131 protein-coding genes, 1 tRNA gene and 4 pseudogenes (2 of these 136 only partly in view) are annotated in these 108,767 nt (G+C 40.0%); 80 read left to right on the top strand and 56 right to left on the bottom strand.

Annotated elements, in window-relative coordinates; all coding sequences use genetic code 11:
* The 3 genes from ACE1CA_RS07885 to ACE1CA_RS07875 form a co-directional block, all read right to left on the bottom strand.
* Window positions 1-191, bottom strand: the start of a protein-coding gene (locus ACE1CA_RS07885; protein ID WP_413278566.1) for an acetolactate synthase large subunit. Its footprint begins 1,447 nt before the window's first position; 191 of the gene's 1,638 nt are visible here — the first part of the coding sequence; it begins with the start codon at window positions 189-191; its stop codon lies beyond the left edge, outside the window.
* Window positions 192-346: 155 nt separating this feature from the next.
* Window positions 347-1,714: an NAD-dependent succinate-semialdehyde dehydrogenase gene (locus ACE1CA_RS07880; RefSeq protein ID WP_413278605.1), complete on the bottom strand. Its 1,368-nt coding sequence runs from the start codon at window positions 1,712-1,714 to the stop codon at window positions 347-349.
* Between the two features lie 461 nt (window positions 1,715-2,175).
* On the bottom strand, window positions 2,176-3,222 hold the full coding sequence (locus ACE1CA_RS07875; RefSeq protein ID WP_413278565.1) for a zinc-dependent dehydrogenase: 1,047 nt from the start codon (window positions 3,220-3,222) through the stop codon (window positions 2,176-2,178).
* A 368-nt stretch (window positions 3,223-3,590) separates the two neighbouring features.
* Between ACE1CA_RS07875 and ACE1CA_RS07870 the strand changes: the two genes are divergently transcribed.
* The 3 genes from ACE1CA_RS07870 to ACE1CA_RS07860 all read left to right on the top strand — a co-directional run bounded on the left by ACE1CA_RS07870 (window position 3,591) and on the right by ACE1CA_RS07860 (window position 5,354).
* Window positions 3,591-3,773 carry a hypothetical protein gene (locus ACE1CA_RS07870; protein WP_413278564.1) on the top strand — a complete coding sequence of 61 codons (183 nt, stop codon included), beginning with the start codon at window positions 3,591-3,593 and terminating at the stop codon, window positions 3,771-3,773.
* A 395-nt stretch (window positions 3,774-4,168) separates the two neighbouring features.
* Window positions 4,169-5,068: a heterocyst differentiation master regulator HetR gene (gene hetR / locus ACE1CA_RS07865; RefSeq protein WP_413278563.1), complete on the top strand. Its 900-nt coding sequence runs from the start codon at window positions 4,169-4,171 to the stop codon at window positions 5,066-5,068.
* A gap of 154 nt (window positions 5,069-5,222) precedes the next feature.
* Complete coding sequence (locus tag ACE1CA_RS07860; RefSeq protein ID WP_486517713.1) at window positions 5,223-5,354, top strand: hypothetical protein; 132 nt, start codon at window positions 5,223-5,225, stop codon at window positions 5,352-5,354.
* A gap of 296 nt (window positions 5,355-5,650) precedes the next feature.
* Here ACE1CA_RS07860 and ACE1CA_RS07855 read toward each other — a convergent pair whose 3' ends face one another.
* On the bottom strand, window positions 5,651-5,839 hold the full coding sequence (locus tag ACE1CA_RS07855) for a DUF6887 family protein (RefSeq protein WP_486517712.1): 189 nt from the start codon (window positions 5,837-5,839) through the stop codon (window positions 5,651-5,653).
* A 20-nt stretch (window positions 5,840-5,859) separates the two neighbouring features.
* A complete protein-coding gene (locus ACE1CA_RS07850; RefSeq protein WP_413278561.1) occupies window positions 5,860-6,033 on the bottom strand; it encodes a DUF6888 family protein in 174 nt (57 codons plus the stop codon).
* A 201-nt stretch (window positions 6,034-6,234) separates the two neighbouring features.
* Here ACE1CA_RS07850 and ACE1CA_RS07845 point away from each other — a divergent pair, with 201 nt between their 5' ends.
* From ACE1CA_RS07845 to ACE1CA_RS07830, 4 genes and pseudogenes are all read left to right on the top strand, one after another.
* On the top strand, window positions 6,235-6,465 hold the full coding sequence (locus ACE1CA_RS07845; RefSeq protein ID WP_413278560.1) for a type II toxin-antitoxin system Phd/YefM family antitoxin: 231 nt from the start codon (window positions 6,235-6,237) through the stop codon (window positions 6,463-6,465).
* A pseudogene (locus ACE1CA_RS07840) lies at window positions 6,462-6,545 on the top strand (PIN domain nuclease); the annotation flags it as partial. The gene ACE1CA_RS07845 and the pseudogene ACE1CA_RS07840, both read left to right, overlap by 4 nt.
* 368 nt (window positions 6,546-6,913) lie before the next feature.
* On the top strand, window positions 6,914-7,126 hold the full coding sequence (locus tag ACE1CA_RS07835; RefSeq protein WP_413278559.1) for a hypothetical protein: 213 nt from the start codon (window positions 6,914-6,916) through the stop codon (window positions 7,124-7,126).
* A complete protein-coding gene (locus ACE1CA_RS07830; protein WP_413278558.1) occupies window positions 7,123-7,407 on the top strand; it encodes a type II toxin-antitoxin system RelE/ParE family toxin in 285 nt (94 codons plus the stop codon). Before ACE1CA_RS07835 ends, ACE1CA_RS07830 begins: the two co-directional genes overlap by 4 nt.
* A gap of 70 nt (window positions 7,408-7,477) precedes the next feature.
* On the opposite strand, the gene ACE1CA_RS07825 is transcribed toward ACE1CA_RS07830, so the two are convergent.
* The 3 genes from ACE1CA_RS07825 to ACE1CA_RS07815 form a co-directional block, all read right to left on the bottom strand.
* Window positions 7,478-8,590: an IS630 family transposase gene (locus ACE1CA_RS07825; RefSeq protein ID WP_486517972.1), complete on the bottom strand. Its 1,113-nt coding sequence runs from the start codon at window positions 8,588-8,590 to the stop codon at window positions 7,478-7,480.
* A gap of 236 nt (window positions 8,591-8,826) precedes the next feature.
* Entirely contained in the window at window positions 8,827-9,156 is a 330-nt protein-coding gene (locus ACE1CA_RS07820) for a type II toxin-antitoxin system RelE/ParE family toxin (RefSeq protein WP_413277515.1), read from the bottom strand.
* On the bottom strand, window positions 9,140-9,403 hold the full coding sequence (locus tag ACE1CA_RS07815; RefSeq protein WP_413277514.1) for a hypothetical protein: 264 nt from the start codon (window positions 9,401-9,403) through the stop codon (window positions 9,140-9,142). Before ACE1CA_RS07815 ends, ACE1CA_RS07820 begins: the two co-directional genes overlap by 17 nt.
* A 167-nt stretch (window positions 9,404-9,570) precedes the next feature.
* On the opposite strand from ACE1CA_RS07815, the gene ACE1CA_RS07810 reads away from it, so the two are divergent.
* The 4 genes from ACE1CA_RS07810 to ACE1CA_RS07795 are packed head-to-tail and all read left to right on the top strand — an operon-like array spanning window position 9,571 to window position 11,266.
* Entirely contained in the window at window positions 9,571-9,843 is a 273-nt protein-coding gene (locus ACE1CA_RS07810; RefSeq protein WP_413277513.1) for a hypothetical protein, read from the top strand.
* Window positions 9,843-10,286, top strand: a complete 444-nt coding sequence (locus ACE1CA_RS07805) for a type II toxin-antitoxin system VapC family toxin (protein WP_413277512.1) — start codon at window positions 9,843-9,845, stop codon at window positions 10,284-10,286. The genes ACE1CA_RS07810 and ACE1CA_RS07805 overlap by 1 nt, the downstream gene beginning before the upstream one ends.
* Before the next feature lie 33 nt (window positions 10,287-10,319).
* A complete protein-coding gene (locus ACE1CA_RS07800) occupies window positions 10,320-10,712 on the top strand; it encodes a helix-turn-helix domain-containing protein (RefSeq protein ID WP_486517615.1) in 393 nt (130 codons plus the stop codon).
* Window positions 10,625-11,266, top strand: a complete 642-nt coding sequence (locus tag ACE1CA_RS07795; protein ID WP_413278992.1) for an IS630 family transposase — start codon at window positions 10,625-10,627, stop codon at window positions 11,264-11,266. Before ACE1CA_RS07800 ends, ACE1CA_RS07795 begins: the two co-directional genes overlap by 88 nt.
* 147 nt (window positions 11,267-11,413) lie before the next feature.
* Here the strand turns inward: ACE1CA_RS07795 and ACE1CA_RS07790 are convergent, their stop codons facing one another.
* Together ACE1CA_RS07790 and ACE1CA_RS07785 are read right to left on the bottom strand one after the other, a co-directional pair.
* Window positions 11,414-12,526: an IS630 family transposase gene (locus tag ACE1CA_RS07790; protein WP_486517971.1), complete on the bottom strand. Its 1,113-nt coding sequence runs from the start codon at window positions 12,524-12,526 to the stop codon at window positions 11,414-11,416.
* Between the two features lie 178 nt (window positions 12,527-12,704).
* Window positions 12,705-12,995: a hypothetical protein gene (locus ACE1CA_RS07785; RefSeq protein ID WP_413281026.1), complete on the bottom strand. Its 291-nt coding sequence runs from the start codon at window positions 12,993-12,995 to the stop codon at window positions 12,705-12,707.
* A gap of 161 nt (window positions 12,996-13,156) precedes the next feature.
* Here ACE1CA_RS07785 and ACE1CA_RS07780 point away from each other — a divergent pair, with 161 nt between their 5' ends.
* The 7 genes and pseudogenes from ACE1CA_RS07780 to ACE1CA_RS07750 all read left to right on the top strand — a co-directional run bounded on the left by ACE1CA_RS07780 (window position 13,157) and on the right by ACE1CA_RS07750 (window position 15,643).
* Entirely contained in the window at window positions 13,157-13,468 is a 312-nt protein-coding gene (locus ACE1CA_RS07780) for a DUF433 domain-containing protein (protein ID WP_413281025.1), read from the top strand.
* The gene (locus ACE1CA_RS07775) at window positions 13,461-13,796 is read left to right on the top strand and encodes a DUF5615 family PIN-like protein (RefSeq protein WP_413281024.1); all 336 of its coding nucleotides are present in this window, start codon (window positions 13,461-13,463) and stop codon (window positions 13,794-13,796) included. The genes ACE1CA_RS07780 and ACE1CA_RS07775 overlap by 8 nt, the downstream gene beginning before the upstream one ends.
* Before the next feature lie 154 nt (window positions 13,797-13,950).
* On the top strand, window positions 13,951-14,295 hold the full coding sequence (locus ACE1CA_RS07770; protein WP_413281023.1) for a DUF433 domain-containing protein: 345 nt from the start codon (window positions 13,951-13,953) through the stop codon (window positions 14,293-14,295).
* Window positions 14,296-14,643: pseudogene (locus ACE1CA_RS07765) on the top strand (DUF5615 family PIN-like protein).
* 141 nt (window positions 14,644-14,784) lie between these two features.
* Window positions 14,785-15,051, top strand: a complete 267-nt coding sequence (locus tag ACE1CA_RS07760; protein WP_413281022.1) for a UPF0175 family protein — start codon at window positions 14,785-14,787, stop codon at window positions 15,049-15,051.
* Entirely contained in the window at window positions 15,048-15,518 is a 471-nt protein-coding gene (locus tag ACE1CA_RS07755) for a PIN domain-containing protein (protein WP_413281021.1), read from the top strand. Before ACE1CA_RS07760 ends, ACE1CA_RS07755 begins: the two co-directional genes overlap by 4 nt.
* Complete coding sequence (locus tag ACE1CA_RS07750; protein WP_486517991.1) at window positions 15,473-15,643, top strand: hypothetical protein; 171 nt, start codon at window positions 15,473-15,475, stop codon at window positions 15,641-15,643. Before ACE1CA_RS07755 ends, ACE1CA_RS07750 begins: the two co-directional genes overlap by 46 nt.
* Before the next feature lie 14 nt (window positions 15,644-15,657).
* Here ACE1CA_RS07750 and ACE1CA_RS07745 read toward each other — a convergent pair whose 3' ends face one another.
* Entirely contained in the window at window positions 15,658-17,697 is a 2,040-nt protein-coding gene (locus ACE1CA_RS07745; RefSeq protein ID WP_413281020.1) for an AIPR family protein, read from the bottom strand.
* A 200-nt stretch (window positions 17,698-17,897) separates the two neighbouring features.
* Here ACE1CA_RS07745 and ACE1CA_RS07740 point away from each other — a divergent pair, with 200 nt between their 5' ends.
* Window positions 17,898-19,307, top strand: a complete 1,410-nt coding sequence (locus ACE1CA_RS07740; RefSeq protein ID WP_413281019.1) for a helix-turn-helix domain-containing protein — start codon at window positions 17,898-17,900, stop codon at window positions 19,305-19,307.
* Here ACE1CA_RS07740 and ACE1CA_RS07735 read toward each other — a convergent pair.
* The gene (locus ACE1CA_RS07735) at window positions 19,304-19,750 is read right to left on the bottom strand and encodes a DUF29 domain-containing protein (protein WP_413281018.1); all 447 of its coding nucleotides are present in this window, start codon (window positions 19,748-19,750) and stop codon (window positions 19,304-19,306) included. The two genes, ACE1CA_RS07740 and ACE1CA_RS07735, sit on opposite strands and share 4 nt — an antisense overlap.
* 231 nt (window positions 19,751-19,981) lie before the next feature.
* The gene (locus ACE1CA_RS07730) at window positions 19,982-20,854 is read right to left on the bottom strand and encodes a LysR family transcriptional regulator (protein ID WP_413281017.1); all 873 of its coding nucleotides are present in this window, start codon (window positions 20,852-20,854) and stop codon (window positions 19,982-19,984) included.
* A gap of 122 nt (window positions 20,855-20,976) precedes the next feature.
* Here ACE1CA_RS07730 and ACE1CA_RS07725 point away from each other — a divergent pair, with 122 nt between their 5' ends.
* The 4 genes from ACE1CA_RS07725 to ACE1CA_RS07710 all read left to right on the top strand — a co-directional run bounded on the left by ACE1CA_RS07725 (window position 20,977) and on the right by ACE1CA_RS07710 (window position 23,418).
* On the top strand, window positions 20,977-21,606 hold the full coding sequence (locus ACE1CA_RS07725) for an FMN-dependent NADH-azoreductase (protein WP_413281016.1): 630 nt from the start codon (window positions 20,977-20,979) through the stop codon (window positions 21,604-21,606).
* A 124-nt stretch (window positions 21,607-21,730) separates the two neighbouring features.
* Window positions 21,731-22,015: a hypothetical protein gene (locus tag ACE1CA_RS07720; protein ID WP_413281015.1), complete on the top strand. Its 285-nt coding sequence runs from the start codon at window positions 21,731-21,733 to the stop codon at window positions 22,013-22,015.
* Window positions 22,016-22,032: 17 nt separating this feature from the next.
* Entirely contained in the window at window positions 22,033-22,965 is a 933-nt protein-coding gene (locus ACE1CA_RS07715) for a pyridoxamine 5'-phosphate oxidase family protein (RefSeq protein ID WP_413281014.1), read from the top strand.
* Between the two features lie 261 nt (window positions 22,966-23,226).
* Window positions 23,227-23,418 (top strand): hypothetical protein, encoded by a 192-nt coding sequence (locus ACE1CA_RS07710; RefSeq protein WP_413281013.1) that lies wholly within the window; start codon window positions 23,227-23,229, stop codon window positions 23,416-23,418.
* A gap of 5 nt (window positions 23,419-23,423) precedes the next feature.
* Here ACE1CA_RS07710 and ACE1CA_RS07705 read toward each other — a convergent pair whose 3' ends face one another.
* The 3 genes from ACE1CA_RS07705 to ACE1CA_RS07695 all read right to left on the bottom strand — a co-directional run bounded on the left by ACE1CA_RS07705 (window position 23,424) and on the right by ACE1CA_RS07695 (window position 25,405).
* On the bottom strand, window positions 23,424-24,140 hold the full coding sequence (locus tag ACE1CA_RS07705; RefSeq protein ID WP_413281012.1) for an SDR family NAD(P)-dependent oxidoreductase: 717 nt from the start codon (window positions 24,138-24,140) through the stop codon (window positions 23,424-23,426).
* A 26-nt stretch (window positions 24,141-24,166) separates the two neighbouring features.
* Window positions 24,167-24,352, bottom strand: coding sequence for a hypothetical protein (locus ACE1CA_RS07700; RefSeq protein ID WP_413281011.1), 186 nt, complete (start codon window positions 24,350-24,352; stop codon window positions 24,167-24,169).
* Window positions 24,353-24,463: 111 nt separating this feature from the next.
* Window positions 24,464-25,405, bottom strand: coding sequence for a DUF5996 family protein (locus ACE1CA_RS07695; RefSeq protein ID WP_413281010.1), 942 nt, complete (start codon window positions 25,403-25,405; stop codon window positions 24,464-24,466).
* Window positions 25,406-25,985: 580 nt separating this feature from the next.
* Here ACE1CA_RS07695 and ACE1CA_RS07690 point away from each other — a divergent pair.
* Window positions 25,986-26,237: a DUF4278 domain-containing protein gene (locus ACE1CA_RS07690; RefSeq protein WP_486517711.1), complete on the top strand. Its 252-nt coding sequence runs from the start codon at window positions 25,986-25,988 to the stop codon at window positions 26,235-26,237.
* Window positions 26,238-26,440: 203 nt separating this feature from the next.
* Here the strand turns inward: ACE1CA_RS07690 and ACE1CA_RS07685 are convergent, their stop codons facing one another.
* The 3 genes from ACE1CA_RS07685 to ACE1CA_RS07675 form a co-directional block, all read right to left on the bottom strand.
* A complete protein-coding gene (locus ACE1CA_RS07685; protein ID WP_413281709.1) occupies window positions 26,441-27,157 on the bottom strand; it encodes an ABC transporter ATP-binding protein in 717 nt (238 codons plus the stop codon).
* Between the two features lie 144 nt (window positions 27,158-27,301).
* Complete coding sequence (locus ACE1CA_RS07680; protein ID WP_413281710.1) at window positions 27,302-28,516, bottom strand: ABC transporter permease; 1,215 nt, start codon at window positions 28,514-28,516, stop codon at window positions 27,302-27,304.
* Window positions 28,517-28,631: 115 nt separating this feature from the next.
* Complete coding sequence (locus ACE1CA_RS07675) at window positions 28,632-30,224, bottom strand: efflux RND transporter periplasmic adaptor subunit (RefSeq protein ID WP_413281711.1); 1,593 nt, start codon at window positions 30,222-30,224, stop codon at window positions 28,632-28,634.
* A gap of 105 nt (window positions 30,225-30,329) precedes the next feature.
* On the opposite strand from ACE1CA_RS07675, the gene ACE1CA_RS07670 reads away from it, so the two are divergent.
* The 3 genes from ACE1CA_RS07670 to ACE1CA_RS07660 all read left to right on the top strand — a co-directional run bounded on the left by ACE1CA_RS07670 (window position 30,330) and on the right by ACE1CA_RS07660 (window position 31,645).
* On the top strand, window positions 30,330-30,458 hold the full coding sequence (locus ACE1CA_RS07670; protein ID WP_486517710.1) for a hypothetical protein: 129 nt from the start codon (window positions 30,330-30,332) through the stop codon (window positions 30,456-30,458).
* A 154-nt stretch (window positions 30,459-30,612) separates the two neighbouring features.
* The gene (locus tag ACE1CA_RS07665; protein WP_413281712.1) at window positions 30,613-31,503 is read left to right on the top strand and encodes a tetratricopeptide repeat protein; all 891 of its coding nucleotides are present in this window, start codon (window positions 30,613-30,615) and stop codon (window positions 31,501-31,503) included.
* A 19-nt stretch (window positions 31,504-31,522) separates the two neighbouring features.
* Window positions 31,523-31,645, top strand: a complete 123-nt coding sequence (locus ACE1CA_RS07660; RefSeq protein WP_486517709.1) for a hypothetical protein — start codon at window positions 31,523-31,525, stop codon at window positions 31,643-31,645.
* 467 nt (window positions 31,646-32,112) lie between these two features.
* On the opposite strand, the gene ACE1CA_RS07655 is transcribed toward ACE1CA_RS07660, so the two are convergent.
* Window positions 32,113-32,520 (bottom strand): response regulator, encoded by a 408-nt coding sequence (locus ACE1CA_RS07655; RefSeq protein WP_413277258.1) that lies wholly within the window; start codon window positions 32,518-32,520, stop codon window positions 32,113-32,115.
* Between the two features lie 123 nt (window positions 32,521-32,643).
* Between ACE1CA_RS07655 and ACE1CA_RS07650 the strand changes: the two genes are divergently transcribed.
* The 6 genes from ACE1CA_RS07650 to ACE1CA_RS07625 all read left to right on the top strand — a co-directional run bounded on the left by ACE1CA_RS07650 (window position 32,644) and on the right by ACE1CA_RS07625 (window position 39,622).
* Complete coding sequence (locus ACE1CA_RS07650; RefSeq protein ID WP_413277259.1) at window positions 32,644-35,196, top strand: DNA gyrase/topoisomerase IV subunit A; 2,553 nt, start codon at window positions 32,644-32,646, stop codon at window positions 35,194-35,196.
* On the top strand, window positions 35,196-35,870 hold the full coding sequence (locus ACE1CA_RS07645) for a metallophosphoesterase family protein (protein ID WP_413277260.1): 675 nt from the start codon (window positions 35,196-35,198) through the stop codon (window positions 35,868-35,870). Before ACE1CA_RS07650 ends, ACE1CA_RS07645 begins: the two co-directional genes overlap by 1 nt.
* 23 nt (window positions 35,871-35,893) lie before the next feature.
* Window positions 35,894-37,159 carry an ABC transporter ATP-binding protein gene (locus ACE1CA_RS07640; RefSeq protein ID WP_413277261.1) on the top strand — a complete coding sequence of 422 codons (1,266 nt, stop codon included), beginning with the start codon at window positions 35,894-35,896 and terminating at the stop codon, window positions 37,157-37,159.
* Window positions 37,160-37,172: 13 nt separating this feature from the next.
* Window positions 37,173-37,298 carry a hypothetical protein gene (locus ACE1CA_RS07635; RefSeq protein WP_413277262.1) on the top strand — a complete coding sequence of 42 codons (126 nt, stop codon included), beginning with the start codon at window positions 37,173-37,175 and terminating at the stop codon, window positions 37,296-37,298.
* A 165-nt stretch (window positions 37,299-37,463) separates the two neighbouring features.
* Window positions 37,464-38,543, top strand: a complete 1,080-nt coding sequence (locus ACE1CA_RS07630; RefSeq protein WP_486517708.1) for a DNA cytosine methyltransferase — start codon at window positions 37,464-37,466, stop codon at window positions 38,541-38,543.
* Complete coding sequence (locus tag ACE1CA_RS07625) at window positions 38,507-39,622, top strand: hypothetical protein (RefSeq protein WP_413277263.1); 1,116 nt, start codon at window positions 38,507-38,509, stop codon at window positions 39,620-39,622. The genes ACE1CA_RS07630 and ACE1CA_RS07625 overlap by 37 nt, the downstream gene beginning before the upstream one ends.
* 125 nt (window positions 39,623-39,747) lie before the next feature.
* Here the strand turns inward: ACE1CA_RS07625 and dnaK are convergent, their stop codons facing one another.
* The gene (dnaK, locus tag ACE1CA_RS07620; protein WP_413277264.1) at window positions 39,748-41,679 is read right to left on the bottom strand and encodes a molecular chaperone DnaK; all 1,932 of its coding nucleotides are present in this window, start codon (window positions 41,677-41,679) and stop codon (window positions 39,748-39,750) included.
* Window positions 41,680-42,077: 398 nt separating this feature from the next.
* Here dnaK and ACE1CA_RS07615 point away from each other — a divergent pair, with 398 nt between their 5' ends.
* Window positions 42,078-42,275, top strand: a complete 198-nt coding sequence (locus ACE1CA_RS07615) for a hypothetical protein (RefSeq protein WP_413277265.1) — start codon at window positions 42,078-42,080, stop codon at window positions 42,273-42,275.
* An 18-nt stretch (window positions 42,276-42,293) separates the two neighbouring features.
* Window positions 42,294-42,806: a hypothetical protein gene (locus ACE1CA_RS07610; RefSeq protein ID WP_413277266.1), complete on the top strand. Its 513-nt coding sequence runs from the start codon at window positions 42,294-42,296 to the stop codon at window positions 42,804-42,806.
* A 197-nt stretch (window positions 42,807-43,003) separates the two neighbouring features.
* Here ACE1CA_RS07610 and ACE1CA_RS07605 read toward each other — a convergent pair whose 3' ends face one another.
* The 4 genes from ACE1CA_RS07605 to ACE1CA_RS07590 all read right to left on the bottom strand — a co-directional run bounded on the left by ACE1CA_RS07605 (window position 43,004) and on the right by ACE1CA_RS07590 (window position 44,973).
* Window positions 43,004-43,270, bottom strand: a complete 267-nt coding sequence (locus ACE1CA_RS07605) for a ribbon-helix-helix domain-containing protein (protein WP_413277267.1) — start codon at window positions 43,268-43,270, stop codon at window positions 43,004-43,006.
* Between the two features lie 51 nt (window positions 43,271-43,321).
* Entirely contained in the window at window positions 43,322-44,434 is a 1,113-nt protein-coding gene (locus ACE1CA_RS07600) for an IS630 family transposase (RefSeq protein ID WP_486517950.1), read from the bottom strand.
* Window positions 44,435-44,550: 116 nt separating this feature from the next.
* The gene (locus ACE1CA_RS07595) at window positions 44,551-44,778 is read right to left on the bottom strand and encodes an addiction module protein (RefSeq protein WP_413282035.1); all 228 of its coding nucleotides are present in this window, start codon (window positions 44,776-44,778) and stop codon (window positions 44,551-44,553) included.
* Between the two features lie 51 nt (window positions 44,779-44,829).
* Window positions 44,830-44,973, bottom strand: a complete 144-nt coding sequence (locus ACE1CA_RS07590) for a hypothetical protein (RefSeq protein ID WP_413256853.1) — start codon at window positions 44,971-44,973, stop codon at window positions 44,830-44,832.
* 87 nt (window positions 44,974-45,060) lie between these two features.
* Here ACE1CA_RS07590 and ACE1CA_RS07585 point away from each other — a divergent pair, with 87 nt between their 5' ends.
* The 4 genes from ACE1CA_RS07585 to ACE1CA_RS07570 all read left to right on the top strand — a co-directional run bounded on the left by ACE1CA_RS07585 (window position 45,061) and on the right by ACE1CA_RS07570 (window position 47,366).
* Window positions 45,061-45,315, top strand: coding sequence for a YlcI/YnfO family protein (locus tag ACE1CA_RS07585; protein WP_413256854.1), 255 nt, complete (start codon window positions 45,061-45,063; stop codon window positions 45,313-45,315).
* On the top strand, window positions 45,308-45,544 hold the full coding sequence (locus ACE1CA_RS07580) for a type II toxin-antitoxin system VapC family toxin (protein WP_413282036.1): 237 nt from the start codon (window positions 45,308-45,310) through the stop codon (window positions 45,542-45,544). The genes ACE1CA_RS07585 and ACE1CA_RS07580 overlap by 8 nt, the downstream gene beginning before the upstream one ends.
* 411 nt (window positions 45,545-45,955) lie before the next feature.
* The gene (locus ACE1CA_RS07575; protein WP_413282037.1) at window positions 45,956-46,396 is read left to right on the top strand and encodes a late competence development ComFB family protein; all 441 of its coding nucleotides are present in this window, start codon (window positions 45,956-45,958) and stop codon (window positions 46,394-46,396) included.
* Between the two features lie 217 nt (window positions 46,397-46,613).
* Window positions 46,614-47,366, top strand: coding sequence for a choice-of-anchor K domain-containing protein (locus ACE1CA_RS07570; protein WP_413282038.1), 753 nt, complete (start codon window positions 46,614-46,616; stop codon window positions 47,364-47,366).
* Window positions 47,367-47,420: 54 nt separating this feature from the next.
* On the opposite strand, the gene ACE1CA_RS07565 is transcribed toward ACE1CA_RS07570, so the two are convergent.
* The gene (locus tag ACE1CA_RS07565; RefSeq protein ID WP_413282039.1) at window positions 47,421-47,549 is read right to left on the bottom strand and encodes a hypothetical protein; all 129 of its coding nucleotides are present in this window, start codon (window positions 47,547-47,549) and stop codon (window positions 47,421-47,423) included.
* Window positions 47,550-47,786: 237 nt separating this feature from the next.
* Here ACE1CA_RS07565 and ACE1CA_RS07560 point away from each other — a divergent pair, with 237 nt between their 5' ends.
* The 5 genes from ACE1CA_RS07560 (at window position 47,787) to atpC (ending at window position 52,548) form a co-directional block, all read left to right on the top strand.
* Complete coding sequence (locus tag ACE1CA_RS07560; RefSeq protein WP_413282040.1) at window positions 47,787-48,491, top strand: hypothetical protein; 705 nt, start codon at window positions 47,787-47,789, stop codon at window positions 48,489-48,491.
* Between the two features lie 237 nt (window positions 48,492-48,728).
* The gene (locus ACE1CA_RS07555) at window positions 48,729-49,367 is read left to right on the top strand and encodes a hypothetical protein (protein ID WP_413282041.1); all 639 of its coding nucleotides are present in this window, start codon (window positions 48,729-48,731) and stop codon (window positions 49,365-49,367) included.
* 236 nt (window positions 49,368-49,603) lie between these two features.
* A complete protein-coding gene (locus tag ACE1CA_RS07550) occupies window positions 49,604-50,416 on the top strand; it encodes a PEP-CTERM sorting domain-containing protein (RefSeq protein WP_413282042.1) in 813 nt (270 codons plus the stop codon).
* A 174-nt stretch (window positions 50,417-50,590) separates the two neighbouring features.
* Window positions 50,591-52,042: a F0F1 ATP synthase subunit beta gene (gene atpD / locus ACE1CA_RS07545; protein ID WP_413282043.1), complete on the top strand. Its 1,452-nt coding sequence runs from the start codon at window positions 50,591-50,593 to the stop codon at window positions 52,040-52,042.
* 89 nt (window positions 52,043-52,131) lie between these two features.
* Window positions 52,132-52,548 (top strand): ATP synthase F1 subunit epsilon, encoded by a 417-nt coding sequence (gene atpC / locus ACE1CA_RS07540; RefSeq protein WP_413282044.1) that lies wholly within the window; start codon window positions 52,132-52,134, stop codon window positions 52,546-52,548.
* Between the two features lie 32 nt (window positions 52,549-52,580).
* Here atpC and ACE1CA_RS07535 read toward each other — a convergent pair whose 3' ends face one another.
* Window positions 52,581-53,333 carry an SGNH/GDSL hydrolase family protein gene (locus ACE1CA_RS07535; protein ID WP_413282045.1) on the bottom strand — a complete coding sequence of 251 codons (753 nt, stop codon included), beginning with the start codon at window positions 53,331-53,333 and terminating at the stop codon, window positions 52,581-52,583.
* Between the two features lie 117 nt (window positions 53,334-53,450).
* On the opposite strand from ACE1CA_RS07535, the gene ACE1CA_RS07530 reads away from it, so the two are divergent.
* On the top strand, window positions 53,451-54,002 hold the full coding sequence (locus ACE1CA_RS07530) for a siphovirus Gp157 family protein (protein WP_413282046.1): 552 nt from the start codon (window positions 53,451-53,453) through the stop codon (window positions 54,000-54,002).
* 1 nt (window position 54,003) lies between these two features.
* Here the strand turns inward: ACE1CA_RS07530 and ACE1CA_RS07525 are convergent, their stop codons facing one another.
* Window positions 54,004-54,387, bottom strand: coding sequence for a late competence development ComFB family protein (locus ACE1CA_RS07525; protein ID WP_413282047.1), 384 nt, complete (start codon window positions 54,385-54,387; stop codon window positions 54,004-54,006).
* Window positions 54,388-54,725: 338 nt separating this feature from the next.
* The gene (locus tag ACE1CA_RS07520) at window positions 54,726-55,181 is read right to left on the bottom strand and encodes a late competence development ComFB family protein (RefSeq protein WP_413282048.1); all 456 of its coding nucleotides are present in this window, start codon (window positions 55,179-55,181) and stop codon (window positions 54,726-54,728) included.
* Between the two features lie 578 nt (window positions 55,182-55,759).
* Between ACE1CA_RS07520 and ACE1CA_RS07515 the strand changes: the two genes are divergently transcribed.
* Window positions 55,760-57,415: a DMT family transporter gene (locus tag ACE1CA_RS07515; protein WP_413282049.1), complete on the top strand. Its 1,656-nt coding sequence runs from the start codon at window positions 55,760-55,762 to the stop codon at window positions 57,413-57,415.
* A 265-nt stretch (window positions 57,416-57,680) separates the two neighbouring features.
* Here the strand turns inward: ACE1CA_RS07515 and ACE1CA_RS07510 are convergent, their stop codons facing one another.
* Window positions 57,681-58,889, bottom strand: a complete 1,209-nt coding sequence (locus ACE1CA_RS07510; protein WP_459563742.1) for a tyrosine-type recombinase/integrase — start codon at window positions 58,887-58,889, stop codon at window positions 57,681-57,683.
* An 83-nt stretch (window positions 58,890-58,972) separates the two neighbouring features.
* A complete protein-coding gene (locus ACE1CA_RS07505) occupies window positions 58,973-59,890 on the bottom strand; it encodes an RpnC/YadD family protein (RefSeq protein ID WP_413282051.1) in 918 nt (305 codons plus the stop codon).
* 89 nt (window positions 59,891-59,979) lie between these two features.
* On the opposite strand from ACE1CA_RS07505, the gene ACE1CA_RS07500 reads away from it, so the two are divergent.
* Window positions 59,980-61,674 carry a bifunctional serine/threonine-protein kinase/formylglycine-generating enzyme family protein gene (locus ACE1CA_RS07500; protein ID WP_413282052.1) on the top strand — a complete coding sequence of 565 codons (1,695 nt, stop codon included), beginning with the start codon at window positions 59,980-59,982 and terminating at the stop codon, window positions 61,672-61,674.
* Between the two features lie 124 nt (window positions 61,675-61,798).
* Window positions 61,799-62,245: a DUF29 domain-containing protein gene (locus tag ACE1CA_RS07495; protein ID WP_413282053.1), complete on the top strand. Its 447-nt coding sequence runs from the start codon at window positions 61,799-61,801 to the stop codon at window positions 62,243-62,245.
* 230 nt (window positions 62,246-62,475) lie between these two features.
* Here the strand turns inward: ACE1CA_RS07495 and ACE1CA_RS07490 are convergent.
* Window positions 62,476-62,562, bottom strand: a tRNA-Ser gene (locus tag ACE1CA_RS07490).
* A gap of 65 nt (window positions 62,563-62,627) precedes the next feature.
* Here ACE1CA_RS07490 and ACE1CA_RS07485 point away from each other — a divergent pair.
* From ACE1CA_RS07485 to ACE1CA_RS07430, 12 genes are all read left to right on the top strand, one after another.
* On the top strand, window positions 62,628-62,996 hold the full coding sequence (locus ACE1CA_RS07485) for a 2Fe-2S iron-sulfur cluster-binding protein (RefSeq protein ID WP_413282054.1): 369 nt from the start codon (window positions 62,628-62,630) through the stop codon (window positions 62,994-62,996).
* Window positions 62,986-63,513 carry a thermonuclease family protein gene (locus tag ACE1CA_RS07480; protein ID WP_413282055.1) on the top strand — a complete coding sequence of 176 codons (528 nt, stop codon included), beginning with the start codon at window positions 62,986-62,988 and terminating at the stop codon, window positions 63,511-63,513. The genes ACE1CA_RS07485 and ACE1CA_RS07480 overlap by 11 nt, the downstream gene beginning before the upstream one ends.
* A gap of 155 nt (window positions 63,514-63,668) precedes the next feature.
* Window positions 63,669-64,514, top strand: coding sequence for an inositol monophosphatase family protein (locus ACE1CA_RS07475; protein ID WP_413282056.1), 846 nt, complete (start codon window positions 63,669-63,671; stop codon window positions 64,512-64,514).
* Window positions 64,515-64,608: 94 nt separating this feature from the next.
* A complete protein-coding gene (locus ACE1CA_RS07470) occupies window positions 64,609-65,589 on the top strand; it encodes a DnaJ domain-containing protein (RefSeq protein ID WP_413282057.1) in 981 nt (326 codons plus the stop codon).
* The gene (locus ACE1CA_RS07465; protein ID WP_413282058.1) at window positions 65,589-66,827 is read left to right on the top strand and encodes an ATP phosphoribosyltransferase regulatory subunit; all 1,239 of its coding nucleotides are present in this window, start codon (window positions 65,589-65,591) and stop codon (window positions 66,825-66,827) included. The genes ACE1CA_RS07470 and ACE1CA_RS07465 overlap by 1 nt, the downstream gene beginning before the upstream one ends.
* 83 nt (window positions 66,828-66,910) lie before the next feature.
* A complete protein-coding gene (locus tag ACE1CA_RS07460) occupies window positions 66,911-67,135 on the top strand; it encodes a ferredoxin family protein (RefSeq protein WP_413282059.1) in 225 nt (74 codons plus the stop codon).
* A gap of 122 nt (window positions 67,136-67,257) precedes the next feature.
* Window positions 67,258-67,983, top strand: a complete 726-nt coding sequence (locus ACE1CA_RS07455) for an ABC transporter ATP-binding protein (RefSeq protein WP_413282060.1) — start codon at window positions 67,258-67,260, stop codon at window positions 67,981-67,983.
* 193 nt (window positions 67,984-68,176) lie between these two features.
* Window positions 68,177-68,635 (top strand): M67 family metallopeptidase, encoded by a 459-nt coding sequence (locus ACE1CA_RS07450; protein WP_413282061.1) that lies wholly within the window; start codon window positions 68,177-68,179, stop codon window positions 68,633-68,635.
* Between the two features lie 90 nt (window positions 68,636-68,725).
* Complete coding sequence (gene moeB / locus ACE1CA_RS07445; RefSeq protein ID WP_413282062.1) at window positions 68,726-69,898, top strand: molybdopterin-synthase adenylyltransferase MoeB; 1,173 nt, start codon at window positions 68,726-68,728, stop codon at window positions 69,896-69,898.
* Window positions 69,899-71,183: 1,285 nt separating this feature from the next.
* The gene (locus ACE1CA_RS07440; protein ID WP_413261806.1) at window positions 71,184-71,369 is read left to right on the top strand and encodes a hypothetical protein; all 186 of its coding nucleotides are present in this window, start codon (window positions 71,184-71,186) and stop codon (window positions 71,367-71,369) included.
* A 4-nt stretch (window positions 71,370-71,373) separates the two neighbouring features.
* Window positions 71,374-72,453 carry a zinc-dependent alcohol dehydrogenase gene (locus ACE1CA_RS07435; protein WP_486517707.1) on the top strand — a complete coding sequence of 360 codons (1,080 nt, stop codon included), beginning with the start codon at window positions 71,374-71,376 and terminating at the stop codon, window positions 72,451-72,453.
* 33 nt (window positions 72,454-72,486) lie between these two features.
* A complete protein-coding gene (locus ACE1CA_RS07430) occupies window positions 72,487-73,098 on the top strand; it encodes a hypothetical protein (RefSeq protein WP_413275599.1) in 612 nt (203 codons plus the stop codon).
* Window positions 73,099-73,172: 74 nt separating this feature from the next.
* Here the strand turns inward: ACE1CA_RS07430 and ACE1CA_RS07425 are convergent, their stop codons facing one another.
* Entirely contained in the window at window positions 73,173-73,520 is a 348-nt protein-coding gene (locus ACE1CA_RS07425; protein ID WP_413275600.1) for a Dethiobiotin synthetase, read from the bottom strand.
* A gap of 228 nt (window positions 73,521-73,748) precedes the next feature.
* Here ACE1CA_RS07425 and ACE1CA_RS07420 point away from each other — a divergent pair, with 228 nt between their 5' ends.
* The 4 genes from ACE1CA_RS07420 to ACE1CA_RS07405 all read left to right on the top strand — a co-directional run bounded on the left by ACE1CA_RS07420 (window position 73,749) and on the right by ACE1CA_RS07405 (window position 76,402).
* Window positions 73,749-74,468 carry a COP23 domain-containing protein gene (locus ACE1CA_RS07420; protein ID WP_413275601.1) on the top strand — a complete coding sequence of 240 codons (720 nt, stop codon included), beginning with the start codon at window positions 73,749-73,751 and terminating at the stop codon, window positions 74,466-74,468.
* A gap of 107 nt (window positions 74,469-74,575) precedes the next feature.
* Window positions 74,576-75,391 carry a S1 family peptidase gene (locus ACE1CA_RS07415; protein ID WP_413275602.1) on the top strand — a complete coding sequence of 272 codons (816 nt, stop codon included), beginning with the start codon at window positions 74,576-74,578 and terminating at the stop codon, window positions 75,389-75,391.
* Window positions 75,392-75,485: 94 nt separating this feature from the next.
* A complete protein-coding gene (locus tag ACE1CA_RS07410; protein WP_413275603.1) occupies window positions 75,486-75,716 on the top strand; it encodes a hypothetical protein in 231 nt (76 codons plus the stop codon).
* A gap of 437 nt (window positions 75,717-76,153) precedes the next feature.
* Window positions 76,154-76,402: a type II toxin-antitoxin system RelN family antitoxin gene (locus tag ACE1CA_RS07405; protein WP_413275604.1), complete on the top strand. Its 249-nt coding sequence runs from the start codon at window positions 76,154-76,156 to the stop codon at window positions 76,400-76,402.
* Between the two features lie 107 nt (window positions 76,403-76,509).
* Here the strand turns inward: ACE1CA_RS07405 and ACE1CA_RS07400 are convergent, their stop codons facing one another.
* Complete coding sequence (locus tag ACE1CA_RS07400) at window positions 76,510-77,034, bottom strand: hypothetical protein (protein ID WP_413275605.1); 525 nt, start codon at window positions 77,032-77,034, stop codon at window positions 76,510-76,512.
* 200 nt (window positions 77,035-77,234) lie between these two features.
* On the opposite strand from ACE1CA_RS07400, the gene ACE1CA_RS07395 reads away from it, so the two are divergent.
* Window positions 77,235-78,611: a helix-turn-helix domain-containing protein gene (locus tag ACE1CA_RS07395; RefSeq protein ID WP_486517706.1), complete on the top strand. Its 1,377-nt coding sequence runs from the start codon at window positions 77,235-77,237 to the stop codon at window positions 78,609-78,611.
* A gap of 22 nt (window positions 78,612-78,633) precedes the next feature.
* Here the strand turns inward: ACE1CA_RS07395 and ACE1CA_RS07390 are convergent, their stop codons facing one another.
* The 13 genes and pseudogenes from ACE1CA_RS07390 to ACE1CA_RS07330 form a co-directional block, all read right to left on the bottom strand.
* Window positions 78,634-78,873, bottom strand: coding sequence for a type II toxin-antitoxin system HicA family toxin (locus ACE1CA_RS07390; RefSeq protein WP_413275607.1), 240 nt, complete (start codon window positions 78,871-78,873; stop codon window positions 78,634-78,636).
* Window positions 78,866-79,132: a hypothetical protein gene (locus ACE1CA_RS07385; RefSeq protein ID WP_413275608.1), complete on the bottom strand. Its 267-nt coding sequence runs from the start codon at window positions 79,130-79,132 to the stop codon at window positions 78,866-78,868. Before ACE1CA_RS07385 ends, ACE1CA_RS07390 begins: the two co-directional genes overlap by 8 nt.
* A gap of 33 nt (window positions 79,133-79,165) precedes the next feature.
* Complete coding sequence (locus tag ACE1CA_RS07380; protein WP_413275609.1) at window positions 79,166-79,618, bottom strand: DUF29 domain-containing protein; 453 nt, start codon at window positions 79,616-79,618, stop codon at window positions 79,166-79,168.
* A gap of 11 nt (window positions 79,619-79,629) precedes the next feature.
* Window positions 79,630-79,755: pseudogene (locus ACE1CA_RS07375) on the bottom strand (type II toxin-antitoxin system HicB family antitoxin); the annotation flags it as partial.
* Between the two features lie 173 nt (window positions 79,756-79,928).
* Window positions 79,929-80,194: pseudogene (locus ACE1CA_RS07370) on the bottom strand (type II toxin-antitoxin system RelE family toxin).
* Entirely contained in the window at window positions 80,191-80,394 is a 204-nt protein-coding gene (locus ACE1CA_RS07365) for a hypothetical protein (RefSeq protein ID WP_413275611.1), read from the bottom strand. Before ACE1CA_RS07365 ends, ACE1CA_RS07370 begins: the two are co-directional and overlap by 4 nt.
* Window positions 80,395-80,509: 115 nt before the next feature.
* A complete protein-coding gene (locus ACE1CA_RS07360; protein WP_486517705.1) occupies window positions 80,510-81,508 on the bottom strand; it encodes a hypothetical protein in 999 nt (332 codons plus the stop codon).
* 56 nt (window positions 81,509-81,564) lie between these two features.
* Window positions 81,565-82,413 (bottom strand): hypothetical protein, encoded by an 849-nt coding sequence (locus tag ACE1CA_RS07355; RefSeq protein ID WP_413275613.1) that lies wholly within the window; start codon window positions 82,411-82,413, stop codon window positions 81,565-81,567.
* A 106-nt stretch (window positions 82,414-82,519) separates the two neighbouring features.
* Entirely contained in the window at window positions 82,520-82,975 is a 456-nt protein-coding gene (locus tag ACE1CA_RS07350; RefSeq protein ID WP_413275614.1) for a type II toxin-antitoxin system VapC family toxin, read from the bottom strand.
* Between the two features lie 8 nt (window positions 82,976-82,983).
* Window positions 82,984-83,316 carry a hypothetical protein gene (locus ACE1CA_RS07345; RefSeq protein ID WP_413275615.1) on the bottom strand — a complete coding sequence of 111 codons (333 nt, stop codon included), beginning with the start codon at window positions 83,314-83,316 and terminating at the stop codon, window positions 82,984-82,986.
* 60 nt (window positions 83,317-83,376) lie between these two features.
* Entirely contained in the window at window positions 83,377-85,986 is a 2,610-nt protein-coding gene (gene acnB / locus ACE1CA_RS07340; protein ID WP_413275616.1) for a bifunctional aconitate hydratase 2/2-methylisocitrate dehydratase, read from the bottom strand.
* A 113-nt stretch (window positions 85,987-86,099) separates the two neighbouring features.
* On the bottom strand, window positions 86,100-86,762 hold the full coding sequence (locus ACE1CA_RS07335) for a DUF4276 family protein (RefSeq protein WP_413275617.1): 663 nt from the start codon (window positions 86,760-86,762) through the stop codon (window positions 86,100-86,102).
* Window positions 86,759-88,207, bottom strand: a complete 1,449-nt coding sequence (locus ACE1CA_RS07330) for an AAA family ATPase (protein WP_413275618.1) — start codon at window positions 88,205-88,207, stop codon at window positions 86,759-86,761. The genes ACE1CA_RS07335 and ACE1CA_RS07330 overlap by 4 nt, the downstream gene beginning before the upstream one ends.
* 152 nt (window positions 88,208-88,359) lie before the next feature.
* Here ACE1CA_RS07330 and ACE1CA_RS07325 point away from each other — a divergent pair, with 152 nt between their 5' ends.
* The 8 genes from ACE1CA_RS07325 to proB all read left to right on the top strand — a co-directional run bounded on the left by ACE1CA_RS07325 (window position 88,360) and on the right by proB (window position 94,786).
* Window positions 88,360-88,620: a hypothetical protein gene (locus ACE1CA_RS07325; RefSeq protein WP_413275619.1), complete on the top strand. Its 261-nt coding sequence runs from the start codon at window positions 88,360-88,362 to the stop codon at window positions 88,618-88,620.
* A gap of 9 nt (window positions 88,621-88,629) precedes the next feature.
* Entirely contained in the window at window positions 88,630-88,800 is a 171-nt protein-coding gene (locus ACE1CA_RS07320) for a hypothetical protein (RefSeq protein ID WP_413275620.1), read from the top strand.
* Window positions 88,801-89,039: 239 nt separating this feature from the next.
* Complete coding sequence (locus tag ACE1CA_RS07315) at window positions 89,040-90,347, top strand: GNAT family N-acetyltransferase (RefSeq protein WP_486517704.1); 1,308 nt, start codon at window positions 89,040-89,042, stop codon at window positions 90,345-90,347.
* A 112-nt stretch (window positions 90,348-90,459) separates the two neighbouring features.
* Window positions 90,460-90,978, top strand: a complete 519-nt coding sequence (ruvX, locus tag ACE1CA_RS07310) for a Holliday junction resolvase RuvX (protein WP_413275703.1) — start codon at window positions 90,460-90,462, stop codon at window positions 90,976-90,978.
* Window positions 90,971-91,555 (top strand): DUF3727 domain-containing protein, encoded by a 585-nt coding sequence (locus ACE1CA_RS07305; RefSeq protein WP_413275622.1) that lies wholly within the window; start codon window positions 90,971-90,973, stop codon window positions 91,553-91,555. Before ruvX ends, ACE1CA_RS07305 begins: the two co-directional genes overlap by 8 nt.
* A 268-nt stretch (window positions 91,556-91,823) precedes the next feature.
* Window positions 91,824-92,930 carry an endolytic transglycosylase MltG gene (gene mltG / locus ACE1CA_RS07300; protein ID WP_413275623.1) on the top strand — a complete coding sequence of 369 codons (1,107 nt, stop codon included), beginning with the start codon at window positions 91,824-91,826 and terminating at the stop codon, window positions 92,928-92,930.
* A gap of 128 nt (window positions 92,931-93,058) precedes the next feature.
* Window positions 93,059-93,592, top strand: a complete 534-nt coding sequence (locus ACE1CA_RS07295) for a YqeG family HAD IIIA-type phosphatase (RefSeq protein ID WP_413275624.1) — start codon at window positions 93,059-93,061, stop codon at window positions 93,590-93,592.
* 81 nt (window positions 93,593-93,673) lie between these two features.
* Window positions 93,674-94,786 carry a glutamate 5-kinase gene (gene proB / locus ACE1CA_RS07290; protein ID WP_413275625.1) on the top strand — a complete coding sequence of 371 codons (1,113 nt, stop codon included), beginning with the start codon at window positions 93,674-93,676 and terminating at the stop codon, window positions 94,784-94,786.
* 154 nt (window positions 94,787-94,940) lie between these two features.
* Here proB and ACE1CA_RS07285 read toward each other — a convergent pair whose 3' ends face one another.
* The 4 genes from ACE1CA_RS07285 to ACE1CA_RS07270 form a co-directional block, all read right to left on the bottom strand.
* Entirely contained in the window at window positions 94,941-96,614 is a 1,674-nt protein-coding gene (locus ACE1CA_RS07285) for a dynamin family protein (RefSeq protein ID WP_413275626.1), read from the bottom strand.
* Window positions 96,615-96,682: 68 nt separating this feature from the next.
* Window positions 96,683-98,761 (bottom strand): dynamin family protein, encoded by a 2,079-nt coding sequence (locus ACE1CA_RS07280; RefSeq protein WP_413275627.1) that lies wholly within the window; start codon window positions 98,759-98,761, stop codon window positions 96,683-96,685.
* A gap of 53 nt (window positions 98,762-98,814) precedes the next feature.
* Window positions 98,815-100,890, bottom strand: a complete 2,076-nt coding sequence (locus ACE1CA_RS07275) for a dynamin family protein (protein ID WP_413275628.1) — start codon at window positions 100,888-100,890, stop codon at window positions 98,815-98,817.
* A gap of 152 nt (window positions 100,891-101,042) precedes the next feature.
* Window positions 101,043-101,852 carry an SIMPL domain-containing protein gene (locus ACE1CA_RS07270; protein ID WP_413275629.1) on the bottom strand — a complete coding sequence of 270 codons (810 nt, stop codon included), beginning with the start codon at window positions 101,850-101,852 and terminating at the stop codon, window positions 101,043-101,045.
* 217 nt (window positions 101,853-102,069) lie between these two features.
* Here ACE1CA_RS07270 and ACE1CA_RS07265 point away from each other — a divergent pair, with 217 nt between their 5' ends.
* Window positions 102,070-102,405, top strand: coding sequence for a phosphomannose isomerase type II C-terminal cupin domain (locus tag ACE1CA_RS07265; RefSeq protein ID WP_413275704.1), 336 nt, complete (start codon window positions 102,070-102,072; stop codon window positions 102,403-102,405).
* 92 nt (window positions 102,406-102,497) lie between these two features.
* Here ACE1CA_RS07265 and ACE1CA_RS07260 read toward each other — a convergent pair whose 3' ends face one another.
* The gene (locus ACE1CA_RS07260) at window positions 102,498-102,731 is read right to left on the bottom strand and encodes a Nif11-like leader peptide family natural product precursor (RefSeq protein ID WP_413275630.1); all 234 of its coding nucleotides are present in this window, start codon (window positions 102,729-102,731) and stop codon (window positions 102,498-102,500) included.
* Window positions 102,732-102,957: 226 nt separating this feature from the next.
* Window positions 102,958-103,308: a hypothetical protein gene (locus tag ACE1CA_RS07255; protein ID WP_413275631.1), complete on the bottom strand. Its 351-nt coding sequence runs from the start codon at window positions 103,306-103,308 to the stop codon at window positions 102,958-102,960.
* A gap of 36 nt (window positions 103,309-103,344) precedes the next feature.
* On the opposite strand from ACE1CA_RS07255, the gene ACE1CA_RS07250 reads away from it, so the two are divergent.
* Together ACE1CA_RS07250 and ACE1CA_RS07245 are read left to right on the top strand one after the other, a co-directional pair.
* Entirely contained in the window at window positions 103,345-104,283 is a 939-nt protein-coding gene (locus ACE1CA_RS07250) for a DMT family transporter (RefSeq protein WP_413275632.1), read from the top strand.
* A gap of 22 nt (window positions 104,284-104,305) precedes the next feature.
* Complete coding sequence (locus ACE1CA_RS07245; protein ID WP_413275633.1) at window positions 104,306-104,683, top strand: hypothetical protein; 378 nt, start codon at window positions 104,306-104,308, stop codon at window positions 104,681-104,683.
* A 123-nt stretch (window positions 104,684-104,806) separates the two neighbouring features.
* Here ACE1CA_RS07245 and ACE1CA_RS07240 read toward each other — a convergent pair whose 3' ends face one another.
* Both ACE1CA_RS07240 and ACE1CA_RS07235 read right to left on the bottom strand, forming a co-directional pair.
* Window positions 104,807-105,388 carry a DUF4142 domain-containing protein gene (locus tag ACE1CA_RS07240; RefSeq protein WP_413275634.1) on the bottom strand — a complete coding sequence of 194 codons (582 nt, stop codon included), beginning with the start codon at window positions 105,386-105,388 and terminating at the stop codon, window positions 104,807-104,809.
* 214 nt (window positions 105,389-105,602) lie between these two features.
* The gene (locus ACE1CA_RS07235; RefSeq protein ID WP_413275635.1) at window positions 105,603-106,517 is read right to left on the bottom strand and encodes a LysR family transcriptional regulator; all 915 of its coding nucleotides are present in this window, start codon (window positions 106,515-106,517) and stop codon (window positions 105,603-105,605) included.
* Between the two features lie 178 nt (window positions 106,518-106,695).
* Here ACE1CA_RS07235 and ACE1CA_RS07230 point away from each other — a divergent pair, with 178 nt between their 5' ends.
* Window positions 106,696-106,971, top strand: a complete 276-nt coding sequence (locus tag ACE1CA_RS07230; RefSeq protein ID WP_413275636.1) for a hypothetical protein — start codon at window positions 106,696-106,698, stop codon at window positions 106,969-106,971.
* A 71-nt stretch (window positions 106,972-107,042) separates the two neighbouring features.
* Here ACE1CA_RS07230 and ACE1CA_RS07225 read toward each other — a convergent pair whose 3' ends face one another.
* The gene (locus ACE1CA_RS07225; protein WP_413275637.1) at window positions 107,043-107,705 is read right to left on the bottom strand and encodes a class I SAM-dependent methyltransferase; all 663 of its coding nucleotides are present in this window, start codon (window positions 107,703-107,705) and stop codon (window positions 107,043-107,045) included.
* A 147-nt stretch (window positions 107,706-107,852) separates the two neighbouring features.
* Between ACE1CA_RS07225 and ACE1CA_RS07220 the strand changes: the two genes are divergently transcribed.
* The 3 genes from ACE1CA_RS07220 to ACE1CA_RS07210 form a co-directional block, all read left to right on the top strand.
* On the top strand, window positions 107,853-108,215 hold the full coding sequence (locus tag ACE1CA_RS07220) for a GIY-YIG nuclease family protein (RefSeq protein WP_413275638.1): 363 nt from the start codon (window positions 107,853-107,855) through the stop codon (window positions 108,213-108,215).
* 2 nt (window positions 108,216-108,217) lie between these two features.
* Window positions 108,218-108,445, top strand: coding sequence for a hypothetical protein (locus tag ACE1CA_RS07215; protein WP_413275639.1), 228 nt, complete (start codon window positions 108,218-108,220; stop codon window positions 108,443-108,445).
* Between the two features lie 145 nt (window positions 108,446-108,590).
* Window positions 108,591-108,767: the 5' portion of a hypothetical protein gene (locus ACE1CA_RS07210; RefSeq protein WP_413275640.1), read on the top strand. It continues 21 nt past the right edge of the window; only the first 177 of its 198 coding nucleotides appear in the window; it begins with the start codon at window positions 108,591-108,593; the stop codon falls past the right edge of the window.

The following is a 108,767-nucleotide window of genomic DNA, read 5'->3' as shown; positions in this document are numbered from 1 at the left end:
GCTTGTCCTGTCAAACGTCCATAAACATCAGCCATAAAAGCTGCGCCTTGTTCGTGACGGACGGTGATAAATTGGATTTGGGAGTTTCTAATTGCCTCTAAAACATGGAGGTTTTCTTCTCCTGGTAAACCAAAGATATATTTAACACCTTCATTTTCCAAACATTGAACCAATAAATCAGCGGTATTCATTCTACTTTGTGACTCCTCGGTTGATAGTAATTGGTAATTAGACTGATAGTTTAGATCTGGCAGCAAGAGGCAGAGCCTCTATGTTTCGTTCCCAGGTTGAACCTGGGAACGAGATCGCTGGAGGTTCTACCTCTTAATGCTGCAAGATGTGAGTTTTATTTGACCCAAACGGTTTTAACGTTGACAAATTCATGAATGCCTTGAATGCCTAGTTCTCTGCCGTAGCCGGAACGCTTAATGCCCCCAAAAGGTAGGCGCGGATCGGATTTCACTAAGCCATTGATGAATACGGCACCTGCTTCAATTTCTGAAATCAGGCGATCGCGTTCTTCTTCTACTGTAGTCCAAGCACTAGCTCCAAGTCCAAAAGGAATATCATTTGCTTTTTTAATTGCTTCATCCAAATTTTTGACTCGGAATAATAACGCCACCGGGCCAAAAAATTCCTCTTTGTCTGCGGGCGATCCGGGAGGCAAATCACTCAAAATAGTGGGAGGAAAGTAGTTGCCTGGTCGATCGCTAAAGGAATGTCCACCTGTTAAAATTTTTCCGCCAAATTGGACACATTTTTCCACTAAATCATCCAATTCTTGCACAATTCCTGGTGTTGCCAAAGGCCCAACATCGGTATCTGGCAACATCGGATCGCCAATTTTTAAAGCTTGGAATTTCTCTATCATTAACTTTTCAAACTTATCGGCAACTGCTTCGGCGACAATAAACCTTTTTGCCGCAATACAAGATTGACCATTGTTAATCATTCTCGCTGTGACTGCGGTAGTTGCTGCTGCTTCAATATCCGCACTTTCCAAAACAATAAATGGATCGCTTCCTCCCAATTCCAAAACGGTTTTTTTGATGTCTTTAGCTGCGGCAATTGCTAAACTAATTCCCGCGCCTTCACTTCCGGTTAAAGTTGCAGCTTTGACTCTTTCATCTGCTACAATTGCGGCAACTTTATTTGCACCAATTAATAAGGTTTGAAACACTCCTTCAGGAAAACCAGCGGCTTGAATTATTTCCTCAATTGCTAAAGCTGATTGTGGTACATTAGAAGCGTGTTTTAAAATCCCGACATTTCCCGCCATTAACGCAGGTGCGGCAAAGCGAAACACTTGCCAAAAGGGAAAGTTCCAAGGCATTACTGCCAGAATAATTCCTAATGGTTGATAGCGAACAAAGCTTTGACTAGCATCGGTGGTGACAGGTACATCTGCTAAAAAATCAGCTGCATTTTCCGCATAATAACGACATACCGAAGCGCATTTTTCGACTTCTGCGATCGCTGCTTTTAACGGTTTCCCCATTTCCAATGTGAGAATTTTCCCAAACCGTTCGCGATCGCGCTCTAAAATTTCCCCCGCTTCGATCAGCCATTGCGCCCTTTGACTCATCGACGTTTGACGGTAACTCTCAAATGCCTGTTGCGCCCGTGCCAGCTTAGATTCAATCTCCGCATCCGTTAGCGCCTCAAAGGACTTGACTAATTCACCTGTTGCTGGGTTAATAGTGGCGATACCCATTTTATTCTCCAGTTCTGCAATCATATCTCGGGGTAGCACTTTAGTTTTTTACATAATTAATTTGCTACTCCAGCCTTCCTTTAATCTTAGATTTATTTTTCAATTAAAAGCAGCAATTAAAGGTTAAAAATCTTGCAGTTTTGCATTATCTTTATATATTGTTTCACAATCCTTACTAGCGGAATTTACTAAATTTTTACGATTATAAATATATCGTTTTTAAACTTAGCAAATCTTCATAAATCTAAGAGTTTTGCAAAGATTAAGGCGATTAAAACCGCAACTATACAAACAAAGTCCGCCTACGCGGACTTTTAACCTGCTTCTGGCAGGTTTTGTCTATATACTCAGATCTTGTACCAAGAGGCAGAGCCTCTATTTTTCGTTCCCAGGTTGAACCTGGGAACGAGGATCTGGGAGGTTCTACCTCCCCTGCGGCAAGATGTGTGTATAGCCCGCGACTAGGGATAAATGAGAATCTTGTAAGTCTCTGGAGTTGGGGAAACGGCTTTGGCTACGGCTTGGGGTAACTCTTGGAGAGGATAGCGATCGCTCACCAAAGCATCCACATCAATGCGCCGATTAAATACAATGTCAGTAGCCAGCGATTGCAACCTAAAAGAAGAACTGTAGCTACCCATTAAATCAATTTCCCGACGATACAAGATATTTGGGTTAATGGGAATTTCTACTTCATCGGGAAACTCAGCAAAAAAGAGAATTTTTCCACCTTTGCGAGTGCAGTCTAACGCTTGGAAAAAAGCCTTATCGCTGGGAACGGCTAACAAAGTAGTATTGACTCCCAAACCATTAGTTAAAGCTTGTATTTTCTTCGCTAAATCTGGATCGCGGGCATCAAAAGCGGCTTCTGCACCCACAGCTAAGGCTTTTTCAATCCGGGAGGGTAATAAGTCAGTGGCGATCGCTCTCCCACCAAAATATTTTACCAACATAATAAACATTAAACCGATCGGCCCTGCACCAGTAATCAGCACCGTCTCACCCGGTTTAACTTGCGCCTTTTTCACCGCCTTCAAACAGCAGTTAGTTGGTTCCACAAAACTCGCTTGTTCAAAAGTTACATCATCAGGAATGGGAATTAAACCACCACTGCGAACAATATGTCCCGGAACCTTCACATACTCCGCAAAACCACCACCGCTAGGCGCAAAACCTGCCGTTGTAGTGATATTTTTGTAAACCTCACACATCGAGAAATTTTCATTTAAACAATACTCGCAACGCATACAAGGGATATGGTGCATCACCACCACCCGTTGTCCCACTTGCCAGTCTTTTACCGCCTCTCCCACCGCAGAAATTACCCCCGCAGTCTCATGTCCAAAAATGCGCGGTGGTTGATACAGAGGATAAAGAATCTTTTTGATATCCGACTGACACAAACCCACCACCCGCACCTGCACCAATACCTCATCCGCTGCCAATGTTGGTACTGGTACTTCTTCGTAACTTAGTTGATTGACCCCTCTAAAGACCTGTGCTTTCATCTTTAAGTTATTTGTCGCTAGTCAGTTCCACTGTTATTTGTGCTTCGTTCTCGGTTGTTTGTCAATCTTGACTTTATAGCGATCGGTATCCCTGATTTGATTGATTCGTAAAATCCCTCATATTAAAAAAGCTTCCCATACCTGAAAATCCTCAGATTCGCTATTCCGAGATGAATGGCGATCGCTTTTTGCAGCGCCGCAGAAATGGTTGAGAAATTGAAACCTTCTTAAAAGCTGAACCAAAAAATCATTCTTCTCTACCTTCGAGTACTAGTAAATATTCTTTTTTAAACTACTTAACCGTTTTTCCTGATGACTCCATCAACTCACTGAAAGGAGGAATAGAACGCAGGAGATTTCAAAGTTTTATGGGACATCTCAAATTTACTCTTAATACTTTACTTTTGGCATTTTTTACAATTGCTTGTCAAGGTTTCAATATTCAATCACCAGCTATTACTACGGAAAAAGCAGAAGATTCTATTAATGTCAGATCTATTAATTTCTACCCACTAGCAATAGCTAACGATCACCGAGGTAGTGGAAGGTAAAATTACGGAAACCTAAACAAGTCCTGTTGGCTCTCTCGTATTTATCTATTTTGCTACTATCCTTTTTGATTAACCCATGCCAAGATCGTCTTAGCGTGGGTTTTTGACTTTTTTTTACTTTTTAGCCGTTATAAGTAGTATTTATGGCTGCCGATCGGCTAAATTTTGGAAAGCAGGGTGGCTCTAAATCGGAACTGAAAACTGCCAACAGCAGAAATTACGGGTGCAAAAGACAAATCATTCCATTTTTAGGGGTCAGGGGTTAGGGGTTAGGGAACAGGGAAAAAGACAAAATCCCTAACACCCAATCCCCAACACCCACCCCCCCAAATATGGCTTGATGCTCGATAAAAAGCTGGAAATTTTGAATTTATGCGATATAATCTCTTCTACCTATGAGTAACGACCTAGATCTGATCAAACGCCTCAGTCCCAGTGCAATGGATCAGATCATGCTTTATCTGGCATTCAGTGCCATGAGAACCAGCGGACACCGTCACGGAGCGTTTCTGGATGCAGCAGCCACAGCTGCTAAATGTGCCATTTACATGACATATTTGGAACAGGGTCAGAACCTCCGCATGACTGGTCATTTGCACCACATTGAGCCAAAGCGGGTGAAGGCGATCGTTGAAGAGGTCAGACAAGCTCTCACAGAGGGCAAACTGTTAAAAATGTTGGGTTCTCAGGAACCACGTTATTTGATTCAGTTTCCTTATGTCTGGCTAGAACATTATCCTTGGATGCCGGGACGATCGCGTATTTCCGGTACTAGCCTCACCTCAGAGGAGAAACGGCAGATAGAGGAAAAATTACCTCCCCTCTTGCCAGATGCTCAACTGATTAACTCGTTTCAATTCATGGAGTTAATCGAATTTCTCCACAATCGCTCTCAGGAAGACTTGCCAAAAGACAAACGAGTTCCTTTGAGCGAAGCTTTGGCAGAACACATCAAACGCCGTTTAATTTATGCAGGGACAGTTACGAGAATTGATTGTCCTTGGGGTTTGCCTTTTTACGCTCTCACTCGTTCTTCTTACTCGCCTTCTGACGATGAGGAACGCACTTATATTATGGTGGAGGACACGGCGCGATATTTCCGGTTAATGAAGGGATGGCAAGAACGACAGCCGAAAGTGATGCGAGTTTTGGAAGAGTTGGATATTCCGCCCGATCGCATTGACAGAGCTATGGAAGAATTAGATGAAGTGATCCGAGAATGGGCCGATCGACATCATCGAGAAGGCGGTCAACAAATGATTTTACAAATGGTTTTTGGCCCTAAAGATGATTAATTAAGGCTTAAGTACTAAATTTCTGGGTGCAATCTACATTGCTATCTTTACAAAATTAGAGCTTCTCCAGATGCCTACGAGCTTAAAAATACTTCTGTTGAAGTGGTGGTAGTTATACAGCCGTTATTATCTGAAGAAACTAAATCACAGTATAATGCTTGGGGAAAACCAACTACTAAGCAAATCTATTCAAGAAGCAGTTGCCAAAATGCAACAACTAAGGCAAGAAGTAGGAATAGATAAAAATTCCCTTCGTGAAATGATTGAAGAGGGGCGCAGATTTTAATGCGGTTTGTTTTGGATTGTTCGATAGCAATCAGTTGGTGTTTAGTAGATGAAAATGATAATTATGCGAATGCTATAAGCTGTTCCGCATTTAAATTGGATTGTTTGGAAACAGAAGAAAATTCGTCTAATAAAATTGTTGGTTTTTCATGTTCAGAAACAGGAGATAGTGTTATGGAAAAACTAAATTATCGGGAATTGGTTAAAAAAATTATCCAAGCACACGCTAGCGAACAATCGGAGTCAGGCACGAATCAAGGTTATATTTGGCAGTACAAATTCTGCCAGCATTTATCCCTATTTCGTCTTGAATTGTTTTAACTTTTGTCTAATTAATATCTCAACTTCCTCAACCTCAGAATGTGTTTTTGGGATGTCAAAAGTTTCAGTGGAAGCTTCAGAAGTAAAACGGTCAACAAAGGCATGAAACGCTGCTTTATCGTTGGGGTGAGCAATGACGTAAGCTCTTAGCTCGATTTTAGTCATGCTGCTAAAGTCAGGCTTGATCACAAAAACCTCCAAAGACCATTCCGATAAATTTCTATCTCTATGTTATCTCCTGCCAAGATAAACAGATTACCTGTTCTTTCATCCAAGCGGACAACAAAAATCGGCGTGAATGTATTGGTCAAGGATTGACATAGAATCACACATCTAATAGCTTGTTCAGCAGTTGGCAAAGTTGCTCGACCTCGTAATTATATATAAATTGAATCATTTGTTCATAGATATTAAGTTGGTTGTACCCAGTGGATTTGAGCGATCGTATAGCCTGTTCTTTTGCATAAACCTCTTTGTTTTGCTGCCTACCAGAGGACTTTAACGATTCAATCATCACATTATCATAGTAGGAATATATCAAGATTGTGAACAAGAAAAAAATGGCACAAATTACCACAACTGAATTACCACAAAACCTTCAGACTCTATTTATCGAGGTTGAACGTACCAAAACCCCTGTAACCGTCATCCATGAAGGAAAACCATTAGTGATTATCTATCCTGCTACCACCCAAACTTCACGACCTACTTTTGGGGTGATGAAAGGAAGCGGTGAAATATTAGGAGATTTAATCGCTCCTGTAGCTGAACCTTGGGAAGTTTTACAATGAAACTTTTACTCGATACTCACATTTGGCTTTGGTATTTACTCGGCGACCAACGCCTTTCGCTGCAAGTACAAAATACAATTGAAAAAACTTAGAAAGCTCAGGTCATGGCTCATTGACTTCTGGTATTATTAATTCCTGCGGACGTGCAACATTGGTATCTAGCAAATATTTTGTCATTCTTTGTAAATGCGATCGCGGCTAAATGCTTCATCAGATAAGCTGACATTTGTTTTTGGAAGTTGAGAAATCCAATCCCGAAACTCCCTCGCCCGTTCTGCTGGTGTTGCTGTTTGCCAAAATGGAACAACAGATGATGTGATTTGATTAGACTCTGACTCAATTAAGCTGATGAAATCAGCAATTTTTTTGAGTTGGTAGTACTTAAAACACTGGTGACTAGCCCGCTCTCAGGTAAACTATAATTATGTAGAGTTTCTGGATTTTGACAATGAAAACTTATAGCTTTGACACTGTTCTGGAATTGGTGGAAGAAATGTCAGATGAAGAACAGAAGATTCTCATCGATTTGATCGGGCAAAGATTAAAGGAAAAACGGAGAGATGAGATCGCTCTCAATATTGTTAGTGCTGAAAAAGAGTATTTGAATGGACAAATATTCCGAGGCACAGTAAATGATATAATGGCGGAATTAAAACGATGAGAACTCTTGTCTTAGCGTCTTCTTTCAAACGAGCTTTCAAATTGTTAATCCGCCAAAAACCTGAAATGGAGGAAAAAATAACTGCGCGATTAGAACTATTAGTAAACGATCCTTTTGATCCGTCACTTAAGACTCATAAGCTGAAAGGTAAGCTATCTGGTGCATGGGCTTGTACTGTAGAGTACGACTGTCGAATAGTATTTAATTTCCAGAAATATTCAGATTCAGATATCGAAGAAATCCTTTTAATTGATATTGGTAGCCATGACGAAGTGTATTGAGTTCATTCTTTAAATAAAGGATGTAACTTTCTTCTCAATAAAGAGAATATAGAATTAAGCTGTTAAGCATTTAAACAGGGATAAGAGCATTACCTTTATTTTTAAGTTTTCGCTCCCATTTAATAATTAACTGTCCTTCATTTAAAAGTTGATGTAATAAATATTCTAATTCTTCGATTGATTTAAATAGTCGATTAGCAATAAATTCTTTTGTTGAATGCCAAACTAATTCAATTAAGTTATAATCCGGGCTATATTTCGGGAGAAACTCTAAATGAATATTGGGCATTTCGGCAGCAATTTTCTGGAGATATTCAGCTTTTTTGTGGAAACTAGCATTGTCGAGAATTATCACTATTTTGGCTCCTTTTTCAGCAAATTCATCGGCTTCATTGCCAGCAGCTACCCATTCACCAATCAATTCTTGATAAAACAGTTTTAGCACTTGATAAAAACTTTCTGAATTGCTTTTATCCAGAAATTCCACAAACCTTTTCTTGTCGGAATACCTCAGCCCTCCCATTACATTAATCCGACCCTTTCTTCGCTCTCCCCTCACCTCTTTTCGGCTACCTTTCTTACACCAATTCTTTCTTTTTATCACGCTTAAACTAAAACCGCTTTCGTCCCAAAACCATACTTGTAAACGTTCTGGGTTATCTTTTTCTATTTTTAAATATTCGGTTATCTTCTTTTTAAATTCTTTTCTTTTTTCCGGCTCTCGCTTTCCCTCTAAGCTGTACTTCGCCCAGAGGTAAACGAACTTTTTTTTCTCTAATATTCTCCTAACTTGCGACCCACTTAATTTTATTCCTGTCGTTTCTGCTAAATATGTTGCTAATCTTTCTGCTGTCCATCTGCCAAATTCGTATCCTAATTCTTTGGGTTCTTTATCTACTGTCTCTAATAATATTTCTCTATATTTATCTGTGGCTTTTTGATGATTCCCCTTCATCCTTTCATCCACTAGGCTTTCCAGATTATCTGGATCTCCATGTACGCACCAATAAGATACTTTATTTATTGAACAGCCCAGAAATTCCGCTATTTTACCTTGAGTTTTTCCATCATTTAGCAACAGTAACATCAGAATTCTTTCTCTAATGTTTCCATTTTCTTCATCTTTTAGGGCTTTTTGTAGCTTCTCTACTTGTTCTAAACTCAGATGATTCTTTGCTGGCATTCCCTGACTCATTTTGCTCGGTTGACTTTTCCATTTTACCCTATTTAAATGATTAACAGCTTATTCTAAATCAATCAGCGATCGCACCTGAGAAAAAATCAAGTGCGATCGCTTTTTCATTTTAGGCGATCGTTCATGTGAAAAAAGAGAGTGCGATCGCCTTTGGCGCTGCGCTTCGCGCAATCGCGTAGCGTGCTCTCTTGCATATCGCTCTTTTTTGTAATGTGATAGCTTCTCTATAATTCCTCTTCTAGATCGTCTAAAGTCAACGGTGCTTGTGCGCTATGGCGAACATACAAAACGTAAACTTTCGGCTCTCGAATAGTAAATAGCACTCGGTACATATTGTTAGATTTTCCGTAAAGTAGTTGTCGAACTTCTTCGGGAAAAATTTCCTGTTCGACGGCTTTGGCACAACGCTGAGGTTTTTCTTGAAGTGTTGAGATTGCATTCATTAATCCCCGAAACCAGCGATCGGCAAACTCAGGATTCCGTTCGCGATACCAGCAGTAAGCTTGCTCGATTTGGCTTTCTGCAATTGGGGTAATTTCAACTTGAAATCTCATATTTCTGTTGCATTTCTTGGATGAAATTCCCGAGCGGGCGAGTTTGTTCAGCGTTGAGTTCCTCAAAACCTTGCTGGATACCTGCAATCGTTTCTAGTTTCTCAATCAGCTGACTTAGTTTAGTGGGATCGATTTTGCCCGGTTCCAGAAAGGTGACGAGAACTTGAGTGCGATCGCTCATGTTCTGCGGTACCTCTGTTAGCTCAATTTGTCCATTTTGATAAATGCCTTCAATAGTTCTGAGCATGGCTGATAGCAATAGGGTAATTAGATCTGAGAAGATTTTATCCCATAAATTTATCCTTCGGCTTGCTAAGTGCAGAAAAAGCGATCCTGTTTTTTTTGGAGTGCATTCGCTTTTTCATTTTAGGCTCTCAAGTAAGCTATAATTTGGCAAAACTTCTCTGATCTGATATGGAAACAATGAAACTGCGATCGCAAATTGGAACTGATGGCATATTGCTTCTCCAGATGCCTACCGAGCTTAAAAATACTTCTGTTGAAGTGGTGGTAGTTATACAGCCGTTATCATCTGAAGAAACTAAACTACAGTATAATGCTTGGGGAAAACCAACTACTAAAAAATCGATTCAAGAAGCAGTTGCCAAAATGCAACAACTAAGGCAAGAAGTAGGAATAGATAAAAATTCCCTTCGCGAAATGATTGAAGAGGGGCGCAGGTTTTAATGCGGTTTGTCTTGGATTGTTCGATAGCAATCAGTTGGTGCTTAGTAGATGAAAATGACAATTATGCTAATACTATACTGGCTATGATGCCAAATTCTGAAGCTTATGTACCGGGAATTTGGTCGCTAGAAATTGCTAATACTTTACTGGTTGCTGAACGACGTAATCGCATCACTACTGAACAATCGGAGTTAGCTATTGCTTTGTTACAATCACTGTTAATTCACATTGACGAATCTACAAATAACTATGCACTTTCATCAACTTTGTTGTTAGGAAGGCAAGAAGGTTTAGCAGCTTATGATGCAGCATATTTAGAGTTAGCACTACTATTACAATTGCCGATCGCAACACTTGATACTAGATTAGCCCAAGCAGCAACTCGCTGTGGTGTGGAGTTGGTAGTTGTTGATGGGAAAATACAGCATATTGCAGGTAAATGAGGTACAGTAAATGAGAGCGAATAAATGGAGAAAATGAAAGCTTACTCAATGGATTTGCGAGAAAAAATAGTCAAGGCTTATGAACAAGGTAACACCTCAATCAGAAAAGTTGCCTTGAGATTTGGCGTAGCCAAAAGCTTTGTCCAAAAACTACTGTTGATGAAGAAAACTCAAGGTCATGTAGAGCCAAGACAACAAGGTGGAGCAATGAAGGGGGAGTTGGACGGAGCGGAAACACAACTAGCACTTATGGTTGAAGAATACCCAGACGCAACATTATGGGAATACTGCGAATATTGGGGTACAACTTACGATCATTGGGTAAGTACCAGTACCATGTGCCGTGCATTGCAAAAACAGGAACTAACGCGAAAAAAAAGACGCTCCGCAGTAGCCAAGCCAAAACAGAAAGGGTTCAAAAATTGAGAATGGAGTACTGGCAGCAAGTCAAGCAAATAGACCCGGAAAACTTAGTTTTTATTGATGAAATGGGTGTTTTATTAGGGTTAACACCAACTCATGCCCGCAGCCAGAAAGGAACTAGAGTCTATGGTTTTCAACCATTTTATCGCGGGGCCAAGGTGACAGTCATTGGGGCGGTCAGCATTTCTCAAGTTTTGGCGGTGATGACCTTGAATGGTTCGATGAATGGAGAGGCATTTAAAGTGTTTATCGAACAGTGTTTACTACCGCAACTTTGGACAGGTGCTGTAGTCGTGATGGATAATCTTCCTGCCCATAAAGTTAAAGAAATTGAACCTCTAATTGAATCTGTGGGTGCTAGAGTTCTCTACCAATCTCCTTATTCTCCTGACTTTAATCCCATCGAACATTGGTGGTCACAATTGAAAACTTTTTTGCGCGACTTTTCTCCCCACACTGCCAAAATGGTTGATATTCTGATTGCTACTGCTCTCGATTTGTTTAATCCAGAGCATTTAAAAAACTGGTTTACCAACTGTTGTTACTGTACCTCATAAACCTGCAATACGCTGTAAATCCAGAAGCTTGATAATAATGCAACTCAAAAGAGGAATTTCAAGAAGTGTTGATGAAAAGAACGATCACACCTGAGAAAAATAAGAGTGCGATCGCTCTTTTTTGTAATGTGATAAGCTGTTAAGCATTTAAACAGGGATAAGAGCATTACCTTTATTTTTAAGTTTTCGCTCCCATTTAATAATTAACTGTCCTTCATTTAAAAGTTGATGCAATAAATATTCTAATTCTTCGATTGATTTAAATAGTCGATTAGCAATAAATTCTTTTGCTGAATGCCAAACTAATTCAATTAAGTTATAATCCGGGCTATATTTGGGGAGAAACTCTAAATGAATATTGGGCATTTCGGCAGCAATTTTCTGGAGATATTCAGCTTTTTTGTGGAAACTAGCATTATCTAGAATTATCACTATTTTGGCTCCTTTTTCAGCAAATTCATCGGCTTCATTGCCAGCAGCTACCCATTCAGCAATCAATTCTTGATAAAACAGTTTTAGCACTTGATAAAAACTTTCTGAATTGCTTTTATCCAGAAACTCCACAAACCTTTTCTTGTCGGAATACCTCAGCCCTCCCATTACATTAATCCGACCCTTTCTTCGCTCTCCCCTCACCTCTTTTCGGCTACCTTTCTTATACCAATTCTTTCTTTTTATCACTCTTAAACTAAAACCGCTTTCGTCCCAAAACCATACTTGTAAACGTTCTGGGTTATCTTTTTCTATTTTTAAATATTCGGTTATCTTCTTTTTAAATTCTTTTCTTTTTTCCGGCTCTCGCTTTCCCTCTAAGCTGTACTTCGCCCAGAGGTAAACGAACTTTTTTTTCTCTAATATTCTCCTAACTTGCGACCCACTTAATTTTATTCCTGTCGTTTCTGCTAAATATGTTGCTAATCTTTCTGCTGTCCATCTGCCAAATTCGTATCCTAATTCTTTGGGTTCTTTATCTACTGTCTCTAATAATATTTCTCTATATTTATCTGTGGCTTTTTGATGATTCCCCTTCATCCTTTCATCCACTAGGCTTTCCAGATTATCTGGATCTCCATGTACGCACCAATAAGATACTTTATTTATTGAACAGCCCAGAAATTCCGCTATTTTACCTTGAGTTTTTCCATCATTTAGCAACAGTAACATCAGAATTCTTTCTCTAATGTTTCCATTTTCTTCATCTTTTAGGGCTTTTTGTAGCTTCTCTACTTGTTCTAAACTCAGATGATTCTTTGCTGGCATTCCCTGACTCATTTTGCTCGGTTGACTTTTCCATTTTACCCTATTTAAATGATTAACAGCTTAGCTTCTCTATAATTCCTCTTCTAGATCGTCTAAAGTCAACGGTGCTTGGTAAGCTAATGCCTATTACAACTCTTCAATTGTCACTAACCCGCCTTCAGTAAACTGTACTACAAGTTCATGTTCTTCTAGCAACGCAGTTCCCAGTAAAGGTCTTCGCCCTGCCGAAAGAAGCCGCAACATTGTAACCAATTCGGATTCCAAATAGCCGAGCGTTGGGATTTTTTTCACTTAAAATTTTTGCTGCTTGCAACCCGGTTTTGTCAACTTCATAATTACCTGTTTCAATATCAATAATAACCATTTTTCCGATATTATCTTCCGTCTCTACTTGTTGGCGGATATTACTTTCGTATAGTTGCTTTGCAAGTCGCGCAACTTCTTCATGGCTTAGAAGGATGGTTTGCATAAATTAACTCCCGTTCGCAACACTGACTTCTAGGAACTCCTTCATAATATCCTAAAATTAAAAAGGGTAGCGATCGCTAATCTGAAAAAAGAGAGTGCGATCGCACAACTTGTTTTTTTGCATGGTAAAATTAACACATAGTTCCTTTAAAATAGTTATCAATGGCAATAGTTAACTTAGAACATATAGAAGTAACCCCCGGTGTGTGTGGCGGCAGACCCCGAATTGCAGGACATCGAATTACAGTGGCAGATATAGCAGTAATGTATACAAAGATGGGGTATTCTCTCGAAGAAATAGCAGGTAAATATGACTTACCCTTAGCTTCAGTTTATGCAGCAATGGCTTATTATTTCGAGCATCGGGAAGAAATCGATCGCCGATTGAGAGAAGACGCTGAATTTGTAGAAGTATTTAAACAACAACATCCATCTAAATTGCAAACTAAGTTACAAAAAATGAGAAATGAGTGAAAAAACTAAGTTTCATTTAGATGAAAGTGTCGATCCAGATATAGCAGTTGCGTTAATTAAGTATGGCATAGATGTAACAACGGCAAAAACCGAAAATTTACTCGGTCAAAGTGATGAGGTACAGTTCGCATTTTGTTGTCAACAACAGCGAGTGTTAATTACTCAAGATAGCGATTTTTTAATTATTGCCAGCCAAGATTTTCAGCATCCAGGTATAGTATATTATCAACCAGGAACTCGCTCTATAGGAGAAATTATTAGAGGGGTAATTCTAATTTATGAAGCTTTAAGTCCAGACGAAATGTATGGAAGCGTTGAATATATTTAAAACAGCGATCGCAATACAAAAAATAGCGATCGCTAATCTGAAAAAAAAAAGTGCGATCGCGCTATTTTTTGAATTTTGCACAAGACTTAGTATCCGATCCATATTCCAACGAGTCGTTTGGTAACATAGAAAGTAACTGCTTTCTTTGTTTGCCATGACCCTAAAAGAATTAGAGCCTCAACTGCTAGCACTCTCCGATCGGGAAAAAGCTCAAGTCGTTCAACTTCTATCTCAGGGCAAAATCACTCTAGGGCGTGGTATTGAAAAAACACCTGGGGTTTGTGGTGGGAGTGCCTGTATTGCTGGAACGCGCATCACTGTTTGGGGACTTGTAGAAGCTCGTCGGATTGGATATAGTGAAGCCGATTTACTCACAAGCTATCCATCGCTATCTGCAACCGATATTGCAAATGCTTGGGCCTACGCTGAAGCTTTCCCGGACGAAATTGAAACAGAAATCCGGGAAAATGATGAAGTGATGTATGAGGATTTGCAGTAGATGGCGCGTCTGTATGCTGATGAGCAATACCCCTATCCTGTTGTAGAATTCCTGCGAACTCTATGACATGATGTTTTAACTGTTCAAGAAGCAGGTAAAGCAAATCAGGGAATTCCCGATCCAGATGTGTTAGCTTTTGCAACTAACGAGAAGCGTGCCGTCATTACCCAAAATCGTAAAGATTTTTTTCGGTTGCACCGCATACAGCCAGATCATGCTGGTATTATCGCCTGTACGAACGACCGCGATTGGGAGGCGCTAGCTAACAGAATTCATGCTGCAATTACAGCAGAAGAACCTTTGCAAGGCAAACTGATTCGCGTTGTGCGTCCTGCTGTGTCACTCTAAGATTTAGGTAATTACAAATAGGCGATCGCACTTTTTTTGCTGGTGCGATCGTTTTTTTATTTTAGGCGATCGCTAATCTGAAAAAATCGAGTGCGATCGCTTATCATAGAGATCGGATTAAACCTATTAACTCAATAGTCAATGCAGATCACGGTTGAAATTCCTGATGAAATTGTTCAGCGCCTAGATCAGACATTGGGGAATCTCTCCCGTCGGCTTCTAGAAATAATTGTTGCTGATGCTTACAACTGTGGCAAAGTCAACACTGCGGAAGTGCGGCAAATGCTTAATTTATCATCTCGCCTTGAAACTCACGCCTTTTTAAAGCGAATGGGTGTTTACCTGAACTATGACGAAGCAGAATTAGAACAAGATCTTCAAACTCTTCAGGAGTTTAGAGGAGAATGATTGTAGTTTCTGACACTTCTGGAATTTGTTATTTGTTGCTAATTAACCAAATCGAAATACTACCAGTTTTGTACAACGTTGTCACTATTCCTCAAACTGTAGCTGATGAATTGAGTGCATTATCATCGCCACCTGTAGTAATAAAGTGGATTGCCAATCCTCCCGACTGGCTTCAGATACAAGCGATCGAAATTGTTCCAACTATTGAACTGGAAAAACTCGATCCGGGCGAACGAGAGGCTATTTTACTTGCAGAACAACTGAAAGCAGATTTGGTGATTTTGGATGACAAAGCAGCAAGACGAATTGCAATGGAACGTGGATTAAGAATTATTGGGCTTCTGGGTATTTTGAAAGACGCTGCTAGATCTGGATTAGTGGATTTAGAAACAAGTTTTGCACAGTTGCGAGAGGTTGGTTTTTGGGTTGCACCGAGTTTGTTGGAAAGGTTGCTGACAGAAGAGTAGTTGAAAATTATAACTTGCGATCGCACTACAAAAAAGCTCATCAGAAAAAACTAAGAATGCGATCGCTGTTTCATTTTAGGCGATCGCTCAGAAGAAAAAAGAGAGTGCGATCGCTATTAATTTAAGTTAGGTTTGCTATCTAATTAATTAGTTGAACATTGATACCATAATAACTTTTATCTTTCTTTTCTCTTTCAAACTGAACTAGAGTATTGGGAGATAAATTTTTCACATCCCCTTTATAGCCACGACTATCAAAATACACATTGTCTTCATACTGATTTCCGTGTTTTATGAAACCAAACCAATAGGGATCTTTCCATATAATTCTGAGAATAGTTCCTTGATAAATTACTTTGTCATCTTCCTCATTTACTAAAGCTGGAGTTTTAATAAAATATTTACGAGCCTCATTGAGCAGTAGTTCGCTAAAGTCCTTACTATTCTTAATACCGTATGGACTTCTACTTTTAACCCACAAATCTTTTGTCACATCAAAGATATTCAATGCTTTTGGTAGTCTTTTCGCAAACTCGTCTTCTTTCAAAATTTGAACAAGTTTATTGCAGTAATCTTCCATCGATTTTAACTTTGTGAGTTTGGGAGGGAACTCTCCTACACTAATCCTAAATATTAAGTAAAGATGAGCTTTATAAGTCCTATACTTTTTGTCAATTTTATCCTCTCTGAACCATTTTTCAAACATATACCAGATTAAAGCACAAACGTAGTAGGGATAAGGACTATGATCTTCTCGGAAAATTTGTCTTTGCTCTTTTTCTCCTGCATATTGTTCTAGCAGCTTTGCTTCATGTATATGTGAATCATGAGGAGAATTAAGAAAAATGCTAACAAATGTTTGGGTTAAAATTCTCAAATTTACGATTTGAGTTTTTTTGATAAGCGGATCGTCATTATATTGTTTTGCTCGTCTTTCATAATAGATTTTTACATCATTTTCAAAGGATAAGAAAAAAGGCTCTAATATTTCTTGATGAAAAGGTAGTGTTGTCTCAAAAGCTTCTTCCAAAACCTGATTCTGTTTGTTAGTTCCCCTGACAATCTTATTTGATATACCAAGATTCTCTGTAGATATGAGTCTGACAAGGAGTTTTACATTCTGAATATTTGAATTATTTCTTTGGTTGAACAAAGAATTACTTGTTTGACAACCATTAACAATTTGAGGATTTTCGATTTTTACTAGCTTATCCCGAACCTGCTCAAAATTCGTGCATACTATCGTAATTCCATTATTGCAAAGCAGAAACATATCAGGACTGTCCATTATAGTCTTTTCAATTTCACTATTGACATTTTTGTTATTCCCCAAATAATCACGAACATTATCATTAAATAGAGAGCGACGCAATGAACCATCTTCTTTTTGTAAAATCTTCAAAAATTCTGAGGCATTACAAGTAAAAGCATAAGCTTTTTTTACATCATTTTTATTATCTACGATCAATGGGAAAATATCAATTATGTTCATTTGAACTTCAAACTTGTTCTCCAATTCTCGGCAGAACTTAATTAGTTTCTTTGCACCAATAAGTTGTATCTCAATATTTTCAAAAAATCCTATTTTTGTAAGCTCTTCCATAAGCAATTTTTGGTTGCCTGAGAAGTTTTCGTCTGTTGGTTCTATTCCAGTGCTGACGTAATAAAGAAAAAGGCTTGGGTTTTTATCAAGTTTTCTAATTACTTCCTCATTAGAATAGATAAAATCCTTAATTTCGCGAAACTCACTAATTCGGAGGTTTTCAGGTAGATAACGATCTGAAAAAAATACTTTTACTCCTGTTCCAAATGTATTTAACTCTGTTCTGTCAAATTTAGGCCGCATTTTCGACTGAATGAAGACAAACTCAACATTAATCTTGTTACTTTTCTTTGTTATCTCAGTGACTTCCTCTATGTTTCTGACTAATCTATCGTTAACTTTAATTCCTATCCCATCTATACCTGTATCGTTACTTCCTCCAACACAGACAAAATCTAGTAATTCTGCATCGGCTGTGAAGATTTCAGGATAATCGAGACTAAACAGAACGTAATTTACAAACTTTTCAAATGCAGAAGCCTCTTTCCCTTGTTCTTTTTCTGGAGATGTATCGCTTGTATCTATTTCAAATGTCCTTTTAAATTTATTAAAATGTGCCTTAAGAATAAGTTCCATATTGTAATTCCTAGATTTACGCTTTAATACTTTTTCCATCATTCCTGATCAATCGAACCTTTGTCCAGAACAAAAATGTATAATTTTGTCGCTGGTTTTTCCTGCATTAAAATCTTTTCAATATAGCTTTGTATGAAAATGCGCTAAAATATTGGCAAATGTGAGCTATAATTTGCAAAATACTTACGTTTCATTGTCAGATGAACCTTAAAGAAGTGTTAAATCTTGCTGATAAAATAGTATTTACTAAAACAGGTCAGCATCTTGATGATTTACAAGAAGCGGTACTGCGGGGAACTTTTGAACGTGAGACATATAAGCAAATAGCTAAGGATTTTGATTGTTCTGAAAGTCGTGCTAGAGAAGTGGGATCGGAATTATGGCAGATTCTTTCAGAGGAGTTAGGGGAGGATGTCAGTAAATCAAATTTTCGATCAGCTATGCAGAGATGGCAAAACTCTAATATTTTAAACTTTGCACAAAATGTGAGTGGAAGTTTCAACATTTGTGGCGACAGTAAACACTCGTCAGATACACCAAACTCACACGCACATAATGAGGAAACAGCTAACTCGAAACAAACTAAAACCTCGCATCAAGATTTAAGTGAAATGCCGGAGTTGGGTGTTTTTTACGATCGCACTCCCCAACTAGAAACCCTAAAAACATTAATTTTAGAACAACGCTGTCGCTTAATAGCACTAACAGGTATTAGCGGTATCGGCAAAACTACATTAGCAGCGCAACTCGTACAACAAATAAAAGATGAATTTGAGTATGTTATTTGGTGCAATTTTGAAACTTCTCCCACCTTAGCTGAATTTCAAGATAAACTAATCCAGTTTTTCTCACAACCAGAACAGCTAGATTCACCTGCAACTAACCAAAAACCTTTACCGTTAATTAAGTATTTACAAAAATATAGCTGTTTAGTAGTTTTAGATGACATTCACAATCTTTTCAGTAGCGGGGAATTAGCAGGAAAGTATAAACCTGGATATGAAGAATATCGCTATTTATTTAAAAATATAGAAACATTATCTCATCAAAGTTGCTTTTTGTTAATTGGTTGGGAACAACCCAGAGAAGTAACTCAAGTTAAAAACCAAAATCCTACTATTTGTACTTTACAACTAACTGGTTTAGATATTGAACCTGCACGGGAATTACTCAGAAATTACGGATTAGGAGAAATTGAGAATTACTCAGCAATTATTCATCGCTACCAAGGCAACCCATTCTGGTTAAAAAGTGTGGGGAATCAGTTTCAAGAGTTGGGAGAATGCGTAATTGAGTTATTGCAAGATGATACTATTTTATTACCGGAAGATTTGCAAGATAGTTTACAACAAACGATTAGTCGCTTATCAGATTGGGAAAAAGAAGTTCTTTCTTTGATGGCGAGAGAAGGTGACGGAATTAAATTGGTAAAATTAATAGAAAATACCAAAATTCCCCCGTCAGATTTAGTGAATGTATTGCAATCTTTATGGCGACGCTGTTTGATAGAACAACAGGGAAGTTGTTACATTTTGCCTAATGTATTGAGGGAGTATATGAAATTTAGATCCCCGACTTCTTCAAGAAGTCGGGGATTTACTGATAGTTAATCGGGGTAAAAATTTGAATCTAACACCTCATCTAAAGCGTACTCACAGCTTTCGGGGAAGTAGTCTTCATCCAATCCAGTTTCGTTAGCCGCAGACAGCACAGCAATTTCATAAGCATCGGTTAGCTTTTCCTCAATTTCATATTTTAAGCTGGGGCTATCTTCTAACAATAACGAAATCCGTTTGCGCTGTTCCCGAATCGTTCTTTGCCAACTTTTCGATCGCTTTTCTGGTTGATATTGCCATTTCAAAAGATGTGCTAGGAGTACCGCCAATCGATCGATTAATTGCCGTTTATCACTCCTCGCCATGCCTTCGAGTTCCTCAGCAATCTGTTCTAAATCCAGTTCTGCAAATTCCCCTCGCCGCAACAGTTCAGCACTTTTGAGTAACCAGGCATAAAAATCTGTTTCGTAGGTAGGATTTGCTGTTGAGTGGTTCATACATATCCTGAATGAGTCCATCATTTTTGATTTTAAAAGTTATTAGCCAGAGTTGATGGCTCAAATATTGCATTGTTAATCTGATGCAGCACCATGTATTAGCAAGCATCTTCTTTGTTCTCTATTCACAATCAAAAATGTGAAGCCCCAAATTATGAAATTAGTAATTTTGATAATCTCTGAGAAAAGCTATTAGCTTGTTTGATTAGGAAAACTTATTACCATTACCTACTACCTACTAAAGAAGAGATTTCCCCAGTCATGGGTGCCTACACAGGTAAGAAACTGAGTTACCACCTCTGACTCATAACCTCTGCGCCAAACTAGTCCAACAGTGCGTTGTAATGGCAAATCCGCGATCGGGATAAAGACAACCCCTGGAACATTTGACCATTCTGGCATAATAGATAGTCCCAATCCGGCTGCCACCAAGGAGAATACCCATTCCTCGTGATCCGCTCGATAAACAATCTGAGGTCGAATCGAGGTAAAGAGTTTCTGCATCTCCCTATATCGCTCACAGTGCAGCCGCTCAATAAAAGGCTGTCTATGCAGGTCAGCCAATTGAACCGTTTCCCGACTAGCTAAAGGATGATTCGTAGACACGGCGAGGACTCGACGCTGCTGGAAAAGAGTCAACGAGGTTTTAGGAGCTTCATAACCGTCTAAAACGGTCATAACCAGGTCAACATCACCTTGTTCCAGTTGGTCGCCAAGTTCACTGAAAGAGCCGTCCACCAATTCAATCAGCACCGACGGAGACTGCTGTTGAAAGGTGTGAATTAGATCGGCTAGACAGGCGATCCTAATAGTACGTAGGGTACCTAAGCGCAAAACTGGCTGCTGTTTCAACTCCCGCAACTCTCGTAAGGTTGCTTGATAATTATCCAGAAGAATTTTGGCTTTCTTTTGGAAGAGTTTACCAGCCGGAGTCAGAACAGCTCGCCGTCCTCCCCGCTCGAACAAGGTCACATCAAGAACCTGCTCTAGCTTCTTAATGCCCGCTGAGAGAGAGGGTTGGGAGACAAACAAACGTTCTGCGGCTTTGCTAAAGCTGCCTGTTTCAGTGATGGCAAGGAAGTAGCGGAGCTGGTACAAATCCATAGTTATAGATATTGTCTATCGGTCTCATCGGAAAAATTGCCTTGCTTCCCAGGTTTATATCTCTGAAAATGGCAAAGTCACAGTTAATTCTCTTCTTAAATCTATGGCATGAAGGGCAAGTCATGACGAAACTGCTTTACATCAAATGTTCGCCCCGTGGCGATCGCTCCAAATCTACCCAGATTGCCGAAGCGTTCCTACCTGCCTACAAGGAAAAGCATCCAGATGCGGAGATTGAGGAATTTGACCTCTTTAAGGCCAGCTTGCCTGAATACGACGGTGATGGTGTTGCTGCCAAAATGTCCTTCTTTGGCGAACCCGCGATGGACGGCAAACAACAGACCGTCTATGACGAACTGGTTCGGATCTTCAACCATTTCAATTCTGCGGACGACTACTTGTTCAGCGTACCGATGTGGAACTTTGGTGTGCCCTGGAAGCTAAAACTCTACATCGACCTGTTGACCATGCCTAGCACCCTCTTCGGCTTTGACCCAGCGCTTGGCTATATCGGGTTGCTCAAAAATAAGCGGGCGACTGCGGTCTATTCTGCTGCCATTTACAGTACTGGCGCACCGAAGCAATTCGGGGTTGATCATGTATCGACTCATCTCACCGACTGGTTGAACTTTGCCGGGGTCGATGATGTTGTGACGGTCTGGTATCAACGCTATAAACTGATTAGTGACGATGAGGCAAGTGTAGCATTGGACAAAGCGCGGGAAGAGGTAAAGGCAGCGGCGCGGCGTTAAGCGCAGCGTTCACTAGGAACGGTTTTACAATAGACATCGAAGGCAATCGAATCATGCTAAACATCGATCGCCCTTAGTATAGAAAAGTTTGACCAGTAAATTTCAACAACAGAGGACAACAATTATGACTCAAGCAAAGAATCCTGCCGATCCAACTCCTCCAACCCTGGAAGGGAAACTGGCTCTTTTAAAGAAACTCAGAGATGAACTGGGCAGCGGTGATACCATTCGTCGCCTCTTTTTTGGCGACTTGGAACCCATTGCCCTACAACCTGGAGGAGCGGGCACGGTAGTTCATCTTTATAACAAAGCCAATGATGTGACGATCGCCTATTGTGTTACCTATGATGTATTTCTGGCTGCCCGTCCGGGACGAGTTACCGAGTTTGACCCGGCTGAAATCAAATAAAAGGAGTTAACGAATTCATGTCTTTCCATCCGGGAGAAATTGCGATCCAATCTATGGCGCAGGTACGTGAAGAGGCAGCCAGCCTGGATCGTCTGATAGGTAACAGGATTAGCCAGGGGGCTCAAGCACTGCTCTCAACCCAATCATTTGCCATCGCTGCTAGCGTCGATCGAGAAAATAGGGTTTGGGCATCCCTATTAATTGGTGAACCAGGCTTCGTAGAGGTTCTGGATTCTCATACAATTCAAATTCGTTTCCTACCCATTATCAGCGATCCTCTGTTTCAAAACCTGCTTGCCCATCCCCAGATTGGCATTCTGATTATCGACTTGGAAAATCGTCGGAGGCTTCGGCTGAATGGGAAAGCGCAAGTGCAGATTGGATCGTCGAGTTCAACCGGAGAAAGACAGAATCAAATGACGATTCAGCTTCAAGAAGTATTTTTCAACTGTCCCAAATATATTCAGACCCGCTACCAAACAGCAACTAACCAGGAACCGCTAGCCCCTTTGATAAGCTCTACAAGAGTATCGCTGAATTCAACCGATCGGCAGTGGATTACAACTGCTGATACCTTCTTTATTGCCAGTTTCTACGCCGATACAGGGGCTGATGCGTCTCATCGGGGAGGCTTTCCAGGTTTTGTGCAGGTTATCAGCCCGAATCAACTTGTCTTTCCCGATTATGCGGGAAACAATATGTTTCAGACTTTAGGAAATCTAGCTGTCAATCCTTACGCTGGACTATTGTTCGTTAATTTTGAACAGGGACATACTCTGCAATTGACTGGCACATCAAAGATTATCTGGGAGAAGGAGCGATTATCTCAAATAACTGGGGCACAGCGGCTCATCGAGTTCACGATCGAGCAGGTCTTAGAAACTCAAAATGTAACACCTTTTCGCTGGCAGTTTGGTGAATACTCACCCGCTATTCCTGCTCCGGCATAACATTGAATTATGCAATTTCAGTTTGGAATAGCTTACAAATCGGCAATCATTTTTTACCTTGATTTAAAGAAAAGCTTTCTTGCCGTAACCTGTATTTAGATTTTGAGAGTTCAAAACCCAACAAAATGATGAGTTCATCTCTAACTTTCGTCTGAGTACAAAAGAGTAATATTATGCCAATTCGGTTTATCGTTCTAGCTAAAATTTTTTTATGCCAGAGAATATGGCTGCTGGAAAATCAAGTGTTGCCCAAGAATTGATTTGATAGCCATTCTTGGAAAAGAGTTTCTAATACTTGCTCTCTATCTTGCTCAAGCATTAGATCAAACCCTTTCTCAATCAGAGCTTTCCAGTTGTAGAGATAATATTCAAATTTTACAGCCAGCCGCAGGAAAAAAATTCTGGCAGACAGCAGACGCACCAATGGGAATAAGCTACGATTTTGAAGAGTAGCCGCATTAGAAGTTCTCTACCGCAGGCCGTAAATCGAGTTCTAATGTCCAGGCTGTCTTGTCCTGATTGTGCAGTTGCCAGTACATTTGGGCGATCGCTTCCGGCTTGAGCATCGTATGTTCCTCGCGCTGGGGTGTCATTGAGCGCACCCGCTCCGTATTAATGAAACCATCTATAACAATATGAGCCAGATGAATTCCCTGTGGGCCAAATTCTCGTGCTAAGGATTGTGCTAATGCCCGTAAACCAAATTTACCCACAGCTAACCCAGCAAACCGAGCCGAACCTTTCAGTGCTGCTGTAGCACCTGTAAACAAAATCGTGCCTTCTCCTTGCTGTATCATGGCGGGAAGAACCTGCTGTGCTGCCAGAAAAGCACCAAAACAATTGATTTTCCAATTGGTTTCAAACTGTTCTGGGGTAAGTTCTAAAATTCCCGCCATTTGGAAAGCTCCGGCATTATAAACCAGCACGTTAGGATCGCCTAGATGCTCTCGCACCTGCTCAAAGGCAGCTTTTACGGAATCAGGAGCAGTTGCATCAACAGCAACCGATAACGCTCTAGTACCAAGGGCTTCGATGTCTGTTTGAATTGCAGTTAGTTTGTCAGTATTCCTTGCCATCAACGCAACGGTGAAGTTTTCCTGAGCAAATCGGTAAGCGATCGCTGCTCCCAATCCTGGGCCTACTCCTAAAACAACTGCTACCTTTGCTGAACTCATCTACTATGCTCCCTTAATCTATACGATTATAAATCACGATTATTGCTCCAACTGGCAAATTGCTTCAATTTGTCGGGATTTCGCATGGTGTAAATAGATTGAATCAAACCATCTACAATTTCAAAGGTCATCACACTTTGAGTGCAACCATCTGCCATGACGACGATACCCGGTTGTCCGTTCACCTCAACCACCCGAACAGTAGGTGTCACTAGCCATTGGCGGCTTTTATACCGTTCATTCGGTATTGCCTGCGTTGGAGAGTGAAGGGGATGCAGCGATCAGGTTGGGGCGAATGTGCGATCGCTTCCAAGAACAAAAATCTAACTCTTCATTACTGGATTGTAATCCAACGCCGCCCGCTCCCAATTCCCTAAATTCGCTGCTGCTTCGTAAGTACTTTGCAAAAAATCTAACACCATTGCATCTGGATCGCTTGCCTGCCTTACTGCCTGATATGGCAAGACGAACTCTTGCATCTCTTGGCTAAAGAAGGCTTCCTGGGGTTGCACCGGGTAATCTGGGAATCCTTCCGGGGCTGGATAGGCGTAGGCGTAGAATAATGCCTCGATTGAGCCTTTGCCAAACCAAAACCCACAACTGCTCACCTCATGGGAGTAAGCCTCTCGCGTCACCCAGTCTGCCATCCCTGGTACACCCCCTGGATGCTGGGGCGCAGGTCGCCCGGAGAAGCGAGTCACTGCCAAATCAAAGCTGCCCCAGAAAAAATGAACTGGACTACACTTTCCTGCATAACGGGCGCGGAAAATTGTCAGGAGACGATCGCACTGCACCAGAATTCGCCAAAACCGTTGAGCATAGTCTCGATCGTAAGCTGCGTGCTGAGTATCCTGCTCAAAGGGAATTGGATCGCTCACTTCCTGTGGCATTGTCCAGATGTGTACGTCAATTCCTACATCCAGTAGAGTACTCATCACCGCTTGATAAAAATCAGCGACAGAGCGGGGCATGAGTGCGATCGTTTTTGTCATTCCATCGTTGGTTTCTATTACCAATTGATGATTGAGAAAATCAAAGGTGATTTGAAAAGTACGAGTTTTGTAGGGAATGGTTGATGTAGTCAGTCCACGCGGGGTGACATAAAGGGTTGAATGCCACCAGTGATTCACTTTCGGCGCGAGTACTAATCGAATCTTGCCAATAATTTGAGTCCACAGATGTAGCGTTTCATTCGTATCTTGCCAATCTGCAATCAGTAAGGGCACCCAAACTTCTGAGTCTAAATTAGATGTGAGAACAGCCATAACTTTTTCTAACGACCTATACCCAACCTGTTGTATTCAATCTTAATACAATCGTCCATAATTACATCTCAAAAGTGATCTAAGTCAATTATCCTGCTTATCTAGGTCACGAAATAGCTTTAATTGAATCACTCATTTTGAAGATTTGCATCAAATAAAAAGAGGAGTTGTATCAACAAAAAAGCTGGTAATCATCACAATTTTTTCCGTTTTCTATCACTAATTTATCTCAGCAATAGCGGCATTATTAAAAGTGTCAGCACCAGAAAAAACCAAAACAAACCCAAGGAAAAACAAATTATGCAACTAATTTATCGCGGTCATACCTACAATTACACTCCCGATGCTCCTAAAGCTTATGTCAAACCTCGTGCTATTAACTGGCGCTATCAAATGTCTCTAGCAATCTAATACAATAAGACAAAAAACATCGGGCAGAAGGAAAGAAGACTAACAACAAAGCTTTTTTACTTGCTTTTAACTGTGATAGTTATTTCTGCCGCACTAACAATGTAACTTTCGTTTTTCAATTGTATCAATAAATCATTTAAACACAGCAAATACTTTTGGAGGAACTACTATGCAACTCGTAAATCGCGGTGCTAACTATTCTGATACATTTTCATTGTTACAAAATAATACCCAGCTTTGCTATCGGGGTGCTAAATATTTCCCTACGATTTCATCACCCCGACACAATATCGAACTTTCTTATCGAGGTAATAAATATTGTTCCGTAGGTTCTCCAGCGATCGCACCAGTAGCAAATCAAAAGCTCTCTTATCACGGTACTACCTACTATCGTGGAGAGGCAGTTGACACTTTAAATTAGTCGCTGCCAGGTAATAAATCGCTTTTGATGAGAGTGGAAGCGATATCAAGATTCTGTCAACAAATACCGTTAGGCAAACGGAATTTGAAGCTTGTGGAGAGAGCGTAAGACTAATTAGCAATCCTGCTAAAAAGCAGCACTCTAAGAAACAAGAATCTCCCCTGGAGAGCGTTAGCTTAAGGGGAGAGTGTCAATTAGTATTATCACACGGCGACTGTGGCAATTTCTTCGGGGGTGAGGTGAGAGTGTAATACTTGACCGTCGCGGAACCAAACGATACGGTTGGTTTGTTTTGCTACTTCTGGTTCGTGAGTTACCATGACGACTGTAATTCCACTTTCATTTAATTCTGTAAAAATATCCATTACTTCTTGGGTGGTTTTAGAATCTAATGCGCCTGTGGGTTCGTCTGCTAATAATAATACTGGGCGGTTGACTATGGCGCGTGCGATCGCCACCCGCTGCTGCTGTCCCCCGGAAAGTTGATTAGGTTTATTATTTAATCTTTGCGCTAATCCCACTCTCGTTAGTGCTTCTACCGCACGTTCTTTTCTTTCTCCCCCTGGAACACCTGCATAAACCATTGGTAACATGACATTTTCTAAAGCAGTTAATTGGGGTAAAAGGTGGAATTGTTGAAAGACAAAACCTAATTTTTGATTGCGAATTTTCGCCAACTCTGCATCTGGTAATTGAGAAACATCTACTCGGTCTAAATAATAATTACCGGAAGTTGGGCGATCGAGACAACCGATAATATTCATTGCTGTAGATTTACCCGATCCAGAAGCACCCATAATTGAGCAATATTCGCCTTCTTCAACTATTAAGTTGACTTCTTGGAGTGCTTTTACTTCTGTATCGCCACTACCGTAAACTTTACTAATATTTTCTAATCGAATAACTACTGGTTTGAGCATAATTTTGGGGATTGGGGACTGGGGATTGGGGACTGGGGATTGGGGATTGGGGATTGGGGATTGGAGTTTTTAGTTAATACATTTCGCCTTGTACCTTTCTCCCCCTGTTTCCCAGTCCCTAGTCCCTAGTCCCCAGTCCCTAAACTAAGCGCTTCTCAAAGCGACAATTGGATCTAATTTAGCGGCGCGTTGTGCGGGAACGACACCGAAAAATAAACCGATACCGCCAGAAATTCCTACAGCTAGGACGATCGCAACTGGTGAAATTCCGGCTTTTAAAGGTGTTAAAGCACCAACTAAAGCGATTCCACTAACACCAATTATAGTTCCAACAATGCCACCAGCAGCAGAGAGAATGATTGCTTCTATCATGAATTGAATTAGGATATCTTGCTGGGTGGCACCGATCGCTTTTCTCAACCCAATTTCTTGAGTTCTTTCTGTCACCGAAACTAGCATAATATTCATTACGCCGATTCCGCCAACGAACAGAGAAATTCCCGCGATCGCTGCTAACATTAATGTCAAAGCGCCTGTAATTGTTCCGACAATTTGCAAAACATCTCTTTGCGTTCTGACGGTAAAATCATCTTCGGTGGTAATTTTATGGCGCAATCTTAACAAATTACTAATTTGAAATTGCGCCGCACCAATACTTTTAGCATCTCGCGCCGAAACTGCAATAAAATCTACTTCTGTTCCGTAAGGAGAAGTTCTTCCTCTGAGGCGATTTGCCATTGTAGTTAGAGGAATAAAAATTGTATCGTCTTGGTTATTTCCTAAGAAAGAACCCTTTTGTTCCATCACCCCAACTACTAAAAAGCTGAGATTTCTAATCCGAATTTTTTCTCCTATGGGGTTTTGACTACCAAATAGTTTACCAACTACATCAGATCCGAGAATCGCTACTTGGTTGTTGCTTTTCAAATCTTGATTGCTAAAAAATCTGCCTCTAGCTAAATCAAAACTGCGAACTGGTAAAAATTCTGGGGTAACGCCAATAATTTGGGTGTTAGTATTCTTATTACTATAAACTACTTGTTGACGGCTTTGAATTTGTGGGGCTACCTCTGTCACCGATGGTACTTGACGTGCGATCGCATTCGCATCTTCTAACACCAACGTTTTCGGAATATCCCGGTTTCTTTGCGCGTTTTGATTACCAGGAATGATAAACAAAACATTTGGCCCAAGGGATTCAAACTGTTCTGATGCTAACTTTTGCGCCCCTTGTCCAATTCCTACCATAGCAATTACGGAGGCATTACCAATGATAATGCCTAACATTGTTAAAGTGCTACGTAATTTGTTTGCAACTAATGTAGTAGTTGCCATTTTCACGCTTTCTACAATATCCATTTTTTATCAGGATTTAAAGATTTACTAGATTTGACCAGGATTGACCAGTATTTGAGGATTTACATGATTTATTGATTAATCCTGATTATCATGTAAATCCTTAAATCCCGATCGATTACGGTTTAATTTGTTTGCGGTCTTTGGGCAAATCAATATAAATTTGTTCGCCTTCTTTTAGACCTTCTAAAATTTGAGTTTGGTCTTGAATTGTGGAACCAATTGTTACCGGACGAAAGACCGATTTGTTATTTTTACCTGGTAATAAAACTCCAGTTTTTCCGTTTTCGGTAACGATCGCCACTGTCGGCACCATTAAAGCACCGCTTACTTGTTTTCCTAAGAAAGTTAAATCCACATTCATTCCCGATCGCAACTCTTCCAAACCAGTAACTAACTCTACTCTCACTTGGAAAGAAGTCACATTTTGATCGATAATTGCTTCAGGAGCAATTAAGCGCACTTTGCCCTTAAAAACTCGATCGGGATAAGCATCGGCGACAATTTCTACTTCTTGTCCTTGTTTAATATTGCCGATATCAACTTCGGGAACTTTAGCGAGAATTTCTAAACCGCGAGCGATCGCAACTACCGAAGTAGAAGTTGCCGAAGCACTACTAGAAGCCGAAGTTGTTGGCGTAACAAAAGCTCCCACAGTTGCGTATCTTTGAGTAACAATTCCCTCAAAAGGAGCGCGGATAATCGTATCATTTAATTGCACTTGAATTTGTTCTACTCTTGCTTGGGCTTCTTTCACTCCAGCTTCCGCTTGAGCAATATCTTCCGGGCGAGAACCTGCGATTAACAAATCCAAAGCTTTTTGTGATTCTCTTACTGCTGCTTCTTTTTGAGCAATTACTTCTAGACGAGTACCTTTTTGCAACATTTCCAAAGCTTCTTGCGCTTCTTGAACCGCTGCTTGACGTTGAGCAATTTCGGCTGGAGAAGTACCATTTTGTAATTGTACTAATCTTCGTTTTGCTTCTTCTAAATTTGCCGTTGCGCTGCGATATTCAGAAGTAACTTCTTGCAATCTATCCGCAGAAATTGCCCCTTGATTAGCTAAACTTCGATTAGCTTTCAAACGCTGATTTGCTAAATCTAACCTAGCTTGAGCAGCTTGCACTTGAGCTTGAGTTTGGGCAATTTGTTGGGGATTACCAGTTTGTACCGCAGTTAATTGCGCTCTAGCTTGTTCTAAACGAAATCTCGCTTGGGCGATTTCTTCCGGGCGACTTCCGGCTCTGGCTTCGGCTAACTGGGCTTGGGCTTGTGATAATCTGGCTCTAGCTTGGGAAATTTCTTCGGGGCGATTTCCGGCGCGAATTTCTGCTAACTGGGCTTGAGCTTTGGCTAAAGCTGCTTTTGCTTGGGCTAGTTGCGCCTGAATGTCAGCATTGTCCATTTTGGCAATGATATCACCTGCTTTTACTTCGTCGCCCTGTTCCACCATTAACTCAGCAATCCTTCCGGCAGTTTTGGGGCTGAGGTTAACGGTTTGGATCGGGACTACTGTACCGCTGGCAGTAATTCGCAGGGTAATGGTTTTGGCTTCTACTGGTACAGTTACTTGTGCCGTGTCAGTTTTGGGCGTTACCCGATTGACTGCCACGTAAGTTCCAGCCGAGACGCTCAATAGTCCCGCTGCGACTAATGCAGCAATCCAAGGGGTTCGCCGATCGAGTTTTTTACTAATAAAAGGAATTTGCATGATGGGAGATTATGTAATCAGAACGACTAGGAATATGGGTATTACTCAGAAAATAAAAATATGCTCAGAGGGATTCAATAAACTTGATTCTTAGATAAGTGTGGTATGTCGGTAAGTTTTGACACGATAGTTAGGTCAGTTTACTTCATTTTTCTTAATAGTAGCGATTTTAGCAATTTAGCGCGATCGGTCGATCGGGTATTTTCTGGGGGAAAATGCGATCGGTCTACATAAGTATAAAGACACCAGCAACTCAATTTAGGTTCAAATTCAAAGATCCCCGACTTCTCGAAGAAGTCGGGGATCTGGTTCCAGAACTTGTCCGTAATAATAAAGTAAACTATCGTTAAACTAAACTGACGATATCTTCTGACTTCGAGGCTATACTGTGCCAACCAAACGCAAACCTTGGTTTCATCTTTTATTCATCTTCGGGATTTGGAGTGCGGCTGTGCCAGCTTTTGGACAGGCGCTGGTACCCCATGCGCTGCAACTCAACACCGCTCAGCTGGAGCAGCAAGGATTGAGCTTAGCACAAGAAGCTACTCAGTTGGCTCAATTCCAACAATATGAATTAGCATTAACTCGCGCCCTATTAGCAACTCAGCTTTCCCCCAAAAATTACCAAGCTTGGTTTTTGCTGGGTGGATTGTACGTGCAGAACAATCAGTTGGACAAAGCAATTGCGGCACTCAAACAAGCTCAGTCTTTAAAGCCTGACGAGGCTGCTATTCTCTTTGCTATGGGTTCGGCATATTTTCAGCAGGAAAAATATGATTCTGCGATCGCTGTTTTAAAAGATGGCTTGAAACTTAAACCCAATTCTCCCGAAGCCTTATTTGATTTAGGAAATGCTCATTACAAGTTAAATCAATTTCCCCAAGCTTTGGATAATTACCAAAAAGCTGTCAAAGCTGATGCTAAATTCTGGCCTGCAATTAACAACATTGGACTGGTTAAATATGAACAAGGCAATGTTGATGCTGCTATTGGACAATGGCAAAAAGCTCTGACTATTGAAAAGGATGGTGTAGAACCTAAGTTAGCGATCGCTGTCGCCCTCTACGCGAAAGGCGATCGGGAAAAAGCTTTAACTTTAGGAGAATCTGCGATTAAGAGTGACGATCGTTATGCCGATCTAGACTTTTTAAAGCAAAATCTTTGGGGTACTCGCTTAATTAGCGACACGCAAAAATTTCTCGCTACTCCCAGAATGCAAGCTACGATCGCTCAGGGTTCTTCTGAGTCTCAATCCTCTCCTCAAAGAACACCTCGCTAGGAGATGGGGGGATGGGGAGATGGGGGGATGGGAAGATGGGGAGATGGGGAGATGGGGGGATGGGGGGACAAGGGGAGAAAGAGAAGCGATGATTTTTCCTTTGTTACACCATCTCTCCTACACAAATCAATTTCTCTGTTGACCATGAATTAGCCCTGCCCGTCAACGGGGAGAGGTGCCGTAGCAGAAGGTAAAAAATTCTCCTTGTCTCCTTGTCCCCTTGTTCCCCAGGCTTCGACGTGAGCGCTCAGCCGAACGTCCCCAGTCCCCATTCCCCAGTCCCCAGTCCCCACAGGTACGGCAGAACAATCTTTTCTTGCAGCCTTTCCCCTGCTTCCTGCAAACAAGCTTAACTTTACATTATAATTTATTCGCTTGGTCTGAGTAAAGTTATTGCTGAAATGGCATAAAAGTAGTACATAAGTACTAGAAAACCTAAATTAGAATTATGCTCTTATGAATCAGACAGACAAAATAGTAATAAGGTGTGCCACATTTAAACTGCATTGAAGGAAAAAATAGCTCTAATCCTCTCCCCTGGTGGTTTGCGTCTCTGCTCCCCGGCCTCTATGCTAGGAATGGCTAGTCTGAGAGTGCCTGCGCTATTTATTAAGTTAGAGAGTCTTTAGGCAGTAGAGCCAAAATTTGGTCTACAAATTCTTGATGATCGACCACAGGTTTAGAAATATAACCATCGGCACCGCTTTGCTTGAGGAAATTTTCCCGATCGCCCTCCATCGCGTGCGCCGTTACTAAGATCACAGGCAAATTGGCAGTTTGAGGATCGGCTTTTAACATTTGGGTAATTTTAATCCCATCCACCGATTTACCTTGGTAATTACTGTTCTGTAGAGAAACATCCATCAAAATTAAGTCAGCCTGACCAGACTGGGCAATTTTCATTACTTCGTCTACATCTTCAGTCCCTTTAACTTCTAAACCACCTCGTTTAGTAAGAATCTTCGAGAAAACGCGGAGGTTAACTGGATCGTCTTCAACTATTAGAACAGTTTTCATTTTGGTTTCCTTTCCCTAAATTCAGAATAAGACAGTATTGGCTATGCCGATTGATACTACTGTAAAAATTGTTAATTTCGCACCCATCTATTATTTTTCGTCATCGTTAAGGAACATTGACTCATGGCAAAACAGTTAAACATACTCCCTTCAGGACAGATTATCACTACGGCTCTGCATACGGAAATGCAAAGGTCTTATCTTGAATATGCCATGAGTGTGATTGTCGGGCGAGCGCTACCAGATGTGCGAGATGGGTTAAAACCCGTACATCGACGGATTTTGTATGCGATGCACGAATTGGGATTAACGCCCGATCGACCTTACCGGAAATGTGCTCGTGTAGTTGGAGACGTTTTAGGTAAGTATCACCCTCACGGCGACCAAGCAGTTTATGATGCTTTGGTGCGAATGGTGCAGGATTTCTCCTGTCGTTATCCCTTGTTGGCAGGTCATGGAAATTTTGGTTCGGTAGATAATGACCCCCCAGCAGCGATGCGTTACACTGAAACACGCCTTGCACCGATTAGTCATGAGGCGATGTTGAGTGAAATTGGCGAAGCTACGGTTGATTTTATCCCTAATTTTGACAATTCCCAACAAGAACCTGTAGTTTTACCTGCTCAATTACCTATTTTATTACTTAATGGCTGCGCTGGGATTGCTGTGGGGATGGCGACTAATGTCCCACCACACAATTTAGGCGAGTTGGTAGATGGGTTAATTGCCTTAATTGATGATGCTAATCTCTCTGATGATAAGTTGTTGGAATTAGTTCCGGGGCCGGATTTTCCCACTGGGGGCGAAATTGTGGGAATGGAGGGAACTCGTGAGGCTTACACCACAGGAAAGGGTGTTATTACTGTTAGGGGAATTGCCAATATTGAGGAAATTCAAATTGGTAGAGGTCGTCAGCGTCAAAGGGGAACTACGCGCAGTGCGATCGTGGTGACTGAGTTACCTTTCCAGGTGAATAAGGCAGCTTGGATTGAAAAGATTGCCGAGTTAGTTAATCAAGGTAAAATTGAGGGGATTGCGGATATTCGGGATGAGAGCGATCGCGAAGGAATGCGCGTAGTAATTGAACTAAAACGCGATGCTAGTCCCCAAGAAGTTCTGGAAAATTTATACAAACAAACAGCGTTAGCGACTAATTTTGGAGCCATTTTACTAGCTTTAGTAGATGGACAACCTAGACAATTAACTTTGCGGCAAATTTTACAGGAGTTTCTCAGTTTTCGGGAACAAACTCTGACTCGACAATATAGCTATGAGTTAGAACAAACGGAAAGACGGTTACATTTAGTTGAAGGTTTAATTGCAGCTTTAGAAAATTTAGATGCGATTATTGAGATTCTGCGAAATGCGCCGGATGGATCGACGGCAAAAGTTACTTTTCAAAGTCAGTTTAATTTTAGCGATCGCCAATCTGATGCTATTTTAGCGATGCCTTTGCGTAGGTTAACTGGTTTAGAACGTCAGCAATTACAACAGGAATTAAACGAACTTACGGAACGGATTCAACATTTACAGCGGTTGTTGAGCGATCGAAATGAATTACTCAAAGCTTTGAAAAAAGATTTGCGTTCTTTGAAAAAGAAATACTCCGATCCTCGACGCACTCGCATTTACAATCCCAAAGTCACTGCAACCGCAACCAAGAAAATCGCACAAAAGGAAGATAAAACTCCTAGAGAACGCCGCCGAGATAAACCAAAAACCGAAGAGGCGGAAGGACAACTTTCTTTATTCACTCCCCTAACTTCTACCACTCCTGAAGAAGCAAATTTAGAAATTACGCACAAAGGTTATATCAGGAGATTACCTAAAAATGGCAGTAAATCTAACTTGAAATCTGCTGATGATGTGGTTGTAAAAACTTTCTCCACAACTACTGAAGCAGATTTAATAGTTGTAACTGGTAGCGGTAAAGCTTTCCCGGTAAAAGTTGGGGAAATTCCGCCTACTTCTGGACAAGCAAAAGGTACACCGTTAGTTAGTTTGTTACCGCAAGCGAAGGAAGTTCCCGAAACTTTGGTAGGATATTTTATTGCGCCGTCAGCGGAAGATTCGAGTAGCGTAGTTGTGGTGAGTCAGCAAGGAAGAATTAAGCGGTTAGTCGGTTCTGAATTCGCTAATTTAAGTCGTCGTGGTTTAACAGTTTTCAAACTGAAGGAAGACGAGCAATTATTGTATGCTTTGCCAACAAATGAACGCGAAGAAATCGCTTTAGCTACCACTGGCGGACGCATTTTGCGCTTCTTACTTAACGAACAACAATTACCTGTAATGAGTCGAGGTGCTGGGGGTTTACAAGCATTAAGATTAGGTCGAAATGAAAAATTAATTAGTGCTGTTAGCCTCAATCAAGATGATAATTTGTTGTTAGTAACTCACTTTGGTTATGCCAAGCGATTACCAATTAGTGCGATTCGTTTAGCTAATTTAGGTGATATTGGTACGCAAGCTTTACAATACACTAGCAAATTAGATACTTTAATTTGCATGGTTGAAGTAATCCCAGAAACTAAAGTATTGCTGTTAACTGATGCGCCTAGAATGATAAATTTACCAGTAGAACGAATTCCTTTTTGGGGTAAGGATGGAACTGGCGATCGCATTAACAAACTTAAGGAAGAGGAAAAAGTTTTAGATTTAGTAAGAGTTGAGGGATAATGCGTATTCTGGCAATTGGTGATATTCATGGTTGTGCGATCGCTTTCGATAATCTTCTTTCTGTAGTACAAATACAGCCAGAAGATCGAATCATTACTTTGGGTGATTATGTCGATCATGGCTTAGATTCAAAAGGAGCGATCGATCGATTAATTACTCTTTATGAAACTGGACAACTCGTAGCTTTACGCGGAAATCATGAACAAATGATGCTAAATTGTCGTCATGATGGGAAAATATCAGGATGGTTGCAAATGGGTGGAAAGGCGACTTTATCTTCTTACTCAAGTTCTGAACAACTTAATTTGCTAGATATTCCTGATAGTCATTGGGATTTTTTAGCAAATAAATGTGTTAATTGGTATGAAACAGATAATCATTTATTCGTACACGCTGATGCCGATCCGAATTTGCCATTAGCTGAACAACCTGAAATAATCCTATTTTGGGGATTGAGCGATCGTCCTTTGCCACACTTTTCTGGTAAAACAATTGTTTACGGACACCAAAGTTTAGAAAGTGGTTTCCCATTGAATCTCGGTTATGCTATCTGTATTGATACTTTGGCTTATAAAACAGGTTGGTTAACTTGTTTAGATGTGGAAAATGGTACAGTTTGGCAAGCAAATAAAATTGGTGAAACTCGCAAATTTTTGATTAATCAAATCAATTGAAAAGTAAGATATAGGAATAAATTATGGCACAAGTTGTTTTAGAAAATGTCTATAAAAGCTTTTTTGAAAGCAAAGTAATTCAAGAACCGGAAGCAGAAAAGGGAAATGATTCTCTCGCATCAACTCCAGTCTTACGGCGGATTAATTTGACGGTGGAAGATGGGGAATTTATGGTATTAGTTGGCCCTTCTGGTTGTGGTAAAAGTACATTATTGCGGTTAATTGCGGGATTGGAAGAATTAACCGGGGGGAATATTTGGGTGGGAGAAAGATTGGTGAACGATCTACCACCAAAAGAACGGGATATCGCAATGGTATTTCAAAATTATGCTCTCTATCCCCACATGACTGTTTATGATAATATTGCCTTTGGTTTGCGGCGAATGAAGGGAGCAGGGGAGCAGGGGAGCAGGGGAGCAGGGGAGCAGTTTTCTCGATTAAAGGAAGATTTTTTGGTGAGAATAACCAAGTCTTTTCCTAAAGAATTGCGTTACCTTTCACCAAAGGAAAAGCTTGTTCAGAAGCAAGTAAAAAATGTGGCGCAGTTATTACAAATTGAGTCGCTTTTGTCACGTTTACCAAAGCAACTTTCTGGGGGACAAAAACAACGGGTAGCATTAGGACGTGCGATCGCCAGAAATCCCCAAGTTTTTTTGATGGATGAACCTTTATCAAATTTAGATGCTAAATTAAGAGCGGAAACTCGCGCCCAAATTGTCAAATTACAAAGACAATTGGGTACTACTACTATTTATGTGACTCACGATCAAACTGAAGCGATGACGATGGGCGATCGCATTGCAGTAATGAATCAAGGTCAATTACAACAATTAGCTAAACCTTTAGAATTATACAACAGTCCGGCTAATATGTTTGTAGCGCAATTTATTGGTTCTCCACCAATGAATTTTATTCCCGTACAATTCCAAGCGCCGCTGTTAATTAATCATCCCCAATTTCGGTTAAATTTACCCGAAGTTTGGGAATCTGCGTTGCGAAAGTACGATCGGCAATCCCTAATTTTAGGCATTCGTCCCGAACATTTTAGTTTAAGCGTTCCCGCACTAGAAAATTTACAAGTAGAAGTAGATTTGGTGGAAGCTTTGGGAAATGAAACTTATTTATCAGTTCATTTGCTGGATGAAACTAACGCGAATTTCACTCTACAAGTGCGAGTTCCACCGGAAAAACAAGTAAGTATTGGTGACAAAATATCCTTAGCGTTAGAAAGTAAAAAAATTCATTTATTTGACCCGGAAACTAACTTAGCAATATTTCCCATAAATTAATAAAATTTAAACTTTGAATATATTGCTGGATAAAGCGATCGCACAAGCAGAAGAAGATATTCGTAACAGTCCGCTGACAGCTTATCGTTTAGGAAAAGCTAAATCTGTAACAACAAAAGAAAATATTTCAGACTCATAGTTTACAAGTGCGATCGCTATCAATTTATATCGGCTTTTTACCCTAAAATAAGGTAAAAACATATAGCATAATAGCTATTGTTCCTTAAGGAATACTGAATTGGTGGTAAAAAAACAGACAAAAAATATATTCTCTGCTGTATCTCTTTTTTCAGGTGCAGGAGGTATGGATATAGGAGTAATCCAAGCCGGATTTGATATTCTAGCTTCCATAGAAATAGACCCTTACTGTTGTGAAACTTTGCGTACATCTGTCAGTCGCGAACAACGCCAAACTCAGATTATTGAAAATGATATTCGCCACATCAATCCGGCAAAATTAATGAGAGACTTAGACATAAAACCGGGTGAACTTGATTTACTTTTTGGTGGGCCACCCTGTCAGTCATTTTCTCAAATTGGCAAGCGAAAATGCCTGGAAGACGATCGGGGAATGTTACTTTTTGAAATGACGCGATTTGCCGATGTATTCCGCCCGAAAGTAATTTTAATTGAGCAAGTTAAAGGATTGCTAAATGCACCCGATCGCAGTGGCAAAATAGGAGGAGTTTTTGAACTACTATTACAACAGTTGCAAAATCTTAATTACCTTATTAATTGGAAAATTATTGTTGCTGCCGATTATGGCGTACCCCAAATCCGGGAGAGAGTGTTTATTGTTAGCACCTTAAAACCCAATCAATTTGACTTTCCTCCCCCCACACATTGTCCTGCAACACAATCGCTTCCCCTGTTTCCATTGCCCCCATACCTAACAGTTGGCGAAGCTATTGAAGGACTAGGAAAACCAAAATCTAAAACCGAAATTATTTCAGAAAATAGCCATGTAGATGTAACTCCTGATGGAGATAGAAGGCGTATAAATGGCGTACCAGAAGGTTCTTATTTAGCAAAAGAATTGCATCTTCCCCAGAGTCAGCGCGGCAATCTTGCCAAGAAAGATACCACAAAATTTCGTCGTTTGTCGCGTGCCGAACCTGCCTTAACATTGCGCTGTGGAGAGATATTTTTTCACCCAACAGAAGACCGCTATTTAACACCCCGCGAGTATATGCGACTTCATGGCTACCCCGATGAATATTTACTTAAAGGGCCAATAAAAAGTCGTTCAGGTAGGGCGAAATATCTCGATCAACACAGACAAATTGCTAACTCTGTACCGCCGCCAGTTGCTCGTATACTTGCAGAAGCAATTAAGAGGAATTTAGAGTGCCGAAACTCTTTGAAATCTTTGGCTACCCGATAGACGATCGCTCAGAAGAAGCCCAACAAAATCGCATGGAAGCACGCTGTCCTTTTATGGGTTGCGATTGTGATGGAGGCGGTAATCGCTATCTTTCACAAATAGATTTATCTCGCAATCCTGCATTAAAAGAAATGTTTCCTAATCGTGCTAAACTTGCCGCTGGTGTATGTTCTATACAGGTAAAAAATAACTCAGCACCTTGGATTGTTTGTCCTAGAAGATTGCTGGTATTAGGACGTGAAAGAGCAGGAGAAAGAACCCATCAAATAAACGCAGAAATTGCAACTTTAAGGTTACTTGGATATCCTTCCGGTACGCGACTAGGTATTTGGCCTGAAGTTAAATTAAAATTTATTAGTGTAATCAACGAAGTTCAAATGTCCTTTGATTACACTTTTGATTATCTGCTCATGCCAATTTCCTCAGTTAGTCAGTCAGAAATTGAAAGCACAACAAACTTACCTTGGAGTAAATTACAAAAACTTCTGCAAAATGGTGGTTATACAATTACCAAAAAAGGTAATGAATACTATGTAGAAGATTGTCCAACTGGAGTGCCAAGCATCATAGAAATTATGACTTCTAGCACTTCTGGCGGAGACAAGAAAGCACGAAGTACAATCCCAATGGCATTTGAAGATGTGCTGCTTGGTAGACCCCATAATGCCCCTAGTATTAATTACCGACAAGTATGGGCAAGGATGGTAAGTCAACTAATTGTTAAGAGTGAAATTGCCCTTAATTGGGGTGGAAAAGCGATCTGGGTTGTGCAGGATTTACTAGTAGATTACATCTGTGCTTCTACTGCTTTAAATATACGACAATTCCTGTCTAACAATACTTCAGAAGTTAATTTACTAAGTTTTTCATATCAGGAAAATTTTGCCATTCCTACGGGAGTTATAGATCTATCAAACCCACAATTATTTGCTGGTCTGATGACATCCGATTCGGCAAATACTTCTCCTAGAATACCAAGTTTTCAAGACATAATTCGTGCGCCTATTTGTCCTCCACTCGATCGCCTTTTGGCAGCACTAGCACGACGCAAACCAACTAATCAAGTGATTGCACCATAAAACACTCAAAAACCAAAAAGGTTGATAAGGCGCATTTTAGCTACCATTATCAACCTTTTTGTTATTAGTTAAGTAATAGATAGTGGTAATTTCCCATTACCAACTACCTACTACCCACTACCACCTTACTTAGTTTCCGTTTCCGAAAATTCAGCGTCAATTACATCATCGCCACCACCGGAAGTTCCGGGAGCACCTTCGCCACCAGGAGCAGCACCAGTACCGTCGCCACTAGGCGCAGCACCACCAGCTTGCTGATAGATATTGCTACCGATGCTGTACAGAGTTTGTTGTACTTCTGGCATCAATTTCTTGATTTGTTCGTCGTCTTCTTTAGCAACTGCATCTTTCAAGTCTTTAATTAAACCTTCCAGTTTAGACTTGTCAGCAGCGGGTACTTTGTCACCCAATTCTCCAAGTTGTTTTTCGGCTTGGTATGCTAAAGAGTCAGCTTGGTTTTTGCGATCGATCCGTTCCCGACGTTCCTTATCAGCAGCAGCATTTTGTTCTGCTTGTTTCACCATCTTTTCTACTTCATCTTTCGGCAAAGTAGAAGCGCCAGTGATGCTGATAGATTGAGCTTTACCTGTACCTCTGTCCTTCGCAGTTACGTTCAAGATACCGTTAGCATCGATATCGAAAGTTACTTCAATTTGCGGAACTCCACGAGGCGCAGGAGGAATACCATCTAAGCGGAAAGTACCCAGACTCTTGTTGTCGGTAGACATTTCCCGTTCCCCTTGGAGAACGTGAATTTCTACGTTAGTTTGTCCGTCAACCGCAGTGGAGAATACTTCCGACTTCTTGGTAGGAATGGTAGTGTTGCGAGTAATAATCTTGGTCATTACACCACCAAGAGTTTCCACACCCAGAGACAGCGGAGTTACGTCTAGCAACAAGATACCTTTTGCACCTTCATCACCAGAAAGTACCCCAGCTTGAATCGCTGCACCAACTGCTACTACTTCATCGGGGTTAACACTTTGGTTAGGTTCTTTACCCAACATCCGTCTTACTAATTCTTGCACAGCTGGGATGCGAGTCGAACCACCAACTAGGACTACTTCATCGATCGCAGATTTATCAATCTTCGCATCGCGGATCGCATTTTCTACCGGAACGCGACAGCGATCGATCAAATCAGAACAAATTTCCTCAAATTTCGCCCTGGTTAAGGTTATATCTAAGTGTTTCGGACCTTCTTGAGTCGCAGTGATGAAAGGTAAATTGATTTCCGCTTGTGTCACGCTGGACAATTCAATCTTCGCCTTTTCTGCTGCTTCCGTCAGACGTTGCAAAGCTTGTCTGTCTTTGCGAAGGTCGATACCTTCGTCTTTTTTGAATGCCTCTGCCAAATAATCAACGATTTTCTTGTCGAAGTCATCGCCACCCAGGTGAGTATCACCAGAAGTCGCCAACACTTCAAACACACCATCGCCAATTTCTAGGATAGAAACGTCGAAAGTACCACCACCCAAGTCAAATACCAGAATGGTTTCGTTAGCTTTCTTATCCAAACCGTAAGCTAAAGATGCCGCTGTAGGTTCGTTGATGATCCGTAGAACTTCAATCCCAGCAATCTTACCAGCGTCTTTAGTTGCTTGACGTTGAGAGTCGTTAAAGTAAGCAGGTACGGTAATTACCGCTTGCGTAACTGTTTCACCCAGGTATTTGCTTGCGTCATCTACCAGCTTGCGAAGAACTTGTGCAGAGATTTCTTCAGGTGCAAATTGCTTGCCTAGCGCCGGACAGTCTATTTTAACGTTTCCGTTGTTATCGCGCAGGACTTTATAAGAAACTTCTGTAGCTTCATGAGTAATTTCATCAAATTTACGTCCAATGAAGCGTTTGACGGAATAGAACGTATTTTCTGGGTTCATTACCGCTTGGCGCTTGGCGATTTGTCCGACTAGGCGATCGCCATTCTTAGCATAAGCTACAACCGAAGGAGTAGTCCGAAAACCCTCTGCGTTGGCAATGACTGTGGGTTTACCACCTTCCATTACAGCCACACAGGAGTTAGTCGTACCTAAGTCAATTCCAACAACTTTTGCCATAAGAGTGTTTGGTTTCCCAATCTAACTACAAAATTTACTAGGCTCGATTGACCAGATAGAATCGAGAGCAAGACAGCACTGCTAACTGCACCAACCGAGCCCTTTCACCTACTCTGTTCAACTTGTATATGTTCTGTAGAAAACAGAACTCTTTTCTATACTGAGCGGGGTTAGGGTGATTATGAAGGCGAGGTTTCCGAACCTGAGAAGGACGGTTGCCTTTCGGGAGGTTTCTTCGTAGCTGCTTGGTGCTGCCACTAATCAATACTTTAAGCAATTTCACCCATTCCGCGATTGGTGCGAACCGTAATTAAATAGTTGTATTTGCCGTCTTTTTGCAGAAAGGCTTCAGGGTTCCAAGGTAGAATAATTATCTACCATTTAGCGAATGTTATAAAGTGGGTAAGAAAAAAGACATTCAGCAAGTGGAAGCAGTTGCCAGAGAGTTCAATATGAATGAATCAGAAAGAAGAGATTTTAGAGATTTTATAGAAGAAGAAAAAGCCGCAGGCAATGGAGGAACAAAAAATGAACGTGGTGATTTTACTTACCAAGAATTACAACAGAAAGCGCGTGAATTTTTAGGTATAATTTAGCTAGTTACAATTAGAATTATGACTCCTAATTTAGTTCGTGAAGTAACCAAATTAACAGATATAAGGGAAATAGCAGAGATTACAATGAAGGCTTTCTTACAAATCTGCTGGAAAGCAACCCTAAGTTATGGAGATGAATTAAGCCTTCATATTGGCGCGAAGATTCCTTACTCACAAAAATCGATGGTTGGTAAAGAAAAAGGTGAGTGGATAGTAGGTACGAGAGGAACTCCTTGGCAACTTAAATTTGGAGGGGAAACGATCGCTACTTCTGAAGAAGATGCGGAAAATATTAGAGGAAAAGTAAAAGCGATCGAAAATAATCATATTAGTTGGTTTGTCCCCACTCCCGAATTAGGTTTTAATATGGGTTTCTCTAATGGATATGAATTGATACTTATCCCAGAAATTGAAGATGATTCTGGTTTACCATATTGGGAAATGTTCACTCCCGAAGCTATGGTTCTCAAAGTAGGGCCAAATGCTATATGGTCTTATACTTCAGTTTTGCATACAAGTGTAAGTAGTTAAATCTGCTATTACAGTTCAACTTCCTCTGATTTGATTGCTCGAATATAATTATTCTTCAGTCTATCATGCGACCTAAACGCGATTTAGTTTGACTCTTCAAAAAGAGACGAAAAGTTACGACGACCACTCACAACTCGCAAAATCTCCAGCGATCGCGTTAAGATCTTCGCTAGCGAGAATGTTTATAACGTAGCGGCTCATTTTTGTGTCTGACGTGCTTGTTGGAACCGTTCTAGAACTTGGCTGACAAAAGTTTCGCCGTCAATGGGTGGTGTTTGATCTGAAACTGAGATTGCGGCATCAATTTTTTCTCGGACATCTTCAATCCAGGCGGTATCGGCGCGATCGTATTCATCCAACAATCGCAAGGCAATTTCTAGGATTTCTTGGGCCGATCGGTATTTCCCAGCTTGCAGCTTGGTTTGAATAAAACGTTCTTGTTCAGCAGTGAGACTGATACTCATTTAAATACAAAAACTTTCTAGAAGTCGTCTCTATCATAAGCTGTTAAGCATTTAAACAGGGATAAGAGCATTACCTTTATTTTTAAGTTTTCGCTCCCATTTAATAATTAACTGTCCTTCATTTAAAAGTTGATGTAATAAATATTCTAATTCTTCGATTGATTTAAATAGTCGATTAGCAATAAATTCTTTTGTTGAATGCCAAACTAATTCAATTAAGTTATAATCCGGGCTATATTTCGGGAGAAACTCTAAATGAATATTGGGCATTTCAGCGGCAACTTTCTGGAGATATTCTGCCTTTTTATGAAAACTAGCATTGTCGAGAATTATCACTATTTTGGCTCCTTTTTCAGCAAATTCATCGGCTTCATTGCCAGCAGCTACCCATTCACCAATCAATTCTTGATAAAACAGTTTTAGCACTTGATAAAAACTTTCTGAATTGCTTTTATCCAGAAATTCCACAAACCTTTTCTTGTCGGAATACCTCAGCCCTCCCATTACATTAATCCGACCCTTTCTTCGATCTCCTCTCACCTCTTTTCGGCTACCTTTTTTACACCAATTCTTTCTTTTTATCACGCTTAAACTAAAACCGCTTTCGTCCCAAAACCATACTTGTAAACGTTCTGGATTCTCTTTTTCTATTTTTAAATATTCGGTTATCTTCTTTTTAAATTCTTTTCTTTTTTCCGGCTCTCGCTTTCCCTCTAAGCTGTACTTCGCCCAGAGGTAAACGAACTTTTTTTGCTCTAATATTCTCCTAACTTGCGACCCACTTAATTTTATTCCTGTCGTTTCTGCTAAATATGTTGCTAACCTTTGTGCCGTCCATCTGCCAAATTCGTATCCTAATTCTTTGGGTTCTTTATCTACTGTCTCTAATAATATTTCTCTATATTTATCTGTAGCTTTTTGATGATTACCCTTCATCCTTTCATCGACTAGGCTTTCTAGATTATCTGGATCTCCATGTACGCACCAATAAGATACTTTATTTATTGAACAGCCCAGAAATTCCGCTATTTTAGCTTGAGTTTTTCCATCATTTAGCAACAGTAACATCAGAATTCTTTCTCTAATGTTTCCATTTTCTTCTTCTTTTAGGGCTTTTTGTAGCTTCTCTACTTGTTCTAAGCTCAGATGATTCTTTGCTGGCATTTCCTGACTCATTTTGCTCGGTTGACTTTTCCATTTTACCCTATTTAAATGATTAACAGCTTATCTCAAGAAGAAAGCAGGCGTGAAGTTCCACTTCTGGCAGAATAATTAGATTTCTAAGCACCATAATCTTTGCTACGAATTTCTTCCTTAGCTGCTTCCCATAAACTGCCAGATCCAGGATTTTGCAAATACCTTGCTTTTCTCTTCGCCAGTTCTTCTTTTTGCCAGTCAAGTACAGGAATTTGATCGGGAACTGAGGCAATACTGTCCCATAAATCTTCGACAAGTTGTAATTTTTCCGAGAGGGTTAGCTCAAAAACCTTTGTTAACTCTGGGTTCATGCTGACTTTACGCCTGTAACTAGCAATCTAATTTTAAGTGTATCATGTGGGTTAAATTTCCGTAGTTTTAGCTAAGAGAAAACCAGCATTAGGTGAGAGATTCTGACCTCGAACATTAGCATTATGAATGCCAATAATTTCTCTAATGTTTTCCGTTTGCGCTTCGACAAAACTTAAGCCTTGAATCTGGCTCATAACTTTGAAAGTTTCCCAGTTTTTTGCTTTAAATCAAAATGCGGTTACAAAACATGATATCATAAAGTAATAGCATAAATTATAACTATGGAAAAAGAAGCTATAACTATTCGCATTCCTAGCGATTTGTTGGAGCAAGCAAGACAATTTCGCGGAGGTGGAGAGTCTTTTAATGAGATGGTGGTTGATGCGATCGCACGCGAAGTAAAAAGAAGGCGCAGTCTAGCAGCACATCAGCGGATTGTAGCTCGAAGTGCCCAAGTAGAAGCCAAAACAGGCATTCAACCAAGTTCAGTAGAATTGATTCGTCAGCTACGAACAGATGAGGGACGGCGTGACTAAATGTATCGATACTAGCGTTTGGATTCCTTATCTTTTACCAGAAACATTACAACCCCAAGCCAGAAATTTAATCGCTCCCTTACTAACATCAAATGTTCGTTTAGTTGCACCTGCATTTGCTTGGACAGAAGTTGGCTCAGTATTACGAAAAAAAGTTAGGTTGGGAGTTATTACCGCAGCAGAAGCAGCGGGATTTTATGATGATTTTTGCCAAATGCCTATTGATTAAGCTGTCACGCATTTAAATCACTTATTAAGATTGCAGGGGAGCAGGGGAGAGAATTAGACGAATTTTCTTCTGTTTCCAAACAATCCAATTTAAATGCGGAACAGCTTACTACTGATAATTAAGCTAATAATCTAATATTATAGTACTTAGCAATTAATTCCCCAAACAGGTTTGAGATTATAGCATAAACAAGTATCAACCTGCTGAATGTCAGTGATGAATTCATCGAATTTATATACGGTGTACTGCTTGCCAATGAACTGCAAACTAGAGATTATCAAACTTTTGCCAAAAATTTTATTTATCCTGTAATGTAAAAATTTGATGAACCTAGAAACAGGCAATTGACTACCCTGCCAAAATCTCTGTATATTTGCTTACGTAAGGTTTAAATACAGTTAATTTCTTTCCATGAGTGCATCAGATTATAAAACAATTGTTTATCGCAATGCTATTGAGCCGATCGTAATTCAAGAAGTAGAGAAACAACTGCAAAATCTATCGCCAAATATTGTTAAATATATTAATTCTGCACAAATTGTAGCTTACGCTCTGAATCGTCTCCCTGCTTTGTATGCTACTAGCAAAGAGGGATGGAATGCCCAGCAATTACGGGCACAAAAGCAGATGAAAGAGCAAATTACTACTGCTGTGCGTCAAGGTTTAGCAGCTGTACAAAGAGATCCTTTGAAAATTTCCACTCCTTTGCTGATAGAAGAGGAAGAGAAAGTAGAAGTTAAAGCAAAAGCAGAAGTTAAAGCGGAAACTCAAGAGCAAATTACAGGAGGATTTAGAACTTTTTACCAGACAGAGAAGCATAGCTTTTTTATTGATGGATGGGATACTCTTTAGTCAGGTTTTTTCTGTTCTTTGAAAGAAGATGTGGTATCTTTCCGCAAAGATATCAACTTTACTAACTCGCTCTCTGAGTATGAGAACCTATGTACTTGGAGATGCCGATCGCTCTAGAATAGCAAATTGTTGTTTGACTAGTACGATCGATTAAGCAAAATTTTTTCTAGATGGATTAGCATAAACTCCTAGTACTATCAGAGGAAAATATCTACCTATGGGTTCTCGCATTACTCAATTATCTACCGGATTGTTAGCTGCTACAGTATTATTCACTTTAGCTAGTCAAGCTCAAGCAATCACCTTTTCTGGTCGTTCTTCTGGTGAATGGGGAATGCCCACTAATCCTTCTGGGAGTACTGTAATTTCCAGTCAAAATGGTGGGACAAATAATCGTCTTTCTTGGGGTCGAACAGATAATTGTGGAGGAAGCTGCACGCCATTCAATAATTATGTTCAGTATGACAATGTAAGTTTTAACGCCGAAGTAAATGCCCTATTCAATATCGGCAATTTCAGTTACCGCAATGGTTCTGTGTGGGATGCTTTCGATGGTGACTTTCCGCTGAGCTTATCTTTATTTTTGATTAATCCTTTCAGCAGCACAAGAAATTTTAACTTCTTGTTTAATATCCTCAACACGCCAAATACTACTGAAAATCCAGTTCTAGATGGTGATAGGCTACGTTTTTCTACGGCTGGGTTGTCCAGTGAAAGTTTTAATTATGATGGAGTAGATTATACTCTGGAGTTAGTTGGTTTTTCTACGGATGGTGGTCGGACGATCGTCAATGAGTTTAATTCTCCAGAAGGTTCTATTGCTAGTGCATCTTTGTACGGCAAAATCACGGCTATTATACCACCAACACAGCAAAGCGTTCCCGAACCAGCTTCTACTTTAGGCTTGCTGGCCTTAGGTGTTCTAGGTGCAGGTTCGATGCTCAACCGCAAACAGCAACAGAAAGCATAATTTAATCAGCATCATCAGAGAGCTTAAGTTAAGACTTACCACAAAACTGTCAAACTAATTAAAGTAGAATCCGTGTTTTTCATAGTGGAAAACGCGGTTATTTTTTTGGTAATGTTCCGGTTGGGGTGTTTTTTGGTCGATCGCACCTAAACTTCCTCCTAACTCACCAGGACAAATCTCCATATTTACCGAGTAATAGTAAGTGCTATTATGAAGATTATGTAAATTTTATAATGAAGATTATGTAAATACTCGATTACTTAAAAGAATAATATGTCAAATGTATATTAGAGCAATACAAGTTTTCTAATTGATCGGGGTGCATAGGTTATTGCGATCGTCCGTGCGTACTTAAATTTATCTAGTACGTTTACGGGTAATTCTTAATGTCAATGTCTACCGTTTGTCGCAGAGACTTTTATGGCAACCCTAAAATTACTGAAAAATTTATCGATCGCCACTGCTGGAGCGACAATTTTTCTTCTGGAATCAGTTGGTACAGCACAGGCTGCTACTCTTTGGTACAATGGCGATTTCGATGATGTGACCGGATTAGCTAATGTAATAAACACTGGGGTTAGCGATTCTTATGTTTATGATGATTTCACGATCGCTGATGGTGAAATTTGGAACATAGATACCATTTGGTCAAACAACCTCATGACTCTTACTGGTGTTACTCAATCTGCTTGGTTTATCAGGACAGGTGTATCTCAAGGGAATGGTGGTACAGTTGTTGCATCTGGTATAAGTGCCGCTACACAGACAGCGACTGGTAGAAAGAAAAATTGGCTCGATGAGTATAGGATAGAGATTTCAGGATTGAACATTAATCTTGGTGCGGGTACTTACTGGCTATCAGTTGCTCCGATCGGCTTTGGCTCTGACTCAGGTTGGTCTTTTATTAGTACTACCAGTGGAGCGAATGCTGTTGGTAACCCTGCTGGTAATAATCAAAATTCTTTCTGGAATAGTTCTTTCTTTGGTAACAATTACCAAGTTCACGACAAGGACTTTTCTATGGGTATTGCTGGTATTTCCAAGTCTGTCCCCGAACCTAATTTTGCATTAGCTTTACTGGCGTTAGGTATTCTAAGCGCAGGTTCAATGCTCAAGCGCAAATAGCAACAGAAAGCATAATGTAATAAGCTGAATTGATTCATCATCAGAGCGCTTAAGCTAAGACTTGTCACAAAACTGTCAAACTAATTAAAGTAGAATCCGTGTTTTCCCCTGTGGAAAGTGCGGCTATTTTTTTGGATGAGATTACACCTTTTCTGCTCTTACAGTTTTTCTTTCTCTAGATCTTCCCGATTAAGAAGTTTTATCAGGTAGATACAGGAATCTACGGAGCAAAACTGTATGACTAATTTAAAGAGTCTATCAATGGCTACAGCTGGAGCGACATTAATTGCTTTGGCTATAGGAGCAGCTGCACAGGCAGCAGTTTTGGAATTTGATAATCTTACTACCGATCCAGGCATTCAAATTACCAATGGTTATGGTGGATTCAACTGGAACAACTTTTTTGTAGTCAATCGCGATGTAATTCCCCTAAGTGGTTATAACAAAGCAGCCGTTTCAGGAAAATATTCAGCTTACAATGGTTTAGCAGAAAAGGCTTCCATACAAAGCAATAGTATTTTTGATTTTAATGGTGCTTTCTTGACAGGCGCTTGGAATGATGGTCTTTCTGTTCTAGTAGAAGGATTAAAGAACGGGGTTTCTTTATATTCACAGACGGTAGTTGTAGATACTACTAGCCCGAAATGGTTTGACTTTAATTTCTTGGGGATTGACGAATTAAAGTTTTCCTCTTTTGGTGGAGTTGAAAATCCAAATGTGAGTGGTGGTCGTGGCCCACACTTTGCAATGGATAACTTTACCATCAATGAGGTAAAATCTGTTCCAGAACCCGCTTCTACATTAGGTTTTTTAGCTTTTGGTGCAATGGGCTTAGGTTCCATACTCAAAGGCAAACAACAAAAAGTGAAAGCATAAATTAATAACTGCAATTGTTTGCCAACTTAATTGGCGAGTGCGCTACGGTAACAGCTGCAACGATCGGTTATCCGAATTTAATTTAAAGCACAAACTGTGTTTTTCACTGTGGAAAACGCGGTTATTTTTTTGGGGATGATTCAGTTAGAGTATTTTTTGTTTGCTCTTCTTTCCCTAGATCTTCTCGATCGCAAACTTAAATGCACTCAGTACAGAAATATACGGTGAGATAATTTATGACTGCACTAAAACATTTATCAATAATTATTGTAGGAACCGCAGTTGTTTTTGGTTCATCAAATATAGCTGAAGCAGCGTCGTTTTATGTTTCTACCAGTGCGGGACAATTGGGAACTGTAGATCAATCTACGGGAGTATTTACCCAAATTGGCAGCGGCACAAGCCCCGCATTCACTGATATAGCTTTATCTAATGAAGAAAATCTTTTTGGTGTCACCGATACTAATTTATACAGTATCAATAAAAATTCTGGGGTATCTTCTAACATCGGTTCCCTTGGGTTTTTTATGAATGGTTTAGGATTTAATACTAGTAACGAACTCTACGGAACTGGCGATTCAGGTTTCTATAAAATTAATCTGGCTACGGGTGCTGCATCTCTGGTGGCTAATATTGCAGGTTTCAATAGCAGTGGTGATTTAGTTTACGATCGCCAAGCTAACAGATTTTTAGCTACATCAAGCGAACAGGGTAGCGATAGTTTATGGTCGATCGATCTCAACGGTACTGCCACCAAGATTGGTAATATCGGTTTCTTGGAAGTCTATGGCTTGGCTTTTGATGACGAAGGAAGTTTATTCGGCTATACATCAGACCGACAACAAATAGCGATCGATTTAACCACAGGAACAGGTACTTTGAAACAAAACGTGACTGGACTAAACTCTCTGATCTGGGGGGCTGCTTCCCTACCATCATCAAGCCCAAGAACTTCTGTTCCAGAACCCACTTCCCTGGTAAGCTTGCTGGGAATTGCTGGCTTGGTAGCGGCTTCGCTGAAGCAGCGGCAAAAGGCAAAGCTAGGTTAATTCAACAGACATATCTAAAAATCTAAATCAGATAAATATACATAAAGATGTCGTGTTTACCCAGAGGTAGAGACGACTGATTTTTTTAGCCAGGATCGATCGCGTTCAGTGGTACGCTAAAAAGTGGCATTGCTAAATGTTAAGACGATTTACCTTATTGAGATAGGCGCAAGCATGGTAGCCACCACAGAAAAAACAAGTAGCGGGCGGATTACCCAAATTATTGGTCCCGTTGTAGACGTTGAGTTCTCCAGCGGTAAAATGCCGCAAATTTACAACGCCTTGAGAATCCAAGGCAAGAACGCAGCTGGACAAGATGTATCGGTAACTTGTGAAGTACAACAATTGTTGGGCGATAACCAAGTACGCGCTGTTTCCATGAGTTCTACCGATGGTTTAATTCGCGGAATGGAAGTAATTGATACTGGCGCTGCCATCAGTGTACCCGTTGGTGCTGGTACTCTGGGTCGGATTTTCAACGTACTAGGCGAACCCATCGACAACTTAGGCCCTGTAAATACTACAGAAACTTCTCCTATTCACCGTCAAGCACCCAAACTAGTTGACTTAGAAACTTCTCCTTCAGTTTTTGAAACTGGCATCAAAGTTGTAGACTTATTAGCACCTTATCGTCGGGGTGGCAAAATCGGTCTGTTCGGTGGTGCGGGTGTAGGCAAAACCGTAATTATTCAAGAACTGATTAACAACATCGCTAAAGCTCATGGTGGTGTGTCAGTGTTTGGTGGTGTGGGCGAACGCACCCGTGAAGGTAACGACCTTTACAATGAATTCAAAGAATCTAAAGTTATTAATGAAGAAAATATCAGCGAGTCTAAGGTAGCGCTGGTATATGGTCAGATGAACGAGCCACCAGGAGCGAGAATGCGTGTGGGCTTGAGTGCTCTGACTATGGCAGAATACTTCCGGGATGTGAACAAGCAAGACGTGCTACTGTTCATTGATAATATCTTCCGGTTTGTGCAAGCTGGTTCGGAAGTGTCGGCACTTTTGGGACGGATGCCTTCTGCGGTAGGATATCAGCCCACTCTGGCAACGGAAATGGGTGAATTGCAAGAACGGATCACTTCTACTAAGGAAGGTTCGATTACTTCGATTCAAGCAGTTTACGTACCAGCAGACGACTTGACTGACCCCGCACCTGCAACTACTTTTGCTCACTTGGATGCGACTACGGTATTGTCTCGTGGTTTGGCATCTAAGGGAATTTACCCAGCTGTAGATCCGCTGGATTCTACTTCTACGATGTTGCAACCTAGTGTTGTGGGCGAGGAGCATTACAAAACTGCTCGGGCTGTGCAATCGACTTTACAACGTTATAAGGAGTTGCAAGATATTATTGCGATTCTGGGTTTGGATGAGTTGTCTGAGGACGATCGCTTAACTGTAGCACGGGCACGCAAAATCGAGCGTTTCTTATCTCAACCTTTCTTTGTAGCAGAAGTGTTCACCGGAACTCCTGGTAAGTATGTGAAATTGGAAGATACAATTAAGGGTTTCCAACGCATTCTGGCTGGTGAGTTCGATGAGTTGCCAGAGCAAGCTTTCTACATGGTTGGTACTATTGAGGAAGCGATCGCTAAAGGCGAAAAACTCAAAGCTAAGTAATTCATGTAGCCTTGATTCATGTAGGGGGAATTCATGAATTATCCCTACATGAATTGTCGAAAATTGAAAATCTAAAATCTAACATCGAAATGACTTTAAAAGTTCGTGTGATTGCACCAGATAAAACTGTCTGGGACTCTACTGCGGAAGAAATTATTCTACCGAGTACTACTGGACAATTAGGTATTTTAAGTGGTCACGCTCCACTTTTGACGGCTTTGGATACGGGAGTAATGCGGGTGCGCCCGGATAAAAACTGGGTGGCGATCGTTTTGATGGGCGGTTTTGCCGAAGTGGAAGAAGACGTGGTGACGATTTTAGTTAACGGTGCAGAACGCAGCGATTCGATCGATCTCGAAACAGCTCGGACTGCCTACAACCAAGCTCAAGACCGTTTTAACCAAGTGCAGAACAGCGAAAATCGTCAGGAAAAAATTCAGGCTACTAAAGCTTTGAAAAGAGCACGTGCTCGTTTTCAAGCTGCTGGTGGCATGGTTCAAGTTTAATTTTTGTGGTGGGCTTCGCCCACCCAATTTTATTATTTAAGTTTTGTTAGGACTTTTATTAGTTCTTTATTTAAGATTTCGTATCCTTGGCTATTCAGGTGTAAGGTGTCTTGATAATTATTTTTTCGATTTTGCTCTAAAAGCGAATAGCTATCTAAAATAATTAGATTCGGCGCTTGCAAAGAGTGTATGTAAGAGTTTACTTCTACGACAGCCCGATCGATCTCTGAAGACCAAAATGGTTTTCTTTCTAGCGGTATTTCTCCAGCAGGTATAACTGTTGTCAGGATAACTGTAGCACCGAGAGAACGCGATCGCTTGACAATCTCCTGAATGTTTGCCTTACAATTGGCAATGATGGTATTTTTGCGATCGGGAAACAGCGGAATTGCTTTTAAATCGTTAATTCCAACTTGAACAAGGATAATTTGCGGACGCAGGGGTAAAATTTGCTTTTCAAAACGTCCCAATACTTGTGTAGAAGTTTGACCGGAAATTCCTCCATTTATCATGGAAAAACCCGTTAGCTCTATATGAGAAGTCCATTCCTGCGCTCGCGAATCGCCAAAAAACACTAGTTTTTTTAGAGAATCATTACTCCGATCGACTTGTCTGGAATTATCTTTAATATATTCCAAACCTAGCGGATCTAAGCTAGTTTGATTTAGTAGTAAGTAATAGTGTCTGGCTGCAACGAACAAAATTACATTGAGCGCCACTGATGCAATTAAAGTACTTAAAGTTAAGATAAAGACTAAAAGAAAAGTTTTTGGTAATTTTTGCATAGTAATGACCTTCAAGGAAGATTAAGTTAATGCTTTTTCAGCGTATTATTTATTTCATTATAATGGTAATACTTCCTCGTCTGGCGGATTATCAATCTCATTAAAGGAAAGAAATCGATGGAAAGTGCAGCACCACCGAACACACCAGTACAACGGCGAACTCTGTTCAATATTTCTGATGATATTAGTGAGTTAACCAGTTTACTTGATGAGATTGAAGCTGATGATATTGAAAGCGAACAGCTAATTACTAATTGGTTAGAAAATTTGGGGTCAGAACGCGATCGCAAACTAGACAACTACGCCGCTTTAATCACAGAATTGGAAGCTAAAGCAGAAGTGAGGAAACAAGAAGCACAAAGGTTAGCTAAATTAGCTGCCAGTGATGAAAGAAAAGCGGCTATGCTCAAGGAAAGACTAAAATGGTTTTTTGAAATTAATAAATTAAAAACAGTGGAAACTGCTCGTTATAAATTGTCTTTAACTAAAAGTGGTGGTAAGCCACCTTTAATTTTAGATGATGGTATTTCTCCCACTGATTTACCCCAAAAATTCCAAAAACTTCACGTCGAACCAGATAAGACGGCAATCAGAACCGCTTTAGAAGCAGGAGAGGAATTAGATTTTGCTTATTTAGGCGATCGTAATTCCACTATCAGAATCCGCTAACTTACCAATATTTTTTTATCTTTGCTTGTCTGTCAGAAAACTGATTATCCTGCGTATAATGCGACCTAGCATCAATTTCCGTTTCTTTTAAAGGAGTAAAAACTTTTAACGGATCTCTTTGTACTGCCACCAATGCTTGACGTACAGCTGTAGTAATTTGCTCTTTCAGTTTCGTTTTCGCTCGTACTTGTTGCCAATGCCATCCCTCTTCGCTGGTAGCGTATAACGCTGGCAACCGATTCAGAGCATAAGCTACAACTTGTACTGGATCTATATATTTCAGGATCTTTGGTGGTAACTGTTGTAACTGATGCTCCACCTCTTGTACTACCAGCGGTTCAATGGCGTTACGATAAACCAAGCTCTTACTCGTGATTGTTTTCATCGCAGAACACTTAAATTAGGAAATGCTCAACAGAGTAAACCAACAATTTTGATGTGCAATCAAACTTTACTCAACTAGCACCCTGACATCCTGCACCCTAACACCTTAACACCCCTAACTGTAAAATTTATAGGGTTTTTAACTATGCGAATGTATCACAATTTTATGGATCGAATCTTACCTATTTTTTCAATCCTAGTCAATTCTCTATCAACAAATTTTTATATTAAATTATTTTACCCATAGAGACTAATTAGAATACTCAAAGTATGAAAAACTGTTATTTATTTTCCTGAGAATTTATACAGATATTGTGGCAGAAATTGGTTGCTTACCTCTTACCGCAGTAAGTATTTTCTTTGCTGATAGCGGTTATTACTTTCCAAATTATGTGAAGCAATCTCCAAGTTGCCACGTATTTTTAAGGGAGTTGTTACTTTCAAAGGATCTTTTTGTACAGCAGCCAATCCTTGACGTACTGCCATTTTAATTTGATTTTTCAGTTCAGTTTTTGCTTTGATCTGCTGCCTGCGCCATCCCTCTTCACTAGTAGCATAAAGTGAAGGTAGACGATTTAGTGCATAAGCGATCGCTTGCTCTGGATTGATGTACTGGGCAAGATGGGGTGAGAGTTTCTCCATTTGTCGTTCCACCTCTTCTATAACTATTGCTTCCAAAACATTAATGTAATTCAATGATTGATTCTTTAAATTTGCCGAGTCTGTTTTCCTTCCGAATAGATTTTCAGACTCAGGAGATACTGATTTATAATTCCTTGGATTGAGTGCAGTCATAAACTATTCTCCAATTACTCAGTAAAGTATTTTTACTTAAAGTAATACTTACGTATCAGTTTAGATCTTAGCTTATTGATTTTATTTGTACTCGTACTTTAGGATCAGTAATTTTTACTCTAGTCTGAATTATTTAATGAAGCGCTGGCGAGAATCAGAAACCCCAGTCTCAGGTTTTTAGTCGCCTGTCCCGCAGGGCTAATTCATGTTCGGAAGGGAAAATAATGGCTCTCCCGTACTTGTGGTGGAAAACTTTGGTTTTAGGGACTGGGGACTGGGGACTGGGGACTGGGAAACCTTGTGGAGTAAGCACTTGGCTAATTAATTAGGTTTACTTATCACCATGATTACGGGAGAGCCAAAATAATTTGGTCGGGATTGAGATATACCTTGCGATTCATCCAAAGGAAGAATCATCAAGCATCTCTTTCCCCCCACCTCCCCATCCCCCCATCCCCCCAGCTATTAAATTTTCTTTGGTGGCAATGAAGTAGCTCTGCCAGGGTGTGACGGGGGTCTTCTTGAGGAAGACAGATAAATGTTATTTTATAGCCAATTGGCAAGAGGTTAAGAAGCTAATGGCGCAATTGGAAAACCAAAGGCAAACTCAGGGTGAAGAGAACCCACAAACCCCTGAAGAATTTCTGAGAGTTTTGACAGAGCAACTGCAAGACATTAAACAAAGTGTATTAGACGAGTTGCAGCAGGAAGTCCATAAGCTACAGAGTGAGAGGTTGAGCTTAAATAGTGAGATGGAGCAGATGCGATCGCACTATCAGCAGCAAACAGCAGAACAACGACTCTGGATGCAACAGTTAGCTCAAAAATTGGCTACCCAGCTGCAACAAGAGTTAAGACAACAGCAGCTTAATTTTTTAGCAGCAAACGCTGCTGAACAAAGTGGCAACCAAGAAGACAACTCTTACGAGTTGCTTGCTGCCCTAAATTCTACTTTGAGTTCCACCTTAAGGGCGCTACAACAAGACATCGACTCATATCAAAGCAATTTTTCCCAACAGCTAGGTCGGATGCAAAGCCTAGAGCAGCAAGGGGAAGCCATTTTAGAAGCCCTAGTAACTCGTATTAGACTGCAACTACAGGAAACTTACCGACCAGAGAGAACTTCTTCTGTACCGAGAGTTACATCGAATCGTCGTCCGCCCAATCGTCTTGGTCAGCAACAGCAACCACCTACTGTTACCCCAGCCCCAACCGCCCCAGCGACTACTACAGCACCATCTCCCCAAGCGGCAAATTTTAAATTAGGAGTGGTTTTAGTTTTAATTTCTTCTTTGATGTTTTCCCTACAAAATATTGTTGTCCGGGTGCTCTTAAGGGAGCAAAATATCTTTGGCATATTTAAAGTTGGTGGATTTATTACTCCAAGCCCTGGTAACTCTTTATTAATTTTGATGTTGCGAATGCTCCTAGTCGCGCCCATAATGGCTTTTGTAGTTGCACCATTGTTTTATAACAATACATGGCGAGATATCAAACATTTAGGGCAGAAAAGTCAGTTTGGTAGACTCTTAAGCGTGATTATCAGTGGTTTCTTTCTGTTCCTATCTCAATTTTTTATCTATATTGCTTTAGGAAATATCCCTACGGGGGTAGCAACAACAATTTTCTTTGTTTATCCGACAATTACCATTTTGCTGTCTTGGCTAATCTTCCGCGACAAACCAACATTTTTACTGGTTTTAGCAACAATTTCTATTTACATTGGTGGCTTTCTGACAGCTGTTCCCAACTTCGGTGTAGGGGCAAAGGGAAATCCTGTTTTAGGCGTAACTACTGCTATTTGTTCGGGTCTGGCTTTTGCCGTTTACATTGTGTTGATTAAAGTCAGTCGGATGCACCCAATTCCTTTTAGTGTGGTCAACTTTACCACAATTTTGTTTTTATCTGCGAGCGTCCTCCCATTTTTCGGATCTCAAGTTAAGCCGACCATGTGGACTAGCTTATTAATTGGCACCTTAGTATTAGCTACCACTACCCTTTGTGGCTATCTCTTCACCAATATGGGTGTTCCGTTAATTGGGCCAGCTTTAGCCTCTGTAGTTAGTGCTAGTGGCCCTGCTTTAACCACCATCTTAGCTTTTTTGATTATCCAAGAAAATTTGCAACTTTACCAAATTCTTGGTGTGGTATTAGTAACTGTTTGGGTGATTGGTATTAGCGCCGAAAATTTGAAGCCAAAAAATCCTCCTACTCAACCTACTGCCAATAGGTAAACTTTGGAAAAATTCAACTTTTAGCATTAAGGACTGAGCGTTAATTCACTCAGTCCTTAACTTTTAAAATCTTGCTTAGTTAATTTTCCCTAGACAGCACGAGCGGGGCTACTTGCAACAAAATCAATCGAGCAAGTACCAGGATAACTTAAAACTCTGATAGTCAAACGATAGTCAAGTCCAAAATTGCCCCGAACGCTTGTCTGGAGCAGTTTTTCTATTTATCTGATTACCAGAGTAGTACAAATGAATTTATTTGACAAGGCTAAAATTCGGGAACTACTAAATCTCTTTTTCTTCCGGCATAATGCTGATAAATTACTTCCGGTGAGTTACCCACTAAACGAGCTACATCTTTCACCTCTAAGCCATTCTCTAATGCTAAAGTAATGAAAGTGTGACGGGTTTGATATTGCGATCGATACCGCTCAATTTTTCCCTCATCAGCTAAACTTTGGACAATCCCAATATATCTTTTACCCTTATTCACCGAACCTTTCCACACAAAAGCATTAAATGTATGAGAATTAATCTCTTTTCCCGAAACAGAAGGAAAAACTAAATCTTCACTGTTGTAATTCTCAGGACGGATACTCAACAATAAAGATTGCAGCGACTTATTACAAGGAAAATCCCTTCTTTCCTCAGTCTTTAAACCTTTGCGAATTTTCTGGCTAGAAATACTGACAACTGCTTCGGAAAAAGTAATCTTAGAACAATCACTATTAATATGTTTCCATTTTAAAGCCACCGCTTCCGAAGTTCGGCAACCTGTCATGAATAAAAACCTGACAAAATTAGTATAATGATGATAAATTGGATGCTCCCGGAAAGCATTAATAATTATATCCCTTTCCTGGGCAGTAAACGGATCGATATCAATTCCATCAGAACTATTTTTCGGACTTTTAATTTCTTGCGCCATACCCTGAAAAGGATTACTCTCTATTAACCCAGATTTGACAGCCCAATTACAACAGGCATTAATTTGTGTAAGAATTCTTTTGGCAGTGTAAGGACTATTGTTACTTACTAAATAATCCCGGATTTTAATACTATCTTTTAACAATTTTGTCGGTAATTTTTTGATATGAGATGCTACTCGATTGAAATTAAGCCTTAAAGTAGTTTCTTCTACCTGGGTGGATTTATATTTGGTGTACTTCTCCCATAATTCATCTAAATTCAGAGGTACGATTAAATTTTCTAAAGATTCGGCTAAACTTGAGTAAGATTGAGGACGATATTTTGTCAAAGTTCGATCGAAATTTCCAGTAGCAATATCTTCTTCAATTGCCCAAGCTTTAGATTGTACTCTCTTCCAATTTTCAGGGGTATCCTCTAAACCTGTAGAAATGTACTTCTGTTTACCACCAAAGATTTGACGTGGTAGCCTTAGCCTCAACTTTCCCCGAAACTTTTCTACTCCTACTGTACCTTTAGGAGATCTAGTTTGTTTGTGTTTCACTGGCATCTGCTAATTATATTCCGTAGGGTGCGTCAAAACTGGAAAATCAGTTTTCCTAGTTTAAAATTTTAGTGTCTGACAGTCAATATCTAATTAAACCGGGCTAACAATTCCTCACGAGATAATTGCAACAACAAAACAGTTGAATCGGCAGGCGGTAAAGCTAACAAAGACTCAATAATTCCGATTAATTCCTCATCCAACTCTCCAAATTTTGCTCGCAACAAATTCTCGACAAACATTCTTTGTCCCTGCCGAACACCTTGCTCGATACCGCGTTCTATACCTTGCTCAATACCTTGCTGAGTAGCTTCAGCCAAACGTTGCTCATAAAGTGGTGACAACTGCATAATTAAATCCTGTTCCTCTGGCGCTAAATTTTGGCTCACTTCTAATATAGTCTTAAGGTTACTTAATAACTCCAATACCACCACTCGCCAAGGGTCATTTTCTGGAAGTTTAGCTAATTCATTAATCGCTTGTTGCTGTACTCTCCCCTTCCCTAAAAGGCGTAACCAAAGTGTTTCTTCTGTTTTCGGTAATTGATGAATTACCACAATACCCGTTTTCCAATGTGTGGGCAGAACATAAACTCCACTGCCCCAGTTATGTAGCTCCAGTTTAGCGCCAAAACCTGTTAATAAAGCCTCTGATGCTGTCGGAGAAATTATCCACAGAAAAGGTAACTCTCTCTCCTCCACAGGAGTATTATTTCTTCTAGCCTGCCGTTCTAAAAACGCAAACACATCCAACAATTTATCGATACAACTACGAACATCACCCAGATTAATTGCATTGCGGTAAGGTTCAAAAATCGCCGCAGTAGTCGCCAAGCGGCCTAATAATCCTAACTCAGTAGGAGGTGCAACTTCCCCCCTTGGTGTAAACAAAACATCAATTTCTCGCACTTCACTGCCAATACTACGACTTGTTTCCACTTCGCCCAAAGGGGATAACAATTCTTTGAGATAATCTTTGGCAAATTGGTCATAAGGAAAGACAGTCATTCGCTTTTTAATTTTCGATTAAATCATTCCTGATAGAAACATGATCAGAGTCGATGTGTTTTAATTAATTTAGGTATAATAAAGCATTTATGAGTCAGTGTCTCAATCCTGATTGCAAACTAGTTAACCAACCTAATACTAAGTTCTGCCAGCGATGCGGGAATAAGTTATTATTAGCCGATCGCTATCGCGCAGTGCAAATTATTGGTCAAGGCGGATTTGGTAGGACGTTTCGCGCTGTTGACGAGCATAAACCTTCTAAGCCACCCTGCGTGATTAAACAATTCTACCCCCAAGCCCAAGGTACGGATACACTCCAGAAAGCCGCAGAATTATTTGAGCAAGAAGCAGTCAGACTAGATGAACTGGGCAAACATCCCCAAATACCTGAACTATTCGCCTATTTTACGCAAGATGGTCGTCAGTATTTAGTGCAGGAGTTTATCGACGGGCAAAATTTAGCGCAAATATTGACATCGGAAGGGTATTTTAGCGAAAAACAAATTTGGAATTTACTCAAGGATTTATTGCCCGTATTAGAATTTATTCACAAAGGGCAAGTAATTCACCGAGATATTAAACCAGAAAATATCATTCGTCGGTCAAATGGGCAACTGGTATTAGTGGATTTTGGAGCAGCGAAATATGCAACCGCAACTGCTTTAGGAGTGACGGGAACAGTGATAGGTAGTGCGGGATATGCAGCACCAGAACAAGGAATAGGTAAGGCAATTTATGCCAGCGATATTTATAGTTTAGGAGTGACTTGCATTCATTTGCTCACGCAAGTAGAACCGTTTGAGTTATATAGTATCAGTGAAGGTGATTGGGTATGGCGAGATTACCTGCCAAATCCAATTAGCAAAGAACTTGGTCAAGTGTTAGATAAAATGATCCAAGGTGCGACGAAGCGGCGTTATCAATCAGTGGCTGAAGTTTTAAATGATATTAATGGGTCGCCAATAGCACCTCCTAAAATATCAGTTCCCCAACCTCCTCAACCAAAATTTATATCCCAATCTTTTACGGAAGATTTAGGGAACGGTGTCAAGCTGGATATGGTTTACATCCCTGGTGGAACATTCACAATGGGAGCGCCAGTGACAGAAGAGGGAAGTCGTAATAGTGAAAGACCGCAACATAGTGTAACTATCAAAGCATTCTTAATGGGGAAATACCCAGTTACTCAAGCTCAATGGCAAGCTGTAGCCAAACTCCCCAAAGTTAACCGCGATCTTAATCCAGATCCATCTCGTTTTAAAGGAGCAAATCGACCAGTAGAGCGTGTTTCCTGGTATGATGCTGTGGAATTTTGCGATCGACTTTGCCGCTTGACGGGAAAAGCCTACCGCCTCCCCAGTGAAGCAGAATGGGAATATGCCTGTCGTGCTGGCACAACAACGCCTTTTTACTTTGGCAGAACAATTACACCCGAACTAGCTAATTATGATGGCAATTATACTTATGGTTCGGGTACAAAAGGAAAATATCGTCAGGAAACAACGACAGTAGGTAGTTTTCCTCCTAATAAGTTTGGACTTTACGATTTACACGGGAATGTATGGGAGTGGTGCGCCGATCATTGGCATTCTGATTACCAAGGCGCTCCTAATGATGAAACTATATGGTTAAGTAGTGATAAAAATTCCTCCCGTCTGCTGCGCGGTGGTTCGTGGTACGACGATCCTGGGTACTGCCGTTCCGCCTGTCGCCACGACCTCAATGCGGACTACGATAACCTCTATTTTGGTTTTCGGATTGTATGTAGTGCGGAGTGGACTTAGTAGCACTTTATACTTTTGCCCTTTTGCCCTCTACCCTCTTTTTTTTACCCTTTCCGCTGGAAAAATTTTTTCAAAATGAGGCAATCACCAATTAGCCATGTCAAATATTACAAAGAAAAAACAGATGAGCGTTATCGATTTAAAAACCCTATATGAAAGTGATGATTTTGAGTGGTTAGAAGCGACTATAAAATTACTGAAAAATCGACAGTTTAATGCTTTAGACTTAGAAAATTTAATTGAAGAGTTAGAAGACTTGGGGAGCGAGAAAAGAAATGCTGTAGTCAGTCTTTTGGAGCAGATTATCAGACATTTATTATTGCTTGAATATTGGACAAGCGAAAGAGAACGCAACCAAAACAACTGGAGAGCAGAAATCGTCAACTTCCGCACTCAAATCAACCGAAGATTAACAACTAATTTGCGAAATTATTTGCAAGAAAATCTCAACTTAATCTACAAAGATGCGCTTCGTTTTGTTCAAGAAAAGACTGGAAAAACTGTTGAGTTTCCCTCAGAATGCACTTACACGCTTGACCAATTACTTGATTTAAACTGGTATCCTGATTGAAAATTGCTTTCTTTGGTGCAGGTATGTTAGGCACGAGCAATCAATTGGGAGCATCCCAAATGTGTAAATTGCCCCTCAGACTGGAAGTCTGGGGCTATACAAACCAAGTCCGCCTGCGCGGACTTTTAGCCTGCGGAGGCAGGCTTTGTTTGTGTAGCCGCGATTTCTAATCGCCTGGTATTTTGGCAAAATTGGAATGCTCCCGCGCTTAACGCATCCTACAGACTGAACGGAGAGGGAGGGATTCGAACCCTCGTTAAAGTTTCCCCTAAACAGCATTTCCAGTGCTGCGCCTTCAACCACTCGGCCACCTCTCCAGGGCTGTGCTTTGGTATTTTTCGCACAGAATCCTATTATAGATCATGTTGCTCGAATTTTTACAATGTCTCGTTTATTTAAAATTCGGATTCACGATCGCCAACGGAACACCTATCATACCCTTGAAGTCCCAGATGATCGCTACATCCTCCACAGCGCTGAAAATCAAGGCATAGAATTACCCTTTTCCTGTCGCAATGGCGCTTGTACCACTTGCGCCGTCAGGGTGATTTCCGGCGACATCTATCAACCAGAAGCAATGGGGCTATCCTTAGAATTACAAAAACAAGGTTACGCTCTGTTATGTGTGAGTTATGCTCGTTCCGACTTAGAAGTGGAAACCCAAGATGAGGACGAAGTTTACGAACTCCAATTTGGTCGGTATTTTGGAAGAGGTAAAGTAAAAGTCGGTTTACCATTGGATGAAGACTAAAATTTTCCGTTTCTTTAGCCTTTTGACTGTTTGCAGTTTCCTATTCTTGGGGGGATGTCAATCTACCCCTTCTCCCCAAGGAGTAACCTTAAAAGTACAACGGGTTCTTAGCGGACAAGCCGTAGAAGTAGTTAACCTGCAACAATCTAACTCAACCTCACGAGTACAACTGATAGGCTTGTCAGCACCAGAGTTACGCCAAAGACCTTGGGGAGAAACCGCTAAAGAAAGATTACAGGAAATGATAGGGGACAAACCTGTATTGCTGGAATCTGACTTGGAACCAAAAGACCAATTCGATCGCCAGTTAGCATATATCTGGCAAGATGGTAAGCTATTGAATGAACAGTTACTTAAGGAAGGTTGGGCTTTATTTCGACCCCGATCGCTTAACCGCAAGTACGATCGACGGCTAGAACACGCTCAAGAGTACGCCAGAGTTATGGGATTAGGAATTTGGAGTCCAGACCAACCCCTGCGTATACCTCCAGAACAGTTCCGTCAACAGTACAGATAATTAATGACTCAGAATAAAAAATTTAATATCATCATAAGCAAAAAGATATAAATTACTTGATTTCCTGATTACCGGAATCATATTCTGACAGTTGTCATTCATAAAGCGATCGGTAAAATTAATTTCTCAAAAAGCAATTCCCAGTCCCCAAACTAATGAGTTCCTCTACCCCCGAACAGCTACAAATCTTTCTCGATATTGCCACAGAAGCCGCTCTTGCTGCGGGTGCTGTCCTTCAATCCTATTATGGGAATTTAGAAACAATAGAAGAAAAAGGTCGTCCCGGAGATTTATTAACAGCTGCTGATAAAGCAGCTGAAGCAGTAATATTGGAAATTTTACATCGTCACTTCCCCGACCACGCAATTTTAGCAGAAGAATCGGGACAGATAGGAGAACAAGAAAATAAATATTTGTGGGCGATCGATCCTTTAGATGGTACAACTAACTTTGCTCATCAATATCCCTATTTTTCCACATCAATTGGTCTGTTAATAGAAGGAATTCCCCAAGTAGGTGTGATTTTTGCTCCTTTTCATAACGAACTATTTCGCGCCGCCAAAGGATTAGGCGCAACTCGCAACCGTCGTCCCATCAGAGTGTCTCAAACCCAAGAACTCAGCAAAAGTTTACTAGTCACAGGTTTTGCTTACGATCGTCGTCAGACAAACGACAACAACTACGCCGAATTTTGTCACCTTACCCATCTTACCCAAGGCGTGCGCCGTAGCGGATCGGCTTCCTTAGATTTGGCTGAAGTAGCTTGTGGACGCTTAGATGGATACTGGGAAAGAGGAATTTCTCCTTGGGATATTACCGCTGGAATAGTACTAGTAGAAGAAGCAGGAGGCAAAGTAACTGCCTACGATGGTAGTCCTTTACAAATAAAATCAGGAAGAATATTAGCAACAAATGGTCTAATTCACAACAGTCTAAGTACCGAACTTATGCAAGTGTATCCCTTATTAGATTGGGGAAAACACTTAACAACAAATGTTTAATTTACACTAAAAAAAAATTAACTCAGAGATATTACATCCTTTGATGTTACGAAGTACACTAGATCTATAGAACGAAATTCTGGAACAGTAAATTATGGCACTTAATATTGAACAAGGACTATTCAAGTTTGATTGTACAGACCATCACGCAGTTTTAGGCGTACCATTGGATGCTACAGCTAACGAAGTGAGAAAAAGATATCTGAAAATTTCCCGTCGTCTGCATCCAGACAGCTGCATCGCAGACAGCGAAGCCAGCAAACAACAAGCAAGTCAACTCTTCGCTAAATTAGTCAGTCCAGCTTATCAACAACTGTTTAACGACCAAAGTCGTGCGGAACATAACGTACTATTAAGCCGCATGGGAAAACGCTTAGTACAAGAAAGAGAGAAAATAGACCTGCAAAGTGAATTAGCCAAACAGCTATACAAATCCACTAATCTGGAACATGAATATAAAACAGCATTGCATAAACTAATTGAAAAACAATATGAATCAATAGATCAAATTCTGCAAAATATCGCCCAAGTTAGCGAATTGAATTTAGTTTACTTAGTACGGAAGTCTAGCCAAGGTCAAAGTGTTAGTAAACCTCCAGAAGTTACTAAATTAGCAACTCCTGCTGTCACCACCCCAGCAAAAACTAACCCAGCCGCAGCCACACCAAATGCTACACCAAGTAAGGTACCGCCAACAGCGGAAAAGAGAGTTCCCAAAGTAGAAGTTTCTGCTGCGGAAACTTACTGCCGTCGTGCCGAAGAGTATATTGAAAAGAACTATCCGGCTAAAGCAATCTTAGAATTAAGAGACGCTTTGAAGATGGAGCCAAAAAGTAGTCGCGTTCATGCTTTAATGGCAATGGCTTATTTAAATCAGGAGCAAGCGAAAATGGCGAAAATTCACTTGGAAAGCGCCTTACAATTTAATCCTGAAGATCCAACAGCCTTAGAAGTGAAAAAACGCATCGATATGATCGAGAAACGTACTGCTGTACGTACAGCAACAGCAAATAAAAAAGCTGAAACTAAGGCTAATGGCGGTTTATTTGGTTTGTTTGGTGGGAAGAAGAAATAATGGTGCATCAACCACCTGCCGGGGCACGGGATTTATTGCCCCTTGATGTTGCTCAAAAACATTGGATTGAAGACCGCTTACAGCAGGTTTACCGTCGTTGTGGGTATCATCAGATTATTACCTCTACGATCGAGCGGTTGGATACTTTAATGGCAGGTGGTGCCATCAACCGCTCTACAGTATTACAATTGCAAGCGGGCACAGAAGAAGAAAGTTTGGGACTGCGCCCGGAACTAACTGCTAGTATTGCCAGAACAGCAGTGACTCGCATGGCAGGAGTCAGTTATCCTCAGCGACTTTATTACAACGCCAACGTATTTAGAAGGGCAAAAGAAGGTAGCTACAGCGGACAGCAAGAATTCTACCAAGCGGGAGTAGAATTAATTGGTGCAGGTGGATTGCTGGCAGATGGGGAAATTTTACTATTGTTGGCAGAATGTTTATTTGAGTTGGGTTTGAGTGGTTGGCATTTGGTGTTGGGTGAAGCGGGACTTACCCGCAGTTTGTTGGCACCTTTTCCGGGTAAGTTGCAAGAGAGAATCAGACAAGCGATCGCACATCTCGATCGTGTAACCTTAGAAAATCTCCCCCTCTCCGACGAACTCAAACAACAAGCCCTCATGTTGTTCGACTTACGCGGGAAACCAGCTGATGTCCTGCAAAAAGTCGCTAACTTACAACTAGAACCCACCGGAGAAGAAGCACTCAATAATCTGAAATCTTTAATAGACTTACTAGAACAAGGTTTGCCTAACTTAGTTGGACAAACAAAATTGACCTCCCAAATCACCCTCGATTTAAGCTTAATCCAAACCTTTAACTATTACACAGGCATAGTATTTGAAGTTGTCGGACAAAGCGATAGCGGAAAACATATCTTGGCACAAGGAGGACGTTACGACCAACTTTTAAGCCTCTACCATCCCCAAGGAAACAGCGTCCCCGGTATTGGTTTTTGCTTAAATATTGAAGAGTTATACCAAGTTCTACTCACTACAGGACACTTACCCCAAGAAACACCCACTAGCGAATGGTTAGTAGTTGCCCAAACACCCGCAGCTTTTCCCGCAGCTTTCGCTTACGCTCACAGTTTACGCCAATCAAAAGAGTTAGTAAAAGTAGAATTAGACTTAGGTGGACGTAACCCAGAAGAAATTCGGGAATATGCCCGCCATCGTCGCATCCCCAAAATTGCTTGGGTAAACGAGTCTGGTTCGCCAACCCTGGAAACAATCTGAAGCAAAAAGCATTACAATTCGTAATGGCTATGCTCCCCAAAAAGTGCTAACCAAACTCGTCTGTCGAATTTCATCAAGAGAGAATGCCACACACAATTGTTACGAATACCTGCGAAGGCGTTGCTGACTGCGTAGACGCTTGTCCCGTAGCTTGCATCCATGAAGGCCCAGGCAAAAACGCTAAAGGCACAGGTTGGTATTGGATTGACTTTTCTACCTGCATTGATTGTGGCATCTGCCTGCAAGTCTGCCCTGTAGAAGGTGCCATCCTTCCCGAAGAACGCCCAGAACTACAAAAAACACCCTAAGTTTGGGGACTGGGGACTGGGGACTGGGGACTGGGGACTAGGGACTGGGAAACCTTGTGGAGTAAGCACTTTGCTAATTAATTAGGTTCACTTATGACCATGAGTGCTGGAGAACCAATCGAATGAGTAACCCACTATTAGAAGTAGAAAATGTCTACGCAGGATATGTCAAAGACTTAGACATCCTGCAAGGAGTCAACTTTAAAATCTACCCTGGCGAATTAGTTGCAGTCATCGGTCCCAATGGTGCTGGAAAATCTACATTAGCCAAAACTATTTTTGGGTTACTGACTCCCCACACCGGAAAAATTACCTTTAAAGGCGAAAACATTGGCGGATTAAAATCAGATCAAATTGTGCAACGGGGGATGTGTTATGTACCCCAAATCGCTAATGTTTTCCCTACTTTAACAGTAGAAGAAAACCTGGAAATGGGGGCTTTTATTCGTAATGACTCCCTGCAACCATTAAAAGATAAAATTTACGCCACTTTCCCCGTTTTAGCTGAACGTCGCCGCCAACGGGCAGGAACTCTTTCCGGTGGACAAAGGCAAATGTTGGCAATGGGTAGGGCGTTAATGTTACAACCCAGTTTACTATTATTAGATGAACCTTCGGCGGCTTTGTCTCCGATTTTAGTTAATAATGTGTTTGAGCAAATTCGCCAAATTAATAGTAGCGGAACTGCGATCGTCCTCGTAGAACAAAATGCCCGCAAAGCCTTAGAAATGGCCGATCGCGGTTATGTTCTCGAAGCCGGACGCGATCGCTTCTCCGGCCCCGGTTCAGAATTATTAAATGACCCTAAAGTAGGTGAACTTTATCTCGGTGTTAAAACAACTCATTAAAGTTTTGTTAATTTTTTGTGGCGACCCAATTTTGTTACCGAACACACAGTTTTTAATTTATTTAGGTGGTATATTTTAGAATAATGGGATGGTTGTAATTTTTTTATTTTTGCTGATATCCCATTATAAGAGAATCAAAACCTAATATAATAATATCAGGAAACAGCCAAAAAATCACAACAAAATTGTGTAAATGATTCAAATTTCTCCCAAAGATCTACAAAAGATTTGCAGACAGGCCGAAAGAACTTATCCCGAAGAATGTTGCGGGATCATGTTAGGAAAAATCGGAGATGAAGGGAAAACAGTGGTAGAAGTTTGGGAGACTTTAAACGCTTGGGAAGAAGAGAAATGGGTAGAATTTCCGGCGAGTGGAGGAGTTAGGGGGAAAGAGAGGACATTTGCGATCGCACCACTAGAGATCATCAAAGCACAAAAGGTGGCACGCGATCGACAATTACAAATTATCGGATTTTATCACTCACACCCAGACCATCCAGCGATACCATCGGAAATGGATCGGGCGATCGCTTGGGCAGTTTACTCTTATATAATCGTCTCCGTGTCAGAAGGGAAAGCTCTTGAAGTGCGAAGTTGGTGTTTAGACGACGCGCATCAGTTTCAGGAAGAAGAAATTCTCACCAACGTTTAAAACAAAATGTAAAAACCACGAAGACACGAAGGACACGAAGGATACTTTTTAGATAAGATCTTAGATCTGCTTTTTGCTATAAAGATTGCCATGCTCAATCCTAATTTGGATCAAGTCCAATTATCCAAAGAAGAATACGAAAGATACTCCCGACACCTGATTTTACCGGAGGTAGGGCTAGAAGGGCAAAAACGCCTAAAAGCTGCCAGCGTCCTCTGCATCGGTACAGGTGGACTAGGTTCCCCACTACTGTTGTACCTAGCAGCAGCGGGAATTGGCAGACTGGGAATAGTTGACTTTGATATAGTCGATAGTTCCAACTTACAACGCCAAGTCATTCACGGCACCTCTTGGGTAGGAAAACCAAAAATCGAATCTGCCAAAAACCGAATTTTGGAAATAAACCCCAACTGTCAAATTGATTTATACGAAACTCGCATTAGCGCCGAAAATGCCCTAGACATCGTTAAACCTTACGACATAGTGGTAGATGGAACAGATAACTTCCCCACCCGCTATTTAGTTAACGATGCTTGCGTATTGTTAGACAAACCAAACGTTTACGGTTCCATTTTCCGCTTTGAAGGACAAGCTACCGTATTTAACTACGAAGGTGGCCCAAACTATCGTGATTTGTACCCCGAACCCCCACCGCCAGGAATGGTTCCCTCTTGTGCAGAAGGCGGCGTTTTAGGGATTTTACCCGGAATAATTGGCGTAATTCAAGCCACAGAAACTATCAAAATTATCATCGGCAAAGGTACTACCCTAAGTGGGAGATTGTTGCTGTTCAACGCTTTGGAAATGAAATTCCGCGAGTTGAAACTGCGCCCAAATCCCATTCGTCCAGTAATTGAAAAACTGATAGACTACGAACAATTCTGCGGGATTACCCAAGCTAAAGCAGAGGAGGCAAAACAGCAGATGGAAATGGCAGAAATGACTGTCACAGAGTTAAAGCAACTGCTAGATAGTGGTGCTGATGACTTCGTTTTGATTGATGTTCGCAATCCTGGTGAATACGAAATTGCTAAAATTCCCGGTGCGGTTTTAGTACCTTTACCCGATATTGAACGTGGCGAAGGTGTGGAGAAAGTGAAACAATTACTCAACGGTCATCGCTTAATAGCTCATTGTAAAATGGGTGGGCGATCGGCAAAAGCTTTAGGTATTTTGAAAGCAGCTGGAATCGAAGGCACTAACGTCAAAGGCGGCATCACCGCTTGGAGTCGGGAAGTCGATCGTTCCGTTCCTGAATATTAATGGGGACTGGGGATTAGGGACGTTCGGCTGAGCGCTCACGTCGAAGCCTGGGGACTGGGAAAGTTTTTCTTTTTGAGTTTTCCCCCTTCCTCTCCTACTCCCCCACCTCTAGAAAAAATTTGAAGTTTTATGACAAATTCCTTTTGGTGTTAATTTCTGCGGAAATTAGGGAATGTTAGAAATAGGGAAGAAAAGTGACAGTTCTTCTGCCCGGTCTTCCCCCAGGTAGGAAATGAAGTTTGGGTAACTGGTTTATATTAAACTCTATATTTTTTACTATTCTGCTGTAGGAATGCCTCTCTGCCTATAGCAGAATTATTGTTTTTAACTCACATCTGTTTGTTCGACTGTCCATCAGTAAAAGCTTGTTGAACCTAAGTCCCCAAAAACCTGACTAGAGAGAGTATCCAAGTAATAAATTTTATCATTATTATACAGACGCAAATTTTGTAGAAAATCCTTTATATCAAGGCTTTTTAGGCAAAAATATAGGGCTCTCCCGTACTCATGGTGATCAGTAAACCTAATTAATTAGCCAAGTGCTTACTCCACAAGGTTTCCCAGTCCCTAGTCCCCAGTCCCCAGTCCCTAAAACCAGAGTTTTCCACCACAAGTGTTGGAGAGCCTATTTTTTTCTGTCAAGCCCACTAAGACTGAAAATTTTAGATAACATAGTATTAGTAACTTTACTAGTATCCGCCAAAAGAGGCAGTTGCGTAAACATACTTATATCTTTATGTAGATCGATCGCATCAATAAGTAAATACCATTAACTCTAGTGCAAAAATTCGTGTTTTATTATAAGTAAACCTACATAAAAATCTATGGGGATCAATTGAAATCATATCATATTAAGAGATTTTACCTAGAGGATCGGAGAATTTTAAATTATCCTAAAGATAGATGGATTCGGGGATCGAGTTCTTTTAAACTATAAAAGTAATTAAATTCTCGACTGTCGATCGAGTAGTTAGCAAACCAGAGAGGAAATTGTTCCTACTAAACAAATCTCCCTTTAAGGTAGTTATAAGGTAATAAAAACCTGGGTATTAAATTACACTTTTGTTGATAGGTAAATTAATCCTTTCCGGGAACAGTCAACTAAGAATTTGAAACAATTTTTAAAAAAGTTTATCTAGGCGGTGAGTCAAATTATGAAGCGACCAAAAAGCAACTAATTCAGGCAATAACATCACAAAAAATGGTCGGTTTCATTTACTCAATTTCGTTTCATTCAGTTTATTCAGTATTTAATTAACAAATTTTTTGAAGAGAGGCAAATACAATGAATAACCGCAGTAACTCTTGTCCATTTTGTGGCAGTTCGCTGCTGCGTCACATTCGCCATCAAGGTATTTATTGGTTTTGCAGCAGTTGTCATCAAGAAGTACCTTCTCTGACTTCAATGGTGATGTCCCGTCGTGATAAAGTAGGACAGCAGTCACGTCCGCTCACGGCAGTGGGTTCCTAAAGTTTTGCTAGGTGCAGTACTGTACGGTCAAGAAGATTTACGTTTGGAGTCAGTTGCAGATCCGATCGCTGATTCCCAAGAGATAATTATTCAAGTCGGAGTAGCAACCACCTGCGGCACCGACTTGAAAGTATGGCGTAGGGGTGGTCATGCTAGAATGTTGCGACCACCAACCCTATTCGGTCATGAAGCAGCAGGTAGAATTGTGGCGATCGGCAAAGATGTCCAAGGTTGGCAAATAGGCGATCGCGTAGTCGCCAACAATTCCGCTCCGTGCATGAAATGTTTCTTTTGTCAACGTCAAGAATTTTCCCTTTGCCCCAATTTGACTTGGAATAATGGCACATTTGCCGAATATTTAAAGATTCCGGCACAAATAGTTAAACATAATTTATTAGCAATTCCCGATCATTTACCCGATGCCTTAGCATCAATGACCGAACCTCTAGCTTGTGTGCTGCATGGAGTGTCAAGATCGAATATAAAACAGGGCGATCGCGTGGTAGTAATTGGAGATGGTGCGATCGGTCTAATGTTCGTCGCCGCTATTACCCAGTCCCCAGGCTTCGACGTGAGCGCTCAGCCGAACGTCCCCAGTCCCCAGTCCCCAGTTTTCCTCTTCGGTGGGAACGATCGCAGATTGGAAATCGGGAAAAAATTAGGGGCAACACAAACATTTAACTATCATCAAATCAGTGATATTCCCTCAGTAGTTAAAGAACTAACGGAAGGATTAGGTGCAGATGTAGTGATAGAAGCAACCGGAGTTCCGGCAGTTTGGGAAAGTGCGATCGCTTGCGCCCGTCCCGGTGCAACCGTTAATCTATTCGGAGGTTGTCCGCGAGATACTACGATCGTCGTGAATACAGAACAACTGCATTACAGCGAACTAACCATAAAAGGCGTTTTTCACAACACACCCAAATATGTTAGAGAAGCACTCGCACTCTTAGCAAGTCGCACCATCCCCTTTGAATTATTAATCAGCGAACATCGTCCCCTCAAAGATTTAGAACAAGTGTTTCAAGATATGAAAAATCGTAAGTCAATTAAAGTAGCAATGTTGCCGAATATGCCATCCTAGAAGCAAATCAAAAATCTACTTTTATGCTGACTTATGAAAGCTAAGGGTTTATTAAGGTTGGGAATGGGAATAGCGATCGCTCTTTTTTGCGTTCACGAAGTGTGCCATCAGGCGTATCGGGCAAACGCCTTACCAGGACAGACAACAGCAGAAGTTGCCGCTTGGATCAAAGGCAATCCCACCCTAAGTCCCTATAGCGGACAAACACTACTAGTAAACAGAACCGATACACCCGCCCAAAGATTCACCTTTGAAGCTTCCGTACTAGCACCAGGTTTAGCAGTACCATCAGAAGAACCCGGCATCGTTCGCACCGAAAGAATCAATCTGTTTGACATGATTAACGGTGTCACCTTCAACCGTTTGCAAGAGTCACTACGCAGCATCTACGGTTTAGCGATTTACCAAGATTTCCAACAAGCAAGAGTAATCTACTCTTACCCAAATCCCGCAATGGTACAAGAAGCACGCACCTTAACCTTACCTTTACAAGAAGCACTTAAAGGCGAACTCAGGTTGGGGTCGCGTTTTGCCTACTGGGTAGAATTTCCCCAACCCCAAAACGGTAAACCAATCATGGGCAAAATTACCATCCTACTCAAGAGTGACTTAGACAAACTAGAAGCACAACTCCGCAACCGTTAAGAGGCAGAGGGGCAGAGGGGCAGAGGAGCAGAGAAGAAATAAATTTTCTCCTTGTCCCCTTGTCCCCAGACCCCTTAACTTTGCCAAGTACCGGAAAAAATACTTCTGACAGCGAGATCGATCCGGTTTAAATCTTCATTGAGCAAAAAAGGCCAATCAACCCCGGCACGAAGTCCCTTTTCGTAAAGGTGACGACTCTCAAAACTCAGCAAATGTAACGCATATACTAATTCTTTATCCAAACTGGTTTCATCCTTCAAAGCATCGAACACCATTTTCAACGCTAATAATATAGATGTCTGCTGTCCTGGTACTGGTGACTTCTCCTGACTCAGGCGCATCAAAAAGTCGTCAGGATTTCGCTGGGTTTCCAGGGCAGTTCCTTGATTAATGAGGAAATTTCGGGCTGTTTTGTAATCCATTTTTTCGCAATTCCTTTCTGCCCAAATTTTACCCCCTGAGTGAGAGGGTTTATCCTCATTCGCATTTAAAAATGAATATAAGCTGTTGTCAACACTAAAGCGTTCCTGCACTCAAGTGCTTACAAGCAACTCAAATAATTTTTTGATTGCGGAACATTCGCCAAAATCAGTGAGTCAAATAAAACAAATAGAAGAGTTGTAAATGAAATAGTTACAGGTGTATTCCTCATGAAATTCAAATTCTTGACGCAAATTTTTCTATCTTCTCTCGCTTTATCTAGCATTTTTGCTTTAACGAATCCAGTAAAAGCTCAACAAACAGTACCAGCAGAAAGATTACCAGAAGAAAGATATCCTGAAGAAAGAGTCAGTCCTGACAGACAAAATGAATATTTAAGTACTACCTTTGAATGCGTTACTGAAGGTAGAAGTTATGCCACAGTTGCCCGGAGAGGAGACAGAGTTACTTCTCCGATTATTCTCTGGAGAACTTACGAGTTTGGTAGTCAATACACTCCACAAAATCGTTGTCTCATGGTGTCCGATCGCTTAACTAGAGCAGTTAACGAAAATGGCGGCAGACTAACTAATTTGGAACTAACAACTGGCAGAGTCAATGGTTTACCCGTCATTTGTTACACTAACGGCGGGCAATATGGTTGTAATTCTAGAAATTTACTCCTAACTTTGGATAGTCGCAATGCTAACAATCCTAATACAGCTTTGGATAACTTATTAAACTTTGGAGTTAGTGGTTCTGGTGCGCCAGTGGTTTCTTTTGCTCCTTCTTCAGGCATTAATCGTCGTCCATCTTCTACTCCAAAACGGATTAGTTTGGAAAGAATTGTTAATGAAGCTTTTGAAGATAAATATGGTGATGATGAAACACCTGTTGTCCGCCCACAACCATCGAATTCTCGCCAGCAACCTGTAAATAATGGTATTTAGAAATTGGTAATATTTCTTGCTATCACTAAAACCCTGGAAAGTTTTACGCTTTCCAGGTTGCTCATTTTTTGGTATTTTAGAAATGTTGTTTAGGGAATGAAACTATTGTGGTGTGGCTGTTATTCTGGTTATTTTCTTACCAATCTTTAGTGATAAACTTGGGTGCGATCGCTTCTCTACTAACAACTTTACTAACAATAAATTCAGCAAATTTGGAAAATAAAATCAATTTTAGAATTGCCCAAAATCCAGCAGTAAATAATATTTATCTACCGGAAATTGCCAAACAAATTACTGTGAGAATTTTCTCTAATTCCAGCGCTGGTTCCGGTGTAATTATCAGTCGTCAGGGACAACTTTATACAGTACTTACTTGCGATCATGTATTAAACGAAAAAAACAGTAATAATTACACAATTTTAACTTCCGATGGGCGTAATTATCCCGCTAAAAAGTTAACTTATCCTGAGTTTGGAGATAAGGATTTAGCTATAATTCAATTTATTAGCCCCCAATCCTACCAAGTAGCAGAAAGGCGAAATTTTGATTCTTTAGTCATAGGAGAAGTGGTATACGCAGCAGGTTTTCCTAATTGGTACTGGATTAATCCTAAAGCAATAGAAAGTACCCGTGATTGGGGAACTAGAGCTTTTCGTTTAACCAGAGGAAGTTTAGAAATGATTACCGAGCGATCGCTCCCCAGAGGATATCAATTAGGCTACACTAACGAAATAGAAAATGGTATGAGTGGCGGACCAGTGTTAGATCGAAATGGGCGATTAATAGGGATTAATGGGAGATTAAAATTTCCTCCTCAAGGCATTTCTGTTTACAGATTTGCCGATGGTACGATGCCATCACCAGCAGTATTCCAAAAAATGGAATCATTAAGTTGGGCAATACCAGTTAGAGGGTTACTTTGAAACTCTGAATGCGCTTTAAACAAATTAACATACAAAAACTCTAACATCTACTGTTACAGTTTAAAATGGTGAAATAATCACACTGTTATTACCAATGAATACTGACCAAATGTGCCTTCAAGTTAAGGAATACGTCGATCGATTATCCCCCGATCGATTGCGTGTTGCAGCTGATTTCTTAGCTTATTTAGCAGAACGTGAGAGTAATGAAGCAACAGAAGAATTATTAGAAATTCCCGGTTTTATTGAAGCTTTTGAGCGGGGAAAACGGGATGTTGCTGCGGGAAGGGTGACTGATTGGCGAAAAGTACGAGACGATGTATAGAGTTCAGTTGTCCTCTGAAGCAGAAAATTTTTATGCAGCAGCTAATCTTCCCGGCTCTCCCGTACTCATGGTGATAAGTAAACCTAATTAATTAACAAAGTGCTTACTCCACAAGGTTTCCCAGTCCCCAGGCTTCGACGTGAGCGCTCAGCCGAACGTCCCCAGTCCCCAGTCCCCAAAACCAGGGTTTTCCACCACAAGTACGGGAGAGCCAAAATTTTGATTGCTCATAGAAGTGAAGTATATGAGTAAGTGTGGTGCGATCGATCGTATCAAATCAAAAAACTTTGTAGGGTGCGTCCGATAGTTAACTTAATTATTTGAGCAATAACTTTTTTGGTTTGATGGAAAGTATGAGATGGGCGATCGCATTTAACAAATCAATACCACCTGCTATGATGAAATTAATTAACTTGACTATTTGAGGAAATACTATAATGCAAGCCTTTGAAGTGATGGGCACAATTGATGAAAAAGGTCAAATAATTTTAGATAAGAATTTGAATATTACTACATCAATTCGAGTTAAAGTGATTGTTTTATTAACTAATGACTCTGAGACTGAATCTGATAGTGATGATACCCCTATTGCGGAAATTAAAGCCAGTTTAAGACGCTCTTTACAACAAGTAAAAGCTGGAGAGACGCGACCTATTTCTGAATTATGGGAAAGAATAGATGACTAATAATTTCCATCAAATTTCAGTCAGATTTACTAATGAATTTGAAAATGAGTTATATCGGTTATCAAAGAAATATCGCAATATTCCCTACAAAATGGGCGATCACACATTTAACGCCACGCATAAAACTGAAAAGTTTTGTTTTCATAACCTCCACGCCCCAAATTATATTCTGGAATTGATCCATCAGGAACACTTCTCCAGTCTCTAATTTGAGGATTAAACCATCGATAAACTGCTACTCCATTTTGTAGAGGGACACTACTCACATAACATTGAAAAGTCTTACTTGTATATCCCCATGCCGACATTTGACTTTCCGGGATTTCATTCTCAGTAATAGTTATCCAATCTTTATCTTTAGGATGCCAATAACGGTAAATAGCGATACTGTTCGTAAAAGGTGTTAAGGAGCATCTAAAAGAGTAAGTCTTTGCTTTGTACCCCCATGAACCGAGTTTCCAATCTTCAATTTCACCATCTCTTAGAGAAATCGAGTCTGTGTCGCCAGAATTCCACCATGAATATACTGGTACAAGATTTATATCGGCAATTGCAGGGAATGAATAATTTAGCCATAAAATGCTAATAGATGTTGTTATGAATGTAATAGCAAAAAAGATATTCTTTTTCATATTGAATCCATCCTTTTAGTTTGAGTTAATTCTTACTTTATGACGATTATATGAATTGAATAAATTTACTAGCAATACTAAAAGATCTTATTAAATCGTGTCATTTGTAAATCAAGTATTAAATTTATATTCTAAATTAGCGAGAAATAGCCTATTCTGTTAAACTAGATATAATGCCTAAAACTATTTACCTAAATCCTATGACTATTACAGAAGTTTTACAATTTGCCGATCGCCTAGTCTTTACCCAAACTGGAAAACACTTAGATGATATTCAGGAAACTGTAATTAAAGGAGTTTGGCAAGGTAAAACTTATAGTGTTATGGCAGATGAGTGTAATCACAGTGAAAGTCGAGTTAGAGATGTGGGTTATAAATTATGGCAAATTTTATCAGAACAGTTAGGAGAAGATGTTAATAAATCTAATTTCTGCGCGACAATAGAGAGATTAAAAAATTCATATTCACCCAATGCGTCACAGGTTGTTTGCATAGGCAACAATAATAGTTTTAACGTATGTCCATTAAAGCGAAAAAATGATAGTAGTTCTAATAAAGGCGATGAAATCGATTTGACCAAAAAATCCCAGTATGATTTAACCCTAGCACCGAAAATCACACATTTTTACGATCGCACACCCCAACTCCAAACCCTCTCCCACTGGATAACCACACAAAACCCCCGCCTCATCTCAGTTTTAGGACTAAGTGGAATTGGTAAAACCACCCTAGTTAAACAATTCATTGACTCAAACCTACAACAATTCGATCTAATCATCTGGAAAAGTATCAAACTCTCCCCATCCTTAGACAACATTATTACTGATATTTTCACACTTATTAACTACGAACCTATTCAAACCGAAAATAAATTAACTCAATTATTCAACCTTTTCCGCCAGCAAAGATGTTTAATTATCCTTGATGACGTGCAAGAGTTATTTACTAGCGGACAATTTGCCGGACAATACAAAACAGAAACCAAAAATTATAAAACATTCCTGTCAAAAATCACCGAACTCGAACATCAAAGCACCGTAATCTTAATCAGTCAAGAACAATGCCAAGAAATGACTTGCTTAGACGAAGAACTATATCCTGTTAAGTGCTTAGAATTACCAGGATTAGTCGATACCGAAATTCTCAAAGCTTTGGGTTTAAAAGATGAGGAAAGCTGGTCAAAGCTGATAGAATTATATGAAGGTAATCCCGCTTATTTAAAAGACATTGCTAATTTAATTAAAAATATTTTCTTTGGCAAAGCCGATGAATTTGTCAGACAAGAGACTTTACACTTAACAGAAGATATGAAATTTCGGTTAAGTGAATTATGGGAACGATTAACCCCAGTAGAACAACAGATTCTTTTAGAATTAAGTAAGTTTAATCAACCAACATCAAGAGAAGAATTAAGACAAAGTTTATCCTTGTCGTCAACGGATTTCATTAATGGGTTACAATCCTTGAATAAACGTTATTTACTTAAACCAATAGAAGGCGAGAAAACAGCGTTTAATTTATCTCCGGTTTTTCGAGAATATATGAGGTATTTGTCGCCAAAATTGATAGTTGTTTAAGTAGCGACAAATTCAGTTTTCTCTAGCCTAAGAGGTTGATAATTTCCTCATCACTAAACCCAAATTGCCTAAAAATTCGCAACACATAAGCAGGTGACATTTCTCCCGCACCCATATCAATAGGAACAACTCTCCGCATATCCTCAAATTCGCGAATGTATAAACAATGATTTCCTTTTCCCTCTCTATAAAATGTGCAGCCACCTCGTTCCAAAATCTTGATTAGCTGCTTCGGTTTGAGGGAAGGAATATTTTTAGGCATAAACTTTCCTTAATTCATAAATATCTGAACTAATATCCTCTTCCTCGACAGTCAAAAATTCATGCAACTCTTCTATAGAAATTGGAGCTTTGTAAACATTAGTTTCTGTTTGATAAACATCTTGTAAAGACTCTATAGCCTCTTTAAGCTTGCTAATAGAATCTTCTGGATTATTTCCCTGTCCTACTAATCCATTCTCTAAACACAAAGCTACCCAATAAACCGCACTTTGTCTGAGTACGACTGTGTAAAATTCCATTGTTTTACCTGTTAATAAATTGTGCTTATACTATCAATCTAACAAATTAACTTGCAAAGTTTCTTCCAAAGTAAAAGGTGATTCTTTCGGAAAAAAGTTTAACTTAATTCCTGTTTCATCCGTTGCTTTCAGACAAGCTTTTTGATAACAATCATCAAACACTTCGGAAATTAGAGGTTTTAAGCTGGGACTATCTTCTAGTAATCCTTCAATACAAATACGCTGTTCGCTGATGGTACTACGCCAACTTTCGCTACGTTTTTCCGGCTGATATTGCCATTTTAGCAAGTGCATTAAAAGCACTATTAAACGACTTTTCAATTCTCGCTTTTCACTTCTACCCATACTTTCAATTTCTTCTATTAAATTAGTCAAATCTACTTCATCAAATTTGCCTTCTTTTAACTGTTGAGCAGTAGTTTCTATCCACAAATAAAAGTCTTGTTCGTAGAGACTGTTTGGAGTTGCGATCGATTTGTCGAGCATACTTAACCTCCTTCTTCTTGAATCATCTCGAATACATAGACAAGTTCAGTACGCGCTTCATCTGGCGTTTGTTATGCGACAAAAGTACCATTGTCATCGGGACGAATAACAATAGTGTAATTTTGCAGAGACTTCATCATGGATAACCTGAAGTATGGGATATATTTCCAGTTTAGAAGAGCGATCGCACTAACTAACCTCTCTCTCAACCGGATTTAGGATCGCATTTGGGGAGTAAAAGCGATGTGCGATACGTGCTGACGCATACACTACGCGATTGCGCGGAGCGCAGCGCTGGAAGCGATCGCATTTAAGGAAAATAGCGATAGAATTCCTTTCGGTGTAGTACCCGGTAAAATATGACTGTTTCACTATCAAATGTAAAACCAATGCGATAATCACCGACACGAATTCGATAAGCATTTTCATATCCCTTGAGCTTTTTCAAATTGGTGAGATCCTCAAAACTAGGTTGGGTATCTCTTCAAAAACCAGTGCTTTAATAGACTCAAAAACAGGCGTACTTTTCAGTGCTTTGAGATCTTTCACAAAACTAGGTAGATACTCTGTATTCACTCTTTCTCCAGTTCTGTTAATGCTTCCTCTAAAGTAAGTGGAGTTTCGCTTTTTACTTCATTCATAGCGCGGATCAATCCTTCATCTTCGATCGCTTCTAGAAGATGCTGATAATCACTAAAATCGATCACAACTTTTTGGATTGTACCTTCAGTGTCAACGATCAATTCTTTCACAAATGGGTAATCTTCAGCTTTCATCAGAGTTTTGGGTTTGATAGTTATGTTATTAATTTAGCGCGATCGCCTAACCTGTGCTCAATTCACCGATCGAAAATCAGATAACTTACCAATTTCCCCTTTCAGTTCTTGCAGTCTAACTCTGAAAATCATTCCAACTCTTACCATCCAAAAACTTTGCTAATTCTTGAGAATTTTGGCAATCCAGCGCAATATTCCAAAAGTATTTCTTAGAACCAAACATTCCACCAGGACTTGTCTTTGCAAAACAAGTAGGTTCACCATTAGTCAACAAAAATACTTGCAATGGTAGAGTTTTATTTTCATTTATCCTCAACTCAAAACGGCGAATAGCTTCCCTTGCTTCTTCAATTAAAACTTGTTCCGGTTCTCCGCTATTATTCCACTTCACATTTCCTTCGCCTAGTTCCTGCTGAATCGAAACAACTGCTCTCACTTCAAATATTTTCGTAACTTTCTTATTTGCATAAGGAGCTAAATACTTAGCCCTTCTGTGACTGCGTGAACCACCTGTATCTGGACACAGATAAACATTTTCTTCTATTTCGTGATACAAACCTGCACAGTTAACAATTTCTAATAAATATTTCCACCTTGGCAAAACGTTCTTTGTATCCAAGTAAATTTCAAACTCATCGATTACTTTTTTAAATGATTCTGAAGAACGCACACTCTTTAATTGTTTGAGTAACTCTTCAAATGAAATCGGTTTTAAAATAACTCTATCTTCTTCCCATGCTCTTTTAATTTCATCAGCAAACTGCGTTTCTGGTTCATCAGTTTCAAAATTAGATAGCAAAAATAGAATTTTATCTTGAGTTTCTTGTTGAAATCCCTTTATATGCTCATAAGTTTGCTTTTCATAAAACCAGTTACTCAACTTGGTTTCAAAGAAAATAGTAAACGATCTTTGAGTTATTGCTAAATCAGGAATGCTTTTTCTTTGTTTTGTCTGTTGTAAAAAATTTACCCCTACCGTTAAATTAGTACCTGATGGCAATAAAGCTCCTAATACTTCTTCAAAGCTTTTGGGATTTTCTTCATAAAGCATTTTAAAAATTAGTCCACAATAATTAGTAAGTGAATTTTCGCCACTGCGATAATCAGTAAACAAAGATATCGGTCTACTCATTGATTTTTTCCTTATCTTATAACTAAAATTTCCCTTGGTTAATCAGCTGCGTCAATTTGCTGAATAAATTCATAAATATCAGCGAGATAGTTTTCTTCTCTTCCTACTAGTTGATTTTTAATATTTTCCACAGCCTCTTTAATCGCTTCTGACATAAACTGGGGATGCTGACGTTTTTGTTGGGCAAAAATTTGCGATACGGAATTATTATCGCCCAGTGAAGGTGCGATCGCAATAAAATCATGAATAATTTCTTTGATTCTAATAATATCTTCTGCTTCTGTTTCTTCTGATTCCAATTCGTCTAGACAATAGTTAAGAATCCTCAGTTCATTTTGAGGACTTATTTCGCAAGTAAACCTCATCTCCGAGTTTGGATATTGTAGATAAGGATAGGGTTCTTCAAATTGCAAAAGTAATGTGTAATTAGACCAACATTGTTTATTTCGCCATCCTGCTACCAAACTTGCTAACCAATCATCGTGAGTTTTAGGCAATAACTTTAAACCCTCAATATCTGTATAGTCCTCTTTGTATTCCTGAAAATCCCAAGAAGCTTCCATATTAGAATCGAAGGGAACCTTCCAACCTTGATTAGTTAACAATTTCTCAAAAGCTGGAACAATATCGTGACTCATTGCACCTTCAAAAAGGCGATCGTAATATATAGACCAAGCATCACTTTTACTTATTTCATATTCTTCTCCAGTCTCTTCATCTGGTTTAAAATATTTTAATTCTCCATCATTTCCAGCTTCAACAAAAGCTACTGGATAACCAGGATCGGGACTTTCCCCTCTAACTACAATGCGGGGTATTCCATAACTACCATCAATGTAAGAGAAACTTTTTTTAGGCTGTGTTTTTTTCTTTTTACCTTTAGCCATTTTTGTCTGATTAGTTATTTGATTAATACCAATGTACTATAATATTATTCTTGAGTCAAGTTGGTGCGATTATGCGATCGCATTATCAAAAGCAACAATTCGATTATTACTCAATTAATCGCCATTCACGCGCATCAACAAACTGCGATAAATGCCCGACATTTGTTGTAGCAATAACCACCTCATTCTCTTCACTCATAAGTGACATAGCTTGAGCCGCTAAAATCACATCCCCATCAAGTGATTTGGGATCAGCTGTTGGTCTTCCAGTCCGTCGCGCTTGTGCCCATAATTCAGCAGCTATCAACATCATTGATGTTGTGATCGGAAGGTAGGTAAGAACAGCTTTAAGTTCGTCAAGTCGTTGAATACCTCCTAGTTTATTTGCCCGAATTAACTCACGTCGAACTTCGTAATCAGCGATTTCAGGTAATATTATTGTGTAACCCTTTTCTTCTAGAGAATTAAACCAAACTTTGCATTCCTGATATATAGGTGATTTAGCTTTAGGAGTCGTCACCATTCCTAGAGGGCCAGAATCTAACAACACTATTTTGCTCATCCAAAATTTTAGATAGATATGGAGTTTTCTGCTAATGCTTTACGGAGAATTTCAGCGGTTTCTGTTTGCTCCTGTTCATCTCCTTCTTCTTCCCATTTTTTGAGTAATTCGCTTAAAGCTTTCTGCCGAGTTGCCTTTTTTTCTGAATCTGGATTGTTAATTTCATCCATAACTTTTTGCCAAGCATTTGATTGTGCAGATTTCATTGTCACACTTTCCCGAAACAGCCGAATCATTTGTAATAAATTCGGCAAGTATTCTTCAGGTGTTTGTTGAATTTCTTGAAGTAATTCTGCCATTGGTTCACTTAGGCGAACTTCCATTAAATTCTGTTCACTCATAATTATTTTCCTTCTAATTACTATTAGTAGTGAAGGCTTCAGCCTCCACTACTAATATTATTACTTCCCAGCCTTCACAGGCATCCCCAAAATATCCTCAATCTTGGGCATATCTTCTAATGCAATCACCCGTCCTTCATCCGCAAAACCAGCAATTTGATCGAAATTCAAATAGCGATACAAATCACCAGCAAAAGGATTAATCTTCTTCGCCACCAAATCGAGATATTCCTGCACAGTTGGGATTCTTCCTAACAGCGCACAAACAGCAGCTAACTCAGCGGAACCAAGGTAAACTCGCGCATCTTTACCCATGCGATTATTGAAATTTCGGGTAGAAGTTGAAAACACAGTTGTTGCATCAGCAACTCGCGCTTGATTACCCATACATAAACTGCAACCAGGCATTTCTGTACGCGCACCAGCAGCACCAAAAATACCGTAATATCCCTCTTCTTTCAGCTGCTTTTCATCCATTCTGGTTGGCGGACAAATCCACAACCGAGTTTTTACCGCACCTTCCCCTTCCAAAACTTTCGCAGTGGCGCGATAATGACCGATATTCGTCATACAAGAACCGACGAATACTTCTTGCACTGGATCGTTAGCAACTTCCGACAATAACTTAACATTATCTGGGTCATTTGGAGCCGCCACAATTGGTTCTTTGATTTCATTTAAATCAATTTCAATTATTTCGGCATATTCGGCATCAGCATCAGCTTCCATTAACACCGGATTTGCTAACCATTCCTCCATTTTTGCCACGCGACGCATGATAGTTCGCGCATCTTGATAACCCCTTGCTACCATGTTTTTCAACAGTGCAATATTGGAACGGAGATATTCCGAAACTGTCTCGATACTTAGTTTAATTGTACAACCAGCACAAGAACGTTCGGCGGTAGCATCGGTTAATTCAAAAGCTTGCTCAACTTTTAAATCGGGCAAACCTTCGATTTCCATAATTCGCCCGGAAAAGATGTTTTTCTTGTTCTGTTTGGCGACAGTTAGTAAACCTTTTTGAATCGCTACATAGGGAATTGCATTCACAATATCTCGCAGTGTTACACCGGGTTGTAATTCACCTTTGAAACGCACTAAAACTGATTCTGGCATATCCAAAGGCATGACACCCAAAGCAGCAGCAAAAGCTACTAAACCTGAACCTGCTGGGAAGGAAATTCCTAATGGAAAACGAGTGTGTGAATCGCCACCTGTTCCCACAGTATCGGGTAGCAACATCCGGTTTAACCAAGAGTGAATAATGCCATCTCCCGGACGTAATGAAACACCACCCCGTTCTGCCATAAAATCGGGTAATTCTTTGTGAGTTTTTACGTCAATTGGTTTAGGATATGCGGCAGTATGACAGAAACTTTGCATTACTAAATCGGCACTAAATCCTAAACAAGCGAGTTCTTTTAACTCATCTCTGGTCATCGGCCCTGTGGTATCTTGGGAACCAACAGTTGTCATAATTGGAGTGCAAGAAGTTCCCGATCGAACACCGGGCAAACCACAAGCTTTACCAACCATTTTTTGCGCTAAAGTAAAGCCTTTGCCTGTATCTTTTGGAGGTTGAGGACGGACAAATAATGTGCTAGGTTCTAATTCTAAAGCTTCGCGAGTTTTGTCGGTTAAACTGCGTCCAATTAATAGGGGAATTCTGCCACCTGCACGCACTTCATCAAGGATAGTTTCGGGTTTTAAAGTAAAGGTGGAAATTACTTCTCCTGCTTCGTTGGTAATCTCTCCTTTGTAAGGATAAATGTTGATTACCATGCCAGTTTCTAACTTGGTAACATCGCATTCAATGGGTAATGCACCTGCATCTTCAGCTGTGTTAAAAAAGATGGGTGCGATCGCACTTCCTAAAATATATCCCCCCGCCCGTTTATTGGGAACAAAAGGAATATCATTACCGATATGCCACAACACCGAATTAATCGCCGATTTCCGCGAAGATCCAGTACCGACAACATCCCCAACATAAGCAACAGGATGTCCTTTTTTCTTCAACTCAGCAATAGTTTCTAAACCCCCAGACATCCGAGTTTCTAACATTGCCAAAGCGTGCAAAGGAATATCCGGGCGCGTGGTAGCATGAGTCGCAGGAGATAAATCATCAGTGTTAGTTTCCCCCGGAACTTTAAACACCGTTACCGTAATTTGTTCTGCCAATTTTGGATGACTAGTAAACCATTCTGCATTCGCCCAAGAGTCAACCACTTGTTTAGCATAAGGGTTGATATTTGCCAGTTCAATTACATCATTGAAAGCATCAAAAACTAACAAAGTTTTACTTAAAGCTGAGGCGGCGTGAGATGCAGTAGGAGGATTTTTTGATTTCAACAATTCAATCAAAGATTGCACATTGTATCCACCTACCATCGTCCCTAACAAATATACCGCCCACTCAGGAGCGATCAGCGGACTGGTGATTTCCCCTTTGGCAATAGCGGTGAGAAATCCAGCTTTCACGTAAGCAGCGGGATCTACTCCGGGGGGAACGCGATCGCGCAATAATTCTACTAAATACTCCTCCTCCCCAACAGGCGGATTTTTCAACAACTCGCAAAGTTCCGAAGTTTCTTGCGCCGAAAGCGGTAGCGGCGGAATACCCAATTTCGCCCGTTCTTCTACCTGCTGACGATAAGCTGACAACATCAACTATTCTCCTAATCTATCTCTCAGTTATATTAGTTACTTTATCGCTATTTAGGAGACAGTATGTTATGGGATAACGATTTTGTGGATATTAAATAATTATTTAAAGGATATTAGTACAAATAATTTAATTGTTTAAAAGCATCTCTGACAGCTTCTTTAAACTTTTGATAGGAAGGCAAAGTATCCAGTTTGTTTAATTTAATAGTTTGTCCGATCGGTTGATATAACTCACTAATAGTTAATTTACGACGACGACGTTTAGTTAAATGCTCTCTAGCTATTCTAATTGCTGATTCAATAATGTTTTTGGGATCGGAAAAATCTTCAGGATTTTTGTTGATTCCTAACTCTTCATCATTTTTCTTTGTACCCAATTGGCGTTTTAGCAACTCCTTATCTGCTAACATCCATGCTTCCGTCATTTGTACAGGAACAATAGCAACTAAGTTTTTACAAACTGCTGTTTTCTCTTTTTTAATGGCATCAAAAGCAGGAAAAATGAGATATTTAAAGGCTGTTTCATCGTTGCGATCGTCTGCATCAACATGAAAACACAAAATCGTTGCTCCATTATCTACTGCTTGACTAGCATAATGCAAAGCTTTTTCTTCAATGCTTCCTCCAAACTTTGAAATATGAATTGGATCAACAATTTCTAATTCTTGTAGATATTCCAAAGCAACTTCTTCAAATGTCCGCTTAATCACACTTTTTAAAAAGCCCATATCGGTAGTTCCTTCAGTAGCATAAGCAATAATTATTTGGGGAATCATCGGATAGCTTTAATTTCGTCTATTGCGTTTTTAGGATCGGCAGTTTCTAAGTATTGGATTACGTTTGTTAAAGTCAGCTTACGTTCTTGTTCGCTAAATAATAAAGTCTGATTTGTTTCTTTCTCTTTAGCAACAGGGAGAATTTTTGTAATTCTTAACTTGGTTCTTTTTCCGTCAATATCAGTAATTAAACTATTCAATTGCGACAGCCATATACTAACATTTTTATCTTTTTGCCACTGAATTAATTCGCCAACCAAGACAGAAGAATGGGTATTGACAATCACTTGATGCAAAGGCATTTCAGGATTGGCAAAATCTACAGTTAAATCCTTTAATAACTTGGCGATATCTTTAATCCGGCAAGGATGTACCCCATTTTCAGGTTCTTCAAAACAGAGTAATCCTGTATGTTTATTGTCATACAAAAGAACACACAATGCTAATAAGCGTAGTGTACCTTCTGAAAGCACTCTCGATGAAAATTCAATTCCATCATCTCCTTTGATTTTGATAATAAATTGCTGATTTGCTTTGTCATCATAGACATTAACTTCTGTCACGTTAGGCAAAATATTATTCACAGATCGAGATATTTCCGTTAAGTTATATTCGTCATCTTGTTTGATCCGATATAAAGCAGCAGCTAAATTTTTTCCAGTAGATGTAATTTCATCTTTAGAAAAATTATCTTTGCGCGTAGGTTGGCGCAAATCTTCTGGGTTGAGTTGCAATAACTTCCAACTCTGCATCTCTTTTTTTGCAGCCAAGATGTGAAGAGTATCTACAGAATTTACTCTACTTAAAGCAGTTTGTAATAATCTTTTCGCCGTGAAACTCTTTTGGATTGCAGCTTTTCCATCTTGGGTAATTACAATGGTGGGAATACCATGATTATTTCGAGTATAAATGTAACTTTTTTGATACTCTTGAGGAGAAAAAATGTAAATATTTTCTTTGTTTTTATGTTCTACATTTGGTCGCCAATTTTCTACAGCATTTTCAGGAATATATTTTTTAACCCAATCATCTTGAGAATGATTTAAGCTTTTTAAAGCTTCATAATCTATTAGCAAATCCTCAAGATTTTTTTCATTGATAACTCGTTTAATTTTTAATTGATATTCCAAGCGTGTATATTCTAATTTAGCTTCTTCACCCCAATTATCTTGGACTGTAGGATTAACTAACATTTCGACAGTAAATTCCATTTCAGAAACGTACTCATCCTCTCCATATTGAGTAAACAGTTCTTTAGGATCTCCGCGTTGTTGACGAAAAGCTGTTTTCAAGTCGGTTTCTGCTAAACTTGCCAAAAGTTGTAAAGCATCAAATAAGTTGCTTTTCCCCGATGCGTTTACTCCAGCAATTACAGTCAAAGGGGAAAATTCCATCTCAAAGTTATGAAATGATTTGAAGCCATTGATTTTAATGTAAGTTATCATCTTGTTAACTAATTAAGTGCAGTCACTCTTGTATCGAATATATCTGATTTTAACTTTTATCTTGTCGATCAACTTAACCTAATTATAATAACATCTTTTGTATCTTAGTCTATAATAGACTAAGTATTTATCATCATTCCTAAGAGGTAACAATGACTACTTTAGTTAAAAATCAAAAAATTTATGATGAATTTCTTGACTTTATCGCCCAAGGAACAACACCGAAAAGTGTTACTAAGTTTCAATTTTCTGAGGCAACGAAAGAACGCATTGAAGACCTGGTTTATCTAGCAAAAAGTGGCGAATTGACTTTAGAAGATAAAAAGGAATTAGATGAATTATTATTTGTCGATCGTCTAATTACTATGATTAAAGCTAAAGCTCATCAATATATACAATCTCAATCGGAATAGGTGCTAATTATGGCTCGTCCTTATATTTCACCTGATTTGAGAAGATTGGTAGCTCAAAGAGCAGATGGTTTATGTGAATATTGTCTGATTTCAGAAAGCGATCGCACCACCAAAAACCAACTATTAATTAATGTCAACAGATACCCTTCCCCAGAAGCTTTAAAACAAATAAATAATTAAGTAATAATACTTGTAAAATCTCAATATGTTAACTCCAGAAAACCCACCCTGGTCGAATGCTACACTGAAACTGGTAATGCCTACCAGTCTTAAAAACTAAAACACCCGTTTTCCCAGCGGAGTTTTGTAGGTGGAAAATCACATACAACCCCTTCTCCGGCTGTAATAGAATCTGACTTGAATAAGCAAGAAACTACAGCAATCATCTTACCCAAGGCAAAAGAAGAGCCTGAGTACACATGACCCCATTCCCACCCCAGGAACCAAAAGTTACGATCCGTCCCCTACAACGCCGGGACTTAGAAGCGCTAAGTGCGATCGTCCTCCGCACCGCTGTCGCGAACGCAGACATTAACGCCAACGAAAAAATTCTCATCCAATCCCCAGAGGCAAACAACCTCGACATCCTGAATGAGACAAAAGAACACCTAGAACAACTCAACCAGCGCTACGGGTTATGGAAAATTTTGAGTCTGTTTCCTAACCCATTACGCCACGAATTATGTGCATACATTGCTCAGGAAGAACAACAAGTTAGGGGCATGATTCAAGTTAAACCCTTTAATCGTACCCGCAGCACCTGGCGAGTCGAAAGGGTAATAGTTGACAGACGAACTCGCAGTCAAGCAGTTGGTTCCCTCCTGCTACGCCACTGCTTTGAAACCATCTGGGAAGCACGCACTTGGTTGCTTGAAGTTAACATTAATGACAAAAATACCCTAGCTCTTTATCGGCAAAATGGATTTCAACCATTGGCGCAGTTAACCGCTTGGGAAATCTCACCATCATTATTAGCGGAACTGCAAGAACGAGAGCCAGATTTACCTAACTTGCTTCCAGTGAGTAACGCCGACGCACAACTGCTCTATCAATTAGATACAGCAGCAATGCCACCATTAGTGCGGCAAGTATTCGATCGCCACGTCCAAGATTTTAAAACCGGATTCTTCAGCGCTTTAATCGAAGGAATGCGTCAATGGTTCAGCCAAACAGAAGTCGTCAGCGGTTATGTATTTGAACCACAGCGCAAAGCAGCGATCGGTTACTTCCAACTCCAACTCAGTCGCACCGGAAAAGAACCCCACAAAGCTGAAATGACAGTTCACCCGGCTTACACCTGGCTCTACCCAGAACTGCTCTGTCAAATGGCACGCATCGCCCAAGACTTCCCCGCCCAACCATTACAATTAACCTCAGCAGACTACCAACCAGAACGCGAAGAGTTTTTAGAGCAGATTGGCGCACAAAGAATCACCCATACTCTATTAATGTCTCGTTCCGTTTGGCACAAAATTCGCGAATCTAAATTCGCCTTGGAAGGATTGCAACTTGCAGAAATGCTGCAAGGCTTACAACGATCGCGCCAACCAGTCCCCGGAAGAATGACTTGGTTAAAATCTCCCCGCCAACTAGCTACCCCAGAATCAACCCCCTCTCATACTTCCGCTGGAGAAATGGCTACTAACTACGATAGCCCAGAAGGAGAGCAAACCAGCAGGGGAGCAGGGGAGCAGGGGAGCAGGGGAGCAGGGGAGCAAGGGAGATAGAGAGATGGGGGGATGGGGAGATGGGGGGAAATTAATTAACTCAGAACTTTACTCCCTAACTCAAAACTCAAAATTCAAAACTCAAAACTTCCCTTTTGCCGAATTTAAAACTATGACCGAAAACCAAAACTGCTCCCCTGCCCCTCTGCCCCTCTGCCCCCCTGCCCCCCTGCCGCAAGTCTCTGCTCTGGGGTTGGATATTGGGAGGAAGCGGATTGGGGTAGCGGGGTGCGATCGCACAGGTTTAATCGCTACCGGATTGACTACCATCGAGCGTAAATCCTTTACCGAAGACCTGGCACAATTTCAAAAACTAGTAGCAGATCGAGAAGTAGAAATCTTAGTCGTCGGATTACCCTACTCAATGGATGGCACCTTGGGCTACCAAGCTAAACAAGTGCAAAAACTTGCCCGGAGTTATTCCAAAGCCTTAAATCTGCCCTTAGAGTATGTAGACGAGCGATTAACCTCCTTTCAAGCCGAAGAACTGCTCAAAGCCGAGAACAGATCCCCCTCTAGGAATAAAAATTTGATCGATCGCAAAGCAGCAGCAATAATTCTGCAACAATGGTTGGACGAACGTCGTAAACGACAATCTTACTCCCTTCCTTTGGAGCCTAATCATGTCTGAAAACAGTGACAATTTCTATTCTGAAGACGGAGAAGAAATCGAAATCGTCAGCTTGATCGATCGAGACGAACGCGAACTTCTCTGTTACATAGAGGAATATATTGAGGCAGAAGACGATGAATATCTCGTTCTGCGCCCAGTTGATATCCCAGTAGAGATCTTTGTGAGTGAGCCAGATTCGGAACAAATATCAATAGTTGAAGATGAAGCAATTATTCAGGAAATTTATCCGATCGCCCAAGCTGTCTTAGCAGAAAATAACCTCTCACTCAAACCTACTCCCTTTATCTTGACAGTAGAAGGTGAACTTCCTCCCCCTGACGAAGAAAATATACTGACTCTGGTAATCGAAGAAGAAGATGCTAACCCGATGCAACCTCCAATAGAACCAGAAGAATTGCAATTAGTAGCCTACTTCCACCATAAAGATCAGGAATACTGCATCTGTAGTCCTTTAGATCCCTTGATTTTCTTCGGTCGTTTTAACCAACGTGGAAACGCAGAGTTACTCTCTGAGGAAGAATATAAAAAAGTTCAACCTCTACTAAAAGAGCTAATGTCGAATCAAATGGAATGAGGCTGTAGGTGATTAGTCAATAAGTCATTTATAAATTTGTTCGTATCCTCCACTAACAATAATGCTCAGTTAAAGAGGAAAGATTGGGGAGAAACAATCGAATCATTACTTTTCCCTCTAACCTTTCCCTTTTTTCAACTCTGTTAAAGGCGATCTCACGCTATCCTTTGCAGTGTGACCTTCATTAGGGTTTGCTTCTGCCATTAGTAAAGTAAGTGACTCAATACTAATCACCAAGGTTATTTTTGCTGATTTCTACTATTTCCAAATGAGCATTGTGCAACGCTTCTCTAAAATTTTCTTCTACCTGGCACTATTTCCTGCTGTAATAGTGCTATGTGCTTGGCAAGGTTGGGCTTGGTGGAGTTGGGCAACAGCACCTCCTGCACCAAAGTCATCCACTGGCGAAACCTCAGACGCTGACAAAACAGTGCAAATTCGCATTCCCCCTGGTTCTACTAGCAAGCAAATTGGTAGTTATTTAGAATCAGCTGGGTTAATTCGCTCTAGCAATGCTTGGGATCTTTGGGTACGTTGGTTAAATACGCAAAATAAAGGTGTGTTTAAAGCGGGAACTTATGAGCTTTCACCCACTCAGTCTTTAAAAGAAATTGCTGAACAAATCAGTCAGGGTAGTGTGGTGCAAATTAGCTTTACGATCCCGGAAGGTCGAAATCTCAAGCAAATGGCTGCATACTTTGAATCCCAAGGCTTTTTTCCCGCCCAAGATTTCCTGGCTGCTACCAAGCAAATTCCCCGCGATAAATTTCCTTGGCTACCCAGCGGTTTACCTCATTTAGAAGGCTTTTTGTACCCCGACACATACCAGATAGCCAGCGGTGGAATCACTCCTAAAGCAGTAATCGATATTATGCTCAAAAGATTTGAGCAAGTGGCTCTGCCAATGTACCAAAAAAATCCGCAACAAATTAAGCTGAATCTTCTGCAATGGGTGACTCTTGCCAGTATTGTAGAAAAAGAGGCTGTGATTCCCGCAGAACGTCCCCGGATCGCAGGTGTGTTTACTCAACGCTTGCAAAAGGGGATGAAGCTGGAGGCCGATCCTACGGTTGAGTATGGATTGAATATCCAACAAACAGTCGATCAACCTTTGACTTTTAAGCAAGTCAAAACTCCTTCTCCTTATAATACTTATCTGAATCGAGGTTTACCACCAACCCCGATCGCCAGTCCAGGAAAAGCTAGTTTACAAGCTACCCTGAATCCAGAAAAAACCGATTATCTGTTTTTTGTGGCTCGTTACGATGGTACTCATGTCTTCAGTCGCACCTTAGCAGAACACCAAGCAGCTGTGGCAGCGATTCGCAAACAACGAGTACAACAAAACCAAGGGGCAATTCCGCAACCAAATTAGTTGTTAATTTGGTTGCTAAAGTATAACAGTGATGAGTTTTATTGGTAGCGGTTTTTATCAAGCAAAACTCATCACAAAAACTCGACTATCACCGTTATAATGTTGAGCAAATTACCAAATAAATTCTTATGTCTTGGGGCGCACTATTACAGCCAGATTTAATTTTAGAAGGCACAATTCTCCGTCTAACACCCGAAATTCTTGATTACTATCAGCTTAAGGGTTTGGTGTTGGATGTGGATGAAACTTTAGTACCTGTAAAAGTTTCTCATGCTTCTGATGAATTGCTACACTGGGTTGAAGAAATTCGTCAGGTAGCTCAATTGTGGTTGGTGAGTAATAATTTGAGTGAATCGAGAATTGGCAGAATTGCTCAAGCTTTAAATCTGCCCTATATTTTTGGTGCTAGTAAGCCTTCTCGTCGTAAACTACGAAGGGCTGTTAATCAAATGAATTTGCCCATAGAACAGGTGGCAATGGTTGGCGATCGCCTATTTACTGATGTCTTGGCAGGTAATCGTTTGGGAATGTTTACTATTTTAGTAGAACCGATCGTCCCTACTGGAAAAGCAATTCAATCTTACCCAATTCACACTCTAGAAGTCTGGTTATCTCAAGTTCTCGGCGCAACTATCCCCGCTAAAAAACGACATATCAGATAAGATCTAGGGACGAAAGAGGAGGCATAGATAGGATAATATGTCAATGAATTTAACTATTTGATAAATCTAAAATCGCTCGTTATGAATCAAACTATTGTTGTTAAGATTGGGACTTCTAGTTTGACTAATCCTTCTACTGGTAACTTAGCTCTTTCTACGATCGCTGCCTTAGTTGAAGTACTTAGTCGTCTCCGTGCTGCGGGAAACAATGTAGTTTTAGTATCATCAGGGGCAGTGGGTGTAGGTTGTGCTCGTTTGGGGTTACAGGAACGTCCCCGGAATATAGCGGTGAAGCAAGCAGTGGCAGCTGTGGGACAAGGTAGATTAATGCGGGTTTATGATGACTTTTTTACTTCTTTACAACAGCCGATCGCACAAGTATTATTGACTCGCATCGATCTAGTACAGCGCAGTCGCTATATCAATGCTCACAACACTTTTGCCGCTTTATTAAAGTTGGGAGTTATACCCATTGTCAATGAAAATGATACTGTTGCCATTGAAGAGTTAAAATTTGGCGATAATGACACGCTTTCCGCCAGAGTCGCCAGTTTATTAGAGGCAGATTGGCTATTCTTACTCACAGATGTAGATAGACTTTATTCAGCAGATCCGCGCAGTCACCCTGATGCTCAACCGATTACTTTGGTGACGCATATCGATCAACTGGCAGAATTAGAAGTGCAAACAGGCGATCGCGGTTCTCAGTGGGGTACTGGTGGGATGACGACTAAAATTGCTGCCGCCCGGATTGCCACTGCTGCTGGCGTTCGCACGGTGATTACAGAAGGGAAAAACCCAGGAAACATTGAGAAAATCCTGGCAGGAGAACCGATAGGCACCCATTTTGAACCACAATCTCAACCCAGTAATGCGCGGAAGCGCTGGATTGCTCACGGCTTAGTCCCTTGCGGTAAAATTTATTTGGATCAAGGGGCAGTGAGTGCGATCGCCAAAGCGGGAAAATCTCTTTTAGCTGCCGGAATTACCCAAGTAGAAGGCGATTTTCGCACTTGTGATGCAGTACAATTGTGCGATCTTGGAGGCCGAGAAATTGCTAGAGGAATTGTCAACTACAGTAGTGGCGAACTAAAAAAAATTCAAGGTCGTCAATCAGCCGAAATTACCGCAATTTTAGGCTACCCAGGTGCAGAAACTGTAGTTCACCGAGATAATTTGGTACTGAGTAATTAGGGCTTGCCCTATCTCCTGGTGAGGATAGGAAATGGGGATATTCAGTGAACTTCAAGAACAAGAAGTTATACCAATTCTCTGTAAAATTGTACTCAATCATAGCCCCTCCCTGTGGACGGGGAGGGGTTTGGGGTGGGGTGAATTAAGCGCATCTTCATAGAGAATTGGTACCAGATCGCAATTCGTTTAGATCGATATTTTCAAAGCAAGCATTTAACAACTTTAGTTGAGAACGCTTACTACTAACCTCTAAAGGCAATTCTGGCATTTGAAAAGTCATAATTCTTTCAGCTTTATCTTGATATTTTAGTAGCTGATCTAGGGCTTCTTTACTAAAGCGAATTAAATAATCTTTCACAGCATCAGCATATAGCTGCGTGACTTGATTATGGTAACTTTCTTCGCTAGTTTGTTGCTTGTCCTTGCTGAGGTTTTTATTCAAAAGATAAGCAGCGCTACCAACAACAGCAGCACCTACAGGGCCACCCAAAACCCATCCTAAACCAGTAGCTACACCTACCGAAGCAGTGTCAGCAAGATCGTTAGAATTTGTCGGTTTATTTGGTAGATTTACTTGGGGGTGACTAGGGAATGAAATAGAGAGAATTTCGGGTTGAGGACGATTGAAAAATTCGCTAGATTGCGTCACCCATTTTACGATTGATTCTTGCAATTGAACTAATTTTGGTTGCAAAAAATCTCTTTCCCAATTGTTAAATTGACCTTGTTGCAGTGCAGCAGCAGCTTCGGATTGATAGCGATATAAAAGTGTTTGTTCGTCTAGCCAGTTACGTAATTCTAAAACACTAGTGACGAAACCTTGTTTAATTAGTTTTTCGGCTTTTTGTTGAATTTCAATTTTCGCGTTGTGTTTATTTTCAATAGTTTCTAATTCACTGGCAATGCTTTGCGTTTTTGTTTGCAAGGATTGTTTAATTTGAGCAGCAATTGTTACGACACGGGGTAAACGAATATCTTCCATTTTTTCCTGTTTGGCTGCCAAAATACTTTGCAAAGCAGATTCAAACATAACTAAACCGCTACTTTGTGCGGCTGCAACATCACCTTTTAATCTCGATCTTAAGGCAGGAAGTGCATCAACTCGGTAAAGGTTACTGATGTTTGAAGGTAGATCTGCACGAAAGCTTTCTGCTACAAATCGCAGGCGTTTGTAAACTTCTTTTTGGTCTTCTGATTCTAATAAATTGAGGAAGTTAACTACAAAAACTATGCTTTTAATCCCTCTATCAATTAACCAATCATGCAGTTTTTCTCGTTCGGTTAAAGTCATCAATTGCCGACCATCTAAAACTTGAATAATTAAATCTGCTGTTAACAGTTTATTTCGGACTAATTCATCTTGTGCTTCTCTGTCGTTGGTTCCTGGTAAGTCGAGTAATTCTACGTTATTTTGCAGGAGTGGATGAGGACAAAAAACCTGCACTGAGGCGACATCATCTCGCATTCTTCGATCGCCATCTAAAATCGCAAATTCTTTAAGAATTTCTGTGCCAGTTTGATTGATTTCTTTGCCATCTATAAAGGTAATTTTTGTTTTTAACTCTTCGCCATATTTGACGGAAATTGCTGCACCTGTTGTGGGTATAATATCAATTGGTAAGGCCCGATTGCCGAGAATGGCATTAATTAAGGTTGATTTGCCATAATTAAATGGGCCAAAAACGGCTATTTGAAATCCTGGTTTAGACAGATAATTGCAGACGGAAATGGTGTCTTGATAAAGCTGAGAATTTTTATCTATTTCGAGCAATGCTAATGCTGTTTGGAGATTATTTACTAGAGTTTGATATTGGTTTTTTTGTTCCATATTAGTACCTTTATTTTTGGTAAATTATTACATATTTTTCCCTGCCCTTGCGGGGAGTCAACAGTTATTTAAGCAACAGCTTCTAGAAAATCATCATAGATAGAATCAATTTTTTTGAAGTCAGAAAAAACATCTGATTCAATAGTTTTGAGACGCTTTAGTTCGTTATCTCGATTAATTTCATAGGATTGTTTTTGCTTGAGTAAATTATCTAATTCGGCTTTGCGGGAGTTAATGTCATCGTTGATGCGATCGCTAACTTCTCCCTCATAAACTTTAAAGCATTCTTTGACAGCATCATGAATCGGTTGCCATTGTTCTTGCGCTACTTGCGGCAGATGTTTTACTAACTCTTTTTTCGCAGCTTTTATTAATTCCTTTCTTGCTTGATCTGCTTGCAAAACTCCAACACCCATTCCTAATAAAGCTAAGTATAATGGGCCTAAAACAATGCCAGTTACACTACCAATAATGGTGCTAATACCAAATACGGTAATTAAGTTCAACAGAATATTTTTCCAATCAAATCCTGCCCCCGCCATCGCCACACCTGCAAAATTGCCGCTTGCTAAAGAAAAAAGTCCCATTGCCCATATTGCCCAAGCGGGGGAGTTGTCTTCTGGTAATGAATTGCCTGACGATTGTACTTTTTTTCCGGTTAATTTTTCAGTAATTATATTGGTAATTTTGCTATAAGAAGCACCGTAGTTTTCTGCACTTTTAGCTAATAAGAAAAAGGCGCTATCCATTTCTTTTTCCGCAGTCAGACTCCAGGCAGATAGCTTATCATTAATGTATTGCTCGAATGCTTGTTTAAGTGCATTTTCAAAAGCTTCTCTACGGCTTTTACTTAAGAAATCCATGAATTTTAACTCTGGTTGGTAGCGCACAAAATCGGATTCAAAAGTATTGCCTAAATTTAGCACATACGATCGGAAAGAATCTGCGATCGCTTTAGCTTTACTATCTCCTAAATTTTGAATTTCTTGCTTAAATTGATCGCGGATATTCATCAATTTATTAAATTCTGGTTCAACTGAACTAATTTTTTCTTTCAATTGTTGAACATCTTGTTCTAGCAAGGGAATTCGTCTTTCAATAGCTTCTTGTACGCGGGTAGCAGTTTGACGCGCTAGAGTTCTGGCTTGTCGCAATTCGGAAACTGCTCTTTCTTTAGTTAAAAAAGTATTGAGTGCGCCCATAAATTCAGGAAAACCTGTACCTTCAAGAGAAGCTGAAGGCTGTTTTAAACGTTTTCTTAGTGCCTTGATTGCAGAAATTTCAAATACTCTTTCTTCATAAATATCTTGCCCTTCTAATATGCAATATTCACCTAAGTTAGCTTGAAAAACTCGTCGTAATCTGTCTTCAGCTGCTTGTAATTCTTCTAGATCATCTGGATCGATTAAACTTTCTCGAACTTGATCCCAAGCATTGATTAAAAAGAAAACACTTAAACCCCGATCTTTGATATAGTTTTCTAAGTAGCGACGTTCGCCAAGCGTACAAGGTTGGGATGCTCTTAAAACAAATAAAATTGCATGACAATTATTGATATAGCCTAACGATAATTCATTTCGTGCTTCTGTATCATTTAACCCCGGACTATCAACTATTTCTACACCTTTTTCTAGCAATGGTAATGGATATTCAACTATGGCATAATCAACGTCAGGAAAGGCTTGTTTTTTTTCTTGTTCTAGTCTTTTTGCTTCAGCAGGATCGATCGTATAATCCTGTTTAAAACTCTTAAAATCTAACTCTTTCGGACTTTTTCCATCTTTAAAATAAACTGTTACTTTCTTTTCAGGGCCATAGCGGAGTAGGGTTAACACTGCCGTACAAGGATTAACATCACTGGGTAATAAATTCTCGCCAATTAAAGCATTTAAAAAAGTGCTTTTTCCTCGTTTCATATCACCTAAAACTAGGAGACGAAATACACCTTTTTGATAGTTCTCTCTAGCTATTTTGACATCTTCTATCTCTCTTTCCAAACCGAGTCCGCCAGAGGATTTTTTACCTTCCATTTCGGCTTTTTCCAACGTCTCAGTCATCTGGTTGAAAGATTTAGCTATTTCGGCGCGTGCTTGGGCAACTTTCTCTAAATCGTTAAGAAAACGGTCAGTTTCAATCTTGTAACTCATTTCGTGGCACCAATAAATTTAACAGCAACAACTGCAACTCCTTTTTAAGGATATCACGCATAATATGAAGTTAAACCTTCATAAATTGATTCCAAGTTGTGATATTCGGACAAAATCTGATTATCTAGAGTTCTCAGACGATTTGATTCAGCATGGTAATTAATTTCTTGTGATTCCTTTTGTTTAAGTAAGTTATCTAACTCAGCTTGACGAGATTTGATATCTTCATTAATCCGTTTATTGACTTCTTGTTCGTAGCTATTAAAGCAATCTTTGACAGCTTGATGAATCGGTTCCCATTGTTCTTGTGCTAGTTGAGGAAGGTATTTAATAAACTCTTTTTTGGTAGCTTTAATAAATTCTTTCCTAGCTTGGTCTGCTTGTAAAGCACCTATTCCTAAACCAATTAAAGCAATTCCTATTGGGCCTAAAAATGTGCCTGTAAAAATTAGGAAAAAGCTACTAATTCCAATGGCAGCTAACCAGTTTACTAAAATATTTTTCCAATCAAAACCAGCACCAGCTAGGGCTATACCAGCGACGTTACCTGTTATTAATGAGAAAAATCCCATTGCCCAACTTGCCCAGCTAAGAGAGTCGTTTTCATAACCTAAATTTTGTCCGACGAATAAGTTTCCAGTTAATTTTTCTGTAATTGTATTGGCGACTTTGGTATATGCTGAACCGTACTCAGCCGCAGTTCTAGCTAAAGTGGCAAAGGCATCATGTAATTCTCGTTCAGCAGTTAGTTCCCAAGCGGAAATTTTGTCTTTTATGTATTGTTCAAATGCTCGTTTGCAAGCAGCGTTAAATTCTTCTCTTCTGCCTTGACTTAAGGAATCTATGAATCCTATTGTTGGTTGATATTGTAAGAAATCTGTTTCAAAGGTGTTGCCTAAGTTCAAAATGTAGGAACGGAAAGAATCTGCGATCGCTCTTGCCTTACTATCTCGCATAATGATAATATCTTCTCGGAACCGATCGCGAATTTCCCTTAATTGTTGAAACTCTGGTTCAACTGAATTAATCCGTCGTTTTAACTCGGCAATATCTTGCCCTAACAAAGGAATTCGTCTTTCAACTGCCTCATGTACATGATTGTAAATTAAGCGGGCTAAGGTTTTAGTTTGGCGCAATTCTGCGATCGCTCTTTCCCTAGTTAAAAAAGTATTCAAAGCAGCAATAAACTCTGGAAATCCCGTTCCTTCTAAAGTACTTTCTGGGTTTTTTATCTTTTGTCTCAATGCTTTTAAAGAGTGAATTTCAAACACCCTTTCTTCATAAACATCAAAACCTTCCACCTGGCAATATTCAGCCAAATAACTCTTAAATACCTGCCGCACCTTTTCCTCAGCCGCTTCCAATTCTTCAGTATTATCAGGATCGATCAATCCTTTGGTAATTTCATCCCAAGCATTAATCAAAAAGAAAACCGTTAAACCTCGACCTTTGATATAATTTTCCAAGTAACGACGCTCTGCTAAAGTGCAAGGTTGATCGGCTCTAAATACAAACAGAATCGCATGGCAGTTATTGATGTAACTTAGAGATAATTTATTTAACGCTTCCGTATCATTTAATCCCGGACTATCAACTATTTCAATTCCTTTTTCTAACAAAGGTAAAGGATACTCCACAACCGCATAATCTACATCAGGAAAAGCTAATTTTTTCTCTGTTTCTAATTTTTTAGCATCATCAGGATTGATAGTATACTCTTCTTTGAAAGAAGCAAAATCTAGCTGTTTAGCAGGTTTATCATCTTTAAAATAAACTGTTACTTTCTTTTTTGAGCCATAACGCAAAACTGTCAACACTGCTGTACAAGGATTGACATCACTAGGTAACAAATTCTCGCCAATTAAAGCATTGAGAAAAGTGCTTTTTCCCCGTTTCATGTCACCTAAAATTAACAGTCGGAATACACCTTTTTGAATGTTTTTTCTAGCTAAATCAATGTCTTCTATATCTTTGTTTAAACCTAATCCACCAGAAGCAGTTTCCCCTACAGTTTCCGATGTTTTGAGAGTAGCGGATATTTTACTTAAAGATTGAGCAAAATCAGCGCGGGCTTTGGCGAGTCGATCTAAATCTCTAATAAAACTTGTAGATTCTGCGGTGTAAGTCATTATATCTTTGCTCTAAGCGGCGACTATCCAAATTTAGCTCTACTACCTCCCAACTGCCAAGAGGTAATTTAGCGCAGATTGTAAAATTGAAAAATTAGCTTCTCCAGATAAATTTAGTTGCACTTAGTTCAGCAATATTACCGAAACCTTAGCTATTTAATGGCGTAAGTAACGCTAACTTGACTCCTTACTTGTACTTCTGGATGTGCAGATGGGTCATAAGGGGGAATACTTTGATTAATGCTAGAAAAAGGCGAAAGGGGAACTCCTTGCTTTGTGCCGCAAGCGGAAACAGAAGGAGGACTAATGATCGGATAAACTGTAACTAACAGCAATTCTCCCAACTGTACGCCCATTTCTAATGCCACACTTCGCACCTGAGTTTGTGCATCTCTGATAGCATTGCGGCGTGCATTACGTTCTAATGGTTGACAGTTGTTTACGGCGTATTCAACACTAATACCCTGAATAAATAATTGGTCGCTAGTTTCTGTGGCTAAATTCGCTGATTTGACAACCTCCTGCATTCTTTCGCGAGTTGGTTTCAAGATTTTTACAAATAATTTAGGATTTTCTAGAGAACTAGTTTGCAGTTCCATACTATTAGCTGGAATTTTAATCGCCAGTAAAGCATCAACCACAGATTTTAAAGGTTCTTCAGCTGGTGTACCCTCAGTAAGTGAAGGAGTGCTTCTGCTTGCGGAATCTAAAGGATTGCGGGAAGCAAAACGAAATTCCAAGCGGGCGACATCTGCGGGGGCAATTACTTGACCTTGACCTACTACAGTTATGGCACGTTGGTTAATTAAAAGTTGCGGTGTCATGCCATTCGTAACCTGAGACACATTAATTGGACTTGTGGAATTTTGGGCGAAGCTGGTTTTGTTAGCTGATATCGATAGACCCGTCAGGACAACGGCAGAAACCAGGGTTTGAAATAATACTGTTAAGAATCGATACATTTTATGTTGCCACTAAACATTAATGTAAAAGCTGAAAATGCCTTGTTTCACCTAAAATTTCGCTGCCCCCTGTCATCTTATGGTGTATCCAACTTAAAATATGGCTATAAAACAAATTACAAATCCTTAGTATGAGGAACTAGCTATGGCAACCATAAATGATAACCAACAAAATGAGCAAATTGCTACTCTGTCTGCAACTTCCGAACCTGGGACTATGCGGATACGACCTTGGGGAACGGTGACTCTTTTGGAAGAAACCGATCGCTACAGGATTAATCGGATTGAACTTAAACCAGGTCATCATATTAGTACTCAAATGCACTATCACCGCAGCGAACACTGGATTGTGGTTTCTGGTACAGCTAGGGTTCTTTGTAGTGGTAAGGAGACTCTGCTAATGCAAAAACAATCTACTTATGTTCCTGCCTCTACACCACATCGGGTGGAAAATCCGGGAGTTATTCCTCTAGTTATGATTGAGGTTCAAAATGGAGAATATCTAGGGGAAGATGATATTATTCGTTTTCCAGAAGACTCAGAAAGTCATTAGAATTTTTATTTTGATTCAGGAAAAAGGGAAAAGTATTTTCCTTTACCTTACCCTTTCTCCTAAATAAAAATCAGAATTTTATTGGATTAAATTTAAATCCAATTAACTTCCCGCAACCAAGGCCAAACTCCTGTGTGTCTTCTCATAGTGACATTTTCACTATTTTCTGAGATCACATCTTTGAGTTCTTGAGTTGTAAAGCTGTAGTTCAATTTTTCCGCTATTTTAATGAAATCTTCTGGACTACCAGCTTCTTTCATCTTTTCTCTTAAGGTCAAATCGTTAGCAGCATCTTGTAGGAATTTTTGGGCACTTTCTTTGCTCATTTTTTGAAAATACCTTAATTAATAACAACCTATCTAATTTTACCTAAAACAGTATAACAATTAAGCTCTCAATAACAACCACAAAAATTCCAAATAAACCCGGTCTTGAGTACTGTAGATAAAAATTGTCACAAATTGTACCTACTAGGAACCGGGTTTATTCGCTGGAATCAGAGAAATTATGACGTAGTTTTACATTTGGCAGTGCGAAAATAGTTTCTAAATTTTAAAGATTTTTGTCAAGAAGGATTTCCAACTCTGCCTTTAGTGATTTGACATTGGCAACTCTTCCAACTAAAAGATTTTCGCCTCCAGCATCTTTTAAGCGTTCTTTCCAATATTTGATACTATCTGAGTTATTCACCCAGAAATTAATTACCGTTTCGATCGCGTCATCTAAATCCCAACCTCGGTAGTTAGGAACATTTTCTACAGATTGAATTAATGCGTCAAGGGTACATTTGTATGCGGCGACATATTCCACTCCTGTCTGAGATTTTTGTTCTTTTCTCTCTTGTTGTTGGTTAAAAAAGTATAAAATTGGAGAGACTCCGAGAATGTCGAAAGTGTATTTCATGAGCAACTCCTAATTTGCGAGACTTAGGCTTATTTGATGACTTATATAGCAAATTTTCCCGGTTTTTGGGTTACGAATTTTAAAGGGGAACTAGCGGCGTTAAGTGCGGCTTTTCTGTGGGCGATCGCTTCTGTGGTCTGGTCAAAGGTGGGACAACGCATTCCGCCTCTGGAGTTAAATTTCCTCAAAGGTGTCATCGCAGAAGTTTTTTTAGTCGTGACTATTTTCCTTTCTGAACGGTCATTACCTGCGATCGAGCCGATAGCTTTTTGGTTATTGTTACTCAGTGGAGCGATCGGAATTGCGATCGCAGATACAGCTTTATTTGCGGCGCTTAACTATTTAGGAGCAAGACGCACGCTGTTATTAAAAATACTAACCTCGCCATTAGTAGCATTAATAGCTTTAGTTTTTTTACAAGAAACTCTCTCTGTTGCTGCTTGGTGGGGAATTTTTCTCACCATTTTAGGAGTAGCTTGGGTAGTTAGCGAAAGAGTTCCGGGAACAAATGGCAAAGAAGCATATTTTTGGCAAGGTATTGTTTGGGCGATGGTGTCAACTGTAGGAGATGCGATCGGTGCAATTTTATCCCGTCTAGCCTTAACTCAAACCACAATTAGTCCCTTGTGGAGTACCCTAATTAGATTAACCGCTGGATTGATACTACTGCTAATTTGGCTAGTAATCAAAAATCGAAAAATTAGAGAAAATTACCTTCTAAGATATCAACCTTTACTCACAATAAATTTATGGGCAATCATTACTTTTAATTCTTTCATAGGCACTTACTTAGGAATTTGGTTACAACAAATTTCCCTAAAATTTGCCCCGGCTGGAATTGCCCAAACCCTAAACGCCACCAGTCCGCTTTTTGTTTTACCCATTGCCGTTTTGTTAGGGGAAAAAGTTAGTTTTCGCGCCATTGCTGGAGTCTTGTTAGCTTTAGTTGGTATAGCATTGTTGTTTAAATTTTAATTCGATTACTCAACAGGTATAAATGGAATTTCAAGCGAAAGAGTCCGCTATCCTGCTTACTTTAATCAAGTTTGATTATAGTAGAGAATATCTTTACCAAAACTTCTTCAAAGTTTTTGATTGCACTCCCGATTTAATAGGAAAAGTAGAGAAAATTGATTTAACTTCACTTACTTACTTAAATAAAAATATGCTGTTTGTAGCCGTCGATTTGTATATCAGAACAACTAAGGGAAATTACCGATCGGGTACAGAACTATTTTCTAGAGTTCCTGCGGTACATGAAAAGCTCAAAGTAAAAAACGATCGATTTTGGGTGATAGAAGTTTGTCACTATGCCAAAAGTAGCTTAGATTCCGAGCGAGATCCAGTAGCCAGCGTCTTAGTAATGCGCTACTAATGGGAATAATTAATTGAGCGATCGTCTACATATACGTAAGTACATTCCCGTATTTTTTGCATTAGCCAAAATAGCGATCGGTTCAATTAACTATTCCCCTACTCTTCAATAGTTAAAAATAAACTATCGATTTGCCAAACTGCGAACCATACCATTAGCCATAGCATAATGTTGCTGAATTGCTGGCAACAATGTGGAAGCAAAACTTACTAAGTCTTGATCTTGACCTTGTTCAGTTTGTCTTTGAAATAAAGCCACAGTTTGAGCATGATCGTTTACCATTGCTCTCATGTAAGCTCGATCGAAACTTGCACCAGAAAGCTGTCGTAATTGACGTTCTATTTGCTGATGTTGAGCATCTAATTGTCTAGGTAAAGTAATACCTTTTTGAGCAGCAATTTGCGCCAATTGATTAGTTGCTTGTGTATGTTCATCAATCATTCGTTGTGCATACTGCTTGACTTCACTACTGCTTGCTCTCTCTAATGCCAACTGACTCAAGCGTATTTCTGCCAAGTTACCTTGTGCTGCTTTATTAGCAAACAGCCTGTCTGAAGAACTTAATCTATTTTGAGTTTGTTCTGTAGTATTTTGGCGATTTTGTAGCGTGCTTGGTTGACGTTCAGATTGCTCGGCTACGGCTACAAATGCTAGAGCAAGAACCATTCCAGTTCCGACCAGACTAGCAGAAAGTATGTTTTTCATGAGCGATTAACAGTCCCGATTTATGAAAGTTATTATTACTTTAAAAATCATAGCTACTGTTAATTTCATTCAGCTTCTATCCATAGATTAAGCATAGTCTAACTAGAGAGGTATTTATACAAATGTCGGAGAGCATTATTCATTTATCAGTAGTGTTTTATTCACCATCGATATCAGACAAATGACAGATGTCACTTCACTAAATTCTCACAAATTAAACAGCCATTTTTACAGCAAATTTACCTGTATTTCTTAAAGCATCTAAAAAGGCGTAGATTGCTGGAGAATGCAGAGCATTTGCCAAAATTGCTACTCCAATTACTCTTTGTAAAGGTACTGGTAAATTACATTCTATGATGCCAAGAGATAAAGGTTCAGCAGCCAAACGAGGCAGAATAGCTGCGCCTAAACCTTGCCCTACCATACTGACAATTGTTGAATCTTCGCGGATTTCGTAAGCAATTTTAATAGGATACTCTGCTCGCTCTAAGTAGGGTTGAATGTAGTCATGGCAAGGCCCAGAAGCACTGATAATTAAGGGGAATGCAGCTAGTTGTTGCCAAGAGATTTGTTGACTATCTATCTTAGTTTTTGGTGGTAAAAGAACGATGTAATCATCTCGGAGAATTTCCCAAGTTTCAAAATCATCGCTAGAGGGTAAGTAAGTAAAGCCGATATCAGCAAAACCTGCACGCAAACTATCTTCTATGCTGAAAAAACTGTCGTCTTCAGTAATTTTGACATTAATATCAGGAAAGATGGTGTGAAATTTGGCGATCGCAGTCGGTAAAATATGAGTTGCCACACTGCGAAAACAAGCAACTCGCACAACTCCACCTCGTAAACCTTTTTCTAAATCAGCTTCTTTTTCAATTGCATTTACCGATCGTAATATTTCCCTTGCATGAACTTTAATTCGTTCCCCCACAGGCGTTAAATGTGCGCCATGACGACCCCGATAAAATAACACCACTCCTAACAGTTCTTCCAAACTAGCAATAGCGTGGCTAACTGCTGATTGAGACATTTCTAAACGCAGTGCTGCTTCACTAAAATTTCTGTACTCCGCAACAGCAACCAAAGCCAGCAATTGAGAAAGTTTGATTTGAGTTTTATTGATTTCATCCATATAGCTTTCACACGCACTGTTTAGATTGTCCCAAAAACCACAGCTTCATTCATCTTCCTATCTATCGATTTTATTCATATAAGCTATTCAAGCAATAGATGGTTGCTTATTTGAATCAAGGTTACATTAGATTTATAGACAAATTTAAAAAAGTCTTTATCAGGAGAAGTGTAAACAAATGCTGCACAATTCTTTACATCAAAATCAATCAAAGTCACCATTAATTCATGGTATTCAATTGCCACAAATCAAGTCTAAAGTAGCCAGTTTGATTAACAATATTTGTGAACGTTTTGTCACATTAATTAATCATGCAAGTGAACTCAAAGTCTGGCAAACGAGCGATCGCAAAGGTCATACTTGGTGGAACGCCTACGACCCTACCACAGGTAATTCGATTAGCTTAGATTCGGAAGCAGAAATGCGGATGTGGATCGAAGAACGCTATCACTAAAACTAGGAATTGTTAGGTTGAGAATGGCTGATAGTCAGTGTTTGGGTGGGTAAATCCCACCCTTTTAGATATTAACGTTTTAGTGCCAAAGTTAAGCCATCGGCAATAGGTACCATACTGATACTGACTCGTTCATCTTGGAATAGTTTCTCGTTGAATTTACGGATTGCTTGCGTACTTTGATCTTGGACTTGGCGATCGGCAACTCTCCCCGACCAAAGTACATTATCAATAGCAATTAAACCACCAGGACGGATTAATTTTAAACACCGTTCGTAATATTCTTGATAATTCCCTTTATCCGCATCGATAAAAGCAAAATCAAAACTTTCTTGTTCACCAGATCCTAATAACCGATCTAAAGTATCTAAAGCTGGTGCAATTCGCAAATCAATTTTTTCTGCGACTCCTGCTTCTTGCCAGTAACGACGAGCAATATTCGTATATTCTTCACTAACATCACAAGCAATAATTTTGCCATCTGGCGGTAAAGCTAAAGCTACAGAAAGAGAACTGTAACCTGTAAAAACGCCAATTTCTAAAGTTTTCTTTGCGCCAATTAACTGCACTAACAAAGCCATAAATTGACCTTGTTCTGGCGAAATTTGCATTGTAGCATAGGGATGATTAGCTGTTTCTTCGCGCAAACGCCGCAAAATATCTGGCTGTCTCACAGAAACAGATACAAAATAATCATACAGTTGATTGTCTAAGCCAAGTGTCTTTTTTGTCATTGTTTAGTAGTGGAATTCGTCATTGTTAGAGCCAGGATATACTATGGCGTATATTGCTAGGTAAAACGAACTGTTTGTGGAAGTAGAGAGTGCGGCGCAGAACTTCTATTTGTAGGATAAAATAACCGCTTGCGTATTTCAATTTTCATGAGCAACTCCATTCATGAAGAAGCCCGCCAAATTCTCGACACTCTTGCCTTTACCCCATTCGATCAATGCTATCCCCTCAGCCGAGACTTTGATACAATTCCTGCCGCAGTCGGTTTGTACGCCTTTCGGCATCGGATTGAGGGATTATTGTACATTGGTAAAGCCAAGAACCTCCGCGATCGACTACGAGGTGGACACAAAGCCTTTCTATGGGGCTGGCTCGATCGCTACGATCCAGATGAGGTGAGGATCGCCTTCGTTACCCTCAACCAATGGCAAAGGCCAGGGTTATTATATGAACTAGAAACCTTAATCCTTCAAGCTACAAATCCTCCCTACAACGTGAAAATTCCCAGATAACAATGACTCACACCCTAAAGATCCAACACTTGCCACCAGAATCTATTCATTCGCTGATACCATATTTGCCTGACTACGTAAAAATCGCCCTAATGGAAAAAGCAAATGAGCTAGAATGCTCCCTGGAAGCTACGATCGAAATGGCGATCGCTAGCTTTTTAGATGAAGAAGCTTTCAGCTTTGAAGATTGCCTATTATCGGAACGTCTTCAGGATTCAGAACTGGGGTAATCTCTGCAAAGGAAACAAGGTGCGATCGCAAAGTGTGGCGTTAACCATATCGCACTAGAATTTCATATATCCAGTACCGTCATCTTCTCCGACAATCACAAAACCGAATGATTCAATCAATGCCTGTATACAACCTGTACCACCAATGGCAAAAATTCATATTTCCGAAATCCAAGAAATCTTAGCACAAAAAGGTGCAGAAGATGCCAAGCCAAATTCCAACTCAGGATACTTTCTAGAAATTAGATTTGACGATCCTCAATTAGAGGCTAAAGTAGTTGATGAAGAATTGCAAAATCAAACAATCACAGCTGATTGTCCC

It is taken from the genome of Floridaenema evergladense BLCC-F167 (assembly GCF_041929205.2).
Taxonomy (GTDB): domain Bacteria; phylum Cyanobacteriota; class Cyanobacteriia; order Cyanobacteriales; family Aerosakkonemataceae; genus Floridanema; species Floridanema evergladense.
The sequence above is the reverse complement of the archived record's forward strand: the minus strand, read 5'-3'. Positions and strand labels throughout refer to the sequence as shown.

Bases quoted from the DNA above. Each gene is read 5' to 3' on its own strand.
- ACE1CA_RS07880 (WP_413278605.1), bottom strand. From the start codon at position 1,714: ATGGGTATCGCCACTATTAACCCAGCAACAGGTGAATTAGTCAAGTCC.
- ACE1CA_RS07875 (WP_413278565.1), bottom strand. From the start codon at position 3,222: ATGAAAGCACAGGTCTTTAGAGGGGTCAATCAACTAAGTTACGAAGAA.
- ACE1CA_RS07870 (WP_413278564.1), top strand. From the start codon at position 3,591: ATGGGACATCTCAAATTTACTCTTAATACTTTACTTTTGGCATTTTTT.
- hetR (WP_413278563.1), top strand. From the start codon at position 4,169: ATGAGTAACGACCTAGATCTGATCAAACGCCTCAGTCCCAGTGCAATG.
- ACE1CA_RS07860 (WP_486517713.1), top strand. From the start codon at position 5,223: ATGCTTGGGGAAAACCAACTACTAAGCAAATCTATTCAAGAAGCAGTT.
- ACE1CA_RS07855 (WP_486517712.1), bottom strand. From the start codon at position 5,839: ATGACTAAAATCGAGCTAAGAGCTTACGTCATTGCTCACCCCAACGAT.
- ACE1CA_RS07845 (WP_413278560.1), top strand. From the start codon at position 6,235: ATGGCACAAATTACCACAACTGAATTACCACAAAACCTTCAGACTCTA.
- ACE1CA_RS07835 (WP_413278559.1), top strand. From the start codon at position 6,914: ATGAAAACTTATAGCTTTGACACTGTTCTGGAATTGGTGGAAGAAATG.
- ACE1CA_RS07830 (WP_413278558.1), top strand. From the start codon at position 7,123: ATGAGAACTCTTGTCTTAGCGTCTTCTTTCAAACGAGCTTTCAAATTG.
- ACE1CA_RS07825 (WP_486517972.1), bottom strand. From the start codon at position 8,590: ATGCCAGCAAAGAATCATCTGAGTTTAGAACAAGTAGAGAAGCTACAA.
- ACE1CA_RS07820 (WP_413277515.1), bottom strand. From the start codon at position 9,156: ATGAGATTTCAAGTTGAAATTACCCCAATTGCAGAAAGCCAAATCGAG.
- ACE1CA_RS07815 (WP_413277514.1), bottom strand. From the start codon at position 9,403: ATGCTCAGAACTATTGAAGGCATTTATCAAAATGGACAAATTGAGCTA.
- ACE1CA_RS07810 (WP_413277513.1), top strand. From the start codon at position 9,571: ATGGAAACAATGAAACTGCGATCGCAAATTGGAACTGATGGCATATTG.
- ACE1CA_RS07805 (WP_413277512.1), top strand. From the start codon at position 9,843: ATGCGGTTTGTCTTGGATTGTTCGATAGCAATCAGTTGGTGCTTAGTA.
- ACE1CA_RS07800 (WP_486517615.1), top strand. From the start codon at position 10,320: ATGAAAGCTTACTCAATGGATTTGCGAGAAAAAATAGTCAAGGCTTAT.
- ACE1CA_RS07790 (WP_486517971.1), bottom strand. From the start codon at position 12,526: ATGCCAGCAAAGAATCATCTGAGTTTAGAACAAGTAGAGAAGCTACAA.
- ACE1CA_RS07785 (WP_413281026.1), bottom strand. From the start codon at position 12,995: ATGCAAACCATCCTTCTAAGCCATGAAGAAGTTGCGCGACTTGCAAAG.
- ACE1CA_RS07780 (WP_413281025.1), top strand. From the start codon at position 13,157: ATGGCAATAGTTAACTTAGAACATATAGAAGTAACCCCCGGTGTGTGT.
- ACE1CA_RS07775 (WP_413281024.1), top strand. From the start codon at position 13,461: ATGAGTGAAAAAACTAAGTTTCATTTAGATGAAAGTGTCGATCCAGAT.
- ACE1CA_RS07770 (WP_413281023.1), top strand. From the start codon at position 13,951: ATGACCCTAAAAGAATTAGAGCCTCAACTGCTAGCACTCTCCGATCGG.
- ACE1CA_RS07760 (WP_413281022.1), top strand. From the start codon at position 14,785: ATGCAGATCACGGTTGAAATTCCTGATGAAATTGTTCAGCGCCTAGAT.
- ACE1CA_RS07755 (WP_413281021.1), top strand. From the start codon at position 15,048: ATGATTGTAGTTTCTGACACTTCTGGAATTTGTTATTTGTTGCTAATT.
- ACE1CA_RS07745 (WP_413281020.1), bottom strand. From the start codon at position 17,697: ATGGAACTTATTCTTAAGGCACATTTTAATAAATTTAAAAGGACATTT.
- ACE1CA_RS07740 (WP_413281019.1), top strand. From the start codon at position 17,898: ATGAACCTTAAAGAAGTGTTAAATCTTGCTGATAAAATAGTATTTACT.
- ACE1CA_RS07735 (WP_413281018.1), bottom strand. From the start codon at position 19,750: ATGAACCACTCAACAGCAAATCCTACCTACGAAACAGATTTTTATGCC.
- ACE1CA_RS07730 (WP_413281017.1), bottom strand. From the start codon at position 20,854: ATGGATTTGTACCAGCTCCGCTACTTCCTTGCCATCACTGAAACAGGC.
- ACE1CA_RS07725 (WP_413281016.1), top strand. From the start codon at position 20,977: ATGACGAAACTGCTTTACATCAAATGTTCGCCCCGTGGCGATCGCTCC.
- ACE1CA_RS07720 (WP_413281015.1), top strand. From the start codon at position 21,731: ATGACTCAAGCAAAGAATCCTGCCGATCCAACTCCTCCAACCCTGGAA.
- ACE1CA_RS07715 (WP_413281014.1), top strand. From the start codon at position 22,033: ATGTCTTTCCATCCGGGAGAAATTGCGATCCAATCTATGGCGCAGGTA.
- ACE1CA_RS07705 (WP_413281012.1), bottom strand. From the start codon at position 24,140: ATGAGTTCAGCAAAGGTAGCAGTTGTTTTAGGAGTAGGCCCAGGATTG.
- ACE1CA_RS07695 (WP_413281010.1), bottom strand. From the start codon at position 25,405: ATGGCTGTTCTCACATCTAATTTAGACTCAGAAGTTTGGGTGCCCTTA.
- ACE1CA_RS07690 (WP_486517711.1), top strand. From the start codon at position 25,986: ATGCAACTCGTAAATCGCGGTGCTAACTATTCTGATACATTTTCATTG.
- ACE1CA_RS07685 (WP_413281709.1), bottom strand. From the start codon at position 27,157: ATGCTCAAACCAGTAGTTATTCGATTAGAAAATATTAGTAAAGTTTAC.
- ACE1CA_RS07680 (WP_413281710.1), bottom strand. From the start codon at position 28,516: ATGGATATTGTAGAAAGCGTGAAAATGGCAACTACTACATTAGTTGCA.
- ACE1CA_RS07675 (WP_413281711.1), bottom strand. From the start codon at position 30,224: ATGCAAATTCCTTTTATTAGTAAAAAACTCGATCGGCGAACCCCTTGG.
- ACE1CA_RS07670 (WP_486517710.1), top strand. From the start codon at position 30,330: ATGTCGGTAAGTTTTGACACGATAGTTAGGTCAGTTTACTTCATTTTT.
- ACE1CA_RS07660 (WP_486517709.1), top strand. From the start codon at position 31,523: ATGGGGGGATGGGAAGATGGGGAGATGGGGAGATGGGGGGATGGGGGG.
- ACE1CA_RS07655 (WP_413277258.1), bottom strand. From the start codon at position 32,520: ATGAAAACTGTTCTAATAGTTGAAGACGATCCAGTTAACCTCCGCGTT.
- ACE1CA_RS07650 (WP_413277259.1), top strand. From the start codon at position 32,644: ATGGCAAAACAGTTAAACATACTCCCTTCAGGACAGATTATCACTACG.
- ACE1CA_RS07645 (WP_413277260.1), top strand. From the start codon at position 35,196: ATGCGTATTCTGGCAATTGGTGATATTCATGGTTGTGCGATCGCTTTC.
- ACE1CA_RS07640 (WP_413277261.1), top strand. From the start codon at position 35,894: ATGGCACAAGTTGTTTTAGAAAATGTCTATAAAAGCTTTTTTGAAAGC.
- ACE1CA_RS07630 (WP_486517708.1), top strand. From the start codon at position 37,464: ATGGATATAGGAGTAATCCAAGCCGGATTTGATATTCTAGCTTCCATA.
- dnaK (WP_413277264.1), bottom strand. From the start codon at position 41,679: ATGGCAAAAGTTGTTGGAATTGACTTAGGTACGACTAACTCCTGTGTG.
- ACE1CA_RS07610 (WP_413277266.1), top strand. From the start codon at position 42,294: ATGACTCCTAATTTAGTTCGTGAAGTAACCAAATTAACAGATATAAGG.
- ACE1CA_RS07605 (WP_413277267.1), bottom strand. From the start codon at position 43,270: ATGAGTATCAGTCTCACTGCTGAACAAGAACGTTTTATTCAAACCAAG.
- ACE1CA_RS07600 (WP_486517950.1), bottom strand. From the start codon at position 44,434: ATGCCAGCAAAGAATCATCTGAGCTTAGAACAAGTAGAGAAGCTACAA.
- ACE1CA_RS07595 (WP_413282035.1), bottom strand. From the start codon at position 44,778: ATGAACCCAGAGTTAACAAAGGTTTTTGAGCTAACCCTCTCGGAAAAA.
- ACE1CA_RS07590 (WP_413256853.1), bottom strand. From the start codon at position 44,973: ATGAGCCAGATTCAAGGCTTAAGTTTTGTCGAAGCGCAAACGGAAAAC.
- ACE1CA_RS07585 (WP_413256854.1), top strand. From the start codon at position 45,061: ATGGAAAAAGAAGCTATAACTATTCGCATTCCTAGCGATTTGTTGGAG.
- ACE1CA_RS07575 (WP_413282037.1), top strand. From the start codon at position 45,956: ATGAGTGCATCAGATTATAAAACAATTGTTTATCGCAATGCTATTGAG.
- ACE1CA_RS07570 (WP_413282038.1), top strand. From the start codon at position 46,614: ATGGGTTCTCGCATTACTCAATTATCTACCGGATTGTTAGCTGCTACA.
- ACE1CA_RS07565 (WP_413282039.1), bottom strand. From the start codon at position 47,549: ATGGAGATTTGTCCTGGTGAGTTAGGAGGAAGTTTAGGTGCGATCGAC.
- ACE1CA_RS07560 (WP_413282040.1), top strand. From the start codon at position 47,787: ATGGCAACCCTAAAATTACTGAAAAATTTATCGATCGCCACTGCTGGA.
- ACE1CA_RS07555 (WP_413282041.1), top strand. From the start codon at position 48,729: ATGACTAATTTAAAGAGTCTATCAATGGCTACAGCTGGAGCGACATTA.
- ACE1CA_RS07550 (WP_413282042.1), top strand. From the start codon at position 49,604: ATGACTGCACTAAAACATTTATCAATAATTATTGTAGGAACCGCAGTT.
- atpD (WP_413282043.1), top strand. From the start codon at position 50,591: ATGGTAGCCACCACAGAAAAAACAAGTAGCGGGCGGATTACCCAAATT.
- atpC (WP_413282044.1), top strand. From the start codon at position 52,132: ATGACTTTAAAAGTTCGTGTGATTGCACCAGATAAAACTGTCTGGGAC.
- ACE1CA_RS07535 (WP_413282045.1), bottom strand. From the start codon at position 53,333: ATGCAAAAATTACCAAAAACTTTTCTTTTAGTCTTTATCTTAACTTTA.
- ACE1CA_RS07530 (WP_413282046.1), top strand. From the start codon at position 53,451: ATGGAAAGTGCAGCACCACCGAACACACCAGTACAACGGCGAACTCTG.
- ACE1CA_RS07525 (WP_413282047.1), bottom strand. From the start codon at position 54,387: ATGAAAACAATCACGAGTAAGAGCTTGGTTTATCGTAACGCCATTGAA.
- ACE1CA_RS07520 (WP_413282048.1), bottom strand. From the start codon at position 55,181: ATGACTGCACTCAATCCAAGGAATTATAAATCAGTATCTCCTGAGTCT.
- ACE1CA_RS07515 (WP_413282049.1), top strand. From the start codon at position 55,760: ATGGCGCAATTGGAAAACCAAAGGCAAACTCAGGGTGAAGAGAACCCA.
- ACE1CA_RS07510 (WP_459563742.1), bottom strand. From the start codon at position 58,889: ATGCCAGTGAAACACAAACAAACTAGATCTCCTAAAGGTACAGTAGGA.
- ACE1CA_RS07505 (WP_413282051.1), bottom strand. From the start codon at position 59,890: ATGACTGTCTTTCCTTATGACCAATTTGCCAAAGATTATCTCAAAGAA.
- ACE1CA_RS07500 (WP_413282052.1), top strand. From the start codon at position 59,980: ATGAGTCAGTGTCTCAATCCTGATTGCAAACTAGTTAACCAACCTAAT.
- ACE1CA_RS07495 (WP_413282053.1), top strand. From the start codon at position 61,799: ATGAGCGTTATCGATTTAAAAACCCTATATGAAAGTGATGATTTTGAG.
- ACE1CA_RS07485 (WP_413282054.1), top strand. From the start codon at position 62,628: ATGTCTCGTTTATTTAAAATTCGGATTCACGATCGCCAACGGAACACC.
- ACE1CA_RS07480 (WP_413282055.1), top strand. From the start codon at position 62,986: ATGAAGACTAAAATTTTCCGTTTCTTTAGCCTTTTGACTGTTTGCAGT.
- ACE1CA_RS07475 (WP_413282056.1), top strand. From the start codon at position 63,669: ATGAGTTCCTCTACCCCCGAACAGCTACAAATCTTTCTCGATATTGCC.
- ACE1CA_RS07470 (WP_413282057.1), top strand. From the start codon at position 64,609: ATGGCACTTAATATTGAACAAGGACTATTCAAGTTTGATTGTACAGAC.
- ACE1CA_RS07465 (WP_413282058.1), top strand. From the start codon at position 65,589: ATGGTGCATCAACCACCTGCCGGGGCACGGGATTTATTGCCCCTTGAT.
- ACE1CA_RS07460 (WP_413282059.1), top strand. From the start codon at position 66,911: ATGCCACACACAATTGTTACGAATACCTGCGAAGGCGTTGCTGACTGC.
- ACE1CA_RS07455 (WP_413282060.1), top strand. From the start codon at position 67,258: ATGAGTAACCCACTATTAGAAGTAGAAAATGTCTACGCAGGATATGTC.
- ACE1CA_RS07450 (WP_413282061.1), top strand. From the start codon at position 68,177: ATGATTCAAATTTCTCCCAAAGATCTACAAAAGATTTGCAGACAGGCC.
- moeB (WP_413282062.1), top strand. From the start codon at position 68,726: ATGCTCAATCCTAATTTGGATCAAGTCCAATTATCCAAAGAAGAATAC.
- ACE1CA_RS07440 (WP_413261806.1), top strand. From the start codon at position 71,184: ATGAATAACCGCAGTAACTCTTGTCCATTTTGTGGCAGTTCGCTGCTG.
- ACE1CA_RS07430 (WP_413275599.1), top strand. From the start codon at position 72,487: ATGAAAGCTAAGGGTTTATTAAGGTTGGGAATGGGAATAGCGATCGCT.
- ACE1CA_RS07425 (WP_413275600.1), bottom strand. From the start codon at position 73,520: ATGGATTACAAAACAGCCCGAAATTTCCTCATTAATCAAGGAACTGCC.
- ACE1CA_RS07420 (WP_413275601.1), top strand. From the start codon at position 73,749: ATGAAATTCAAATTCTTGACGCAAATTTTTCTATCTTCTCTCGCTTTA.
- ACE1CA_RS07410 (WP_413275603.1), top strand. From the start codon at position 75,486: ATGAATACTGACCAAATGTGCCTTCAAGTTAAGGAATACGTCGATCGA.
- ACE1CA_RS07405 (WP_413275604.1), top strand. From the start codon at position 76,154: ATGCAAGCCTTTGAAGTGATGGGCACAATTGATGAAAAAGGTCAAATA.
- ACE1CA_RS07400 (WP_413275605.1), bottom strand. From the start codon at position 77,034: ATGAAAAAGAATATCTTTTTTGCTATTACATTCATAACAACATCTATT.
- ACE1CA_RS07395 (WP_486517706.1), top strand. From the start codon at position 77,235: ATGACTATTACAGAAGTTTTACAATTTGCCGATCGCCTAGTCTTTACC.
- ACE1CA_RS07390 (WP_413275607.1), bottom strand. From the start codon at position 78,873: ATGCCTAAAAATATTCCTTCCCTCAAACCGAAGCAGCTAATCAAGATT.
- ACE1CA_RS07385 (WP_413275608.1), bottom strand. From the start codon at position 79,132: ATGGAATTTTACACAGTCGTACTCAGACAAAGTGCGGTTTATTGGGTA.
- ACE1CA_RS07380 (WP_413275609.1), bottom strand. From the start codon at position 79,618: ATGCTCGACAAATCGATCGCAACTCCAAACAGTCTCTACGAACAAGAC.
- ACE1CA_RS07365 (WP_413275611.1), bottom strand. From the start codon at position 80,394: ATGAAAGCTGAAGATTACCCATTTGTGAAAGAATTGATCGTTGACACT.
- ACE1CA_RS07355 (WP_413275613.1), bottom strand. From the start codon at position 82,413: ATGGCTAAAGGTAAAAAGAAAAAAACACAGCCTAAAAAAAGTTTCTCT.
- ACE1CA_RS07350 (WP_413275614.1), bottom strand. From the start codon at position 82,975: ATGAGCAAAATAGTGTTGTTAGATTCTGGCCCTCTAGGAATGGTGACG.
- ACE1CA_RS07345 (WP_413275615.1), bottom strand. From the start codon at position 83,316: ATGAGTGAACAGAATTTAATGGAAGTTCGCCTAAGTGAACCAATGGCA.
- acnB (WP_413275616.1), bottom strand. From the start codon at position 85,986: ATGTTGTCAGCTTATCGTCAGCAGGTAGAAGAACGGGCGAAATTGGGT.
- ACE1CA_RS07335 (WP_413275617.1), bottom strand. From the start codon at position 86,762: ATGATTCCCCAAATAATTATTGCTTATGCTACTGAAGGAACTACCGAT.
- ACE1CA_RS07330 (WP_413275618.1), bottom strand. From the start codon at position 88,207: ATGATAACTTACATTAAAATCAATGGCTTCAAATCATTTCATAACTTT.
- ACE1CA_RS07325 (WP_413275619.1), top strand. From the start codon at position 88,360: ATGACTACTTTAGTTAAAAATCAAAAAATTTATGATGAATTTCTTGAC.
- ACE1CA_RS07320 (WP_413275620.1), top strand. From the start codon at position 88,630: ATGGCTCGTCCTTATATTTCACCTGATTTGAGAAGATTGGTAGCTCAA.
- ACE1CA_RS07315 (WP_486517704.1), top strand. From the start codon at position 89,040: ATGACCCCATTCCCACCCCAGGAACCAAAAGTTACGATCCGTCCCCTA.
- ruvX (WP_413275703.1), top strand. From the start codon at position 90,460: ATGACCGAAAACCAAAACTGCTCCCCTGCCCCTCTGCCCCTCTGCCCC.
- ACE1CA_RS07305 (WP_413275622.1), top strand. From the start codon at position 90,971: ATGTCTGAAAACAGTGACAATTTCTATTCTGAAGACGGAGAAGAAATC.
- mltG (WP_413275623.1), top strand. From the start codon at position 91,824: ATGAGCATTGTGCAACGCTTCTCTAAAATTTTCTTCTACCTGGCACTA.
- ACE1CA_RS07295 (WP_413275624.1), top strand. From the start codon at position 93,059: ATGTCTTGGGGCGCACTATTACAGCCAGATTTAATTTTAGAAGGCACA.
- proB (WP_413275625.1), top strand. From the start codon at position 93,674: ATGAATCAAACTATTGTTGTTAAGATTGGGACTTCTAGTTTGACTAAT.
- ACE1CA_RS07285 (WP_413275626.1), bottom strand. From the start codon at position 96,614: ATGGAACAAAAAAACCAATATCAAACTCTAGTAAATAATCTCCAAACA.
- ACE1CA_RS07280 (WP_413275627.1), bottom strand. From the start codon at position 98,761: ATGAGTTACAAGATTGAAACTGACCGTTTTCTTAACGATTTAGAGAAA.
- ACE1CA_RS07275 (WP_413275628.1), bottom strand. From the start codon at position 100,890: ATGACTTACACCGCAGAATCTACAAGTTTTATTAGAGATTTAGATCGA.
- ACE1CA_RS07270 (WP_413275629.1), bottom strand. From the start codon at position 101,852: ATGTATCGATTCTTAACAGTATTATTTCAAACCCTGGTTTCTGCCGTT.
- ACE1CA_RS07265 (WP_413275704.1), top strand. From the start codon at position 102,070: ATGCGGATACGACCTTGGGGAACGGTGACTCTTTTGGAAGAAACCGAT.
- ACE1CA_RS07260 (WP_413275630.1), bottom strand. From the start codon at position 102,731: ATGAGCAAAGAAAGTGCCCAAAAATTCCTACAAGATGCTGCTAACGAT.
- ACE1CA_RS07255 (WP_413275631.1), bottom strand. From the start codon at position 103,308: ATGAAATACACTTTCGACATTCTCGGAGTCTCTCCAATTTTATACTTT.
- ACE1CA_RS07250 (WP_413275632.1), top strand. From the start codon at position 103,345: ATGACTTATATAGCAAATTTTCCCGGTTTTTGGGTTACGAATTTTAAA.
- ACE1CA_RS07245 (WP_413275633.1), top strand. From the start codon at position 104,306: ATGGAATTTCAAGCGAAAGAGTCCGCTATCCTGCTTACTTTAATCAAG.
- ACE1CA_RS07240 (WP_413275634.1), bottom strand. From the start codon at position 105,388: ATGAAAAACATACTTTCTGCTAGTCTGGTCGGAACTGGAATGGTTCTT.
- ACE1CA_RS07235 (WP_413275635.1), bottom strand. From the start codon at position 106,517: ATGGATGAAATCAATAAAACTCAAATCAAACTTTCTCAATTGCTGGCT.
- ACE1CA_RS07230 (WP_413275636.1), top strand. From the start codon at position 106,696: ATGCTGCACAATTCTTTACATCAAAATCAATCAAAGTCACCATTAATT.
- ACE1CA_RS07225 (WP_413275637.1), bottom strand. From the start codon at position 107,705: ATGACAAAAAAGACACTTGGCTTAGACAATCAACTGTATGATTATTTT.
- ACE1CA_RS07220 (WP_413275638.1), top strand. From the start codon at position 107,853: ATGAGCAACTCCATTCATGAAGAAGCCCGCCAAATTCTCGACACTCTT.
- ACE1CA_RS07215 (WP_413275639.1), top strand. From the start codon at position 108,218: ATGACTCACACCCTAAAGATCCAACACTTGCCACCAGAATCTATTCAT.